Consider the following 106,932-nt stretch of genomic DNA (forward strand, 5'->3'; position numbering starts at 1 on the left):
CGGGGCCTTTCCTCCCCTGTGACGACCTGGAGCCCCGAGCTCTCAAGGTCGGTTCCCGCGAGCCCTCATCCCCGAGTGGCCCGCCTCCCGCAGAAGATCTCCCCTCCGTGGCCGACGTCAATCCTGGGAGACGGTCACTCGAACGAGCGGTGTTCTGTGCCGGAGCCCAGTTTTCGAATAAAGGTTCGATAGTCTGGCCGGCGCGACCACATGGTGATCAAGGGACCAGAAGGGGGTGCCAGAAACGATGGTGCGACGCATCGATGTGACCGGAACCGACGGCATAAGCCTCGCGGCCTGGGAGTTCGCCGACCCGCCCAAGGGGCGCGCGGAAGCCGACCGGGCCGGGGGAGTCCTACTCCTCCACGGACTGATGGGCCGGGCCTCGCACTGGGCCTCGACCACCCGCTGGCTCGCCGAGCGGCACCGGGCGGTCGGCCTCGACCAGCGTGGACACGGTCGCAGCGACAAGCCGGCCGAGGGGCCGTACACCCGCGAGGCGTACGTCGCCGACGCCGAGGCCGCGATCGAGCAGCTCGGCCTCGCCCCGGTCACCCTCATCGGGCATTCGATGGGAGCGCTCACCGCCTGGCAGCTCGCCGCGAAGCGCCCCGACCTCGTCCGCGCCCTGGTCATCTGCGACATGCGGCCCTCCGCGCGTGGCGTGGCCTCGCAGCGGGAGTGGGAGGACTGGTTCGACTCCTGGCCGGTTCCGTTCGCCACCCTGTCCGACGTACGGAAGTGGTTCGGCGAGGACGACCCCTGGGTGGAGCGCCCCAACCCGTCCCGTGGCGAGTTCTTCGCCGAGGTGATGGCGGAGCGCGCCGACGGATGGCGGCCCGTCTTCTCCCGCCGCCAGATGCTCACCTCTCGCGCCACCTGGGTCTACGACGCGCACTGGGAGGAGCTGGCGCAGGTCAGGTGCCCCACTCTGGTGCTCCGCGGTCTGGACGGCGAGCTGGGCCGGGCGGAGGCCCAGGAGATGGTCCGGGTGCTGCCGCGCGGGCAGTACGCGGAGGTGGCCGACGCCGGCCATCTCGTCCACTACGACCGGCCCGAGGGCTGGCGCGCCGCGGTCGAACCCTTTCTGGAGCAGCTTGCCGAGGATGCCCAGGACGACCGGGAACCGGTGGCCCCGTAGAGCACCGGAGCGGCCCGCCCGTCACCCCTTGCTGACCGCCGAAAGGATCTCGGGCAGGCGGTCCGCCGTGCGGGGCGCCGCGACCCGCAGCCCGGCCCAGGCGATCAGCGCCCCGTACACCGCACCCACCGGCACCAGGAGCCACAACAGGCCCTCCGCGTCGGCGAGATGCATCCAGACCGTCAGACCGATCACGGGGGCGCACAGCAGCGCCGCCGAGACCATGCCGCCGAAGATGGAGATCCAGGCGAGCCCGGCCTGTCCGGGCGCCACGTTCTTGAACGCACCGTCCTGCGGGATCGAGTACGGGAAGTTCGCCGAGGCCACCGCACCCGTCGCCAGCATCGCGCCCAGCAGCGCGAGCGACAGCCCCATGACCCCCGGCAGCACCTCCCACTCCCCGAGCACCGCGGCGGTCAGGACCGTGACCACGACTGTGTACGGGAGGGTGATCAACAGCAGGGCCAGTGCCCGCGCCCGCAGTTCGAGGTACGCGTCACGGGTCGAGGAGATCGTCAGCGCCACCATCCAGAACGCCGAGGTGTCCTGACCGAACTGGTTGTACATCTGGATGCCGAGCATCCCGGCGCCGAAGCACGCGAAGTAGACCGACCCGGTGCCCTGCAAGGCGTTGAGCAGCGGCACGATCAGCCCGATCGCCAGCGCCGTCACCCAGGCGGCCTTGGTCTTCGGGTCCCGCGCGACGTACCGCAGACTGCGCTGTGCCACCGTGGCCGTGCGGCCCTCGGGGAACAGCGCCCACAGACCGGAGCCCTTCCGGACGGACTTCCTTCCGGCAGTCCCGGCAGTCCCGGCTTTCCCGGCAGGTTCGGCGGCGGAGAGCGTCGAGCCGTCCGGAGCCGTCATCAGCTTCTCCAGGCTGCGCCGCCACACCACCACCAGCAGGACCAGCGCGGCCGCCGCCAGCAGCAGTTGCACGGCGGCCCGTCCGTACGCCCCCTGGGACGCGGAGTCCACGGAACCGATCGCCGAGGCGGGCGGCAGCCAGCGCACCACGTCCGCCGCCGGGTCGAGCGCGGAGAGGCCGCCGGCCCGGCCGAGTCGCTGCACGCCGAAGTTGACACCCTGGATCCCGACCGCGATCACCAGCCCGCTGAGCACCGCCAGATCACGGCCCTTGCGGGAGGTCAGCAGCCGGGTGTTGGCCGTGGCGACGGCCCGTGCCAGCGCGACGCAGATCAGCAGGGTCAGCGGGGCCGCCAGAACGGCGAACACCACCGCCACCGGCCCGTGCGCCGTCGCGATCACCGAACCGGCCGCCAGACAGAGCGTGAACAGCGGACCGATGCCGACCAGCGAGGAGACCAGGAGCGCGGCGGTCAGGGGCCGGGGCCGCAACGGCAGCATCACCAGACGGCTCGGGTCGAGGGTCTCGTCACCGGCGGCGAAGAAGAGCGGCATCACGGCCCAGCCGGCCGCCAGCACCGCGGCCAGCAGCACGACGGGGGAGCCCACGTGGGCGTGGCCGCGCAGCGCGATCAGACCGGCCAGCTGGCCGAGGGCGACGAGCAGGGTGGCGACGACGGAGGCGATGTACACGGCCCGGCGGCCGGCCGACTGCCGCAGCCCGTTGCGGAGCAGGGCGAGCTTGAGGCGTACGAGGACGGGGACCAGTTCCCTGGCACCGGCCGGGCGGTACGCCGGGGTTCCGGAGGCGGCCGGGGCGTCGAGCACGCTCATCGGGCACCGCCGAGCCAGTCCAGGGCCGTACCGTGGTCGCGGTCGCCCGCTCCGACGAGTTCCAGGAAGGCGCTCTGCAGCGAGGGCGCGTCGCCGCGGACCCGGTCGAGCGTGCCCTGGGCGCGGATGGTGCCCGCCGCCATGACGGCCACCCAGTCGCAGAGCGATTCGACGAGCTCCATCACATGGCTGGAGAAGACGACGGTCGCCCCCGAGCCGGTGTAGCGCTCCAGGACTCCTCGGATGGTCTGGGCCGACACGGGGTCGACGCCCTCGAACGGTTCGTCGAGGAAGAGCACTTCGGGGTTGTGCAGCAGGGCGGCGGCGAGCCCGATCTTCTTGCGCATGCCCGTCGAGTAGTCGATGACGAGCTTGTGCTGGGCACCCGCCAGGTCGAGGACGTCCAGCAGCTGGGTGGCCCTGCTGTCGACCTCGTCACCGGGGACGCCGCGCAACCGGCCCGTGTAGGCGAGGAGTTCACGCCCCGAAAGACGCTCGAAGAGCCGCAGGCCCTCGGGCAGGACGCCGATGCGGGACTTCACCTCGACCGGGTCGCGCCAGACGTCGTGGCCGCTGATCTCGATCCGCCCCAGGTCGGGGCGGAGCAGGCCGGTGACCATGGACAGGGTGGTGGTCTTCCCGGCGCCGTTGGGGCCCACCAGTCCGATGAACTTGCCCGCGGGCAGCACCAGGTCGATTCCGGCGACCGCGGTGTGGCTGCCGAAACGTTTCCAGAGGCCTTCCACGCGTACCGCGGGCGGTGTCGCCCTCGGTACGCCGGAATCGACGGTCCGGTCGGCGTCGTGGGTGTCTGCGGTCCGGTCCGGCATCATGAGCGCCCTTCGAAGTCCCCTTGCTTGGGGGCAACCCTACGAAAGGCGTCCCCGCGCGTCGGCGGCTTCGCGCCCGCAGGCGTAGGCGAGGGGGCTGATGAGCTCCTCCACCTCGGGCAGCCAGCGGTTGGTGGTGGAGGGGTTGCGGGCCCACTGCACGGCTCCGGCGCCGCCGACGCGGGTCGGCGGGGCGACGACGTAATGGCCCTCGCCGATCCCGCGCAGCCCGATCGTCGGGGCGTCCCAGCCGACCCTGCGGACCAGGGCATCGGCCTTGACCGCGGCGCCCGGCAGGACGAAGAACTGCATCCGGCGGTCGGGGGTGCGGGTGACCGGTCCGAGCGGCAGGCTCATCCGTTCCATCCGGGCCAGCGCCAGGAACCCGGCCGACTCCGGTACGTCGATCGCGTCGAAGGAGTGGCCGGTGGGCAGCAGGATCGAGGAGTTGGGCTGCTGCGACCACATCCGGCGGGCCGCGGCGCCGCTGCCGGTGGCCCGGTCCGCCCAGTCGGCCCGGGTCGGGTGGGCGCCGGGCACCGCGCAGCGGGTCTCGCCGCACGAGCACCGTTCCGCGCCGCCGGCCGGCTCCAGCCAGGTGCCTGGGCACACGTCCCAGTGCCGCTCCTCCGCGTACCGCACTGCCGCGGCGAGCAGTTGCTCGGCTCGCTGCTTGGGGATCTGCGCGGCTTCCATGACTCCGATGGGCTCTTCCACGCTGAGCACAACTCCCGCCGTCACCTGGGGTTACGGGCGGGGCTGTGGTCCATCACTCCCGCATACGGGGCGCATTGATGCATGTGCGGGGGCGCGCGGGAGGGGCTGTGGCGGAGTGGGGTACCCAGGTACCGGAGATCCGGCACAGTTCGGTCGGCATCCTAGGGTGCGTGCCGGGATGAAAGGTCGAAGACGCGTCAAATGTGACCAACACGATGAATCGGCGAATTTCTCAGACATGTGCCGGGCAGTGATCCGTCAATGATCACTGCGGCCTCAGGGGAGAAACATGGCAGCCAGGCCTCTAGTCGCACGCCAGCCGAACGAACGGCTCCAGACGCTCATCCAGGAAGCCGGATGCTCCAACGCGGGCCTCGCCCGCCGCGTCAACATGGTCGGGGCCGAGCGTGGGCTCGACCTCCGTTACGACAAGACCTCCGTGGCCCGCTGGCTGCGCGGACAGCAGCCGCGTGGCAGGGCGCCGGGCATCATCGCCGAGGCGCTCGGCCGCAAGCTCGGCCGTACGGTCACGATCGACGAGATCGGGATGGCCAACGGCAAGAACCTCGCCTCGGGCGTCGGCCTGCAGTTCGCGCCTACGGTGATCGGGGCGATCGAGCAGGTCTGCGAGCTGTGGCGCAGCGACGTCGGCCGCCGCGACTTCCTGTCCGGCTCCGCGGTCGCGTCTTCGGCGCTGGTCGAGCCCAGCAGGGACTGGCTGATCACCGGTGCGGACCCGCAGGTCGCCCGGGTGGCCGGGGCCAAGGTCGGGATGTCGGATGTGGAGGCGGTGCGGGCGACGACCGCTGCGCTGGTCGACCTGGACCACCGGTTCGGCAGCGGCCATGTGCGGCCCGTCCTGGTGCACTACCTGAACAGCGTGGTCTCCGGGCTGCTCTCGGGGGCGTACCGCGAGTCGACCGGGCGGCAGCTGTTCGGGGCGGTCGCGCGGCTCACCGAGCTCGCCGGGTACATGGCGATCGACACCGGTCAGCCGGGCCTCGCCCAGCGTTACTACATCCAGGCGCTGCGTCTCGCGCAGGCGGCGGGCGACCGCGCCTACGGGGGTTATGTGCTGGCCGCCTCGATGAGCCATCTCGCGGCCCAGCTCGGCAATCCGAGGGAGATCGCCCAACTGGCCCGTGCGGCACAGGAAGGGGCGCGCGGAAAGGTCACCCCGAGGGCCGAGGCGATGTTCTACGCGGCGGAGGCGCGCGGCCACGCACTGCTCGGGGACGCCCGTACCACACAGGCGGTGGCGGGCCGGGCGCTGACGGCGCTGGAGCGGGCCGACCCGGAGAGCGGTGACGATCCCGACTGGATCACGCACTTCGACCACGCCTATCTGGCCGACGAGCTGGCGCACTGCCACCGGGACCTCGGCCAGGCCGAGGCGGCCGCGCGCCGGGCGAAGGAGGCCCTGGGCGGCCTTCCGGAGTCCCGGGCCCGCCGCCGGGGCATCGGTCTGGCCCTGCTGGCCGCGGCACAGGTGCAGCTGCGCGACGTGGAGCAGGCCTGCCACACCGGGACGCGGGCCATGGAACTGCTGGGCACGGTGCGCTCCAGCCGGGGCGTGGAGTATCTGGACGATCTGCAGCAGCGTCTGCTGCCGTACGGGGACGAGCCCGCGGTGCGGGAGTTCGGCGCGCGCCTGGAGCTCCAGGCGGCATGACGGGAGGACGTACGGGACGACGTATCGGCGGGCGTCGGCGCAGGGCCCCCGTATAACTGCGTCCCGGGACAGCTGAGTGTTACAGCCCGTGTGAAGGGGTGGTGAGTCACCCCACGCGCTTGGCGAACGGCGGGGACCACCCGATAGCGTGAGCCGACGATTCCATAGGTTCACACGTAGGAGTCCCGGTGACACAGAGCGGACAGGGTGACGAGCAGCAGCTCCCTGCTGTACGACCCGCGCACGAGGGTGTCGTGCTGCCCGCGGGCGGCGGAGAGCCCTGGACACCGGGGGGACCGGCGGACCAGGCCGCCCCGGCGGGCGGCCGGCCGTGGGGGCAGCCGTGGGGGCCGCAGGCACCCCAGCAGGACCCCGCGCACCAGGGGCAGCCGCAGGGCCAGGGCGCGTACGGGCAGGACCAGCGGGGCGGGTACGGGCAGCAGCAGGGACAGCCGTACGGGCAGCAGGCGCAGCACGGGCAGTACGGCCAGGGGCAGCAGCCCCCGGCTCAGGATCCGAGGTACGGCGCGGCCCCGCAGGCCCAGCCGCAGCTGCCCGCTCAGCAGCCGCCCGCCCCTCAGCCGCATCAGCAGCCCCAGCAGTCGCCGTACGCCCAGCCGTTGCCGCCCGAGGCGGTGCCCGGCGGGTCCGGTGATGTGGACGCCACGCAGTACATCGCGCCGATTCCGGGCGGACCCGGGCCGGGCACATCCGGGCCGGGCGGCCTGCCGCCGGAGAGCCCCGCGGAGTCCACGCAGTTCCTGGGCCGCGCCCAGCACCAGGGGTACCAGCAGCCCGGCGATCACACCGCTCCGCCGCCCGCGCAGGGCGGTCAGGACGCCGACGCGACCCAGTACATACCCCCCGTGCCGGGCGGTGCCCCGTACGGCATCCGTCCCGGAGCGCCCGGTGAGCGGCAGCCGCCCGCCGAGTTCGACAACCTCTTCCGCAACGACGAAACCGCGGGCGCCACACAGCAGATGCCCCGGTTCGACCCCTCGCAGCACCAGCAGCAGCCGCATCAGCCGTACGCGCCGCAGGGCGGGCAGCAGCCGTACCAGGGCGGGCAGCCCCCGCAGGCGTACCAGCAGGCGCCCCCGTACACCGGCCCCGAGGACGGGCTGCCGCGCGACGGGCAGGACGGGCGGCGCAAGAGGTCCGCGCATGTCCCGCTGATCGCCGCGGTCGTCGTCGGCTGTGCCGTGATCGGACTCGGTGCCGGCGCCCTGATGAGCGGTGGCGACGACAAGAGTCAGGACGCCAAGGAGCCCGTGGCGTCGGCGAGTTCGCCCGCCGCCCGGCCCTCGTCCGAGGAGCCGGTGGCCGACCCGGCGAAGCCGCAGGCCGAGGCGCTCGACAAGCTGCTCGCCGACAGCAACAACAGCCGGGCCGCGGTGATCGGCGCGGTGGAGAAGACCAAGACCTGCACCGACCTGGACAAGGCCGTGGCCGACCTCAAGGGCGCCGCCCAGCAGCGTCGCGATCTGGTGACCCGGCTCAAGGGCCTCTCGGTCGACAAGCTGCCGGACCACGCCCAGTTGACCGCGTCGCTCACCAAGGCCTGGCAGGCGTCCGCCTCGGCGGACGACCACTACGCAGCCTGGGCGCAGCAGGCCAAGAGCAAGAAGGTGTGCAAGCACGGCAAGGCCCGTACGACGTCCCAGACGCAGCAGGCCAACGTCCAGAGCGGCGAGGCGACCAAGGCCAAGCGGCAGGCGGCCAAGCTGTGGAACGCCATCGCCGCCAAGTACGGCCTGACGAAGCACGAGTCCACCGCACTCTGAGCGCGGGGGACGCCAGGAGACCCCGGGTTCCGGCGCCGGGGTCTCAGCCGGTCGCGCTGGCGTCGGACAGGGTCCGCGTCACATCCACGAAGCCCTTCCTGTCGGCGACCAGCCGGCCGTCGCGCACGACCTGGAACGTCACCTTGCCGTTCACGATGCGCGGGTACGAGGACGAGCCGATCATGTCCTCGTAGCGCCAGCGCAGTGGGGGAGTGAGGCCGCCGGTGCTCACCCGGGTGCCCCGGCCGAGGGCCCGGGTGACCTTCCGGGACGTGATCTCCGCCTCGTCCAGCGACTCGACGACCGACTTCAGGACGGTGTAGGCGATCCAGGTCGTCTGCACTCCGGTGTCGTCGGGGTCGACGCGGTTGTCGCTGAAGGCGTACTCGCCGATCACCTGCCGCATCCGGTTCCAGCGGGCGTCGCCGGGGGCCGGGTACCACCCGGTGACGTACGCACCCTCGAACGGGCTCTCGCGGCCTCCGGTGCGGTCGATGAGCGGCTGTCCGATGCTGCCGAGCACCGAGGAGATCCGCACCGGTCCGCCGGCCGGCTCCAGCCGTCTGAAGGAGTCGAAGAACGTCTCCGTGCGGTCACCGAGCACGGCCGTCACACAGCCGTCGCCGGTGCCCGCACCCGCCAGTGCCCGCCCGGCCGCCTCGTCGTACGAAGTGGCCTCCTCGGCGGCCCGGACGTCGACCGGTGCCGGCCGGTCGCTCTCGGCCAGACCGGTGCTCAGGAGCCACGCCTGACTGTCGCCGCCCAGCGTGTCCGGACGCACCAGGGAGACCTTGCCGCAGGCGGCGGCCAGCTGCTTCGCGTTGCCCGCCAGGAGCGCGGACTGGCCGCCGGTGACCGGGTAGGACATATAGCTCCGGAACTCCTCCTCGGAGGCGCCGTAACCGCCGATGTACGGGATCCCGGCGACTTCGAGCGGCGCCATGAACGCCCGTCCGTGCCGGCTGTAGGAGCCGAGGACCGCGACGGCCTTCTCCTTGACGGCCCGGCGGGCGCAGTCACCCGCGCCGACCGAGGTGTCCTGCTCGTCGCAGGTGATCACCCGCAGCCTGTGTCCGTCGATCCCGCCCTCGCTGTTGATCCAGCGGGCGTACGTCTGCGCCATGGCGGTCATGCCCGCCATGTTGGCCGCGTCGGGCGCCGAGGCGCCGCCGGGCGCCCAGGTCATGACGGTGACGGGCTCCCTGGAGCCCCCCGATGCCCCAGGGAGTGCGCCACAGCCGGTCATCAGCAGAGCCCCTGCCGCCACCGCACCGGTGAGCGACCTGAGGGGGCGGGGGGAGGTGGGGTGCTGCCGTCCGGTCATGAGCACAGACCATTGCCGTCTCCGGGTAACGCCGCAGTGTGCCCCGTACAACGCTCGGTGACCGCCAGGTGAATTGCGGGGGCCCGTGGGGGGAGCCGGAAAGGGAACGTACGATCGACAACCGTGCAGCAAGGTTCCGAGAACTCTTCCCGTCGCGGCCGTCGCTCCTCCACCATGGGCGGCATGCCGCTCAATGACATTCCTTGGTGGCGCTGGCGCAGCAACGTGCGCTCGGCGCTGCACATGCTCTCCGACCCCGTCTTCCACCACGAGTGCTGGCTGGCCGGCCGGGAGGGGTACGGCGACGTCACCGACGCCGTGTACCGCCTGGTCGAGGACACCTGGCTGGACAACTGGTCCGCCGAGAAATACGTCGGAACGGTCTTCCGGGACTCCGGCGAGGCCGCCCTCGTCGATGTCGCCGTGCTGCGGGTGCTGCGCATCATGCACCAGGTCGGCGCGGACGCCCCCGTCTCCGCCTATCTGGAGCACCACGGCTGGCCGGAGGCCGTCCGGGCCGCCCGCGAGGCCCATGTGCTGCTTGCCACGAACGACGGCGAGGACCCCGATGTGCCGCCCCGCTCGCTGGACGTGCTCCGCATCATGACCAGGACGGCCTGAAACCGGGGCGGTGTGGCACCCTACGAGGATGACCGCGCCGCAGCCTGCCGATTCCGCCCCCGAGCAGTACGTCCTCACGCTCTCGTGCCCCGACAAACAGGGCATCGTGCACGCCGTGTCGAGCTATCTCTTCATGACCGGCTGCAACATCGAGGACAGCCAGCAGTTCGGGGACCACGACACGGGTCTGTTCTTCATGCGCGTCCACTTCTCGGCGGACAGCCCGGTGACGCTCGACAAGCTGCGGGCGAGCTTCGCGGCGATCGGCGACTCCTTCCGGATGGACTGGCAGATCCACCGTTCCTCGGACCGGATGCGCGTCGTGCTGATGGTCAGCAAGTTCGGCCACTGCCTCAACGACCTGCTGTTCCGGTCCCGGATCGGGGCTCTGCCGGTCGAGATCGCGGCGGTCGTCTCCAACCACACCGACTTCGCCGAGCTGGTCGCCTCGTACGACGTTCCCTTCCGGCACATCCCCGTGACCAAGGAGAACAAGGCGGACGCCGAGGCGCGGCTGCTGGAGCTCGTCCGCGAGGAGAACGTGGAGCTGGTCGTCCTGGCCCGCTACATGCAGGTCCTCTCGGACGATCTGTGCAAGCAGCTCAGCGGCCGGATCATCAACATCCACCACTCGTTCCTGCCGAGCTTCAAGGGCGCCAAGCCGTACCACCAGGCACACGCCCGCGGTGTGAAGCTGATCGGTGCGACGGCGCACTACGTCACGGCCGACCTCGACGAGGGCCCGATCATCGAGCAGGAGGTCGAGCGGGTGGGCCACGGTGTGACGCCCGATCAGCTGGTCGCCATCGGGCGCGATGTGGAGTGCCAGGCGCTGGCCCGCGCGGTGAAGTGGCACGCGGAGCGGCGCATCCTGCTCAACGGCCGCCGCACGGTGATCTTCGCGTAGTCCCGGCGGTCTAGAGCCTGCTGAGGGAGGCCGCCGCGAACAGCACGTCCTGGATCGCTTCGCGGTCCCCGCGCTGCCCGGCCGCCGCCTCCACGGGCGGCACATGCCCCGCCACCAGCTGGCAGAACTCCTCCCCGTCCAGTGCGACCTGCGCCACCGTGTGGTCGGGTGAGCCGAGGGCGGCGGGGGAGTCCAGCGCGATGTACCAGTCGCCACCGCCGGAACCCTCGACCTCCAGATGGAGCGAGCGGCCGGGCGACCCGGCCGTCACCAGCCGGCGGGCCGGACCCGCGAGACCCGCCCGGCGCCGCACGGCCAGCGCGCCCGGCAGGAGCCGGGCCGACAGGTCGATCATCCGGTGCAGATGGGCGGCGGAGGGCGGCTCGTACGGGTAGTCCACCGCGTCCGCGATGTCACCGGCGTGCACCCAGCACTCGAACGCCCGGTCCAGCATGGCGTCCTGCAACGGCAGAGCGAAGTCGCCGTACGTGACGGAGAGGTCCGAGACGGAGCGCCCCGCGAAGGACACGGTGCGGATGAGGGTGTGGCTCTGGTCGCGCCACGGTTCGCGAATGCCGCGGGTCAGCGGACGCCGGGCGGCCGACCAGTACGTCTCGGTGCGCGCGGCGGGCGTGAGCGACAGCCCGGAGCCCCGGCGCGGGGTGCCGGGGATGCTCGCGGCGAGCGGGTCGTCGAGGCCGAGGGCGGCGCTGATCAGCCCGTCGACGGTCAGCAGATGACCGATGACACCGGCGACCGTCGTCTTGCGGTTCACCCCGCGTTCGTCCTCGAACCACTTCAGCCGCACCGGGGCGTGCCACTCCGAGTCGCCGATGTCGCGCAGCAGCGCGTCGAGCCTGGCCGTCTCGGCGTCGTACGGGGCCGCCCACACCGGAATCGGGATCCTGGCAGGCCGGCGGTTCAGGCAGTTCTCCAGCACCCGGGACCGGAGCATCGGATCCAGATCCAGACTGCGGTCGGTGTGCAGCAGACCGACCGCGTCGCGCAGACGCAGGGCCTCGTCCGCGCAGGGAGCGCACTCCGTGAGGTGCGCCTCGACGGCCTCGGTCTCCTCGGCCGAGCACGCGGTCAGCGCCCAGGCTCCGAGGAGAGCCTTCAGGACGCGGTGCGGGAGCACCGGGGCGGGCGGATCGTCGTCGGGCTGCGCCTGTTCCGGCACTGGTTCCTCGGGTACGGGTGCGGGCCGCGCCTGTTCCGGCACGGGCTCCTCGGGTACGGGGGCGGGCGGCGGGACGAACCGGATCGGGGTGAGGTCGTCCGCGGCGGCCCGTGGGCCCGGTATGCGTCTGGCGTCCCGAGCCACGTCGTCACGCCCCTCTCCCTCGCGGCCGTCCATGTCATCGGTCACTGCGGCCGCCCGTATCCGGACGGGGAGCTCTCCGGGGGCCGGGTGTGCGCGGTGGACAGCAGTTGCAGTCCCAGCCGCAGCCGGCGGCGCGCCTCGTCCTCGGTGACCCCGAGGTCGGCCGCGGTCTGCCGGTAGTCGCGGCGCTGGATGTACGCGAGCTCCAGCGCGGCCCGCAGCGGTGCGGGCATCGACGCGACGATGTAGTCGGCGCGGGCGGCGGCGGTGGCCATGCGCACCCGTTCCTCCAGGTCGGCCGGGCCGGCCCCGGAGCCCTCGCCCGTCCCGGGGCCGCAGCCGTTCCCGTCGTCCGCCTGCCGGGCTGCGATGGCTGCCCCGCGCAGCCGCTGAACCGACGCGCGGTGGGTGAGCCGGGCGACCCAGGACCGCATCGAACCCTGCTTGGGGTCGTACGCGTCGGGGTTCTCCCACACGTAACCGAAGACCTCCCGGGTGACGAGGTCGGCGGCGCTCTCGTCGTCGAGCATCCGGTTGGCCTGGCTGTGCACGAGAGAGGCGAACCGGTCGTACAGCTCGCCGAGTGCGGCCGCCTCACCGCGTGCCAGACGCTGCTGCATACTGCGGTCCCAGCGGGGTAGTGCGTTTTTGGCCATGAGACCCCCTGCCCTGTGCCGTCAGGGCCTCTCGCCCTGTCCCCCTCGTCACACCGAATGTAGTCGGCAAGGCATACCGGGCACGCCCGTTTACGGCAAGTACGTCCCCGCGAGCGCCCTGGATGGTAGGGAATGCGGCACCCGGCAGCGACGGAACCGGACGGGAAGTGATCATTTCTGCCCGAAACCGTTCTGGGCCTTCTTCCGGGATGCGGTGTTTCATGGGGAGTACGCCGGGGCAGCCGCGAGGAGGAACGCAAACTTCCGGATCATGGGAACCCCCTGGAGTCCCCGGAACGAGAGGCCCAGTCACGTGACACTGAAAGTGGCCGAGACCGAGCAGGGCGTGTGGACCGTTCTGCACATGAGCGGAGAACTGGACCTGGTGACCTCACCGGTCGTCCGCCAGTCCGTCCACGACGCGGTCGCCGTGGGCTGCCACAACGTCGTGCTCGACCTCTCCGAGGTCTTCTTCTGCGACTCCAGCGGTGTGGGCGTGCTCATCGCCTCCCGCCGCCTCATGCGCTCCTGCGGCGGCCGGCTGCGGCTGATCCTGCCCGCCCGGGGCGCCGAGGAGGGCTCCCACGTCAACCGGGTGCTCGCCGCACTGGGTGTACGCCGCCTGTTCGAGGTCTACCCGGACTGGGACGCCGCCGTCGACGAGGAAGCCCAGCCGCTCTCGGCCTGAACGGCCCCGCCACGTCCCCGTGGCGGAGACTTAATACCGGGTTGTCACACCGGTGACGCGCGTAAGTGACACGTGACGCCTGCGGGCGTCGTACGCTCCCCGCATGGACAGCGCAGAGTATGAGCGCAAGATCGCCTTCCGCTTCGCCGCCTTCGACCAGGACGGCAACGGACACATCGATCGCGCGGATTTCAACGCCGCCGCGGCCCGTCTGCTCACCGAGTTCGGTACGACGGCCCGCTGCGACAAGGGCCAGGCGCTCTACAGCGGAGCCGAGGCGTTCTGGCAGGGCATGGCGGGTATCGCCGACGTGGACGGGGACCAGCGCGTCACCCGTGAGGAGTTCGTGGGCGGCGCGGTGAAACGGCTCCGCGACAGCCCCGAGCGCTTCGCGGAGATCGCCCGCCCCTTCCTGCGGGCGGCGATCGCGGTCGCCGACCAGGACGACGACGGCGCGGCGTCGGTCCCGGCGTTCGAGCGGGCCCTGCGCGTCCTGGGCGCGAGCCCGGACGCGGCGGCGTTCGCCGCGCAGAGCCTGGACGCGGACCGCGACGGGCGGATCGCGGAGGCGGAGGCGGTGGCGGCGCTGGCCGGATACTTCACGGTGATCGAACCCGACGCGTAGCCCTTGGGCGGGCGGCAACGGTGTTCCTGGCGTCGGGGCCCCGTCTGTTGCCCCGGTCCGGGCTGGGGGTTCCGTCCTCAATCGCCGGACGGGCTTGGTGCGGGTGCTCCGCGGGGTGCGCGGTTGCCCGGTGGGTGGGGGTGGGGTCCCTCCGGGGCGTCTCCTCAGAAATGGCGTGTGCACCCGGGAACGCGGGAGTACCCGGGTCGTACGCCATTTCCTGCGGGGACTCCCCTGCACGCCCCCACCCAGCCCGGTCGCGCGTCTGCACCCCGGTGGGACGACCCCGCAGACAGAAGGACACCGGCCCTCCGGCTGGTCGCAGACGCATGGCGGGCGGGTTCGGGGCCGTGCAGGGGAGTCCCCGCAGAACGACGAACATCGACCCGGGTACTACTGCGTACCCGCCGCACGTTCGTCGTTCGAGGAGACGCCCCGGAGGGGCACCGGACCCCCACCCACCGGGACAAGGCGAACCCGGGTGGGGACCCGCGCCCCCACGGGGCGACCCGCGCACACCCAGCCCGTCCGGCGATTGAGGACGGAACCCCGCGCCCCGGACCGGGGCAAGGCCAAAGCCACCCGCTGCCGCCCGCCCAAGGGCCCCGCCCAAGGGCCCCGCCCAAGGGCCCCGCCCGAGGGCCCCGACCGGTCACCCCCCGAAGCGTTCCCGCAGCTGGTATTTCAGGACCTTGCGGAGCGCTTCGTTGCGGGGCAGCGCGTCCACCAGTTCCAGTTGCTCCGGGAGCTTGTGGACCGACAGGCCCTCGCCGCGCAGGTAGGCCGTCAGTTCGGGGAGGGTGAGGGGGGCGGCGTTCGGGGGCTGCTCCACCACCGCGCAGACCCGTTCGCCGCGTGACGGGTCGGGAAGGCCGATCACCGCCGCGTCGCCCACGCCGGGGTGGCGGGCCAGGAGGTCCTCGATCTCCTTCGCGGAGATGTTCTCGCCCTTGCGGATGATGATGTCCTTCAGGCGTCCGGTGAGGACGAGATGCCCGCTCGGCCTGACGTGTCCGACGTCGCCCGTGATCAGGAAGCCGTCGGCGTCGAAGGGGCTGGTGGCGGCCAGGTATCCCTGGCAGACCGCCTCGCCCCGCAGGCGGACCTCGCCGTCCGTGTCGTACGGCAGCGGCTTGCCGTCCTCGTCGGTGATCCGGATCTCCATGCCCTCGGGGGGCAGGCCCTCCGTCCCGGCGAGGTGTTCCGCCGTGTCGTCGGGGGCGCCCATCGTGATCATGGGGACTTCGGTCATGCCGTAGCCGTGGGTGAGCTGGACGCCCATCTCGCGTACCACCGCGTGGTACAGCTCGGGGGGTTTGGGTGCGCCGCCGCCGGCCAGCAGCCGGAGGGTGGGGACGACCGGCCGGGCCGGGTCCTTGCGCTGCTCGGCCAGGAACATGGAGTAGAACGCGGTGGAGCCGCCGGCGACCGTCACCCCGTGGCGCCGGAAGTCCGCGAGCGCGTCCGGCATCGCGAAGTGCTCGAAGAGGACCGCGGGGAAGCCGTAGAGGAGCAGCATCACGGAGTAGTCCGGGCCGCCGACATGGGCGTACGGGAAGGCGATCGAGCCGATGTCGTCCGCCGACAGGCGCAGCGTGTGGGCCAGGCAGGAGCCGCCGGCGATCAGGCTGCGGTCGGTGTGCAGGACGCCTTTCGGGTCGGACGTGGTGCCCGAGGTCCAGTAGATCCAGCGCACCGAGGTGCCGTCGGCGGGTGGTGGGGGCAGGATCGACGGGTCGCCGTCCGGGAGGGTGTCGTACGCCTCGAAGACCTGCGGCGGGTGCGCGAGGTCCGCCGAGAGACGGGCCGCCATCGCGGTGTGGTCGAAGCCGCGCCAGGTGCCGGGTACGGCGAAGAACTCCGCCTTCGACTCGCGCAGGGCGAAGCCGGCCTCGCGGTCGCGGTAGAAGGGGATGACGGGCGTCTGCACCGCGCCGATCCGGGTGAGGGCGAAGGACAGCAGCACCGTCTCCAGCCGGGTCGGCAACTGCCAGGCGACGACGGTGCCGGGGCGTACGCCGGCGGTGTACAGGCCGGCGGCCACCCGTTCGGCCCGGGTGCGCAGTTCGCCGAAGGTGAGCGTGCGGTCGTCCTGGATCAGGACGGGCCGGTCCGGCGTCAGGTCGGCCCGGCGTTCGATGAGCTCCCAGAAGGTGCCCGATGCACCCAGGGCGTGTGCGGTCTCGTTCACGGCGAACCCCTCACAGCTGACGGGTAGTCAGATCGTGCGGAGAGCGTAGAGCGCCGCGCCTTGTCGGTCCAGGGGTGCGGGGCTAGCCTGTGGGCGACGTCAATCTGACGGGTCATCAGAAATGTGTGCGCCGAAGGGGACACCATGACGGAACTGCCTCGGATCGTCAGCGTCGACGACCATGTGATCGAGCCGCCGCACCTCTTCTCGACCTGGCTGCCGGCCAAGTACCGCGAGCGCGGTCCGCAGCCGCTGACGGCGGGCATCGGCGAGCTGGCGTACACCGGCGGCAAGTACGTCATCACCATGGACCCGGACGGTCCGCCCACCGACTGGTGGATCTACGAGGACCTCAAGTTCCCGTACAAGCGGAACATCGCCGCTGTCGGATTCGACCGTGACGACATGACGCTGGAGGGGATCACCCGGGCGGAGATGCGGCGCGGCTGCTGGGACCCCGCCGAGCGGCTGAAGGACATGGACCTCAACCATGTCGAGGCGAGCCTCTGCTTCCCCACCTTCCCGCGCTTCTGCGGGCAGACCTTCGCCGAGGCCCACGACAAGGAGGTCGCGCTCGCCTGCGTGCGCGCGTACAACGACTGGATGGTCGAGGAGTGGTGCGGCGACAGCGGCGGCCGGCTGATCCCGCTGTGCATCATCCCGCTCTGGGACATCGGTCTGGCCGTCGCGGAGATCAGGCGGAACGCGGCGCGCGGGGTGCGGGCGGTGACCTTCTCGGAGATCCCGACCTATCTGGGGCTGCCGTCGATCCACTCGGGCTACTGGGACCCGTTCTTCGCCGTCTGCCAGGAGACCGGCACCGTCGTCAACATGCACATCGGGTCCAGCTCGCAGATGCCCGCCGCCTCGCCGGACGCCCCGCCCGCCGTCCAGGCCTCGCTCTCCTTCAACAACGCGATGGCCTCGATGATGGACTTCCTGTTCAGCGGGGTGCTGGTGAAGTTCCCGCAGCTCAAGCTCGCCTACAGCGAGGGCCAGATGGGGTGGATCCCGTACGCCCTGGAGCGCGCCGACGACGTCTGGGAGGAGCACCGGGCGTGGGGCGGGGTGCGGGATCTGATTCCCGAGCCGCCGTCGACGTACTACTACCGGCAGATGTTTTGCTGCTTCTTCCGTGACAAGCACGGGGTGGCGTCGCTGGATGTCGTCGGGCGGGACAACGCGACGTTCGAGACGGACTATCCGCACGTGGACTCGACCTTCCCGCACACCAAGGAGGTCGCGCTCGACCACGTCAAGGGACTGGACGACGAGACCGTCTACAAACTGATGCGCGGTAATGCGATCCGCATGCTCGGTCTCGACCTCGACAAGTAGGCGCGTGCGCCATGGATCTTGCGTACACGGAGGAAGAGGAAGCCTTCCGGGCGCGGCTGCGGGAGTGGCTGGGTGCGGTGCTCCCCGGGCTGCCCGGGAAGCCGGACCCGGGTGACTGGCCGGGGCGCAGGGCGTACGACGCCGGCTGGCAGAAGCTGCTGTACGACGCCGGCTACGCGGGCCTGCACTGGCCCGCGGACACCGGCGGCCGGGGCGCCACCCCCACCCAGCACCTGATCTTCCTGGAGGAGACGGAGCGGGCCGGGGCGCCCTACGTCGGGGCGAACTTCGTCGGGCTGCTGCACGCCGGGCCCACCATCGCCGCCGAGGGCACCGATGGGCAGCGGGCCCGCTGGCTGCCGCCGGTGCTGCGCGGCGAGGAGATGTGGTGCCAGGGGTTCAGCGAGCCGGAAGCGGGCTCGGACCTGGCCTCGCTGCGGACCCGGGCGGTGCGTGACGGCGACGACTACGTGGTGAGCGGGCAGAAGATCTGGACCTCGCACGCGGAGGTCGCCGACTGGTGCGAGCTCCTGGTGCGGACGGACCCGGCGGCGCCCAGGCACCGGGGGATCAGCTGGCTCGCCATGCGCATGGACAGTCCGGGCGTCACGGTCCGTCCGCTGCGCACGCTGGCCGGATCCACCGAGTTCGCCGAGATGTTCCTGGACGAGGTGCGGGTGCCCGTCTCGCACCGGGTCGGCGAGGAGAACGACGGCTGGCGGGTCACCATGGTCACGCTCTCCTTCGAGCGTGGCACCGCCTTCGTCGGCGAGGTCGTCGCCTGCCGCCGGACCCTGGACGCGCTGGCCGCCGAGGCCCGCAGGAGCGGGCGCTGGGACGACGCGGTGCTGCGACGGAGGCTGGGCAGGCTCAACGCCGAGTTCCGGGCGCTGTGGCGGCTCACCCAGTGGAACGTCAGCGAGGCGCAGGCCGGCGGGGGAGTGCCCGGGGTCGGCGGCTCGGTCTTCAAGCTGCGCTACTCGCACGCCCGTCAGGAGCTGTACGAGGCGGCGGCCGAGGTGCTCGGTGCGGGCGACGACCTCGATCTGGACCGGGAGTGGGTGCTGGACCGGCTGTCCTCGCTCTCGTACACGATCGCGGCCGGTACCTCGCAGATCCAGCGGAACATCGTCGCCGAGCGGATTCTCGGCCTGCCGAAAGGGCGGTGAGCGGAGCGTGGACTTCCAGCTCTCGGAGGACCAGCGGGCCCTGCGGGCAGGGGTGCGGGACCTGCTCGCCGGGCGGTTCGGCAGGGACCGGATGCGGGCGGCGCACGAGGGCGCAGGGGGCGTGGACCGGGCGCTTTGGAGGGAGCTCGGTGCGGCCGGGTTCTTTGCGCTGCGGCTGCCGGAGGCGGCGGGAGGGGTCGGTCTCGGACTGCCCGAATCGGTCCTTCTGTTCGAAGAGGCGGGCCGGGTGCTGCTGCCCGGACCGCTGGCCGCCACCCAGCTTGCCGCGGGCGCGGTGAAGGGGGCGGCCGAGGGGGAGGCCGTGGTGGCTCTGGCGGAGGCGGGCCGGCCCGTGGAACACCTGGAAGAGGCCGATGCGCTGCTGGTGCTGGACGGGGACGGGGCGAGGGTGCTGGCCGGCGCTGCGCTGCGGCAGGTGGTGGACCAGGCGCGGCCCGTGCGGTCGCTCGACCCGGGTACGCCGCTGTGGCGGGTGCCGGATCTGTCCGGGCGGGAGGGCGAGCCGCTGGCCGACGGGGCGCGGCTGCGGTGCGAGGGCGCGTTGCTGACCGCGGCCGAACAGCTCGGGAGTGCCGCCCGCAGCCTGGAGGCGGCCGTCCAACACGCCGGTGAGCGGGAACAGTTCGGAGCGCCGATCGGGTCGTTCCAGGCGGTCAAGCATCTGTGTGCCGGAATGCTGGTGCGGGCCGAGCCGGCCCGCACCGCGGTCTACGCGGCCGCGGTGACCGGGGATCCGGTGGAGGCCGCCGGGGCCAAACTTCTCGCCGACGAGGCCGCCGTCGGCAACGCCCGCGACTGCCTCCAGGTGTACGGCGGTATGGGCTTCACCTGGGAGTCCGACGTTCATCTGCGTCTCAAGCGGGCCTGGCTGAGGGCCGGACAGTGGCTGACGGCGGCGGACGCGGAGGAGGCGCTGGCGATGGAGCTGGGCTGACCCGGAGCGGATGGGTGCCCGGTGCACGCACATGACGCGGCGGACCCCTGAGCTTCACGCTGCGGAGTGACGCAGCGCAGTCAGTGGGCACCGATACCGGCTTGTGTCCTTTGCGTGATTCGTCACGGCGTGGAGTCGGCGCCGGGCTCGGGTACGCTCCGTTGGATGCGAGTGGTTCTGGAACCTGGCGATCCGGATGTGGCCTGTGCGGCGACTCCGGTCCGCGAGAGGTGCCCTGCTCGTGATCCACACGGAAGCGCGGGGCCTGCCGGGGAAGCGATTCCCGGGGCTGTGGCGCGCCTCTGTTCGACTCCCCGCAACGTGCGTCGCACAGTATGCACCACGCGTACTCCTTCGCGTTGGAATATGCCCGAAGCGCTTGTTGCGGTGACTGTACGTCAACCATGCTGTCGCGTAAGGGAATCACGTTCCGTGACCCTCAGGAGGCGCGAGGCGATGTGTCCGCCGGTTCGGATGGTGTGAGCGGTGCAGGTGCTTCAGGTTCAGTTGGAGGTCGGGCCCGACCCCGCGGAGGTCGGACGGGCCCGCAGATGGGCGCGTTCGAGGCTCGTCGGATCCGGGATAGGGGACGACGAGCCGCTCGCGGAAACGCTCATCCTGCTCATCTCGGAGCTCGTCACCAATGCGGTCGTGCATACCGGCTGTCCGGCTGTGCTGCGCATGCTGTTCGGCTCGACGGGGGCCCCGGGTCACGCCGGGACCGTCCGGGTCGAGGTGGCCGACGCCAGCCGCCGCCCGCCGCAGCAGCGGCATGCGGAGGGCGAGGACACCGGCGGCCGCGGGCTCGAACTGGTCGACGGCCTGGCCGACCGCTGGGGCTGGCAGCCGGAGGGCGCGGGCAAGCGCATCTGGTGCGAGATCGACCGGTCCGTTCCGCTGATCCAGATGCAGTTGCCGCCCGGTTCTCCCGGGGGCGACGGCTCCGACGGGTGCGGTGCTGGTGTCGGTTACGAGGCCTCGCACGCCGGTACCCGCCGCGTGTAGTGCCACCGCCCGTAGTGCCACCGCTGCCGCACCCGCCGCGTCCGGTGCCCTTGCCGCCGCGTCCGGTGCTGACTTTCGTGTGCCGGGCCTCCCGGCGCGGGGCCGCGGTTCAGAGGACCGCGACCGGGGCGACCGGTGTGCCGGTCGCGCCGACGAACGGCTCCGCCATGGCCGAGAGCAGGAAGGCGTAGCGCCCCGCGTCCGCACAGGCTGTGGACAAACCCTCCAGGTTCCAGTTCTGGCCCTGGAGCATGCCCATTTCGACCAGGTCGAGTGCGTGTACCCCCAGCCACAGGTCCTCGATCTCCGGCGGGAAGATCTCGAAGGTCAGCGTGTCATTGGCGACCGCGGCCACGTCCCGGGCGCGGAACCACTCCGGCGTACGGATCGAAAGGCCCGGTGACGGATACCCGTAGCCGTTCTTGTCCCCGGCCAGATACACCTGCACCTGTCCCGTCCGTACGAGCACGATGTCCCCGGACCGCACCCGGACCCCGGCCAGCTCCTCGGCCGCGTCCAGGTCCTCGGGGGTGACCGCGTGGCCGCCCGGCAGCCGGTCGACGCCGTGGGCGCGGGCCACGTCGAGGAGAACGCCGCGCGAGACGATGTGCGAAGCCTTGTCGATGCCGCTGAACTGTGCGCCGCCGTGGGCGGTGATCGTGTCCGCCGGGCGGCCGTTGTAGATCTTCCCCGAGTGCGATGCGTGGGTGAGCGCGTCCCAGTGGGTCGCGGCCTGGAGCCCCAGGACCGCGGTGTCGTCGCTGGTGGCGACAGTGCCGGGGCCGAAGAGCTCCTGGTTGATCTGGACCATCGTGTGCAGCGGATTGACCCGCCCCGGAATCATCCCGCTCTGTACGCCGTCCTGCTGGAGCGGCAGCGCGAGCGGGATGCGCTGCCCGCTGCGGACGGTGGCGGCCGCCTCGCGCACGACCTCGTCGGTGATGAGGTTGAGCGTCCCGATCTCGTCGTCCGCTCCCCAGCGGCCCCAGTTGTTCACGCGCTTGGCGAGGTCGTGGAACTCGGCCGGCAAAGACATGGCGCCTCCTGGGGCTTGTGCCGGTGGACCTGATGACCCATAGAATCTAACGGTCCGTCAGAAACCGCGGGAAGGGGCCGGGCATGGGGAACTTCTTGGCAGGCAAGGTCGTGGCCGTGACGGGTGCCGGTCGCGGCATCGGGCGGGCCGTCGCGCTCGCCGCGGCGGCCGAGGGGGCGAAGGTCGTCGTCAACGACTACGGCGTCTCCGTCGAAGGGGGCGAACCCGCGAGCGAGATAGCCGAGTCCGTCGTCAAGGAGATCGCCGCGGCGGGCGGCGAGGCGGTCGCGGTGGCCGACGACATCTCCACGATGGCGGGCGGACAGCGGGTCGTGGACACGGCGCTCGCACAGTTCGGCCGGATCGACGGGGTCGTCTGTGTGGCCGGGATCCTGCGGGAGCGCATGCTCTTCAACATGTCCGAGGAGGAGTGGGACCCCGTGGTCGCCACTCACCTCAAGGGCACGTTCACCGTCTTCCGGGCGGCGTCTGCGGTCATGCGCAAGCAGGAGGGGGCCGGAACGCTGATCGGCTTCACGAGCGGAAACCACCAGGGCAGCGTGGCCCAGGCGAACTACAGCGCGGCCAAGGGCGGCATCATCTCGCTGGTCCGCAGCGCGGCGCTCGGCCTGCACAAGTACGGCGTGACGGCGAACGCGGTCGCGCCGGTGGCACGTACCCGGATGTCCGCGAACGTTCCCATGGAGCTCAAGGAGATCGGTGAGCCGGAGGATGTCGCGGCCCTCGTCGTCTACCTGCTGAGCGAGCGGGCGCGCGCGGAGAAGATCACCGGCCAGGTGTACACGATCGCCGGCCCGAAGATCGCGGTCTGGGCCCAGCCGAGGGAACTGCGCGCGGGGTACGCGGAGGGGGCGGCGTGGACACCGGAACGCATCGCGGACTTCCTGCCGGGGACGGTGGGCACGGACCCGATGCCGATGCTGGCGCGGCTGGAGGAGATGGCGGCGGCGGCGAAGGACGGGGCGCGGCCGAACGCGTAGCCCGCGGGGCCGCGGGGCCGCGGAGGTCGGGGGTGTCTTGAGTCCCTCCGGCGACTGAGGAGCGGGGGTGCGGGGGCGGAACCCCCGGTGCCCGGTGGGGGCCGAGGCCCGGTTGCCGGGCGCGGGCGCGCTGCCGGGGCTCCGCCCCGCACCCCGGTCCTCAATCGCCGGACGGGCTTGAGATGGGCGCCGGTCCCCGGAGGCGGTCGGGGAGGGGGCGACGGCCCCGGAGACGGGCAGGAGGGCGCTCCGCCCCGCACCCCGGTCCTCAATCGCCGGACGGGCTTGAGAGGAGGCGGGCTCGAAAGGGGTTTCTGCCCCGTGAGGGATCGGTGCGAGAGGGACCCCGGGCCCGGGGGACGGACAACACCACCGCCGAGCATGCGCGCTCGGCCTACCGAGGGAGCCGAGATGAGAGGCGTCGTCTTCGACGGCAAACGGACCGAGGTCGTCGACGACCTGGAGATACGCGACCCCGGCCCCGGTGAGGTGCTGGTCGCGGTGGCCGCGGCGGGGCTCTGTCACAGCGATCTGTCGGTGATCGACGGAACGATCCCGTTCCCGCTGCCCGTCGTGCTCGGCCACGAGGGCGCGGGCGTGGTCGAGGCGGTCGGCGCGGGCGTCGTCCATGTCGCGCCGGGCGACCATGTGGCCCTGTCCACGCTCGCCAGCTGCGGCGCGTGCGCCCAGTGCGACCGGGGCAGGCCGACGATGTGCCGCAAGGCGATCGGTATGCCGGGGCAGCCGTTCTCGCGCAGGGGGAAGCCGCTGTACCAGTTCGCGTCCAACTCGGCCTTCGCCGAACGGACCCTGGTCAAGGCCGTGCAGGCGGTGAGGATCCCCGCCGATCTGCCCCTCACCTCGGCCGCCCTGATCGGCTGCGGGGTGCTGACGGGAGTCGGAGCCGTACTGAACCGGGCCAAGGTCGACCGGGGCGACAGCGTCGTCGTGATCGGCACCGGTGGCATCGGGCTCAACGTGATCCAGGGCGCGCGGATCGCCGGAGCGCTGACGATCGTGGCCGTCGACTCCAACCCGGACAAGGAGGCGGTGGCCCGGCAGTTCGGTGCCACGCACTTCCTCACCTCCGCCGACGGGGTCAAGGAGATCCTGCCGCACGGGGCCGACCACGCCTTCGAATGTGTGGGCCGCACCGAACTGATCCGTACGGCGATCGATCTGCTGGACCGGCACGGACAGGCGATCCTGCTCGGCGTACCGGCGGCGACGGCCGAGGCGTCGTTCCTCGTCTCGTCGATGTATCTGGACAAGTCCATCCTGGGCTGCCGCTACGGCTCCTCGCGCCCGCAGCGCGACATCGCCCTGTACGCGGATCTGTACCGGGAGGGCCGGCTGCTGCTGGACGAACTCGTCACCGAGACCTACCCGGTGGAGGACTTCGACAAGGCGGCCGACGACGCGCACCACGGGCGGGTGGCCCGGGGGGTGCTGGTCTTCTAGCTTCCGGTGGCCCGGGCCCGGGTGGCTCCGGCCCCGGACGCCGTCGACCGGAACGTCCGCCGGTACACCGTCGGCGACACCCCCAGTGCCGCCTGCAGATGCTGCCGCAGCGAGGTGGGGGTGCCGAAGCCGGCGTCCCGGGCGATCCGGTCGATCGGCAGATCCGTGGACTCCAGCAGCTGGCGGGCCCGTTCCACCCGCTGCCGGGTCAGCCACTGGACCGGGCTGATCCCGGCCTCCTCGCGGAACCGCCGGGTGAACGTCCGTACGCTCATCGACTCCTGCTGCGCCATGTCGCGCAGCAGAATCGGCGACTCCAGCCGGCCGAGCGCCCAGGCACGCGCGGTGGTCGTGGCCGAGGCCCCGGGGGCGGGGACCGGGCGCTGGATGTACTGGGCCTGGCCGCCGTCGCGGTGCGGCGGTACGACCGTGCGCCGGGCGACGTCGTTGGCGACGGCGGCGCCGTGGTCGCGGCGCACCATGTGCAGGCAGAGGTCGATGCCGGCGGCCACCCCGGCGGACGTCAGGACGTCGCCGTCGTCGATGAACAGGACGTCGGGGTCGACCCGGACGGCGGGGAACAGCTTCTGGAAGTGGTCGGCGGACGACCAGTGGGTGGTGGCCGGGCGCCCGTCGAGATATCCCGCCGCGGCCAGTACGTAGCTGCCGGTGCAGATGGAGACCATCCGGGTGCCCGGCCTGATGTACGCGAGCGCGGCGGCGAGCTCGTCGGTCAGCCGGCCCTCGGTGTGGACGGGGCCGAGTTCGTAACTGGCGGGGATGACCACGGTGTCGGCCGTGGCAAGGGTCTCCGGGCCGTTCTCGACGGTGATCGAGAAGTCCGCGTCGGTGCTCACCGGGCCCGGCGGGCGGATCGAACAGGTCACGACTTCATAGAGCTCACGGCGCCGGTTCGACGGCGCGAGGGCGAATGAGCGCCCGAAGATCCTCTGGGGGATGCCCAGTTCGAAGGGGAGCAGCCCATCGAGGGCGAGAACGACGACCCGGTGTGGCACGATAACGACTCCCTTCACCACTAGCTGGTATAGACCATAAGCTGATACATGTCATCGGTGTGAAGGAAAAGTCAGCAGACCTCGCGGGCATTCCCGCCATGGATCTCGAAGCCGCTCTGCGTGATGCGCCGCCGATGCCGCCCCTGCCCCTCGGGGCGGGCCCGCTCTGGAACCGTAACTTCAAGCTCTTCTTCGTCGCCCGGACCGCGGCTCTCTTCGGCGACGGCATGATTCCGGTGGCGCTCACCGCGGGCCTGCTGGGCGCCGGGCGGCCGCACTCGTCGGTGGGGTTCGCGCTGGCGGCCTGGATGGGGCCGCTGGCCCTGTTCGTCCTCTTCGGCGGCGTCCTGGCGGACCGGTTCACCCCCCGCCGGATGATGATCATCGCCGATGCGCTGCGGCTGATCGGCGCCACCGTGCTCGCGGTCTCCTTCGCCACCGGCAACCCCCCGCTGTGGGCGGTGTACGCGCTGAGCGCGGTGGCCGGGGTGGGGGCGGCGCTCTTCCAGCCGGGCGTCGCCTCGACCGTGCCGCGCGTGGCGCCCGACGTGCAGCGAGGCAACGCGGTGCTCCGGGTCTCCGAGGCGCTGATGACCATGGCGGGTCCGGCGTTCGCCGGCATGCTCGTCGGGCTGGCCAGCGCCGGGGCGGTGTACGCGGCGAACGCGTCGACGTTCCTGGTCTCCGGCATCTGCCTCTTCCTGCTGAGACTCGCGCCCGCCCCCTCGGACGAGGCGCCGCGTGGCACGTTCGTCGCCGAACTGGTCGACGGCTGGCGTGAGTTCCGGGCGCGCAGCTGGCTCTGGGGGGTGATCGCGATCTGGACGGTGTACGGCTTCACCGTGCTCGGCCCGATGCTCCCGCTCACCGCCGTCGAGGTCACCGAGGCCCACGGTTCGGGGACGTACGGCGCGATGATGGCGGTGAACGGCGCGGGCAGTGTCCTCGGCGGTCTGCTGGCCCTGCGGCTCCGGCCGCGCCGCCCGCTGGCGGCGGGCGCCGTCGCTCTGACCGGGGTCTGCGTGAACCTCGTGGTGCTGGGGCTCGGCCTGCCCGTACTCGCTCTGGGTGCGGGGCAGTTCGTGGCGGGCTCGGCGTTCGCGTTCTGGCTGGTGATGTGGTCGACGACCGTCCAGACGCATGTGCCGCCGGAGGCGCTGAACCGGCTGCACGCGTACGACGTGGCAGGCTCGCTGCTCATGCTGGCGGCGGGCCGCGCCCTGGCCGGACCCGTCGCGGACCGGGTGGGCGCACCGGAGGTGCTGCTGGCCGGGGCGGTGCTCAACATGCTGGCGGTCGGGGTGCTGCTGGCGGCCCGGCCGATCCGGCGGCTGGAAAGGATCGGGTGAGAGCGCGCATGCGAAGTGCCCGTTGGGTGAGGGCCGTTGCGGCGGGGTCGGCCGTGCTGACCGTGGTGGCCGGGCTCGGGGTGCGTACCGTGACGGACGGCGCTGTCGCCAAGTGCGCGGGTGACGCGCTCTACACCGTCCTGATCTGTGCCCTCGTCGCGTTCTGCGTCCCCCGCGCCCGGCCGCTCGCCGTGGCCGGTGCCGGGCTGGGGATCAGCTGGGCGGTCGAGCTGTCCCAGCTCACCGGTGTGCCGGCCGGACTGTCCGAACACAGCGCGGTGGCACGGCTGGTGCTCGGCTCGACGTTCAACGCCCCCGACCTGTTCTGGTACGCGGTGGGGGCTGCCGCCGTGTGGGCGGTGCTCGCGGCGGCTACTTCCGGCGCGCCCGCTCCTCGGACTGCTGCATCTCGATGACGCGGAGGACGTGCGCGCTGGTCTGCCGGCGCGCACTGCCCGCGACGAGCAGCGCCGATCCGGCCACCGAGAGGGGTGCGGAGAGGGCCAGGAGGACCAGCTGCTTGGGCATGGTGCTGTCCAGCTCGCAGACCGACGACGCGCGGAAGCAGTACAGCGTGTCGTCCTGGTCCCACAGCAGGAGGCCCAGCCACACCCACAGCACGCAGGCGGCGAGCAGCAGAAAGGCGCCCCAGCCCTGCATCAGCGCGGACCTGTGGTGGAAGTGCTGACGTTCGGCCCACTGCATGTGTTCCCCCGGGGATGTGGACGAGACGGCGTGGACGGGGCGGCGTGGACGCGTACCCGTGGACGCGTCGACGTACACGCGATGTGCCACGCGCCGCCGATCGACGCAGATCGTACGCGCATCCGGATCGGCGGCTCCGGGCAAGGCGACGGGTACCGGGCCCGGCCGGGCGATGCGCGCGGCCCGGGTGGCGGTGCGTGCGGGTCCGGGCGGTGGTGGGGGCGGGGGCCGTGCGGTTCCGTGGCCGGTGGTTCGTGGCCCGATCCCTGCGAAGCATGTCCCTCGGGCCACTCGTGTGAGAGGGGTGGGGGGACGGAAGCTGGGCGGCGTGAACCGGACAACCGAACCCGCCGCCCGCCAGGACACCCTGCGGACCGGCCGTGAAGCACCCCGTCGCCGCGGCCGCCGCGGCCGCCGCGTCCACCGCGCCTGGATCGTCGCCGCCGTCACCTTCGTGACGATCATCGGCGGCGCCGCCTTCAACGCGCTGCCCGGATTGCTCATCGACCCGCTCCACGAGGATTTCCGCTGGTCGCGCGGGGAGATCGGCCTGGCCGTCTCCCTCGACATGGCGCTGTACGGTCTCACCGCTCCGTTCGCCGCGGCGCTGATGGACCGGTTCGGCATCCGCCGGGTCGTGGTCGTCGCCCTCAGCGCTGTCGCGGCCGGTGCGCTGGCCAGCGTCTGGATGACCGCCTCCTGGCAGCTGATGATCTACTGGGGGCTGCTCGTCGGCCTCGGTACCGGCGCGATGGCGATGTCCTTCTCCGCGACGGTCACCAACCGCTGGTTCGTCGCCCGCCGGGGCCTGGTCACCGGCATCCTCACCGCGGCCGGCGCCTCCGGACAGCTCGTCTTCCTGCCCCTCTGCGCCTGGATCGTCGACCGGCACGGCTGGCAGCCCGCCTCGGTGACCGTCGCCCTCGCCGCCCTGGCGGTCGTCCCGTTCGTCTGGCTCCTGATGCGCGACCACCCGGCCGATGTGGGACTCGCCCCGTACGGCGGGGAGTACGTGGCCAAGCCCGCACCCGCACGCGGGGCGGCGAAGCGCACCGTACGGGTCCTGCTCGACGCGGCCCGCACCGGACCGTTCTGGCTGCTGGCCGGGTCCTTCGCGATCTGCGGCGCCTCGACCAACGGCCTCATCCGCACCCACTTCGTGCCCTCGGCGCACGACCACCACATGCCCATCACGGCCGCGGCCTCGCTGCTCGCCGTCATCGGGATCTTCGACATCATCGGTACGGTCTTCTCCGGCTGGCTCACCGACCGCTTCGACGCCCGCCGGCTGCTCGCCGTCTACTACGCGCTGCGCGGGGTCTCGCTGCTCTTCCTGCCGGTCCTGATGCAGGCGACCGTGGAGCCGCCGATGGTCTTCTTCATCGTGTTCTACGGACTCGACTGGGTCGCCACCGTCCCGCCGACGCTGGCCCTGTGCCGGGAGCAGTACGGCGAGGACAGCGCGATCGTCTTCGGCTGGGTCCTCGCCTCGCACCAGGTGGGCGCGGCACTGGTGGCGTTCCTGGGCGGGGTGGCGCGCGACCACTTCGGCTCGTACGACGTGGTCTGGTACGCGGCGGGGGCGCTGTGCGCGATGGCGGCACTGATGGCGCTGATGATCCGCCGGGTGAAGGGGGCGCCCGCGGACGCCGGCGCCGGGCTGCCCGGGGGCGTCGTCGCGCGGTGAGGGGGGATTCGCTCAGCTGCTGAAGTGCCCGAAGATCCCCCGGTGGAACAGCAGCGGCCCCTCCCCGTCCTCGTCCGTCGCAGCCCCCAGCGCCTCCACCCTGCCCACCACGATCAGATGGTCGCCGCCGGTGTGGACGGCCTGGATGCGGCAGTCGACCCAGGCAGGTACGGAGTCCAGCAGCGGCGAACCGGTCGCGGGAGCGGGGGAGTACGCCACCCCGGCGAACTTGTCCGCCCCGCTGACCGCGAAGCCCCGGCACAGCGCGCCCTGGTCCGCGCCCAGGATGTTGACGCAGAAGGCCCCGGCGCGGGCGATGCGCGGCCACGTCGTCGACGTACGGGCGACCATGAACGTGACCAGTGGCGGGTCCAGGGAGAGCGAGGCGAACGACTGGCAGGCGAAGCCCGCCGGACCGTCCGGGTCGGCCGGGTCGTGAGCCGTGACGACCGTGACCCCACTCGCGAAGTGACCCAGCACACGGCGGAACTCGCCCCGGTCGAGCGGCAGCCGCTCGTCGTCGGCGACGGCCCGCAGGTCCGGGCGCGGCAGTGGATCGACCGGCACCGGACCGGTGGCCGTCGGAGCGCCGACGGACCGGAGGTAGCGGACTGCGGTTGCGGCCATGCCTGCGTGTCCCATCACCCTTCGATTAGAACTGACGATGCGTCAGATGGGAAGGGTGCGGCGCCCCCGGCCGCGCGTGGGGCGCCCCGGCGGTTGTTCGGCCGGGGGTGCGGCCTCCGTCGGGAACGGGGGCGGGTCGCGTGCGGTGTCGCCGGGGTGCGTCGAGGGGTCCGGCAACCTGGATCGGCCCGGACCTGGACAGCGGCCGGCTGTCCTCCGTGTGACGGCGGCGTCGTGTGACGCGGGCGCCGCTCATACCCCTCGGTACTTGGGCGTCCGTCGCTCCACGAAGCTCGCCACGCCCTCGTTGGCGTCCTGCGTGGTCATGTTGATCTCCTGAGCCATCGCCTCGGCGGCGAACGCCGTGGCCCGGTCCGCGTCCAGGGACGCGTTGACGAGCTGCTTCGTGAGGGCGATCGAGCGGGTCGGCCCGTCGGCCAGGCGCTGGGCCCAGGCCCGTGCCGTCGCCGCCAGCTCCTCGTCCGGGACCGTCCGGTTGACCAGTCCCAGACGCTCCGCCTCCGCCGCCGGGAGCGAGTCGCCGAAGAACATCAGCTCCTTGGCGCGCTGCGGGCCGATCAGGCGCGGCAGCAGGTACGCCCCGCCGCCGTCCGGGACGAGCCCGCGGCGCACGAACACCTCGATGAACTTCGCCGATTCGGCCGCCAGCACCAGATCGCAGGCGAACGCGAGATGTGCGCCGATGCCCGCCGCCGTGCCGTTGACCGCCGCGAGGACGGGCTTCTCGCAGTCCAGGACCGCCGAGATCAGGCGCTGCGCGCCGAGCCGGATCGTGCGGGCCACGTCGCCCGGCACCCGGTCGCCGGTGGCGGGAGCGCCGCGCAGGTCGGCGCCGGCGCAGAAGCCCCGGCCGGTGGCGGTGAGGACCACGGCCCGGATGCCGGGATCGGCGGAGGCCTCGGCGAGCAGGGCGATGACGCGTTCGCGCTGGTCCCAGGTGACGGCGTTCATGGCTTCGGGACGGTTGAGAGTGATCCACGAGACGCCGTTGTCAGTGGCGTGGAGTATCAATGACTCAGGCGATCCGGACGGGTCGGTGCGGTCGTGGGTGTCTTCGGGGGAGGACGGCATGGGGCAGCTCCTGAGCAGGTGGAAGGTGGGCGGGAATCCGGCCGCGTCAGCGGCAGACCGCGAGCGCGTCCAGGGCCACCGCGCCCTGTCCGCGGCCCAGCACCATCAGCGGGTTGATGTCGAGTTCGCTGAGGTCGTCGCCGAGTTCCAGGGCCATCCGCTGCACCCGCAGGACGACTTCGACGAGGGCGTCCACATCCACCGGCGGTCCGCCCCGCACGCCTTCCAGCAGCGCCCGGCCGCGCAGTTCGCCGAGCATCGCCCGCGCCTGGTCCTCGCCGAACGGGGGCACCCGCACGGCCGCGTCGTGCAGCACCTCGACGAGGACGCCACCGAGGCCCACCGTCACCGTCGGTCCGAACAGGGCGTCCTGGGTGACGCCGACCATCATCTCGACGCCGCGCTCGATCATCTGGCAGACCAGGATGCCGTCCAGCTCGATGTCCTCGTAGCGTGCGATGTCGGTGAGTTCGCGGTAGGCGTCCCGCACCTGGCTGGCGGAGGTGAGGCCGACCTTGACCAGGCCCAGTTCGGTCTTGTGGGCCAGTGCCGCGCCGGACGCCTTCATGACGACGGGGTAGCCGACGAGGCCCGCCGCCCGGACGGACGCCGCCGCGCTGGTCACCAACTGCTCGCGGGGCACCCGGATCCCGTACGCGCGCAGCAGCTGCTTCGCCGCGTGCTCGCTCAGCTGGTGACCCGGGCGCATCAGTGCCTGCGCCTTGCGGAAGGAGGGGGACGGCGTGCGCGGGGCCTCGTCGAACGGGGACCGGTAGGACGCGGCGAAGCGGTGGTGGTCCAGATAGGCCTTCACGGCGGTGATGCAGTTGCCGAACGTACGGAAGGTGGCGACGCGCGACGAGCCGAGCAGGGTGGTGCGGTAGGCGTCCTCGGTGCCGACCGGCGACCCCCACACCACGCACACCAGCTTGTCCGTGGCCTCCGCCGCGTCCACCAGGTCCTGCGCGAGCTTGTCGCTCATCGGCGGGAAGGGGCCGGTGATCGGACAGATCAGGACCCCCACCTCCGGGTCGGCGAGGATCGCGTCGATGATCTTCCGGCCGCGCCAGTCGCCGACCGGGTGGCCCCCGTTGTCGACGGGGTTGGCGACGTTCAGGTAGTCGGGTATCCAGGTGTGCAGTTCGGCCTGCTTCGCCTCGGACAGCACCGGGAGGGAGAGTCCCGCCCCCGTGGCCAGGTCCGAGAAGTGCGCGCCCGTGCCGCCCGAGATCGAATACACCACGACGCCGTCGGCCAGCGGCTTGCGCGCGCGGGCCAGGAGGGCGGCGGTGTCCTGGAGTTCGTCGAGGCCGTCCACCCGGATCACACCGAACTGCCGCATCGCCGCGTCGACGACCTGATCGGCGCCGGTCAGCTTGCCGGTGTGTGACGCGGCCATCCTGGCCCCCGTCTCCGTACGCCCCACCTTCACCGCCACCACCGGGACACCGGCCCGCGCGGCCCGGTCCGCCGCGAGCAGGAAGGAGCGCCCGTCCTTGAGCCCTTCGACATAGCAGGCGATGGCGCCGACCTCGGGGCGCTGGGAGAAGTACGCGATGAAGTCGGAGGTCTCCAGATCGGCCTCGTTGCCAGTAGGGGCCCAGTGCGAGAGGCGCACGCCCAGCTCCTGGAGCGTGTAGACGGGGCGGCCCTGGTGGCCGGACTGGGTGATCAGCGCGATCGCCGGACCGTCCAGGTCGTCGCGGAACTCCTCGAAGGCGTTGAGGTTGGTGTTCGGGCCGAGCAGCCGCAGCCCCGACCGTTCCACGGCGGCGGCCAGCCGGGCCTGGGCGGCGGCGCCCTCCGTACCGGTCTCCGCGAAACCGGAGGCGAAGGCGACGGCGAACTTCACCTTGGCCTGGGCCAGTTCCTCGATGACGGGAAGCGGGTCGCCGACCAGCAGCACCGCCAGGTCCACCTGTTCCGGCAGGTCGGCGACGGAGGGGGCGCAGGCCCGTCCGAAGACGGTCTCGCGCGTGGGGTGCACGGGATACAGCCGTGCCCCGACGCGCTCGGCCCAGGCGATCAGCTGGCAGGTGATGCCGGTGTTGGGCCGTCCCTCGGTGTCGGACGCGCCGATGACGGCGACGGACTCCGGGCGGAAGAACCGGTCCAGGTCCGGTACGGGCGCGTGGAGCGGGCGCCCGCTGACGTCGAGGTCGCCTTCCGCCGCGGCGGCCGCCATGCTGTGGACGGCGGCATGCGGTTCCTCGCCGCAGGCCACCACCCTGGCGCGGAAGTCGGTGGTGAGGGTGCCGTGAGTCGATCCAAGCATCGTTCCGCCCACTCCTGCTCGAAAGTCCGTCGGCACACGTGGTGCCCGGCCCGCGCCCAGGAGGGTCCGGTGATCCGGGAGGCGGTTGCGGCGGCGGTGCGTGGCTGGGCCCGCACCGTGTCCGCCCCGCCTCCGGGGGTCGAACCCTCATAGCTGACGCTCTGTCAGGTTACTGAACTGACGCTCCGTCAGGAATGGGTGTGCAGGCAAAGCTTGAGAGCGGTGGCCCCGGGGCCCGGCCCGGATCACCGCTCCCTGCCTCCGGGGCGGATCCCCGGCCGGCCGCCGCCGCGGCGCGCGGGCGTCAGTGTGCGGCGGTGACCTCCGCGGCCACGCGCCCGCCCGGTCCCGGGGAGGCGGCCTGGGCGTCAGAGTGCGGCGGCGACCTCCGTGGCCACGCGCTCGCCCGAGCGGACGGCGCCGTCCATGTACCCGTTCCAGTACGTCGACGTCTCCGTGCCCGCCCAGTGGATCGCCCCGACGGGGGCCCGCAGCGCGGCGCCGTAGCGGGTCAGCACGCCGGGCGGCGCGTAGGCGACCGGGCCGCCCCGGGAGTAGGTCTCGTTGTCCCAGCGCTGGAGCACGAACCCGGTCGGGCTCTTCGCCCGCTCCCCGAAGTACGTGGCGAAGTCCTTCAGGACCACCGCCCGCACCTCGGCCTCCGACGCCCCGTTGAGCCCGCGCATCTCGTCGGACTCGATGAAGCCCATCAGCGCCCCGTACGAGCCGTCCGGCGGGGAGTTGTCGAACGTCGAGCGGACGGCACCGGAGTCGCTGACCACCTGGCCGTTGAGGCCGTCGGCGCGCCAGAACGGGGTGTCGTACACCGCGATCGCCTTGCCGACCGACCCCATCGGCAGCCGCTGCCCGAGCTGGTCGCGGGTGGCGGGCAGGCCGGGGGAGAAAGTGATGCGGTTGGTGAGCGAGGGCGGGACGGCGATCACGACGCGGCGCGCGGAGACGGTGAGGTCCGGTGTCTCCACGGTCAGCCGGCCGTTCCCCTGCGCGATCCGGCTGACCGGGGCGTTCAGGACGACCCGGTCGCCGAGGGACTGGGCGAGGCGCAGCGGGACCTGTGCCGAGCCGCCGACGAACCGGGTCGCCTGGGCGCCCGTGCCCGTCTCGGTGAGGCGCTCGAAGGTGCCGGGCGTCGACTCGTTGCCGGCCGCCCGGATGTAGAACAGCACGAACAGGAGTGAGAGCTCGCTCGGTTCGGCCGAGAAGACCGAGGTGCACGCCACGTCGAAGAGGAACTTCGCGGACGGGATCACGGCGTTGTGCTTCAGCCAGGTCTCGAACGTCTGGCTGTCCCACTCCTCGGCCTTCGCGGCCGTCCACGGGGCGTCGACCGGCACCTGCTTGGCCATGTCGTCGAGCATCGCCTGGACCGCCGCGGCGTTGGCGAGCCCCGCCACATCGATCGGCGGGACGGAGCCGAGCAGCCCGTCGGTGGCGTAGGGGGTGCGCTTGCCGTCCTTGAACAGGACGTTCTCGCCGGTGTTGTACGTGGGGAAGGTCGCGACCCCCAGTGAGTCGGCGAGGGCCTTCATCCGGTCCTGCGTCGGGCCGATGAACTCGCCGCCGCCCTCGCTGATTCCGCCGTTCGGCAGCGCGAGGTTGAGCACCCGGCCGCCGACCCGGTCGCGTGCCTCCAGGACCAGGACGGACTTCCCGGCGGCGGCCAGATCGCGGGCGGCGGTCAGCCCGGCCAGCCCGCCGCCGACCACCGCGACGTCCACCTCGCGCGGGGCCGCGCCCACGGGAGCCGCCTGCGCGGTGCCGGTTCCGGCCAGGGTGAGCGCCGAGACCCCGGCGGCTGCCGCGCCTCCCAGCATCGCGCGCCGGGACACCGGCTCGTGGGCAGGCTGCGAGGTCTGTCCTGTTCGATGACGTGCCACGTGCATCCTCCGTATCAGGGTGGGATGCCCCGCCGGGAGCGCCCGGCGGGGGCTGTGCTGTGCGAACGGCCGTCAGGGCCCGCCCGGAGGGGGCGGGGCCTGACAGCCGGCCGGGCCGGGGCGGGTCAGGCGGTACGCGCCAGCCGTTTGGCGATCTTCTGTGCGTCCAGGGCCATTTCGCGGAACATGCCGCTGATCGGGTTGGTGAACCCGGTGAAGTAGAGACCGGGCGCCTGCTTCGGCGTCCGGCCGCCGTGCGTCACCGGCCGGCCCCGGGCGTCCAGCACCCCGAGGTGACCGATCAACGGCTCCAGGGCACGCACATAGCCGGTCGCGACGATCACCGCGTCCGGGGTGATCCGGGTCCCGTCCGCCAGCACCACCGCGTCCTCGTCCAACGACTCCACGGCCGCCACCGGAACCACCCGGCCGCCCTTCACCGCGTCGATCAGCCCCACGTCCTGGACCGGGATCGCTCCCTCCCTGACCCGGGAGTACAGGCCCGTGTCCGGCCGGGGCAGCCCGTGTTCGGCGAGGTCCGGCACGGCGACGCGGGCCATCAGGCCGCCGGCCCGGTCGACGAGCGCGACGGGCAGCCGGCGCACCAGGATGCCGGTCGCCTGCGCGGGCCAGCCCGCCGTGGAGCGGCGCACGATGTGCGGAACGGTGCGCACCGCGAGGCGCACACGCGCGGCCCCGCCCTCCACCAGGTCGACGGCGATCTCCGCCCCCGTGTTGCCGACGCCCACGACGAGGACGTCCTTGCCCGCGTACGGGGCCGGGTTGCGGTAGTCGGCGGCGTGCACCAGCTCGCCCGTGAAGGTGTCGCGCCCGGACCAGTCGGGGATGCGGGGCGTGTGGTTGTAACCGGTGGCCACGACGACGGCCCGGCCGGTCAGTTCACGCCCGCCGGTCGCCGTCAGCCGCCACCCGGTGCCGTCCGCCGCCGGGTCGACGCGGGAGACCTCGACGCCCGTCACCACTTCGAGGCCGTGGTGCTCGACGTACTTCTCCAGGTAGCGCACCACGTCGTCCCGGGAGACCCAGCGGCCGAACCTGCGGGGCATGGGCAGCCCGGGGAGGGCGGACCAGCGGCGGGTGGTGTGCAGATGCAGCCGGTCGTAATGGCGGCGCCAGGACGCGCCGACGTCCCCGGACTTCTCCAGGACGACGGCCCGCACGCCCTGCTCGCGCAGGGCCGCGGCTGCGGCGAGGCCGCCGGGCCCGCCGCCGATGACGTAGACGGGGCGGTCCTCGGTGATGTCGGTGGGGGCGGCCGGGGTGTTGGTGCTACCGGCGGTAGGTGTGCTGTCGGACATGCTTCGGAGCGTAATCGCGCGACTCCTTGATGGGTCTCGGTCAAGACCGGAATCGATTGCGAATCGATCACGGGTGCGCGCCTCTTGCGGACTCCGCCGCCATCAGGTGAACTGACGTGCCGTCAGATTACGTGAACGGGAGGGCCCATGCGGACGATCTGGCTCGATGGAGCACAGTGGCTCGCCGTGCTCCGAATAGGCCTCGGTCTGTGGTGGCTGGAGAGCTGGCGCCACAAGGACAGGAAGGGCTGGTTCGAACGCGGCACCGGCATCGCCTGGGCGGCGGATGTCGCGGGCAAACACCGCTGGCCGGTGGTCCGGACGGGCTTCCAGAAGGTCGTCGCACCGCGCCCGAAGGCCATGGCGTACCTCGTCGTGTACGCGGAACTCGCCCTGGGCCTCGGCCTGGTGACCGGCCTCCTGACCCCGGTCGCCCTCGTCGCCGGACTCCTGCTCAACCTGCTCTACCTGGTGCTGATGATCCACGACTGGGCCGAGCAGGGGCAGAACGCGATGATGGCGCTCATCTCGCTCGTCGCCCTGTTCGCCATGTCCTGGCAGACCTGGTCCCTCGACCACGCGATCGGACTCTTCCCGTGACGGGCGCGACGCGGTCCCCCCGCTACGACCTCCCGGAACCCGACGCCTTCACCCGCCCCTACTGGGACGCCGCCGCCGAGGGCCGTCTGCTGCTGCGCCGCTGCCGCGCCTGCGACCGGACGCACCACTACCCGCGTGAGTTCTGCCCGCACTGCTGGAGCGAGGAAGTCGACTGGGTCCGGGCCTGCGGGCGGGCCACGCTCTACACCTGGTCCGTCGTCCACCGCAACGACCTGCCCCCGTTCGGCGCCCGCGTGCCGTACGTCGCCGCGGTCGTCGACCTGGCGGAGGGCCCGAGGATGATGACGCAGATCGTGGAGTGCGAGGAGAGCGCGCTCGCCATCGGGATGGAACTGCGGGTGACCTTCCGGCAGGAGGAGAGCGGCGAGGCGGTGGCGGTGTTCCGGCCCTGAGCCGGGCATCCGGACGGGGGCCGGCCCATCCGTACGGTCCGGGGATCCGGACGGGGGCCTGCCCATCCGTACGGTGCCGGGCGCGGGAGCGGGCGGGCCCCGCCCGCCGCTGCGGGACACCCGTCCCGATCCGGGCGCGCGGCCGGGATCCCGCCCACCGGGACGGAGCCTCCGAGGCGGATCCCGCCCACCGGGACGGAGCCCCTGTCCGCCCGGCCGCACGGGATTGGATGGCCGCCACCGATCCTGGCCCCGGCTGTAGGGAGACAAACGCATGCCACTCACAGGACGCGTCGCCGTCGTCACCGGAGCCGGGGACGGAATCGGCGCAGCGGTGGCCCGGCGGTTCGCCGCCGACGGAGCCAGGGTGCTCGTCGCCGAGCTGAACGAGGAGACGGGCCGCGCCACGGCCGACGAGATCGGTGGCCGCTTCGTGCGTACCGATGTCAGCGACAGGGCGCAGGTGCTGGCCATGATCGACACCGCCGTACGGGAATGGGGCGGCGTCGACATCCTGGTCAACAACGCCTGGGGTGCCGGTGACGTCGGCCGGGTCGAGAACAAGACCGACGAGATGCTGGCCCGCGGTCTGGGCGTCGGCTTCTACGGGCCCTTCTGGGCGATGCGGGCGGCCTTCCCGCACATGAGGGAGCGGGAATGGGGCCGGGTCATCAACATGTGCAGCCTCAACGGCGTGAACGCCCACATGGGGACCCTGGAGTACAACGCCGCCAAGGAGGCCCTGCGCACCCTGACCCGGACCGCCGCCCGTGAGTGGGCCCCGACGGGTGTCGTCGTCAACGCGATCTGCCCGGGTGCGAAGAGCGCGGCCTTCCGGCGCATGATGGGCGAGCACCCCGAACTGGGGACGCGGGCCGACGCCGCGAACCCCATGGGACGGATCGGTGACCCCGACCGGGACATCGCTCCGGTGGCGGCCTTCCTGGCGGGCGAGGGTGCGCGCTACGTCACCGGCAACACGCTCTTCGTCGACGGCGGCTCGCACATCAACGGCGTCGCATGGGCCCCGGACCTGCCATGACCCGCCTCGCGGGAAGGGCGCGGCCGGGACCCGGACGGCGGCCGGTATCCGTACGGTGGCACGCTGGTGGTCCTTGATCCGTACGGCCGCGAGGGACACAGGCGATGAACACCGGCAGCTATTACGAGCGCATCGACGAGCACAGCTTCAAGCCCACCGCCCACGCGAGCGGGGCATGGAGCACGGACGAAGTGCACTTCAGCCCGCTCGGCGGTCTCCTCACCCACGCCATCGAACTGCATCTCGCCGGCCGGCCGGGAGACAGCCTCGTGCTCTCCCGGATCAGCTTCGACATCCTCGGCCGGCTCGCCCTGGACACGTGTGAGATCCGGGTCGAGACCATCCGGCCCGGCCGCACCATCGAACTGGTCGAAGCCGTCGCCCTCATAGGAGACCGCCCCGTGGTACGCGCCAGGGCCTGGTGCCTCGCCGCCGGAGACACCACCGGGGTCGCCGGCGGAGAGGCGGGCCGGCTCACCCCGCCCGAGGCGCTCGCGCCCTGGCCCATGGCCGACCTCTGGCCCGGCGGCTACATCGCCTCGCTGGACGTCCGCCCGGTCGCACCGCCCGTGCCGGGCCGTGCGACCGCCTGGATCTCCACGCCCCTCGGCCTCGTCGCGGGGGAGACCGCCGGCCCGCTGGCGTCGTACGTCGCGCTCGTCGACACCGCCAACGGCATCGCCGTACGCGAGCAGCCCACCGCCTGGATGTTCCCCAACGTCGACCTGACGATCCACCTGCACCGCGCGCCCGAGGGCCGGTGGACCGGGCTCGACACCACGGTCGTGTTCGGCCCCACCGGCCAGGGCATCACCAGCACCGTCCTGCACGACATCAACGGACCCGTCGGCCGGGCCGAGCAGATCCTCACCGTCCGGCCCTCGTAGGAAGAACGCGGCCGGGGCGGCGCTCAGCGCGACAACTCCTCGCGCCGCCCCGCGGTCGGGGACGGTGCTCGGCGCGACGACTCCTCGCGCCGCTTGCCGGCGGGGGCGGCGCTCAGCGCGACAACTCCTTGCGCTGCTTGCGGCGTTCCCAGAAGTTCGCGTAGCGGATGACCACTCCTCCCGCGCCGCATGTCCCAGAGATCCGGAGCACCGGTGTGCCCGGCAGCCGTTCGCCGTCGGTCTTGTCCTTCAGGCCGCCGAAGCCGGGGTCCAGCGCTTCCGTCTCCGCCCTCCAGCCCGGCGGGACGACGAACACCACCCCGGCCATCTGCGCGTCCACCTCCACCTCGACCACCCTCGGCCGGCACTCGGCCCGGGTGAAGTCGAGGCGTACGCCGGCCAGGCCCCCGTACACGCGAATGTGCGGCGGCACCTTCCAGCGGCCCGTCCGGGACGCGCCGTGCATGCCGCCCTTCAGGACCAGCGGCTCGTCCGATGCGAGGGCGACCGGCCCCAGGTCGTCGGTGAGCGGGGCGAGTTCGGCATGGGTCTTCGCCGCGAGCGCCCGGCCGAGCCGCTCGTCCAGCTCTTCGAGGTCGATACGCCCCTCGGCCGCCGCCTCCCGCAGCTGTTCCACGACCGCTTCGCGGTCGGCGTCGGAGGCGCGCATACGGCCGGCGGATCGCGAGGGCTCTGCAGTCATGCAGCAGATGATACGGACGCTGGTGACCGCGTCCAGAGACCGGAGCCGAGGAGCCCGCTTCGGGTCCGGAGCCGGGAGCCGGGGAGCCCGGCCGTGTGCGTCCGGGCTCCCCCTATCGCCGGGCCCGCTCCATCCACGGGCCGAACTCGCTGTCCAGGACCAGTCGTCCGAGCTTGCGGTACTCGGCGAGGACCGCCGAGACAAGCTGCTCGGTGTCCAGGTCGCGGCCCGACTCCGCCGCCTGGTAGGCGGCGGTGACCGCGCAGGCACGGATGGATCCGCCCGTCAGCTCGAACCGCTCCGCGCAGGTCCGCAGGTCGAGATCGGGGGAGCGGGGGATCTCGGTGCCCAGGCAGCGTTCCCACAGGGCGAGGCGCTGCTGTGCGTCGGGTACGGGGAAGTCGGCGACCACGTCGATCCGGCGGGTGAACGCCTCGTCGAGGTTGGCCCGCAGATTGGTGGTGAGCACGGCGATGCCGTCGAAGGACTCGATCCGCTGGAGCAGATAGGCCGACTCCACGTTGGCGTGCCGGTCCTGGGCGTCCTTGACCTGTGAGCGCTTCCCGAAGACGGCGTCCGCCTCGTCGAACAGCAGCACCGCGTTGACATCGGACGCCTCGACGAAGATCCGCTCCAGGTTCTTCTCGGTCTCACCGACGTACTTGTCGACCACGGAGGACAGGTCCACGACGTACAGCTCCATGCCCAGGTCGGCCGCGACCACCTCGGCCGACATGGTCTTGCCCGTCCCGGACTCCCCGGCGAACAGCGCGACGATGCCCCGGCCCCGGCCGCCGCCCGGACGCATCCGCCACCGGCCGAGCACCTGCTCCCGGTGACGTGCGCGCAGGGCCAGGTCGGAGAGCTGGTTGCGGGTGGCCGGGGGCAGCACGAGGTCGTCCCAGCCGACGGTGGGTTCGATCCGGCGGGCCAGCCGTGCCAGGCCGGCCCCGTTCTGGGCCCGGACGGCGGTCCGCAGGTCCTGGGCCTCCACCGGGCGGCCCTCCAGGGCGGCCAGCCGGGAGGCGACGGCGGCGGCCCGGCGGATCTGGCCGGAGTCGAGCCGGTAGGCGCGGGTGGCGTCGGTGAGGTGTTCCTCGGCCGTCGCGGTCGCGGCGGCGAGGCCGCTCGCGGAGCCCGCCGAGGTGAGCTCCCGGCGCCATCTGCGGGCCGCCTCCGCCGGATCCGGCGGCAGGACGTGGACCGTCACCGGGCTCACACCGGCCCACAGCGGGTCCCAGTGCTTCTTCCCGTACACGATCAGCGGGGAGCCGCCGCCGACCGCCTCGCAGATGCCGTCGATCAGACCGGCGCCCTTGGGCTGTTCGGGGGCGAGCGTCTCCAGCGGACCGAGGACGAGACCGCCACCGCTCAGCCGCGCCTCGGTCGCCATGATCCGCGCGGTCCGTACGGGATCCGGGGCGGCCGCGAGGGCCGAGGCGTCCACCACCAGCGGGCGGAGTCCGGCCGCGAGAAGCGCGTCGGCCGCGAGCCGGCCGGGGTCGCCGCCCCGGTCCAGCAGATGCACCAGACCACTGCCGGTGCCCAGCGCCGCCGCGACGCGCAGCGTCGTGGGGCACTGGCCGGGCTCTCCTTCCGGCGTCTTCGAAGGACCGGCCGCGGATCCCTCTTCGGGCCGCTCGTCGGGCCCGGCCACCCGGACGAGGCCGTGCAGCCTGCCGTCCACTTCGTCGTCACCGAGGAGATGGGCGGTCACCCGGTCGGGGACACGCAACACCCTGGAGAGCAGGGGGCGTTCGGGCTCCAGTATCTCCACGAGGCCGGCCGCGACCAGCGGCGCGGACGGCGAGAAGCGGAAGCGGCCGGAGCCCGCCGAGGGCAGCCCGCACAGTTCGAGGGCCAGGCCGATCGTGGCCCGGCGCCGGGTGAGGTCGTCGTTGAGGTAGCCGTACAGCCGCTCGAACCGGGCGTCGATGTCCGGGGCCATCGCGACCAGCAGGAGATCGACGTCCCGGGCGACCAGGCCGAACCGTTCGACGAGGGACGCGATCCGGCCTCCCGCCGGCGAGCCGGGTGCGGCGTCGGTGCCATGCTCCTGGACCGGCACCGGGAGGAACGCGTCGCGGGAGTCCAGGATCCGCTCGGCCGCGGCGGGGGTGAGGTACTGCCCCCGGAACGGATCGTCCGGCTGCGGGTCGGTGTCCTGGCGCAGCGCGACCGCGTGCCGTACCCGCCGCTCGATGTCGCCCAGCCGCGCCCAGAGTTCGTCCAGGCCGGTCGGCGGGGTGCCACCTGCCGGCGGGGTGCTGTCCGCCGACGGGAGGCCGTCCGGTTCCCGGACTTCGGCCGGGGTCTCGTACACCGTGGTCACCGCGCCGGGCCTCCACGCCTGCGCCGTCCCGGCGGCAGCTGACGTTCACGTTCCGCGGCGAAGCCCTCCCCGGCGGGGTCCGACGCACCGTCGTAGCGCAGCCGGCGTCCCGGCTCGGTCGCCTCGCCGTCCCGCTCGGGAGCCGTACGCACCAGCAGGCCCTCGGTGACCGGCGGTCCGACGGCCGTCACCTCGCCGGCCAGCGGTGCCCACACCCGCAGGTCGATCGCGGCCTTCAGCTCGCCGCCGAGCGCGGACCACACGTCCACGGTGGACGGCCGGTCGCCGGAGCCCGCGGACGCGGCCTCCACCTCGACCGGAAGGCCCAGCGTGGCGAGGCTGCCCGTGAGCATCCGGTCGGGCAGCACGTCCGTACGGATCACACAGCGCAACACCTCGGAGAGCAGCCGGTGTTCGTCCTGCGGGCGGTTGGTCCACGCGGTCAGCAGATAGGTCAGCTCGAACCAGCGCGCAGGTGCCCGCCGCCCCGTGACCACGCCCTCGTCGTCGTACTCCTCGGCCGTGCCGGTACGGCGGCGGGTGGCGTCCTCGCGGATGCCGTAGAGGAAGACGCTGACCGTGGGAGCGTTGCGCCGCGCGGACCAGTCCCTCGTCGGGGCGTCGAAGACCAGGTCCACGCCGCTCTCCTCCAGGCCGGCGTCGACCAGCAACAGCCGCAGCCCTTCGTCGACTTCGTGGATCACCTGCGTCCCACCTCGTCCGGCGGGACGATGGTGCCCGCCACCACCAGGAAGTCGGTGGTGACCGGGCTGAACCCGGGCCCCGACGCGGTGATGGTGCGCGGCCCGGTGCGGTCCTTCACCAGGATCAGCAGCTGCGCGATGAAGGTGCCGTCGCCGCCCGGCCGGGCCGGCGGAGCGGTCGCGGTGATCCCCGGCTTCCAGGTGAGCTTCACCGGTACGCCCGGCGGGAAGTCCTTGCCGCGCACCGAGGTGACGAATCCCGGCTTGCCGACCTCGGGCACCGAGATGATGCGCGGCTGGAGGATGCGCAGCGGGATCCGGGAGACGTTGTCGCTCCGGTCCGCGTCGGTGCCGCTCGTGGTCAGCGTCCCGGTGATCTTCGTCCGCAGGGCCCGGTCCGGGGCGAGCACCACACGCAGCACCGAGGAGGCGCCCGGCGAGAGGTCGGGCAGTGCGCACACCCCGGCCACGCAGCCGGCGGGGAGGGTGGCCACCGGGATACCGGCGGGCAGCCCGAGCCGCAGCCGCAGGCCGGTGGCGAGAGCGTTCTTCCCGTTGCGGACGGTGTACGTCACCACGACCCGCCCGCCCACGTATCCGGGGCTGGGCTGGGCCCGCACGACGACCCCGGGGCCGGCCTCGGGCTCGGGCGGGAGAGGGGCGGGCGGCTGTGCGGGCGGCGGGGGAGCGGGGGCCGGCGGTGCCGACGGGGACGGGCTGGGCGGCGCGGGGGCGTCGACGACCTCGACGGACGTGCCGGTGGCGTTGTCCGTCGGGTTCGGGTCGACGACCGCTCCGGTGACGGACCAGCCGATCTGCCAGGGCCCTGTCGTGACACCCGTGAGTGTCGCGGTGACCTCCACCTCGTCGCCCGGCGCGAGCAGGCCCAGGTCGCAGCTGGGCGAACCGGCGCCGCAGGAACCGGCGTCGGTGCTGAGCTCCTCCAGGCGCACGCCCGGCGGTACGTCGGCGACGAGGGTGGTGCCGGGGGAGGGCGCGGGGCCCCGGTTGGTGACGGTGACCGTCGCCGTCACCGTGGAACCGGTCTCCACCGAGGGGGCGACCGGCGGCGCGGTCAGCAGGAGGTCGACCTGCTGCTGGAAGGCGGGCTCCTTCTGGCGGCCCGGCAGATCGGCGGTCAGCGGGGTCAGCGTGCCCGTGGCGAGGTCGAGTTCGGAGAGCTGCTCGGGCGAGTTCGGCGCGATGTCCCGGCGGGAGCTGAGCACCAGCCGCTTCGCGTCCGCCGACCAGGCCACGTCACGCGGCTGGTAGGGCCCGGTCGCCGTGACGTCGGGGATCTGCGCGCGGCACGCGGTGGAGTCGTTGCGACGGGAGGACGGCAGCACGACCCGGCAGTCCTTGCCGGTCGGCGAGGTGACGACGACGCTGGCCCGGTGGTTGATCTGGTCGGCGCGGTCCTTGCGGTTGAAGGCGATGGCCGTGCCGTCGGGGGAGAAGGCGGGGCTGTCGTCGATCACCTTGCACTCGCCCGGGCAGCCGGTGACGCTGAGGTCCTCCTGCCGGCCGAGCTTGCCGAGGGCGTCCACCGGGGCGGTCCAGACGTGCTTGATCCCGCCGAGGCCCCGGATCACCTGGTTGCGGGTGAAGGCCAGCAGGGTGCCGTCCGAGGACCAGGTGGGCTGGGCGTCGGCGCCCGCCACCTCTCCCGCGGGCGGGACGACCTCGCCGAGGATCCTTCCCGAGGCGACGTCGGCGACGAGCACCTTGCTCGGTCCGGCCGCGTCACCCACACCTCCCGGAGAGGTCCGGGTGAAGGCCAGCTTGGTGCCGTCGGGGGAGAAGGAGGGGTCGGTGTCCCAGTCCTGGGGGCCCCGTCCCTCCAGCTTCATCTCCACCGGGTTCGTACCGTCGGCGTCGGCCATCCAGATCCGCTGGACCCGCCGGCTGTCCACGGTCGCGAAGCGGGTCACGGCGATGTTCCTGCCGTCGGGCGTGTACGTCTGCCGCTCGGTCCAGGGGTCGTAGCCGACACCCGGGTGGAACAGCGGGTCGTCGGCGGGGTTCTCACTGGTGTTGGTACGCGCGTCCGGGTCCTCGCGCAGCACGTCGAGCCGGAGGTCGCGGGGGTCCGATCCGTCCTGCCGCATGTCCTGGAGCGTGACGAGGTCGGGGTCCTCGGTGGTCCTGTGGGTGACGACCACGTTCCAGGACTCCGCCGTCCCGACCACGGCGGGCGACTCCATCTGACGGTCCTCGTCGAGCTTCATCACGGGAACCGCGTCGGTGAACGAACCGAGCCGGTACACATGGTCGTAGTCGGTGCATCCGCATTCGGTGTTGGGGCTGAGGAAGACCAGATCCTCGCCGTCCGGCGCCCAGGCGGCGGAGCGGGCGCCCCAGCCGGCGAAGTCGCCGGTCAGCAGGGGGCGGCCGGTCCCCGGCCCCCGGGTGACCCGCAGCCGGTACCCGGTGTCGGTGTCCGACTCCGGTTCCTGGCGCAGGGTGTACACGACGACTTCCCGGTGGGCGTCGTCGTTCACCGGATTCCACTCCGGCTCGCTCGCGTCGCCCTCGGTGGCGTCGCTGATGCAGGTGACCGTCCCGCCGTCGAGGTCACGTGCGTAGATCTGCGTGCCCGGTTCGGGGCCGCCGTCGCTCGCGTACGCGATCCGGGTGCCGTCCGGGGAGAGCGTCGGGTGGGTCTCGTCGGCGGACGAGTCCGTCAGCCGGTGCAGGTCCTGGCCGTCGACGCGTACCGACCAGAGGTCGCGCTGGGTGGGCTGCGCGGCCCCCGGATCAGCCGCGTCGAAGACCACGGTCCGTCCGTCGGGGGAGAGTTCGGGGTGCGCGGCGTCGAGCCCCTTGGTGAGCTTGCGGATGGTGTTGTCCGTTCCGCGTATGTACACCTGGGGCTTCGCCTCGTCGCGCAGGCTGGTGAAGACCAGGGTCCTGCCCTGTCCGAAGGAGTCCTGGTCGTAATGGGCGGGGACGTCGGCGGGGAACAGGTCCTTCGAGGTCGTCACGGATGTGCGCAGCCCGAGGCTGCGGTGTCCGGTGCCGGCGAAGGCGATCCGCCCGGTGTCCGCCACCGGCCCGGCCGTGGCGGCGAGTGCCTCCGTAGCGCCTTGCGGGGCGGACACGGAGCCCGCCACGAGGAGCGGGGTCAGCAACACCACGACACCGCTCAGCCGGCGCAACCGGAATCGGCGTGCCCGGACAGCAGGACCGCCCACGGTCCACCTCACAGTCTGGTCGATGGTTCTCCTACACAAGCATCAGGCCCGCGCGGCGATGGCGACAGGGCCCGGAGTACCCGGAACGAGGGAAGTCCGGGTGCCCTTTGCGGCTGCCCGCCACCGGACGGCGGCCCATCCGCCCCCGGACCGGCCCCCGCGCCCCGGGACCGCGGGTGCCGGCGCGCGGCGTCCGGGCACCGTGGGGGCAACTGCCGTTGCCCCCAAGGCCTCTCGTACGGATCGTGCTGGGCCCGGCCCGGACGGAGGACCCCGGTTCCGCCGGGCGGGAGGACCGCCCGCCCGGTGGCGGACGGCTCAGATGAGGCCGTGCCGCATGGCGTAGCCCACCGCGTGGGCCCGGTTGCGCAGATCGAGCCGCGTCGCCACCTCGTGCAGCACGTTCTTGACGGTCCGTTCGGAGTACGACGTCTTCTGCGCTATCTCCGCGGTGCCGTACCCCTCCGACACCAGCCTGATCATCTCCGCCTCCCGCGCGGTGAGGGTGGAGAGGGAGAGCCCCCGGGGGTCCAGCACCGTGCGGTGCAGGCTGCTGACATGGTCGAGGAGTTTGCCCAGGAGGTCGCCCGGCAGCACTCCTTCGCCCTTGGCGATCGCCGTGACCAGGTGGACGAGACGGTCCTGGTCGGCCTCCCCGCGCCTCAGCACGGCGGCGACGCCGTACTCGATCAGGGTTTGGAGCGCTCCCGCCTCGAAGAAACCGACGACGAGACCGGTGCGGGTGGAGGTGTTGCGCTGAAGACGGTGCAGGAGCTGAATGGTGGGGTCGTTCACCACGTCGACCACGACCAGGGAGACCTGGGCGCGGTCGGCGTCCTCCTCCGTTGCCAGCTCGATCTCCGGGCGCAGGCGCAGCTGGTGCACCACGCCGGTCTGAAGGATCAGGTCCTCCGCGTACACCGCTACGGAGATCCTGCCCGACGGGGTGCCTCCCGGGTGGGGGGAGGACGTGCGCTGAGTGGGGAGTTCGGGCGCGGACGGTCTGCGGCTGCGGCTGTCCGCCGTCCCTGGGCCCATCGCTTCTGTCGTGGTCGTCGTCATGGTCATGTGCTCGTCCTTCTTCTCAGCCGCTTCCGTCGGTACCCGATATGTCAGATCTCGTCCTCGCGCGTTCAACGGCGGAACCGGGGGATCTGGCCCGGGGGTGTGGTGCCGGGGCGGGCAGATGTGCCGTCAGGGCAGCTGCGCTGCCCGCACATTGCCCTCCCGCCTCTGCAGGCGGGGACGGTGCGCGGCCTAACGTCGCAGGGTGACCACATCTGCCGAATTCGACATACCCGCGGTGACGGTGTCGCCAGGCGCCGAGGCGACGACCACGCTGACCGTCCGCAACGACGGCGACATCGTCGAGGCCTACACCCTCGAAGTGGTCGGTGACTGTGCGGCATGGACCACGGTGGAACCGCAGCGGGTCTCCCTCTACCCCGGCACCTCCGAGACCGTGACGGTGCGGCTCGCGCCGCCCCGGTCCCACGAGGTCAAGGCGGGCGAGGTCCCGCTGGGCGTACGTGTCCTGCCGGCCGAGCACCCCGAGTCGGTGGCCGTCCCCGAGGCGACGGTGACCGTCGAGCCGTTCCGTGAACTCCGGGCGCGGCTGGAGCCGGGCCGTCGCAGGGGCTGGATGCGCGCCCGGTTCCGCACCTCCGTGCAGAACCGGGGCAACACCCCCGTCGACGTGGTGTTCAACGGGAAACAGGAGGGGGAGGAACTCCGCCTCGCCTTCACGCCGGAACGCCGGAGCCTTCAGCCGGGCGAGTCCGCCGAGGTGGGCCTGCGGGTGCGGGCCCGGAAACTGATCTGGTTCGGAGCTCCGGTCAACTGGCCGTTCGAGGTCGGGGCCGTGGACAGCGAGACGGCCGACAGCGAGGCCGAGCAGCCCGGCAGGGCGGAGCCCCTGCCCGGCGAGTTCGCGCAGCTTCCGCTGCTCCCGAAGTGGCTGCTGATTCTTCTCGCGGCGCTGATCGCCCTGCTGCTGGCGTGGTTCGCGCTGGTGCGGCCGGAGATCCGCAGCAGTGCCAAGGAGGCCGGGGCCAAGGCGGTCCAGGAGGAGCGGGAGCGGCCGCAGGGCGGTGCGGCGGCCGGCGGCAGTACCGGTGGCGACGCCACGGCCGGTGCGCAGGGCCAGGAGCAGGGCGAGGGTGCCACGGCCGGCGCGGGCGGGTCCGGCGGCGGCGGGAACGGCGGCTCCGGATCGACGGGCGGCGTGGGCGGGCTGAACGCCCAGCAGAGCTCGGAGACCATCGACGTACAGACGGATGCCGGATCCAAGCAGGACGGGACGTATCCGGTCCCGGCAGGAAAGGTATTCGGCGTCACCGACATCGTGGTGGCCAACTTCCAGGGCGACGAAGGGGTGGTGACCATCTCGTTCGGAGAGCGGAAGATCACTACCATCGCGCTGGAGACGTTCCGCAATCAGGACTATCACTGGGTCACCCCCATTCGGATTCAGGAGAACGAGAAGGTCACCGCTTCCGTGACCTGCTCGAAGCCGGGCACTCCGGCGACCGGTAAGCAGGCCTCCAAGTGCCACCAAGTACTCAATGTCAGTGGTGTGCTGAGCGATATCGCACCGTAGGAACGATAGCGTCGGATTCCTGCCCGCCAGTTCCGGGAATGTGAACAAAAAGCGGCTTAGCCAGTGCAAATCATCACGTGATCGGACGTCAGGGTGTGCTTCTTCACACCCGTTTCGGGCAGGCAACCAAATCTCCGGATCGGTCATCGACCGGTGAATACCAGGATGTCGTGGGTCATTCCCGGTCTTTTGCCGGTGGACGGATCCGCTCGTACTGCGAACGCCCGCGCTCACCGGAGCGGATACCGGATCTCCACGTCTCTGCGGGAACCGTGGGAATCCGGCCGCTCCGGTCGCGCAAATCCATAATTTCTGGCTGAAATCAAGCCTTTGCGCCGCGCCGCGGTTGTGTCGCCATCGCCGGTCCGCTGCCGATCCCCCGGGGTCGCCGACCGGCCATGTGGCGGCCGAGACGGAAGCGGCGGCCGAGGCGGATGTTCCCGGAGGGCCCCGCTGGGCGCCCGGGGTGCCCGGGAAGGCAGTGGACCTGCCCCGGGGCCGGGACTCCGAGGCCTACCAAGCGCAGACATCCCCGGGCAAGACTGGACACGCGAACGACTGACCACCCGAAGGAGCGAGCATGCCGTCGTACCTCACCCCAGGTGTATACGTGGAGGAGGTGCAGTCCGGAGCACGGCCCATCGAGGGAGTCGGCACCGCGGTCGCAGCCTTCGTCGGGTTCGCGGAGACCGGTCCCTTCCACCGGCCGACGCTGGTGACGAGCTGGGACCAGTACGTGTCGACCTTCGGCACCTTCACCCCCGACACGTACCTGACGCTGGCCGTCCACGGCTACTTCAGCAACGGCGGCGGCGCGGCCTACATTGTGCGCATCGGCGGCCCCGCGGAGGACGCGCCCCAGGGCTCGACGCCCGCGGCGGCCCCGTCCGTGGCCATCGGCGGTTTCCTGATCTCCGCCAAGCCGGGCGCCGGTGACGGCCTCTCCGTCGAGGTCGCCGACCCCGAGGGCGAGAACGCTCCGGAGGACCGGTTCCGGCTGCTGGTGCGCCAGGGCGGCAAGGTGGCGGAGACGTACGACACCTCCGTACGCAAGAACGTCAAGGGCTACCTGGTCACCCAGGCCCGCCAGTCCAAGCTCATCGAGGTCACCGAGCAGCCCGGTGCGGCGCAGACCCGCCCCGAGAAGCAGAGCCTCTCCCTCGCGCCGTCCGCCCCCGACGCGGGCACCACCGCCCGGACCGGCCCGACCGAGTACGTCGGTGACGCGTCGGCCCGCACGGGCATCGCGGCCCTGGAGGCGATCGACGAGATCACCATGGTCGCCGTCCCGGACCTGATGAGCGCCCACCGCCGTGGCGACATCGACGACGAGGGTGTCAGGGCCGTACAGCTGGCCGTCATCGCGCACTGCGAGCAGATGGGCGACCGGGTCGCCGTCCTGGACACCCCGCCGGGCATGAACGCCCAGCGCGTCCGCACCTGGCGCAACGACGACGCCGGCTACGACTCGCGCTACGCCACCGTGTACTACCCCTGGCTCAAGGTCCTCGACCCGGCGACCGGCCAGCAGACCCTGATTCCGCCGAGCGGCCACGTCGCCGGCGTCTGGGCCCGCAGCGACGCCGAGCGCGGGGTGCACAAGGCGCCCGCCAACGAGGTCATCCGGGGCGCTCTGGACCTGGAACTCCGCCTGAGCAAGGGCGAGCAGGACCTGCTGAACCCGATCGGCGTCAACTGTGTCCGCGCCTTCCCCGGCCGGGGCATCCGCATCTGGGGCGCCCGGACGCTCGCGTCCGACCCCGCCTGGCGCTACCTCAACGTGCGCCGCCTCTTCAACTACCTGGAGGAGTCCATCCTCCTGGGCACCCAGTGGGTGGTCTTCGAGCCGAACGACGACCGTCTCTGGTCGAGCATCCGGCGCAACGTCACCGCCTTCCTCACCGAGGAATGGCGCAGGGGCGCGCTCTTCGGCCGGACGGCGGAAGAGGCCTTCTACGTCAAGTGCGACCGTGACAACAACCCGCAGGAGTCCATCGACCTCGGCCAGGTCGTCTGCGAGATCGGCGTCGCCCCGGTGAAGCCCGCGGAGTTCGTGATCTTCCGTCTCTCGCAGTTCTCCGACAGCACCAGCCTCGTCGACGAGTGACCCGTCCTCGTCGAGGACTGACCCCGCAGACAAACGAACGGAACAGGTGACACACAGTCATGGCAGAGGGCGATGCTCTTTCCACCCACGTCTTCGGCGTGCAGCTCGGCGGCTATCTCGTGGAGTCGATCCAGGAGATCAGCGGGCTGACCGTCGAGGAAGAAGTCGTCGAGGTCCGTCAGGTGACCGCCGAGGGCAAGCAGATCATCCGCAAGCAGCCCGGCGCGCGCCAGGCCGGTGAGGTGACGATCACCCGCGGGCTCGACAAGAGCAGCGAGTTCACCAAGTGGATCAAGGAGACGCTCAACAACGGAGCCGTCGACACCGCACGCCAGAACCTCACCATCGAGATCAAGGACTCGAAGGGTGAGACCGTGCGGCGCATCCAGCTGATGCAGGGCTGGGCCAGCAAGTGGGAGGGCCCCTCGCTGAAGGCCGGCGAGTCCAGCGCGGCGACGGAGTCGGTGACCATCACCTTCGAGGAGATCGTCGTCGAATGAGGCGCAGGACCGTTTCCGGCGGCGGCCTCGACGAGGTCCTGGACTCCCTCGCCGCCGCCGCGCCCGCCCCGAGGGAGGAGGCCCCGACGCCTCCTCCCGCCCGGGAGCGGGACCGTCAGGACCTGCGTACGGAGTTCGAGTTCGAGCTCCCGCGCGGGTACGTCGACGACGAGGGGCAGGTCCACCGGAGCGGGTCGATGCGGCTCGCCACGGCGCGGGACGAACTGCGTCCGCAGATCGACCTGCGGGTCAAGGAGAACCCCGCGTACCTGAGCGTGGTGCTGCTGAGCCAGGTGATCACCCGGCTCGGCACCATCACGGATGTGCACGCGGGGGTGGTGGAGCGGATGTACGCCACGGACGTGGCGTTCCTCCAGGACTTCTACCGCCGCATCAACAGCGAGGGCCACACCCATGCCGCGGTGACGTGCCCGCTGTGCCACGGGTCGTTCGAGGTGGACCTCTCGGGTGAACGCCTGGGGGAATAGTGACGTACGCGCCTGCCCGGCTGCGGGAGGAGCTCGCGTACATCGCCTACCACTTCCACTGGCAGCGTGAGGACATTCTCGACCTCACCCATGGTGAGCGGCAGGAGTGGGTGAAGGAGATCGCGCGGATCAACACCCGCGTCAACGAGAGCGGGTGAGGGCGTGGACTTCAGGGACTGGTTCCGCGGGGGGAGCCGACGACAGGCCGGCGCCCCCGGCCCGACGCCCGCCGGGGCCGGCACCGGAGGCGGTACGGAACACTCCTCGGCCGGAGTCGGTACGGAAACCGCGTCCGGACCCGGCACGCGACCCTCGGCCGGACCCGATGCCGCCGGTCCCGTGCGTCCGGAGGCGGGCCGGGACTGGGACGGTGGCTGGCGGCGGGTCGCGCCACCGGCCGTGACCGTCGCCCGGTCCTCGATCGGGGTGAGCGACGGGCTGCGTTTCAGGTCCCGGCTCGCCTCGTGGCAGAACATCGCGTACGGAGGCGAGCTCGGCCACGCGGTCCTGCCCTCCGCCCCGGTGGGCCTCATCCACGGCGTGACGAAGCCGGGCACCGCCCGTCCGGCGGCCGCCCCCGGAGCCCCGCTCCTGTTGCGCGCGGCCGCCCCCGCCGGACAGGAGGAGCCGGACCGGTCCGCGTCGTCCGTCGCCCCGGCGCGTACGCCCGCCGTCCAGCGGGCCCCCGCCCGGCGCACGGGCGGTACGCAGTCCCGGAGTACGTCCGGCCGTGAACAGACGGGCCGGCAGCCCGGCCCGGACGCGACGACCGCGGCGGACCCCGCGCCCGGCCCCCGGCCGTCCGCGTCCCGGACGTCCGGCACATCCGCGGGCAGCGGAGCGGCCACCGCCTCGCGGCCCGCCCCCGTCCGACCCCGGCGCACCGCGCCGCCCCTGATCGTCGCCCGCCGGCCGGTGACGGCCCCGCGCCGCCTGGCCGCCTTCGCGCCGCCCGCACCGGCGGCCCCGGCGGAACCCTCGGCACCGGCCACCCGGGCCGGGGACACGGGCGCGCCCGCGCGGACTGACACCGGACGCTCGGCCCCCGGGGAGCGCGTGCCCACCGTCGCGCCGGAGCGTTCCGCGGACGCGCCCGCAGCTCCCGCCGTACGTCCCGCCCTGGGCAAGCCGATGCGGCAACTGCCGCCCGGCGCGGCCCCGCTCGGCGCGCCCGCCCCGGAACGGAGCGCGCCCTCCGGTCCGGCCGCGTCACAGGGACCGGCCCTGCCCGTGGTCCAGCGGCAGACGTCGGACACCGCCGCGACCACGACCGCCCCCGGTGCGAATGCGTCCTCCACGACCACGTCCGGTGCCCCGTCGGCACCCTCCACCGGGCGGGACCGGCAGACCACGGACCGGCAGACCACGGGAGGCAGGGCGCCGGACCGGCAGACCACGGGCGGGAAGGCGGCTGGCCGTCAGGCGGCGGACCGTCGGCTTCCGGGAACCGGTGCCGCCCCGGCGTCCGGGACCGCAGCCACCCGGCCCGGCACACCCGGTCCTCAGCCCTCCGTCCAGCGTGCTCCCGCACCCTCCACGCGCGGCTCGGGGACGCCCGCCCCGGCCGACGCTCCCGCCTCCCCCTCCCAGGGCCCGGGTTCGCAGGCCCGCACCCGGGGAGGGCTCGGCGCGCCCCTCTCCGCGCTCCCGCCGACCGCGGGCACCGCGAACGACGCCCCGTTGCTGGGCGATCCCCGTCGCACACGGCCCGGAACCACGGGCCCGCTGACGGGCGGCCCGGCGGCGGGCGGGGCCACGGCGTCCGCGCCCTCCCCGCAGGCCCCTTCCCCGCTGGCCCCTTCCTCCTCGCAGGCGCCCACCGCGATGCCCCTGCGCGCACCGGCCCAGCCCGGGGCCGGAGCCGCGTCGGCCTCCCCGCAGCAGGCAGCCGTACAGCGCGCCACGGACCCCGCCCACGCCCGCACCTCCACGCCCTCGTCCTCGTCGCCGTCCGCCTCCACCGCCCCGGCCACCCCTCCCGCCCCCGTACGCGTCCGGCGGATCACCCCGCAGGGTGCCCAGGGAGCGGTGCCGGGCCCGGCCACGGGTGGCGGACGTGGTCCGGTGGCGGTCCAGCGGCCGCGCGCCCTGCTCGCCGGACGGACGCTGAGCGTGCGTACCGGAGCGGCCGAGGGGTTCACGGCGCCGGTATCGGCCACCACCACACGGCCCGTCGTGGCGGCCACCTGGCGGCGGGACGCCCGGCAGCCGGGCTCCGACGGGCAGCGGCACTCCGGTGGCGGCGCCCGGCCGGAGAGCCGGCAGGACGGCCCGTCCGGCCCGGCCCACCCCGCGACGGTCCAGCGGTCCGTGTCCGGCCCCCAGCGGTCGGGTCCTCAGCAGCCCGGCCCCCAGCGGTCGGGCCCGCAGCAGTCCGGCCCCCAGTCGTCCGGCCCCCAGTCGTCCGGCCCCCAGCAGTCCGGAGCGCCCTCCCCGGGTGCCCGGACGCAGGCGCCTTCGACCCCGTCACGCCGTACGGCCCCGCGCGCAGACGCACCGGGCGGAGGCGCGAGGGCCGGGGGCGCCGGGGAGACCGCCGCCGACCGGCCCGTCGCGCCCCGGCCCGTCGCACGCTCCTTCGCGCGGCTGGTCCAGCGCTCGGCGCGCGGCGCCACCCCGTCCGGGCCGCCCCTGCCCGCAGGGGAACGCTTCGCGCGCCCCGCCACCCGTACGCCCGAACTTCCGCCCACCGCACGGCAGTCCGCCACCCCCGCACCACAGTCCGGCCGGCCCGCGGAGTCCACCGGACCCGGCGCGCACGCACCGTCCACCGCGCAGGGCGGGGCCCCCGGGCCGGCCGCCAGGCCCGCCGCGCCCGCACCGGCTGCCGCGTCACCCGTCCCGGTGGTGCGCCCCCATCCGCCCGGATCCGCCAGGCCCGGGGGCCCCGCCGTGCCGGTGCAGCGGCTCCAGATGCCGGTGGTTCCCGAGACCGGCGCACCCGCCACCGGACCGGCGCCGGCCACCGACGCCCCGCCCGGCGCGCCGCTCGACCTCGCCGTGCGCGCGTCACGCCCCGTACCGGCCCGGCCCGGCGGAGTCCAGGGCGGCGGTGGCCCGGGCGGCCCCGCGCCCCGGAGCCCTGCCCCCGGCAACCGCACCCCGGACGCACGGACCCAGGCGGTCCAGCGGGCGATGACCGAGGCGGGGCTCGCCGGAGTCCCCGTACGGGCGGTCCAGGCGAAGCCCGCCCGTACCCCCGCCGCACCGGCGGCACCGGCCGCCACCGGTAAGCCGGGCGCGGACGAGGGTGCGGACGGGGTGGACATCGAGGACCTTGCCCGCCGGCTGCTCGACCCGGTCAGCAGACTGATCCGGGCGGACCTGCGCAGAGGACGGGAACGCTCCGGACGGCCCTACGACGGCCGCCGCTGAACCCCGCGCCCCGCCCCGCCCGCCGGTCCGCCCACGGGCGGTGCGGAGAACGCACGCACCACCCGCGACACCGGACGAGAGCGCTCCAAGAACCCGCAGAACCCGCAGAACCCGCAGAACCCGCAGAACCCGCAGCATCCGCAGCACCGGACGAAGACGCTCCACCCCCGCAGCACCCACGGACAGCAGAGAAGACGAGAAGCACATGACGGACAACATCTTCGCGACGAGCGTGTTCTTCAAGCTCGCCATCGGAGGAAGCGACCTCGGGGCCTTCCACACCTGCTCCGGTCTGGGCGCCGAGGTGGAGCTGGAGCAGTACGCCGAGGGCGGCAACAACGGCTTCACCTGGCAGCTGCCGGGGCGGATCACCTGGACCAACATCACGCTGACCCGCCCCGTCACCGCCGACACCCTGAAGATCGCGCGATGGCTGAACGAGACGACACAGCGGGTGGAACGCAAGGACGGCGAGATCGTCGCACTGCGTCCGGACCTCAGCCGGATCATCAGCTGGCAGGTCCAGGGCATCGTGCCGGTGCGCTGGCAGGGGCCCTCCTTCGACCCGTCCAGCTCCGAGGCGGCGATCGAGACCCTGGAGATCGCGCACGAGGGCCTGGTGCCGTCCTGATGGGCCGTCCGCTGCCTGGTACCCGAGCCGATGACCGAGACGAGCAGGAAGGAGGAGCACCATGCCCTCAGCCGCCCGCACGAGCCGTGCCCGTGCCCAGTTGACCATCATGGAGCCGCCGTCGGACGTGGGCGCCAAACCGGCCGGCACCCTCGCCCGGCTCACGCTCCAGTTCAATCCGGCGACGCTCTCCCTGAGCAAGAGCACCGAGTGGCGGCGTACGCCGTCCCGGACGGCCGGCGAGTCCGCGCTGCCCGAGTTCGTGGGCAGCGGGCCCCGGTCGCTGTCCCTGGACGTCTTCCTGGACGCCACCGCCACCCACGACAACTCGGTGGAGGCGGCCGTCGAGCAGCTGATGACGGCGTGTGTGCCCACCCCCAGCAGCCTCGGCCGCAAGAAGCCGTCGAGCCCCTGGGTGCGCTTCGACTGGGGGACGTCCAAGACGACGTCGTTCGACGGGGTCCTCTCCAGCCTCTCCGTCTCGTACACGCTCTTCGACGTCGACGGGAAGCCGCTGCGCGCCACCTGCTCCCTCTCGATCGAGGAGGCGAGCGTCGACCCGGCCGGCCAGAACCCCACGTCCGGATCGAAGGAGGCCCGCCGCACCCACCGGGTCGTCGCCGGTGACAGCCTGCCGCTGCTCGCCTGGCGCGAATACGGTGACGCCACCGCGTGGCGCACGATCGCCGAGGCCAACGACATCGACGACCCCATGCAGCTCGCCCCGGGCACCGAACTCCTCGTGCCCGGACTGGAAGAACACGCCTCGGAGGGCACCCGGTGACCGCACCCGCCCGCTCCTTCGCCGCCGACCCGATCGTCGAGATCCCCGCCGAACTCCCCCAGGCCTGGGCCTCCCAGCTGGTGAGCTGCGCGGTCGACGAGAACGTCGGACTGCCGGACACCGCCGTACTGACCTACCGGGATCCGTACCACACGCTGCTCACCAAGACCGGGATCACCATCGGCAGCCCGCTGAAGATCTCCGTGGTCACCGTCCAGGAACAGGCGAAGGAACGGCTGTTCACCGGTGAGGTCACCGCGCTCGAACTCGACAGCGACACCACCGGATCCTTCACCGTCGTCCGCGCCTTCTCCAAGGCCCACCGGCTCCAGCGCGGGCGGAAGGTGGTGGCCTACCGCAACATGAAGGCCGCCGACATCGTCCGCAAGGTCGCCGCCGGTGCCGGACTCACCTGCGGGAAGGTCGAGGCGGCGCCCGTCATGTACAAGCAGCTCACCCAGCCCAACGTCTCGGACTGGGACTTCCTCCAGTACCTGGCGGGCGAGAGCGGCGCGCACGTACGGGTGGACGAGAAGGGGCTGCTTCAGTTCGTGAAGCCGAAGCCCGCGGCCTCCGCGCCCTCCCCCTCCACCTCCGCCACCCGGCATCCGATGGTGCTGGAGTACGGACGCAACCTGCTGGCCCTGCGTGCCGTGCTGACCGGCGCGGACGGGGCGGACAGCGTCGAGGTGCGCGGCTGGGACGTGGAGAACAAGACCCGGCTGGTGGCACGCGAACAGTCCATCCGCTCCACCACGGTGGTTCCCGGGATGAGCCCGTCCGCCGCGGCCGGGGCGTTCGGCCCGAACGCGCGGATGACGGTCACCGACACCCCGTACCGGACCCAGGCCGAGGCCGGTTCGGTCGCCGGGGCGGTCGCCGCCCGGGTCAGCTCGGGCTTCGGGGAGATCGAGGCGGTCGCCGAGGGCAACCCCCGGCTCCGGGCCGGTGAACCCGTCGCCCTCGGCAACGTCGGGCCCGCGTTCGCCGGCCGCTACACGGCGACCGCGGCCCACCACGTCCTCGACCCGCAGGGCGGATACCGCACGACCGTGCTGGTCAGCGCCGCCCCCGACCGCTCCCTGAGCGGCCTCACCGGCGGCTCCGACGCGCCGCCGCGCGGCCCCCGCATCCCGGGCCTGGCGATCGGTGTGGTCACCGACATCCGCGAGGGCAGGGGCAAGGGCGAACGCGGCTCGGTCAAGCTCAAGTTCCCCTGGCTCGACGACACCTATGTGTCCGACTGGGTCCGTACGGTGCAGTGGGGCGGCCAGGGCGGCGGCGGGGTGTTCAGCCCCGAGGTCAACGACGAGGTGCTGGTCGGCTTCGAGCAGGGCCTGCTGGACAGCCCCTATGTGCTGGGCGGTCTCTACAACGGCGTCGACAAGCCGTCGCCCCATGACGTACCACTGGTCGACGCGACCAGCGGCAAGGTCAACCGCCGTTCCCTGGTGTCCCGTTCGGGCAACCGGATCGAACTGCTCGACACCCCGCGCGGCCCGTCCGGCGTGCGGCTGGCCACCGGCGACAAGCAGCTGGAGGTCACCCTGGACGAGCGGAAGGGTGAGATCGCGCTGAAGGTGTTCGCCCGGGGCACCTCCCGGGTGCTGAGCTCGATCTCCCTCGGCCGGTCCGGGATCACGCTCGACGCCGGCACGGGGAACGTGAACGTGAAGGGAGCCTCGGTGAACATCAACGGAAAGACCGGGGTCACCGTGGACGGCGGCCTGCTCGCCGTCCTCAAGGCAAGACTCATCCGGATCAACTGATTCCCGAACCCGTCACCGTCCAACTCCCCGGCCCAGCAAGGAGAACAGCAGCCATGCCCCCCGCAGCCCGCACGGGCGACCCCACCGTCCACGGTGGACTCATCGGCACCCCGCCACCGGGTGCGGTGGCTGTGGCCACCGTGCTGATCGGCGGCAGGCCGGCCGCCGTCACCGGCAGCCTGCATGTGTGTGTCATCCCGCCGCACGCCCTGCTCGGACCGGGCAACGTCGTCATGCCGAACCCCGCCGCCCTGGTCGGTGGCGCGGTCCTGATCGGCGGGCTGCCGGCCGCCCGCATGGGCGACACCACCAGCTGCGGCGCCAAGATCATCAGCGGTGCGCCGAACGTCCTGATCGGAGGCCCGGTGTGAGCGGCGGCGGATTCATCGGCCGCGGCTGGGGCTTCCCGCTGCGGGTCGGCGCCACGGGCGGCATCGGCATGGTCGAACGGGACCAGGAGATCGAGGAGGCCATCGGCCTGGTGCTCGGCACCGCGCCGGGGGAGCGGCCGATGCGGCCCGAGTTCGGCTGCGGCATCCATGACTACGTCTTCGCCCCGGGCGACGGCGCCACCGCCGGGCGGATCGCCCATGAGGTGCGTACGTCGCTGGAGCGCTGGGAACCCCGTATCGAGGTGAGGGACGTGGTGATCGCTTTCGACACCGTCGACGAGGGCACGCTCTACATCGACGTGCACTACACCGTGCGGTCCACCAACGACCTGCGCAACCTCGTCTTCCCGTTCTACACGATCCCGGAATCGGGTGCCGCCTGATGTCCCTGCCGTCCCCCAACCTGGACGACCGCCGCTTCCAGCAACTCGTCGACGAGGCCAAGCGGTACGTCCAGCAGCGCTCTCCCGAGTGGACCGACCACAACGTGTCGGACCCCGGGGTCACGCTCATCGAGACGTTCGCGTACATGGTCGACCAGCTGCTGTACCGGCTCAACCGGGTGCCCGACCGGAACTACTCCGCCTTCCTCGACCTGCTGGGCGTGCAGCTGTTCCCGCCGACGGTCGCCCGCGCCGACGTCGACTTCTGGCTCTCCGCCCCCCAGCCGGACCCGGTGCGGCTTCCGGCCGGCACGGAGGTCGCCACCGCCCGGGGCGAGACCGAGGAGGCCGTGGTCTTCTCGACCGCCGAGGACCTGGCGATCCTGCCGAGTTCGCTGATCCGGCTGGTCACCGCCCCCGCCTCGGGGGACCAGACCGACCGCACCGCGCCGCTCGCCGCGGGCAAGGACATCCCCTGCTTCCAGTCCCGGCCGGCACCGGGCGACGCCCTGCTGTTCGGGCTGCCCACCGCCGTACCCCGGTGCATCGTCGCCGTACGCCTCGACAGCCGGGTGGAGGGCGTCGGCGTCGACCCCCGGCAGCCGCCGCTGGTGTGGGAGGCCTGGGACGGCGCCCGCTGGGTGCCCTGTCTGACGGGGACCGACAGCACCGGCGGGCTCAACAAGCCCGGTGAGGTGACCGTGTTCGTCCCCGCCGGGCACACGGCCTCGGTGACGGCCGGCGTCCGGGCCGGGTGGCTGCGCTGCCGGGTCACCGCGCCCGAACCGGGCCAGCCCTTCTACTCGGAGTCGCCGACGATCCGGGAGGCCGAGGTCTTCACCGTCGGCGGCACCACCGGCGTCGAACACGCGGAGACCGTCCTCGACGTGCCGCTCGGCGTCTCCGAAGGGGTCGCGGGCCAGACGTTCTCCGTGAGCAGGGTGCCGCTCCTGCTGGACGGGGACCCGCCGGTCGTCCAGGTGTCCTCGGCCGAGGGCTGGCAGGTCTGGACACCGGTCGAGCACTTCGGCACCTCGTCACCGGGCGACCGGCACGTACGGATCGACGCCGTCAACGGCCGGTTCGCCTTTCCGCCGGAGGTCCGCGAGGCCGACGGCACGATGCGGGTGTACGGGGACGTGCCCCCGAAGGGCGCCCAGCTCCGGATCCCCCGCTACCGGACGGGCGGCGGCGCGGCGGGGAACGTGGCGCGCGGCGCCATCCGGGTCCTGCGCAGCTCGGTGCCGTACGTCGCGGGTGTCGACAACCGTGAGGCGGCCCGGGGCGGGGTCGACGGCGAGAGCGTCGCGAACGCCAAGGTGCGTGCGCCCAACATCCTGCGGGTCCAGGAACGGGCGGTCACGGCCGAGGACTACGAGGTCATCGCCCGCGAGGCCGCACCCTCGCTGCGCCGGGTCCGCTGCCTGCCCGCCGTCGCGGGCGAGGCCGGTGCGGTGCGCGTCCTGGTGGTGCCCGACGCGGTCCCGGACGAGGGCGGCCGGCTGCGGTTCGAGCAGCTGATCCCCCCGGACCCGGTGCTCGCGGAGGTCGCCGGACGGCTCGACGAACGGCGGCTGGTCGGCACCCGGCTGGTCGTGGAACCGCCCGCCTACCAGGGCGTCACCGTGGTCGCCGAACTCGTCGCGGCCGACGGCGACGTGGACCGCGTCCGCGCCGAGGCGCTCGACGCGCTGTTCCGTCACATCGACCCGCTGCGGGGCGGCGCGGACGGGACCGGCTGGCCCTTCGGCAGGCCCGTGCAGTACGGCGAGGTCTTCGCCGTACTCCAGAGCGTGCGCGGAGTCCGCCTCGTGGACGAGGTACGGCTGTTCCCCGCCGACCCGCTCACGGGACGGCGGGGAGCGGCGGCGGACCGCATCGACGTGGCCGCGAACGCCCTCGTCTTCTCCCACCAGCACCAAGTGGTCGTCACCGCCGCCGAGTCGGGTGACCGCTCGTGACCAGGGCCGCGGTCCCGGGCCTCCCCAGCCGCTACCCGATCGGCGGGCTGCTGCCCGCCCTCTACGCCGACGACGACCTGGCCCAGCGGTTCACGGCGGGCCTGGACACCGTCCTGGCACCCGTCCTGTCCACCCTCGACAACCTCCCGGCCTACTTCGACCCGGCGCTCACCCCGGACGACTTCCTGCCCTGGCTGTCGTCCTGGGTCGGGGCCGAACTCGACCCGGCCTGGCCGGTGGAACTGCGCCGGGCCGTCGTCGCCCGCGCCGTCGAGCTCCACCGGTGGCGCGGCACCCGCCGAGGCCTCACGGAGCACCTGCGGCTGTGCTTCGGCGTGGAGGCCCACATCCACGACGGGGGCGGCGCCGCCTGGTCGTCGGAGCCCGGGGCCGAACTCCCTCCGGCCCCGACCGGCGAACTGCTGGTACGGGTCAGGGCATCGGCGGGGCGGCCGGTGGACGCGGCCCGCATCCTCGCCGTCGTCCGCGCCTCGTGCCCCGCTCACCTCACCTGCCGGGTGGAGATCCTCCCAGGCGCACCGGACGAAACAGGAGACTGATGTGACGCGCTCGTGCCCGGCGTGCGGAGCCGCCAACGAGGAGGACGAGGACTTCTGCGGAAGCTGCGGTACGTACCTGGGCTGGTCCTCACGCCGTGCCCGGACGGCGGCCCCCGCGCGGGATGTCGACGACGCGTCGCACGCGGCGGACGGACCGGGACCCGAGGGCGAGGACGCGCCCCCGGTACCTGCCCCACGCCCGGCGTCCACGCCGGTGGTCGCGCCGACCCCTGCGCCGGTGCCGACGCCGGTTGCCGCGCCGACGCCTGATCCTGTTGCCGCGCCCGAGCCGACGCCCGCGCCCGCTCCGGTTGCGGAGGAGCCGCCGAGCACCCCGGCTCCCGCGCCCGGACCCACGCCCGAGCCCGTGGCCGTGGCCGAACCTGCCCCGGCACCCGGGCCCGAGCCCGCGCCTGTGCCCGAGCCCTCCCGCGTCACCCCACCGGCCCCGCCCGTTCCCGTCACGCCACCGGCCCCGCCCACCCCTGCACCACCACCGGCCCCGCCCACGTCCGCGCCGGCACCGCCACCACCGCCGGCATCACCGCCCACCCCCGCGACACTGCCCACCCCCGCATCGCCGCCCACCCCCGCGACACCGCCGTCACCGCCCGCGCCCGCCCCCGTGCGGCCTGCCGCGCCCGCGCCCGTGCGCCCGGCGCCGCCGCGTCCGGTGCGGCCGGAGCCGCCGGTGGAGGACGAGCCCGTGGGTGCGGTGCTGCCGGGCGTGCCGATCGCTCAGCGCCCCGTCGTCAGGCCGGTGACGGCCGAGGAGGAGCCGGACGGCGTGCCCTGCCCGTCGTGCGGGGCCTCGAACCGGCCGGGGCGCAGGTTCTGCCGCCGTTGCGCGACACCGCTGGATCCCGGTGCGAAGGCCGAACCGCTGCCCTGGTGGCGTACCAGGTGGCCCTTCGACCGCAAGGTGCGGGCGGGGTCGGGGCGTCTGCTGCGGGGGAGCGTGCTGGCCCTGCTGGTCGTCGGCCTCCTGATCGGGGGCTTCCTGCTCGTGCCGGCGGGGCGCTATGTCTTCGAGGACGTACGGGACAAGCTCGGCGGCACGGGGGAGATCAGCCCCACCGGAGTCACGGCGAGCGCGGCCACCGAGGGCCACCCGGCGAAACTGGCCGAGGACGGGGTGACCAACACCTACTGGGGCGCCCCGAAGGTGGGCGCCTCGCTGACGGCGGAGTTCGAGAAGCCGTTCCGGCTGGTCGGCGTCACGGTCCACACCGGGGTGTCGACGAAGCCCGAGGCCTTCCAGCACGGTGCCAGGCCGACGCGGGCCGACCTCTTCATCACGACGAAGGACGGGAAGATCCACGAGAAGGCCTGGTCGCTCACCGACAAGCCCGGCGAGCAGACGGTACGGACGGGCATCAGCGATGTCGTCTCCGTCCGCTTCGTCATCCGGGAGGCGGCAGGGCAGGGGGAGGGCCGGCCGATCGCGCTCGGGGAGATCGAGTACTTCAAGCGGACCTGACCGAGCACGTACGAACCGGGCCTGAGAGCGACGGAACGCTCCCGGGCCCGGTTCGTTCGTGTACGTGTACGTGTCAGGCGTGCTCTTCGGTGGCGTGGGAGTCGGTGAGCGTGAGCGCGCCGCCGACCGAGACCAGGCCGACGATGACCGCCAGCACCGCGTAGGTGATCCGCTCGCCGTGGAAGAACGACGCCACCAGGGAGTCGCTCCAGGTCCCGGCGGGCAGCTGTGTGGTGACCAGCGCGGCGATCAGGGTGCCGACCACGGCGGTGCCGATGCTGCTGCCGACCTCCTGGGCGGTGTCGTTGAGCGCGGTGCCGACCGACGTGCGGTTGTCCGGCATCGCGTCGACGAGCGCGATGGCGCAGATCGTCATCACGGTGCGCAGTCCGACGGTCATCACGACCATGCAGGCCGCGATGGCGCCGTACCCGTGGTCGACGCCCCAGGACAGGCCGGCCAGCGACACCGCCAGGCAGACCGCGCCGACCAGGCAGGCGATGCGGTGGCCGAACCTCTTCGCCAGCCACTCGGAGAGCGGCGTCGCGAGGATCATGGTCACGATGAGCGGCAGGTTCGCCAGCCCGGCGCGTACGGGGCTCCACCCGTAGGCGTACTGGAAGTGGAGGATCAGACCGAACATCACGGCGGCCATCGCGATGGCCGTGCCGATCTGGGCGATGGCGGCGCCGCGGACGGTGCCGTTGGAGAAGAGGCGGAGATCCAGCATGGGCGCGGCGCTGCGGCGCTCGTGCCATACGAACGCGATGCCCGCGGCGAGGGCGCCGAAGACCGAGGCGAGCGTGATCGTGGAGATCCAGCCGTGCTCGACGCCGCTGGTCAGCGCGTAGCAGGCGAGGCCGATGGTGGTGACGCTCAGCGCGGCGCCCGGCAGATCGAGCTTGTCGCGGGTCAGGTCCTGCGGCCGGTCGGCCGGGACGCCGAGACGGACGCCGATGGCCGCGATCAGCGCGATCGGCGCGTTGACGAGCAGGAGCCACTGCCACCGCACATGCGCCAGGGCGGTGCCGCCCAGCAGCGGGCCGAGGATGAAGCCGGACATGCCGACGACGATCATCAGCGTCATCGCGCGCATCCGCAGCGCCTTGTCGTCGAACAGCCGGAAGACCAGCGAGTTGGTGATGGGGGCCATCGCCGCCGCGGCTATGCCGAGGCCGGCCCGCAACGTGATGAGCTCGCCCGCGCTGGTGACCGCGACGACAGCCAGGCTGAGCAGCCCGAACACCGCCAGGCCGACCAGCAGCACACGTCGGCGTCCGAGCCGGTCGGCCATCGATCCAGCCGTCAGCAGGAGACCGCCGAACGTCAGTGAGTACGCGCCGGTGACCCACTGCAACGACGTCGTGCCGCTGTCGAGGTCCCGGCCGATGGTGGGCAGTGCGATCGAGAGCAGCGTGTTGTCGACCATCTCGACGAAGAAGGCCAGGCAGAGCGCGGCCAGGGGGATCCATGCCGCGCGCAGCGACGGATAGGTGCGCGATGCGGCGGGCTCGGTGGCGGTCGTAGTCATGGCGGGCCTCCTTTCGGACGTTGCCGAACATGGAACGATGTTCGACAATGGAACGTGGTTCGACCATAGAACACGGTTCGATAAGTGTGCAAGCTGTGATTGGATGAGTGCCATGACAGGCCCGCGACCACGACCCGCCGATCGCCCTTCCCGAGGACGTCGACGTGGGTCGCACTCCATCGAGGCCGTTCTCACCGCGGCCGTGGCCCTGCTCGACGAGGAGGGCGCGCAGGCGCTGACGCTCCGCGCCCTCGCCGCCCGGCTCGGCACCGGCGTCGGCAGCATCTACTGGTACGTCTCGGGCAAGGACGAACTGCTCGACCGGGCCATCGACCATGTGCTCGGCGGGGTTCTGACCGCGGTCGAGGAGCAGTCCGGCAGCGACGATCCGATCGACGACCTGCGCGTGATGGCCGTCACGATGTTCGACGCGATCGTGGACCGGCCGTGGCTGGGCACCCAGTTCATGCGCAACATCTCGGACCGGAACAACTCGTTGCGGCTCTACGAGGCGCTGGGGGAGCAGACGCTCCGGCTCGACCTCACGTCGAAGCAGCGGTTCCACGCGGTGTCGGCGGTCGTGGGCGCCGTGGTCGGCAGCGCCGTCGACATGGGCCAGGAGCCGCCGGAGGAGGTGCTCGACGGTGCCGTGGACCGCGACGAGTTCCTCGGCCGCTACGCCAAGACGTGGCGTGAGCTCGACACCGAGGAGTATCCGTTCATGCACGAGATCGTCGACGAGTTCGACGGTCACGACGACAAGGAACAGTTCCTCGCCGCCCTGGACCTGACCCTGGCGGGCCTCCGCCTCCAGTCCGGTTCCGGGGCCTGAGCCGGGGCCGGGACCGGGATCGGGACCGGGATCGGGACCCGAGCCGGTACCCGAACCCGAACCGGGGTCTGAGCCGACCCGCCCCGGCCCTTCCCCGCCGAGTTCAGCGCTCGTTCGATGGACTGTCGGCTACTTGGATTCGACCCGTCCGAGAGGGGCGGTACCGGCCGCCAGCGCGTCGCGCGCCGTCTGCCAGGCGGGGTTGCCGGGGCAGAGCTCGCTGCGCAGGTAGGCGCAGGTGAGGCTGGCGACCGCGGCGACCCGTTCGGGGTTCTCGTCGGTGGTCTCGGCGACGTCGTATCCAGAGATCCCGCCCAGTCCGTGCTCGGCGTCGAACAGGGTGAGCAGGGTCTTGGGTCCGGGGGCCAGGGTGTACGGGTCGGCGTGCCAGTCCGGGCCCCGGACCGTGAGGAAGGCGGAGTCGTCCTTGTCGCCGGCGACCACGAGCGTCGGCGTCGTCATCTTCGAGAAGTCGGTGGTCAGGAAGAAGGAGTAGTTCTCGACGGTGAACTCGGTGAGGGCGTCCCCGCCCCTGCCGGGTGCCGCGAGCAGCACGCCGGCCCTGATCCGGGAATCGGACAGGTCTACTTCCGTTCCGCTCTCAGGGTCGGTGAGCCGGGCACCGAGGAGCAGGCTCGCGGTGTGACCGCCCATCGAGTGCCCGGCGACAGCGACCCGACCGGCGTCGAGGCGGCCGGCGAGCTGCGGGACGGCGGCCTCGATCGCGTCGAGCTGGTCGAGGATGCGCGTCATGTCCTCGGCCCTGGTGCGCCAGTGCGCACCAACACCTGGGGAGTGGGGGTCCAGGCTCAGAGTCCCGGAGTCCTGATGGGTCGGCTGGATCACGACGAAACCGTGTGCCGCCCAGAAGTTCGCGAGCGGGGCGTAGCCGTTCAGCGAGGAGAGGTTGTTGGAGAAGCCGAGTCCGTGCGAGAGGAGGATGACCGGCAGCTCGCTGCCGGTCATCGGTGCGGAGACGCGCACTCGCAGGTCCACTGAGCGGCCGGGAGCCGGCAGCACCACCGGACCGACCGAGAGAACCGGAACGGGTGTGCTGGAGGCGTCGGCTGTGTAAGCAGGTTCACTCATGACGAGCATGCCCTTCTGAGGCCCCTGCCGTCGGGCTGCGTGCGACCGGCGGCAGATATGGCGGAGTGCCCGCAGTCAGCTACCCTGAAAGCGGATCGTTGTTCCATTTAAGATACGGATCAATGTTCCGTTTAGTCAATGACCGATCGGAAGGGGAGTGCGGTGTCCGTCGCAGGCCGGCCCGGAGGGGCGTCCGCCCGCAGCAAGCGAGCAGACGCGGTGCGCAACCAGCAGACGCTGCTCGATGCCGCCGCGGAGGTGTTCGTGACCTCGGGGATCGACGCACCGATCCGGGAGATCGCGGCGCGGGCGGGCGTCGGGCTGGGGACGCTCTACCGCCACTTCCCGACCCGGGCGGACCTCGTCACCGCCGTCTACCGCCACCAGATCGAGGCGTGCGCCGAGGCCGGGCCGAAGCTGCTGGCCGACGCAGCCTCCCCGTTCGAGGCGCTGCGTCAGTGGGTCGACCTCTTCGTGGACTTCCTGGTCACCAAGCATGGACTGGCCGACGCCCTGCACTCCGACAGTGAGCGCTTCGCCGCCCTGCACACGCACTTCCTGGACCGCCTGATGCCCGTCTGCGCCGAACTCCTCGACGCCTCGGCCGCCGCCGGTGACATCAGGCCCGGCGTGCGGCCCTACGAGCTGATGCGCGGCATCGGCAACCTCTGCATCGGGCAGGACAGCGACCCCCGCTACGACCCCCGTCGGCTGGTCGAACCGCTCCTCCAGGGGCTGCGGCAATCCGCGGACGGAGGAGAGGGCGCCCGGTAGCCCCTTCCTCCCGGCCCGGGGAAACGCCGCTCCTGCGAACGCCCCGACTCCCGGCCGCCTCCCCGCCTACTCCCCGGCCACGAGCTGCGCCGTCACCACTCCGTGCAGCAGCTCCGCGTCCACGAAGTCCCCGGCCTCCGGCGGCCCGCACCGCCAGCTCAGCGGGTACGTGTTGCCGTGGGCGGCCGGGATCCCCACGTACTGGTCCCGGGCTGTCGGCCCGAAGCACTTCGCGCCGGGCGGCCAGTCGAAGTCCTGGCTCTCACCGGGGCCGAGCAGGAAGTACGTCCACCGCCCTCCCGCGACCTCCCGCACGACGGGTCCCGGGTCGCCGTCCGTGAGGGCCGCGAGGTGGTGCAATACCGCCTCGCCGCGTACCCCGCGCAACCGGATCGCGTCGAAGTGGATTCCGGTCAGGTGGAGTTGGAGACCGGAGGCGGGTACCCATTCGGGGTGCTTCTTCTGCGTCATGGCCACGAGCATTCCGTTGGCTGCGTAGCGTCACCAGGAGGACACGATCCACATCGGTGCGATGTGGGGAGGGCGGTGAGGGCTGTGGGGACGAGTAGCGAGACGACGTACGGGCGGCGTCTGGTCGGGGAGTTGATCCGGATCCACCGGGTGCGGGCCGGGTTCACGCAGAAGGAGGCGGCCGAGAAGCTGCTGATCTCGGAGTCACTGATGGGGGCGGTCGAGCGGGCGGAGCGCATCCCCTCGCACGACCTGCTGATCGACGCGGACCGGGTGTTCGGGGCGGGCGGGGCGTTGAAGGCGTGCTGTGAACTGGTGGACGAGGAGAAGTACCCGCCGAAGTTCCTGGACTGGGCAAAGCTGGAGCGGCTCGCGCGGGTCATCAGTGGGTACGAGACGATGCTGATCCCCGGCCTGCTCCAGACGGAGGCGTACGCGTACGCCCTGTACCGGTCACGCGTACCGGCGTACACGGAGGACGAGATCGTCCGGCACGTCAGCGCGAGGCTGGAACGGCAGTCGGTGCTGTCGCGCACGCCGCCGCCGCGCATCGGGTATGTCATCGAGGAATCGGTGCTGGACCGGGCGCTGGGCGGCCCCGAGGTGCTGAAGGAGCAACTGCGGCACGTACTCGACTGCATTGAGCGGTTCAACCACCTGACGGTGCAGGTCATGCCGTCGGCTCAGCACACGCACGCGGGGCTGATGGGCCCCATGCAGTTGATGTCCACGGCGGAAGGCCGCACATTGCTGTACGTGGAGGGGCAGGACGGCGATAGGTTGATCTCGAAGCCGCAGCAGGTGAGCGATATGTTCGACCTCTTCGGCATCCTGCGGGCCCAGGCGCTCAACCCCTGGAAGTCGGCAGAGATCATCGAGACGAAGGTGAGGCAACTGTGAGCCACGGAACCGGACTTACCTGGTTCAAGTCCAGCTACAGCAACAACGAGGGCGAGGCCTGCATCGAAGTCGCCTACGACTGGCACAAGTCCAGCTACAGCGGCAACGAGGGCGGCGCCTGTGTAGAGGTCTCGGCCTGCCCGCACACCGTCCATGTCCGCGACTCCAAGGTCACCGACGGCCCCACTTTCGCCGTCGCCCCCGCAGCCTGGACCGCCTTCCTGGGCCACGCCGCGAACGGCTGAACCGCGCCTCCCGGGTCACTCAACTGTGCCCCGGGGGACCTGGATCCGGAGCCGCGCACCGAGGTAGGCAGGGGGAGCCGTACTCCCAGCGGGAAGAGGCTCCCATGCGCGGCCGGGACGGTGCTGACAAGACCGGCGCGGCTCACGGTCCCGCCCGGGTCCGCACACCGCGGGGTCGTGCTCAATGCTGCGACGCGGACCTGATCAGCCTTACGGCCGCCGAGAGGGGGTAGGACCGGTCGGAGCAGTCGTAGTTCCTCTGCCCCCTGCCACCGATGTTCAGATACAGCCCGGCCTCGACCGGGACCCGTCGGAGTTACGGGGGCACGGCCGTCGCATCCACGCGGGCAGTCCCGTCGAGTGGGTGTCCGCGAAGCACGCGGCCGAGCGCGGCCGGATCCCCGCGTACCGGTCTCGGGCCGTCGGCCCGAAGCGCTTCGCGCCGGGCGGCCGGTCGAAGTCCCGGCTCTCACCGGGGCCGAGCGGGAAGTGCGTCCACCGCCCTCCCGTGATCTCCCGTACGACGGGCCCGGATCGACTCGCTTGCGGCACCCTGAAGCCGTTCACCTTGGACATCAGACATAAGATGTCTGATGTCCAAGGTGAACGAGGAAGCGCGAGCGAGGAGCCGTATGACCCCCGACCCAGTGACCGGAGACCAGAGACCGCGCGGCCCCGGACGGCAGGGCGGCGACCACCGTGTGGCCGTCATCGGGGCGGGCGCCATCGCCAGGGACCACGTCACCGCCTTCGCGGGCGTCCCGGGGCTGCGGCTGGCCCACGTGGTCGACCGGCACCCCGAACGGGCCGCCGCGCTGGCCGCTCTCGCCGAGGGCGCGACCTGGTCCACCGACCCGGCCACCGCCTGGTCCGACGACGTCGACGTGACCGCCGTGTGCACCTCGCCCGAGTCGCACGCCGACCTCTCCGTGGCCGCGCTCCGGGCCGGCCGGGCGGTCCTGCTGGAGAAGCCCGCCGCGCTGAACGTGGCCGACGCGGACAGGATCCTCGCCGCCGCGAAGGCCGCGGACCGGCCCCTGCTCGTCGCCCAGACGGCCCGCTTCCAGCCCGTCCACCTGGAGATCGCGCGCGCGGTCGCCGAAGGCGCGATCGGCACGCCCCGCCTGGCCCACCTCACCTGGTACACCGGGCATGTCTGGTCCGGGGGGTGGCGCGGCTGGCAGCTGGACTCGGCCCGCTCCGGGGGCCACGTCGCCCACAACGGTGTGCACGCCCTCGACCTGCTGACCTGGCTCATGGACGACGAACCGGTCCGGGTGTTCGCCCGCCCCTGCAACACCTGGGCCGCCGGGATGCCGACGCCCGACAGCTTCCAGATCCTCGTACGCTTCGCCGGCGGCGCCCTCGCCACCATCGAGCTCTGCTACGCCCTCGTCCAGCGCGGCACCTTCGTCCGCCGGCTCATGCTCTCCGGCACGTCCGGCACCTTGCACCACAGCAGCGAGGACGAGCCGCGCGTGCACGCCGCGTCCCCCGTCGCCCCCGCCTCGATCGAGGGCGCGATGACCGAGCAGACCCGGCACCTGCGCGACGTGCTCGACGGTGCCGCGGCCCCGTTGACCGCGCCCCACCAGGTGCGCGCCGCCCTCGCCGCCGCTCTGGCGGCGCAGCTCAGTGCCGACGAAGGCCGGCCCGTCGACGTCAAGGAGGTCTGCTGACATGAGAGTCCTCATCGCATCCGGGGTCCGGCACGCCCGCGACTACGTACCGATGCTGAAGTCCATGCCCGGGTTCGAGGCCATCGGCTGCGCCGACACCGCCGACAGCCCCTTCGCCGAGGACAGCGCCGCCCTGGCGCGGGCGACGGGCATCCCGCTGCTCGACCTGGACGAGGGCCTCGCCGCCTGCGACATCGCCCTCGTGTGCAGCGAGCCCACGCGCCACGTCGACCTCGCCGTGCGAGCGCTCGAAGCCGGCTGCCACGTCGTCGTCGACAAGCCCGCGGCGACCGACTCGCGCGACGCGCTGCGGCTGCGGGACGCCGCCGGACGCTCGCGCGGGCTGCTCACCGCCGTGCACCGCCTCTACTCGCCCCAGATCGTGCGGGCCCGGCGGATCGTCGACTCCGGTGCGATCGGTCTGCCGCTGGCCGTGGACGTGGAGTGGCTCGCGGCGGGCGGGCTCGAAGGCGCGACCGTCGAGCGCCCCGAACTCGTCTGCGACCCGGCCCTGTCCGGCGGCGGCGAGCTGATGAACTTCGGGTGGTACCCGGCCCTGGCCATCCGCCACCTCACCGGCCTCGACGTCGAGGAGGTCGTCGCCTTCAGCAGCGCCGCACCCCGTACGCCGCTCTTCGACGGCCCGCACGGCGCCTACGGTGTCGAGGACGCGGCGGTTCTCTCGCTGCGGCTGCGCAACGGGGTGGTGGCCACCGTCACCGTGGCCCGTACGCCCGCCGGTGTCGGCCCCGCGCCCGTCTCGTCGAGCCTGCGCGTGCTCGGCTCGCACGGTCATGTCCTCGCCGACGAGGACGCCCCGGCGTTCTCGGTGCGCGGGGCGGACGGGGTCGCCGCGCCCCGGCAGATCGGCGGGCACGCCGGGACGGCGGCGCTGCGGCGGCTGTTCGAGGAGTTCCGCGACGACATCCGTTACGGGCGGACCCCGCTGGTGACGGCGGCCGACATGCACGCGGCGGTCGCGGTGGTCGAGGCCGCGCTGTCCTCCGCGCGCGAGGACGGAGCTCCGGTGGCCCCGGCGGCCTGACGAGTCCGGTGCTTCCGGCGGATGGGGGGCGTCACAGCCCCGGCGCCCCCCACACCGGGAACCACCGCGCGAGGTCCTTCTCCACCCGCAGGTCGTCCCCCAGGGCGGCGCGCACCTGCAACTCCAGCTGGTTGTCACGCTTCTCGCCACCTCCCGGCACCGGGGCGAACGGGTAGAACGTGCCGCGTTTGTAGAGATAGACCAGTGCCAGTGCCCGCCCCTCCGTATCCCGGAAGCCGATCAGCGAGCAGAGCAGCTGCGGGCCGAAACCGCCGTCCTGGAGCAGGGTGTTGACCGCGTGCAGGTCGTTGACCAGCGCGGCGACGTCCTCGGCCGGCTGACGGGCGAGCAGCCAGGTGTAGCCGTACGAGTCCCGGCTGAACTCCACCGGGATCCCGCCGCGCTCCGTGTCCGCGTCGAGCAGTTCCCGTACGTCCTGCTGGATACGGGCGAAGGTGGCGCCCTCCACGCCCGCGAAACACACCGAGCCCCGGCCGGTCGGGACGAGACCCGTCGCGGCCTGGAGGGTGAGCGCGGCGGACGGGACGGCGAAGAGCTGGTCGAGGTCGGGGCGGACCGGCTTGCTGCGGCCCAGGATGGTGTCGAGCAGGCCCACGGGGACTCCTTACGGACGGGACAGATCGGCGGAGATGCGGGCCAGCTGGTCCAGGCGCTGTTCCAGGGTCGGGTGCGAGGAGAGCAGTCGGCTCAGGCTCTCCTTGGAGGAGAAGGCGGGGACGAAGTAGAAGGCGTTGTACGGCTCCGCCTTCCGCAGGTCCTCCGTCGGGATACGGGCCATCTGCCCGCTGACCTTGGTGAGGGCGGACGCGAGGGTCGACGGTTTGCCGGTGAGCAGGGCGGCCGTGCGGTCGGCGGACAGCTCGCGGTAGCGGGAGAGCAGCCGGGTGAGGAGGAAGCTCAGGGCGTAGACGACGGCGCTGATCAGCGGGATCAGCATGATCGCGATGCCCATGGGGTCGTTGCTGCGGCTGTTGCGGGAGAAGCCGCCCCACAGGGCCACCCGGGTGATGATGCCGGCGAGGACGCCGAGGAACGAGGCGATCGTCATGACCGCCACATCGCGGTGGGCGACATGCGACATCTCGTGCGCGAGGACGCCCTCCAGCTCCTCCGGCTCCAGTCTTCGCAGCAGTCCCGTCGTGGCGCAGACGAGGGCCGTCTTCTCGCTGCGGCCGGTGGCGAAGGCGTTCGGTACGTCGCTCTCGGCGATGGCGACCCGGGGCTTGGGCATGTCGGCGAGCGCGCAGATCCGGTCGATCGCGCCGTGCAGCTCGGGCGCCTGTGCGGGGGTGACCTCGCGGGCGCCCATGCTGAAGGCCGCGATGCGGTCGCTGAACCAGAACTGGGCGACGAACATGCCACCGGTGATGATCAGGATGATCGGCCAGGCGCCGCGCAGTACGGCAAGCAGTACGCCGACCAGGACCACGTACAGCAGGCCGATCAGGAACATGGTGGTGACCATGCGTGTGGTCAGGCCGCGGTCCGGGGCGTACCGGCTACGGGTTTTGGTCATCGGTGACCTCCAGTCCTCGCCTTGCCTCCCATAGTGCTCCTCCGCTGTTCAAAGCGGATAAGACCGTGCGCTTCGGGAGATTTGGCCGAAGACCGCCTACCCATTTAGGTGCCTGAGGCATCTAGTAGTGCGTGATCGGTAGGACACCCCCCTTCTCCTCGTGAGGTCCGCCATGACACAGACCGAGACCGTTCCCTTCCCGCAGAACCGCACCTGCCCGTATCACCCGCCGACCGGCTACCCGAGCGCGAGCCGGGGCCAGCAGTCGGTCTCCCGCGTCCGGCTCTTCGACGGCCGTACGGTGTGGCTGGTGACCGGACACGCCGAGGCAAGGGCCCTGCTGGTGGACCCCAGGCTCTCGTCCGACCGGCAGAATCCCGCCTTCCCGTTCTTCGCGCCCCGGCTGGCGGACACCTCCCAGCGGCGCGTCGAACTGCTCGGCCTCGACGATCCGGAGCACAACGTGCAGCGCCGGATGCTGATCCCGAGCTTCACGGTGAGGCGGGCGGCGGCGCTCCGGCCGAGCATCCAGCAGATCGTCGACCGGCTGCTCGACACGGTGGTCGAACAGGGACCGCCGGCCGAGCTGGTCAACGCCTTCGCGCTGCCCGTGCCCTCCATGGTCATCTGCGCGCTGCTCGGCGTGCCCTACGAGGACCACGAGTTCTTCGAGGCGCAGTCCCGCAAGCTGCTGCGCGGCCCGGCCGGCTCCGACGTCGACGCGGCACGGGATGCGCTCGACGAGTACTTCCGCACCCTGATCGCGAGCAAGCGGCGCGACCCGGGCGACGGGCTGCTCGACGAGCTCATCGCCCAGCAGCTGGAGACCGGGGCGGTCGACCTCGACCAGCTGGTGCGGCTGGCCCAGATCCTGCTCGTGGCCGGCCACGAGACGACCGCGAACATGATCTCGCTCGGCACCCTCACCCTGCTCCAGCACCCGGACCAGCTGGCTCTGATGCGTGCGGGCGGCCCCGACGGGATGACCGCCGTGGTGGAGGAGCTGCTCCGCTTCCTGTCCATCGCCGACGGGATCTCCCGGGTGGCTGTCGAGGACATCGAGGTAGGCGGGGTGACCCTCCGGGCGGGCGACGGTGTCCTGCTGTCCGCCTCGGTGATCAACCGGGACGAGTCCGTCTACCCCGCGCCCGACGAGCTGGACCTCGCACGCGGTGCGCGCAACCACGTCGCCTTCGGCTTCGGTATCCACCAGTGCCTGGGCCAGAACCTCGCGCGGGCCGAACTGGAGATCGCGCTGCCCGCGCTCTTCGGCCGGCTGCCCGGACTGCGGCTGGCGGTGCCGGCCGAGGAGATCCCGTTCAAACCGGGGGACACGGTGCAGGGGCTCCTCGAACTGCCCGTGACGTGGTGACCGGAGACCGGGCGGAAGGACGGACGGACATGCGGATCGACATCGACAGGGACGTGTGCATCGGCGCCGGGCAGTGCGCGCTCGCCGCACCGAAGGTGTTCACCCAGGACGACGACGGGCTCAGCGAACTCCTGGCGGAGGCCGAGCCCGGACCCATGGTCGGCGAGGCCGCCCGAGCCTGCCCCGTACAGGCCATCACGATCACCTGACCCGGTGCGCCGGGGCGGCGCGGCCGGTCAGGGCCAGAGCAGCTCCCGCTCCCAGCCCGTACCGTCCTGGCGGTAGCGCAGCCGTACGTGCCGCCGCCGGGCGTCGCCCTGGAAGAACTCGACCTCGTGCGGCGCGGCCACGTACCGCGTCCAGCTCGCCACCTCCGCGTCCGGTTCCTCCCGGGCCCGCTGCCAGGCGGCGTCCGATGCCCGGTCGAGTTCCCCCGTCGAGCCCAGCACCTCGCTCTGCCGCCCCACCAGGGCGGAGGCGAGGGCGCCCGTCGAGCGGGCGTGGAGGTCGGCGCCGCTCTCGGCGGGGGAGCAGGCGGTGACGGGTCCCCGGACCCGTACCTGCCTGCCCTGCGCGGGCCAGTAGAAGCCGAGCGCGGCGTACGGGCGGGCGGCCAGCTCGCGGCCCTTCGCGCTGGTGGCGTGCGTGGCGAAGTGCCAGCCGCGCTCGTCCGCGTCGTGCAGCATCAGGGTCCGTACGTCGGGCAGGCCCTCGGCGCCGGCCGTCGCCAGCGTCATCGTGTGCGGCTCGGTCTGCCCGGCGGCGACCGCCTCGGCGAACCAGGCGTGGAAGAGGGGGAGGGGCGCGGGAGGCGCCTCGGCCGGGTCGAAGGCGGGAAGCTCGATGTCCCAGACGCGCTGGGCGTGGAGCAGGCCGAGGAAGGTGCGGTGTGCGGCGGAGGCCGATGCGTGGGTCATGTGACCATTTGACCTGGCGCGTTGACCTGGCGCGGCGGAGTCCGGGAGGACGTGCGCCTCGACTCGACGACGGGGAGCCCTCGCCCGTCGCTGCCGTGTGGGTCCGGGACGGGGAACCAGGGCCGGTCGGCCCGCGCCGGTGAGTCCGGGACGGGGCCTCACCCGCGTCCCAGCACCACCGTCCCCGACGAGCAGAACCAGCCGCCCGTCCCCGACGCCACCGCCAGTTCCGGCAGCCGGCCCCCCGCCTTGCGCACCTGCCGGTCCCCCGCCTCGCCGCGCAGCTGGCGTACCGCCTCCACCAGCAGGAACAGTCCCCGCATCCCGGGATGGCAGGCGGACAGGCCGCCGCCGTCCGTGTTGACCGGGAGCTCGCCGGTGAGGCCCGTGCGGCCCTTCTCCACGAACGGCCCGCCCTCGCCCTTGGCGCAGAAACCCAGGTCCTCCAGCGTCACCAGCGTCATATAGGTGAACGCGTCGTAGATCTCGGCCAGGTCGATGTCCGCAGGCCGCACCCCCGCCCGTTCGAAGGCGAGCCGGCCCGAGACGGCGGCGGGGGAGACCGTGAAGTCGTCCCACTCCGACATGGTGGAGTGCGAGACGTGCTCACCGCTGCCGAGGATCCATACGGGCGCCTTCGCCGTGTCCGGTACGTACTCCTCGGCCGCCAGCAGCACCGCGCAGCCGCCGTCGCTGCGGATGCAGCAGTGCAGCTTGGTGAACGGGTCGGCGATCATCGGCCCCGACAGCACCTCGTCGACCGTGACAGGGGCGCGGAACATCGCGTCCGGGTTGGCCGCCGCGTTCGCCCGCGCTTGCACGGCCACCTCGGCCAGCTGCTCCAGGGTGGTGCCGTACTCGTGCATATGGCGGCGGGCGGCCATCGCGTACTTGGCGATCAGCGAGTGTCCGTACGGCACCTCGAACTGGAGCGGGCCGCGGGCCCCGAACGAGAGGTTCGACGTGCGGCGGCCCGCCTTGATGTCCGCTCGGGCCGTCGATCCGTACACCAGCAGTACGGCGTTGGCACGGCCCGCCGCGATGGCGTCGGCCGCGTGGGACGCCATGACCTCCCACGTCGATCCGCCGACGGAGGTGGAGTCCACCCAGGTGGGCTTCAGGCCCAGGTACTCGGCGACCTCGACCGGGGCGAGCGTGCCGAGCCCGGCGGAGGCGAAGCCGTCGACGACCGACCGGTCGAGGCCCGAGTCGGCGAGTGCCCGGCGGGCGGCCTGGGCGTGCAGGGTGTACGGCGTGGCGGTGTCGACGCGTCCGCAGTCGGCGAGGGATATGCCGACGACAGCGACCTTGCGGCGGGAAGAAGGCATGGCAGACATGAATCTGACGGTACATCAGATGAGGGGGAGTGAACCGCCGTGCGGGGCAGGGATCCTGTGGCGCCCGTCGCTCTGCGCGACTCTGGGAATCTCGCCGCTTCACCCCTAGCATGACGGCCCGTCAGATCAGAGGCTGTCGGCCTCTGATGGGAAGGAGCCCGACCATGGATGCCGCCTTCACCGCGGAACAGGACGAGATCCGCCGCACCCTGCGCGAACTGCTGGCCGAACGAGGCGGACCGGCCGGAGCCCGGAGCGCCGCCGCGACACCCGATGACCCCGACGACGGCGGGAGCGCCGCCGCGACACCGGACGGGTACGACACGGCCCTGTGGCGCCGGCTCTCCCGGGAGCTCGGGCTGCCCGGACTCGCCCTCCCCGAGGAGTACGGGGGAGGGGGCCGCGGCCCGGCCGAGCTCGCCGTCGCACTGGAGGAGACCGGCCGCGCCCTGCTGCCGTCCCCCCTGCTCGCCACCGCCGTGCTCGCCGCCCCCCTGATCCTCGCCCTCGGCACCGGCGAACAGCGCACCGCCCTGCTGCCGCCCCTCGCGGCGGGCGACCTCACCGCGGCACTGGCCGTCCCCGGCGGCTCGCTGTCCACCGCGCTCGGCCTCACCGGCGATCTCACCGGCGGCGCCTGGGCGGGCGGCGGACGGGCGGGCGGTGTCCAGGCCCGGCCGGCCGGCGGCGAGGGCGGGTGGCGGCTCTACGGGGAGGCGGTCCAGGTGCTGGACGGGCACAGCGCCGGACTGCTCCTGGTCGCTGCCCACGCGGGAGGCTTCCCGCGCAGCCGCACCCTGTTGTTCCTGGTCAGGACCGACGGACCGGAGCCGCCCGCAGGGCTCGTGCGCACCCCGCAGGCCTCGCTCGACGTCACCCGGCCGCTCGCCCGGATCCAGCTGCGCGACACCGAGGCCGAACTCCTCGGGGCCGACGACGCCGTGGACGTGACGGCCGCCCTCGCGGCCACCGGGCGCACCGCCGCGGTCGCCCTCGCCGCCGAGGCGGCCGGAGCGGCGGCGAGCGCGCTGGAACGGGCGGCCGACCATGTGGCGGAGAGCGAGAAGTCCGGCCGGGCGGCCGGATCCTTCCAGGCCGTGAAGCTCCGGCTGGCGGACCTGTACGTACGCGTGCGGGCGGCCCGCTCCGCCGCGTACTACGCCGCCCGGGACCCGGAGTCCGGCGGGCTGGCTCTCGCCCAGGCGCTGGAGGCGCTGCGGATCACCACCGCGGAGGCGGCCCACCTCCCCGGGGGTACGGGCTGCGCCCGGGAGGACGAGGCGCAGCTGTTCTTCAAGCGGGCCGCGTCCGACGAACTGCTCCTCGGCCCCGTCCACCGGCTCCGCGACCACGCGGCGGAGCGCGCCGGGATGTTCGGCCAGGAGGCGCACGACGGTCCGGCCGGGAACGGGCAGGTGACCGGGCATGGGCAGGGTGCCGGGAACGGGCGGGGCGCGGGCTACGGGCAGGGTGCCGGGTACGGGCCTGCCGGACAGGTGGCGGTCTGATGGCGCCCGGGGTCCGGCTCGTCCAGAAGGTGTCCTCGACGCGCGTCTTCGCGCGGCTCGCCCCGCATGTGGTGCCCGCCATGGACCGCACGGTGCACCGGCTCACCCGAGGCCGGGTGCTGCTCAGCGCGCAGATGCTGCCGGGGGTGGTGCTGACGGTGCCGGGGGCGCGCAGCGGGCAGCTCAGGACCACTCCGCTGGCCTGTATGCCGCAGCCGGGTGACGGAGAGCGGGGCAGCTGGATTCTGGTCGGCAGCAACTTCGGCCGTCCGGGGCATCCGGCCTGGACGGCGAACCTGCTGGCGCGTCCGGAGGCGGCCGTCATCAACTGGAAGGGCCGAGACATCCCGGTACGGGCAAGGCTGCTGGAGGGGGAGGAGCGGGCCCGGGTGTGGGAGGCGGCGCTGAAGTTCTGGCCGCCCTACGCGGCGTACCAGGCCCGGATCGACCGCCAGATCCGGCTGTTCCGGCTGGAGCGGCAGGAGCGGCCGGAGACGGTGGGCCCGTCGGAGCGGCCGGGAACGGTGGGTCTGCCGGAACAGCCGGGGACGGCAGGTCCGTCGGAGGTGCGTGACGGTCCCGTGTGACGCGGAAGCCCGGTCCTCCTCCGTCCGGGTACACCGACGGCGGACCACATGCGTGGTCCGCCGTCGGTGAGACAGGACCTGGGGTGCCCGGGATCACCGCGCGTCACCCAGTACGGGGTTCCGGCGCGGGCGCTACTTGGTCGGCTTCCTGCCGGTGATGCCCAAGTGCACCAACAGCGCGAGGTTCGGCTTGAGTTCGGCCTGCTTGACGCCCCAGGTGGTGAAGCCCTTCTGATGCGAGGCGACCGCTGCCAGCATCGCGACCAGCGAGCCCGCCATCGCCGCGGGGCTGACGTCCTTGTCGACCTTGCCCTTGGCCTGGAGCTCCTTCACCGCGTCCGTAAGGGAGTTGTTGACCGAGTTCAGGATCTTCATGCGGATCTTGTAGAACCGCTTGTCGCCCTCGGCCGCACCGAGGTCGACCACGCGCAGGATGGCGTCGTGGCGCCGCCAGAAGTCGAGGAACCCGTCGACGAGGTCTTCGGCCGTCTGCCATCCGGCCTTGCCGACCCAGGAGCGCCCGGCGACCAATTCGGTCAGTCCGGCACCCTCCTTGGCCATTTCCTCGGCGATTTCGAGGACGGCGCCCTCGACGTCGGGGAAGTACTGGTAGAAGGTTGCGGGTGAAGTCCCCGCCTTCCGGGCGACGTCGATGACTTTGACGTCCCGGTACGGCGAGGAGCTGAGCATCTCGCTGAGGCAGTCGAGCAGCTTCTGCCGCGTTGCCTGTCCGCGTCGACCGGCCACGCGGCCGTCTACGGTGCGTACTTGTCCTGTCATGCCGTCAGCTTACCGACGGGTGATCGGAGCGCGATTCGGCCGACTGCAAATGGGGAGTCCGGCAGGCGCGGTGGGGGAACTGAGGGGGTTTTGGGGGATGCGCCCCACGGTCTCCCTCTCGATGTCCACAGTCTGATTAGTGTTATCAACAGCCTGTGGACAACTTCGGTGGATAACTTTCCGTGACAGGGGTGTCCGCAGGTCGTGTATCGAAAATGTGTTCGCATCGGAGGGGCTGGAGCGCGGGCGAGCCGGTGCGCGGCTACGTTGGGTGTGACGAGCGTCACCACGTAGGAGCGTCATCGCGACGGAAGGATCCGGGCTCATGGCCGCATTCGCGCAGTCCGCGCCGTGCTGGGTGGATGTGCAGCTCCCCGACCTGGAAGCGGGCAAGCGCTTCTACGGCGAGCTCTTCGGCTGGACCTTCCGGGCGGGCGACGGCCCCTTCGCCGACGCCCTCAGCGACGGAAAGCTCGTCGCGGCCCTCGCCGCCAAGCGGGACGGCCGGATGCCGACCGCCTGGGGGGTCTACTTCGCCACCGACGACATCGGCGCCTCCGTCGCCCGGATCCGCGAGTCCGGCGGTCAGGTGATCACCGACCCGGTCCGGGCCGGCCGGTCCGGGGTGCTCGCCCAGGCCGCCGACCCCGGGGGTGCGGTGTTCGGTCTCTGGCAGGCGGGTGAACACCAGGGCTTCCAGAAGCAGAACGAGCCCGGCTCCTTCTGCTGGACCGAGGTCTGCACCCGGCGCAAGGAGCAGGTCGACGCCTTCTACGAGGAGGTCTTCGGCTTCCGCTCCACGGACCTCGACGAGGCGGGCACCGGCGATCCGGGCACCGCCGAGGCCGGTGTGGACTACCGCGTGTGGTCCCCGGCCGGCACCGAACCGGGCCCCGGCACCGCGGTCGGCGGGCGCAGCGTCATCACGGACGCGCTCCCGGCCGAGATGCCCAGCTACTTCCTCAGCTACTTCGCCGTGGCGGACTGCGACGCGTCGGTCCGTACCGCCGTCCGGCTCGGTGGCCGGATCTCGGCGCCTGCCTTCGACATCCCGTACGGTCGCATGGCGGTTCTCCAGGACGACCAGGGTGCCGTCTTCGCCATACTTCAGCCGTCGGTGTCCTGATACGGGCCGGAGTGGCACGGGACACCCCGATCCGCCCCCGGGTTCGCCACCCGGGCCTCGGCCAGGAAGAATCGGGGTGCGCACCGGCGGGCGGTGCCCACTGATGAGCCGCTGCACACGGCGGGTTTTTCGCGGACAACTCCTCACGGAGGTCCGTACGGGGAGGTGGCAGGCAAGTGGTGGAGCAGCTGACGCAGCACGACCCTAGGCGGATCGGCCCGTTCGAGGTGCTGGGACGGCTCGGGGCCGGTGGCATGGGGCTGGTCTATCTCGCCCGTTCGGCGTCCGGCCGGCGGGTGGCGATCAAGACGGTCCGTACGGAACTGGCCGAGGATCAGCTGTTCCGGGTCCGCTTCACGCGCGAGGTGGAGGCCGCCCGCGCCGTCAGCGGCTTCTACACCGCCGCCGTGGTCGACGCCGATCCGAGGGCCGCCGTGCCCTGGCTCGCCACCGCCTATGTGCCCGCGCCCTCGCTCGAAGAGATAGTGAATGAGTGCGGGCCGATGCCGACGCAGGCCGTGCGCTGGCTGGCGGCCGGCATCGCGGAGGCCCTTCAGTCGATCCACGGGGCGAAGCTCGTCCACCGCGACATGAAGCCGTCGAACGTGCTCGTCGTCGAGGACGGCCCCCGGGTGATCGACTTCGGGATCGCCTCCGGTGTCTCCAACACCCGGCTCACCATGACGAACGTCGCCGTGGGCACGCCCGCCTACATGTCGCCCGAGCAGGCGCGGGACTCGCGCAGTGTCACCGGCGCCAGCGACATCTTCTCGCTCGGATCGACGCTCGTCTTCGCCGCGACCGGCCATGCGCCGTTCCACGGGGCCAACCCGGTCGAGACGGTCTTCATGCTGCTGCGCGAGGGTCCCGACGTCAGCGGGCTGCCCGACGATCTGCGTCCGCTGATCGAGTCGTGCATGCAGATGGACGCCTCGCTCCGGCCCACCCCCGCCGAGTTGCAGGCCCAGCTCTCCCCGCACCTCTTCGCCTCCGGCAGCGACGACAGCGGTACGGCGTCGGCATGGCTGCCGGCGTCCGCCACCGCGATGATCGAGCAGCGCCGGGGCGGCGGACGCGCGGTCGCCGTCGCCCCGCCCGCGCCGGTTCCGCCCCCGCCCGTTCCGCCCGCGCCCGTGGCGCCGCCGAGGCCGTCGGCCGCCGACTGGGACAACGCCTGGCGCGGCGGCGGCGAGGGCCGCCTGCCGGCCGCCGTGCCGGCGCGGACACCCGACTCGGGCGGTCCGGTGCGGCTGACCGGCGTTCAGGTGCCGATCGGTCCGGGCCCGCGTGCCCAGGACGTACGCGCCTCGGCGGCCGCGGCCGAGGCCGGTCCGGCGACCGGCTGGGTGCGCCCGCCCGCCGGGGCGGTCACCGCCCCGACCGCCCTCGTGCCCGCCCCGGCGCGCGAGCCCGACCCGCCCGCCGCCCCGGGACGCTGGCGGCCCTGGCGGTTCCGGATGTCGAACGACGTGTGGGGGACCCCCGTCGTCGTCGGTGACCTGCTGTACGTCACCTCCTTCGAGGTGCACGCGCTGGACACCGGCAACGGGCGGCGCCAGTTCAAGACCCGTGACGTGGCCTGGGCGATGGCCGTGGACGGCGGCAGCATCCTCGCCTCCGACGGGCCTTCGCTCTACGCCCTGGACGCGGCGAGCGGCGGCGAGCGGTGGCGGGTGCAGACCGACGCGTGGGTGTACTCCCTGAAGGCCGAGCGCGGCACGGTCGTCACCGGCACCCGGGGCGGCGGCGTCCAGGCGTGGGAGGCGGCCACGGGCGAGAAGCTCTGGGAGATGACCGGCGCCCAGACGGACTTCGAGACCTCGGAGGCCGGACCGGCCCTCCACGACGGCACGGTCTACGTCTGGCAGGACGCCCGGCTGCGGGCCGTCGAGGCCCGTACCGGCACCGAGCGCTGGTCCTACCCGGTCGGCGACGCGGCCTCCTGCGGAGGGGTGCCGGTCCGGGTGACCCCGGCGCCGGACGGCTACGCGTACGTCGCCGCGGGGACCCGGGTCCTCGCCGTGGACATCGTCTCCGGCCATGTGCGCTGGCACTTCGAGTCCCCGGCGGTCTTCCTCTCGCCGCCCGCCTTCGCTCCCGGCCCGGCCGTCACCGGGGGCGGGGTGTATCTCGCGGACTACCTCGGCACGGTGTACGCGCTGGACGCCTCGACCGGCAAGGACCGCTGGCGCATCGCCACGGAGTCCCGCCAGTCGATCGAGCCGGTGCTGGTGGTGGCGGGCAACGTGCACGTCGGCAGCGGCAGCGCGCTGTACACCCTGGACGCGGTCACGGGCACCCCGAAGTGGCGGTTCGCGGCGGGCGGCGAGGTCGTGGGCGCACCGGTCGTCGCCGACGGCCGCGTCCACTTCGGCTCGGCGGACCACGTCCTGTACACCCTGGACGCGGTGGGCGGCCAGCTCCGCTGGAAGCTCGCCACGGGCGGCGAGATCACGGGTTCGCCGGTGGCGCAGGGCGGTGTGGTCTACGCGTGCAGCAAGGACCGCTGCGTGTACGCGCTGGACGCGCTGAAGGGCACCGGCACGGGCAACCGCGCCCGCGCGTAGGCCTTCCGGCCGGGGGACGAGGTGTGCGGGTGCGTCCGGGGGCCGCTTCGTCCTCAGCCGCCGGACGGGTGTGATCTGCCCGGGTCGTCCGGCCGGTCCTGGCCCGAGTCCGAGGGCGGCTCCGACGACCCGGAACCCTGACCCGGCGCCCCGGAACCCGGCCCCGGCGCAGGCCTGGACGACGGCCCCACGTACGGGTCCACCTCCGGCTCCGGCCACGGGCTCGTCTGCACCGAAGGACCCGGCTCCCGCGTCGGCGGCCAGGTGTCCGGATCCGCCGATCCCGGTGCCGCGTAGGGCTGTTCATGCCCGGGGCTCCGCCCCCGCCCCGACATCAGCGCCGCACCCAGCAGAAGCAGCACCCCACCGCCCGCCGCGGTCGCCACCCCTTGTTGCAGACCGGAACCGTCGCTCGCGACGGACAGGCTGCCCGCCGCCTGGCCCTGGCGCACCATCCACAGCACCGTGAACCCGAGCACCACCACACCCGCGAGGGCGACCATCGGCCGGTAGCGGAGCACCACGCCCACGACCGCGAGGACCGCGGCGAAGAGGAAAGGCAGCAGGATCGAGCCGATCACGGCGGGGTGCGCTCCCGTGACACCGGTGAACAGGTCGTCGATCTCGTAGTACCGCCCGAGGCGGCCGTCGTACCAGTCACGGAAGGGGCTCTGCACGGCGGCCGCCGCTCCTAGGAGAGCGACGATCGAGCCGAGGACGTTACGGATCATGGCCCGGTACCTCCCGCGGGGCGGGAGAAGGCGCCGCCGGACGGCAACACGGATACTCACCGCTCTCGACTCGACGCTACGCCGGGGCCATGACCCTCGCCACCAGACAGACGATGACGAGACCGTGACAGGGTCATGACCCGACGGCCGGGGCCGGCCCGCGATGCTGTGCGCTACGGTGTCGCGCGGCCGTCCGGAAGACCGGCCGGCCGCAGTACGCAAAGGGACAACACAAGGGGGACGTACCGATGGTGCGGCAACATGTGAAGCTCACCGTGGTCCTGGTGGCCGTGGTACTCGCGCTCACCGGATTCAGCAGCGGCAGCAAGGGCGGCAAGAGCCGGAGCGGAAAGAGCAAGTCGAGCAGCAGCAGTAGCGGCGGCGGGTGCTCCAACTCCAAGAAGAGCAACGGCACCTATCACGACACCGACTCCGACTACGACGACGACTACAGCTCGTCCGGCTCCACGTACAACACCGCGACCCCCACCGCGACCGCGACGGACGCCCCGCAGGCGTACGTCTTCCGGTGCGCGACGCCCCGCAAGGGCAAGCGCAGGGCCGTCACCGCCTCCACCGTGCGCCTCACCGCGAACGCGCAGGGCAGCCACACCTACGAGGTCGACGTGAGCTTCCTCGACGTGGCGGGCAAGACCATAGACACCGGTGAGGCGACCGTGGAGGCGGACGGCGGCGAGACGAAGACCGTCTCCGTCCGGATGGACAGCCCGAGCAAGGTCTCGCGGGTCAAGAAGTGCGCGGTCACGGCCGAGCTCGACTACTGACCCGCACCGCCACCACTCCCCCCACCCGGCCCTCGGCAGGGCCCGGATCCGTCCTGTCCGGCGTTCACCGCAGCCGGAACCCGCCGCCCCCGCCCCGCCCCCCGAAGAGCTCGGCCTGCTGCTCAGGCGCCAGGTTCCCGAGCGCGATCAGGTGCGGGGCGTGGGCGAAGGCCTGTGCGCGGGCCGCCTCCTTCGCCGACCACAGTGCCCGTACCGTCCCCTGGACCCCACCGGACGGGTACGACGCGATGACCGCCGCCGCCCGGAGCGCCGCCGCCACCGCGCCGCCGGGCGGCGTCACCTCGCTGACCAGCCCGGTCTCGTACGCACGACGGGCCGAGATCCGTTCCGCCGTCCCCATCAGGGACATCCTGGCCGCCTCGCCGAACGGCATCCGCTGCGCCATGGCGATCGCCTCGTACGCGCTGACCATGCCGTACGTGGTGTGCGGGTCGAAGAACGTGGCCTCGTCGGACGCGATGACGAACTCCGCCTCACCCAGCAGATAGAACGCCCCGCCGCAGGCCATCCCCTCCACGGCCGCGATCACCGGCTTCCACAGGTCGTTGGCCTTCGGTCCGATCGTGAGCAGCGGATCGTCGATCGTGTACGGGGACGAGGGCTGCGGGACGTCCACGCCCCGGTCGATCCCGGTGCAGAACGCGCGCCCGCCGGCCCCGGTGATCACGATCGCCCTGACCTCGTCGTCGTAACGGAACGCCCGCCAGGCCGCGGCGAGTTCGGCGGCGGTCGCGAGGTCGATCGCGTTGAGCTTCGCCGGCCGGTCCAGGGTCAGCAGCGCGACCCCGGTCCCCTGGTTCGTCTCCGTGCGCAGCGCCATCCCGGATCACCGCTCCAGCGTCCAGCGGACCAGGGGCGGCGCGTCGGGGGAGACGGGGCAGAAGACCGCCTTCACCGCCGCCCCGATCCGCAGCCGCGCCGGATCGACGGAGTTCAGCGAGGCGTCGGGACCCGTGACCACATTGCCCGCCAGCCGGATCTGCGGAGCGTCGGCCAGCTCGACGATCACCGCGTTGTAGGGGGCCTGGTCGGCGTACGCGGGCAGCAGGGGCGGATGCGGCAGCACGTACGACCAGATGCGGCCGCGTCCGCTCATCACCCGCCACTCGCTCTCGAACGACTGGCAGTGCGGGCAGCACGGCCGGGGCGGGAAGCGGAGCCGTCCGCAGTCCGGGGCGGCGCACGCCTGGACGCGCAGTTCGCCGCGGGCCGCGTACTCCCAGAAGGGGGCGCCGTCCTCGTCGACGACGGGCAGCAGCAGTCCATCCATCTCGAATCGCTCCTCAGTTCCTCAGCAGTACGGCGGACGTGGGGACGCCCTCCCCGGCGGTGACCAGGCAGGTCGAGGCATCGGGGACCTGGGCGGTGGAGATGCCGCGCAACTGCTTCACGCCCTCGTTGATGAGGTTGAAGCCGTGCACGTACCCCTCGCTGAGGCCGCCGCCGCCCGTGTTGATCGGCAGCCGCCCGCCGCTCTCCAGCGCCCCGCCCTCGGTGAACGCGGCGCCCTCGCCGCGCCCGCAGAATCCGTACCCCTCCAGGGAGAGCGGGATGAGCGGGGTGAACGCGTCGTAGATCTGGGCGACATCGACGTCACCGGGCCCGAAGTCGGCCTGCTTCCAGAGCTGTCGGGCCGCCGTCCAGGCGGGTCCCGTCAGCGGGTCGTCGTTCCAGTAGTTGACCATCCCGTGGTGCTGGGCGGGGAGGCCCTGGGCGACGGAGTGGAGGTAGACGGGCTTCTGCCGGCAGTCGCGGGCCCGCTCGGCGGAGACGATGACGCAGGCCAGCGCCCCGTCCGTCTCCAGGCAGTTGTCGAAGAGGCAGAGCGGCTCGCTGATCCAGCGCGAGGTCATATACATGTCGCGGGTCAGCGGCCGTTCGTACATCACCGCGTCGGGGTTCTGGTTGGCCCGGTTGCGGCAGGCCAGGGCGACGTTGAAGAGATGGTCACGGGTCGCCCCGTACTCGTGCATGTACCGCCGGGCGAGCATCCCGATCTCGTCGGCGGGGCGCAGCAGCCCGTACGGCCGGGTCCACTGGGCGGGGGTGGGCAGCTGCACGGCGGTGTTCTTCCACGGCCTCGGCCCCGAGCCGCGCTTCCGCGACCGCCAGGCGACGCCGACGCTCGCCTGCCCGGTGGCGACGGCCGCGGCGAGATGCGCGAGGGTCGCGCAGGAGCCGCCGCCCCCGTACCCCACCTTGCTGAAGAAGGTGACGTCACCGGCCCCGATCGCCTTGGCGACCTCGACCTCGTCGGTCTCCTCCATCGTGTACGAGGCGAACGCGTCCACCTCCGACGCGGCGATCCCCGCGTCGTCGAGTGCCGCGGTGATCGCCCGGCACGCCAGGGTCTTCTCGGACTCGGGCAGATGTTTCGCGAACCTTGTCTGCCCGATTCCGGCTATCGCCGCCTTGTCCTTGAGCGTCGCCACCCGCCACCTCCGAGGCCGTCATGACTGCTGACAGCGGCAGAGGCTACAGCTAATCTGACGGATAGTCAGCTACGGGGCGGCCACGTCGTTCCGGTTCGACGGCGGGAGGGCACGAGATGCGCGGCGACGAGGAATGGTCCACCGTCCCGAACCTGGTACGGGCGGCGGCCCGGCGGTACGGGGAGCGTGAGGCGGTGGTCGACGGCCGCACCCGGATCACGTACGGGGAACTCGGTGAACGCGTGGAGCGGGCCGCCGCCGCGTGCATGGCCTCGGGGGTGGAGGCGGGGGACCGGGTCGCGGTCTGGGCACCCAACACCCTGGACTGGATCGTCTCCGCGCTGGGGGCGGTGACCGCGGGGGCCGTCCTCGTCCCGCTCAACACCCGCTTCAAGGGCACGGAGGCGGCGTACGTCCTGGAGCGGAGCCGCGCGAAGCTGCTCTTCGTCACGGGCACCTTCCTCGGTACGTCGTACGTCGCGTCCCTGCGCCGGTCCGAGGCCGAACTCCCGCATCTGGAGAAGGTGGTGGTGCTCGCCGACTCGGCGCCCGACGACTATGTGACCTGGAAGGACTTCCTGGCGGGCGGGGAGCGGATATCCCCGGAGCGGGTACGGGCGCGGGCCGACGCCGTCGAACCGTCCGCCGCGTCCGACATCATCTACACCTCGGGCACCACGGGCCGTCCCAAGGGCGCCGTCATCAGCCACGCCCAGACGCTGCGCTGCTACGCGATCTGGAGCGAGCTGGCCGGCCTGCGCGAGGGCGACCGCTATCTGATCGTGAACCCGTTCTTCCACACCTTCGGCTACAAGGCGGGCATCATCGCGTGCCTGATGCGGGGCGCGACGATGATCCCGCAGCCGGTCTTCAGCGTGGACACGGTCCTCGCGAACATCGCCGCCGAACGCATCTCGGTCCTCCCCGGCCCGCCCACACTCCACCAGTCCCTACTGGACCACCCGGCCCGTTCCTCCCACGACCTCTCGGCCCTGCGCCTGGTCGTGACAGGGGCGGCGGTGGTCCCTCTCCAGCTGGTCGAACGGCTCCGTACGGAACTGAACATCGCCACGGTCCTGACCGCGTACGGCCTCTCCGAGGCGAGCGGCATCGTCACGATGTGCCGGCAGGGCGACCCGGCCGAGGTGATCGCCTCCACCTCGGGCCGGGCGATCCCCGGAACGGAACTCCGCGTGCTGGCCGCCCCCGGCACCCAGGGCGAGATCGTGGTCCGGGGCTTCCATGTGATGAGCGGCTACTTCGAGGACCCGGAGACGACGGCCGCCACGGTCACCTCGGACGGCTGGCTGCACACCGGCGACGTGGGCGTCCTCGACGAGGACGGCAACCTGCGCATCACGGACCGGATCAAGGACATGTTCATCGTCGGCGGCTTCAACGCCTACCCGGCGGAGATCGAACAGCTCCTGGGCCTGCATCCGGACGTCGCCGATGTCGCGGTGATCGGCATCCCCGACCCCCGCCTCGGCGAGGTCGGCAAGGCGTACGCGGTGCGCAGGCCGGGCGCGACGGTGACGGCGGACGACCTGATCGCGTGGTCACGGCGGGAGATGGCGAACTACAAGGTGCCGAGGGCGGTGGAGTTCGTCAGCGAGCTCCCGCGCAACGCGAGCGGCAAGGTGGTGAAGGGGGAACTGCGGGGGCGCTGACGCGCGCCCGGCCCGCCCCCGGGGGCGCGCTACGGGCGGACCCGGTCCCTGCGGAGACCCGACGAGCCGTTTGCCGGGGACGACGACCGGGGGTGGCCCTGCCCCGGCCGATGGCGGGGGAGGAGAGCCCTGCCCCGGCCGCCGACGGCGGAGCCCATGCGCTTCCGGCATGGTGAGAAGTACGGCATCCAGTACACGGTCCCCCCTGCCGGAAGAGCTCCCGGCGGGCGGATGCCGCTCGACGCCGTGGGCGGAACTCGCGCGGACCGTCCGTACGCGGACATGCGGCGGCCGCGACGGCTCCCCCTCCGCGCCGCCGCGGCCGCTCCCCCGTGCCCCCGTCGTGTCAGGTCTTAGGCCTTCTCGGATCCCGCGTGGTTCTCCTGCGTCTTGAGCAGGTCCTTCGGGGTGCTTCCGGCGTGGTTCTCCAGGGTGACGATGTCCTCGGCCACACTGCCCGCGTGGTTCTCCAGCGGGGTGACCGTTCCACCGTCGGCGGCCGGGCTGCCCGCGTGGTTCTCCTGCGTGGTGGCGTCGGCCTTGGGCTTCAGTACGTCGCTCATGTGTGTCTCCCAGAGGTCTGGCGTGCTTTGGTAGCCGTTGCCCGTCCGGCAGCTCCCCCGTGGGCCGCCGGACGGGCGTATCAGGGCCGTTCACCCTAACGGTGCGCTTCCCCGTGCAACCCGCCTGCCCCCCGACGCGACGGATTGATGGGGATAAGACTGACGAGTGGCGATAAACGTTCGATGAACGCCGCCGGATCGGCGGCGGAAGCCGCCTCAGGCAGCGGCTGCGAGGGCCAGGAGCTCGCGGACCTCGTCCGCCTCGACGGCCCCGGTCTGCTCGTAGATGGACAGGGCTTCGTGCCAGCACACGCGTGCGCGGTCGATCTGGCCGAGTTGCCGGAGGGCGCGTCCCAGCGTGGTCAGGACGTTGCCGCGCATCCATTCGCCCCCGATGACACGCAGGGCCAGGGCCTGTTCCGCGTGCTGGGCCGCGAGTGCCGGTTCCTGGGCCGCCAAGTGCGCCTCGGCGATGCGGAAGTGGGTGGAGCCCTCCCAGAGGCGCTGGCGGTTGCCCTGGAACACGCGTAGCGCCTCCGCCAGTTGGCCGAGCGCGTCGGCGGACCGGCCGGCCCGGGTGAGCGCGATACCGAGTGCGAAACGGCCGTTGGCCGTGCGCAGGCTCAGCCCCATGCCGTCGAAGATGGCCGTTCCCTGCTGGGCGAGTTCAACGGCGCTCCTGGTGCGGCCCATGTCCACATGGATCCGGGAGAGGTTGCACAGCGCGGCCGCCTCACCCACCAGGTTCTCGTCCGAGCGGTAGTTGTCTATGGCCTCCTGGAGGAACTTCTCGCCGTCCGCGTGCCGCCCCTGGTAGAACGCGATGATGCCGCGGTCGTTCGGAGCCCAGCAGGCGGGGATCGGGTCGCCGGATTCCCTGGCGAGCTCCATCGCGTGCCCGGCCTCCTCGTCCGCCAGCGTGAACCGGCCGGACACGAGATACACCGTGGACAACGAGGCCAGGGCCCGTGCCTCCGAGCGGGAGTCGCCCGCCGCCCGTGCGGCGTCACGCAGGGCGATGCCGGTCGTCTCGTACTGACGGGAGTTCGCCCCCGACTCGGCCAGGTCCTTGGCCGCGCAGAGCAGGTCCACGGCGCGGCGGAGCATCCCGCTCGAAGCGCTCTGATGCGCGCAGGCGAGCAGGGCGTTGGCCTCGCCGTAGAGCCAGTCCACGGCCGCGTGTCCGTCGCCGAATTCGAGGCCCGGATGATCGGGGGCCACGAGATGGACGACCGCCCGGTCGCCGGGCCGCTCCAGCGCGTAGACCCTCGCCGCCGTCGCCAGATAGAAGTCCAGCAGCCGCGACAGCGCCCGCCCCTTCTCCTCCGGAGCCCGCTCGTCCCGGTCCGCGCACGAACGCGCGTACAGGCGCACCAGGTCGTGGTACCGGTAGCGGCCCGGCGCGGCGGACTCCACGAGGGAGGTGTCGACCAGGGCCTCCAGCAGGTCCTCCGCCGCGTGGGTGTCCAGATTCAGCAGGGCCGCCGCCGCGGCCAGGGAGATGTCCGGGCCGTCCGCGAGGCCCAGGAGACGGAAGGCGCGGGCCTGGGCCGGTTCCAGCTGGCCGTAGCCGAGTTCGAAGGTGGCCTTCACCGCGAGGTCGCCCGCCTGGAGCTCGTCCAGCCGGCGGCGTTCGTCCGCGAGCTTCGCGGCCAGGACCGAGACCGTCCAGGTGCGGCGGGCCGCCAGGCGGGAGGCCGCGATACGGATGGCGAGGGGCAGGAAGCCACAGGCGGCCACCACGTCGAGGGCGGCCTCGCGCTCGGAGCTGACGCGTTCCTCGCCCGCGATACGGGTGAAGAGCTGGAGCGCCTCCTCGGGCGACATCACGTCGAGGTCGACCAGGTGCGCGCCCGCCAGGTCGACCATCCGGACCCGGCTGGTGACCAGGGCCGCGCAGCCCGCGGTGCCGGGGAGCAGGGGGCGGATCTGGGCGGCGTCGTGGGCGTTGTCCAGGAGGACCAGGATGCGGCGGCCGTCGAGCATCGAGCGGTAGAGCGCGGCGCGTTCGTCCAGGGAGTCGGGGACCGCCGAGTCGGGCGTGCCCAGGGCGCGCAGGAACGCGCCGAGCACCGTCTCCGGCTCGGCGGCACGGGCGCCCGCGCCCTGGAGGTCGATGTAGAGCTGGCCGTCCGGGAAGTGCGGGCGTGCCTGGTGGGCGACGTGCACGGCGAGGGTCGTCTTGCCGACACCGCCGATGCCCGCGAGGGCGGACACGGCCATGACCGAACCCTCCGCGGTGGCGAGGCGGTTGCCCAGTTCCCGTACGAACGAGACACGGCCCGTGAAGTCGGGCACCGTGGCCGGAAGCTGCGCGGGGCGGACCGGTGCTGCGGCCGGGGCGGGTTCGTCGGCCGGGCGGGCCAGATCCTCGTCCGCCTGGAGGATCCGCTGCTGGAGCGAGGCGAGTTCGGGGCGCGGGTCGACGCCCAGCTCCTCCGCGAGCAGCCGTCGGGTGTCGGCGTAGACGGCGAGCGCCTCGGCCTGCCGGCCGCTGCGGTACAGGGCCACCATCAGCAGTTCGCGCAGCCGCTCACGCAGCGGGTGCGCGGCGGTGAGCGCGGTCAGTTCGGAGACCGCCTCCGCGTGGCAGCCGACCTCCAGGTCCAGGTCGAGACGGGTCTCGGTGAGCTGGAGCCGCCACTCCTCCAGCCGGGTGCGCTGGTACTCCGCGTACGGTCCGGGCACGGAGGCCAGGGCCTCGCCGTCCCAGAGACCCAGCGCGTCGTTCAGCAGTTCCCGCGCCCGGCCCCGGTCGCCCGAGACCCGCGCCTTCTCGGCGTCTGCCGCCTGCTCCTGGGCCACCGACAGATCGAGCGCCTGTGGCCCTATCCGCATCGCGTACCCGCCGGAGTCGCTCGCCAGGGTCAGCGGTCCCAGCGCCTTGCGGAGCCGGGACGCGTAGGTACGTACCGCGGCCAGGGCCTGGGACGGCGGGTCCTCGCCCCAGATGGCGTCGATGAGCTCGGCGGCCGTCGCGGTGCGCCCGCCTCTGAGCAGCAGGGCCGTCAGCAGGGCGCGTTGCTGCGGCGATCCGGACGGCAGCGACTCGTCGCCCCGCCGCGCCCGCACGGGGCCGAGCAGGGAAAAGTACAGCCCGGCGTCGCCCGCCGGCCGCTGCTCCGGGGTGCGTTGCTCCGGAACGCGTCCCCGTGGCCCGTCGTCACGGCCCATTGCCGCCTCCTGTCCTGCTCTGTGCGCTGCCCGGCACGGTCACGCTTGTCCGGATCCAGCCGGGGCTATCCGGATTGCTCCATACCGTTGGTATCGCCGTCAACAGTCTGCCTTGTGAAAGGGGGGCGCGTCAGCAGTGGGTGACTCTCTGCACAAGCCCTCGACAACGATTGTGGAACGAGGCATCGCGGGGACAGCTGACGGTTCGTCAGATTGACGCTACCGTGGTACGCATGGAGACCTTCCCGAAGATCATCTCGGTGGACGACCACACGGTGGAGCCCGCTCATGTCTGGCGGGACCGGCTCCCGTCCAAGTACGCGGACTCCGGGCCGCGCATCGTCCGGGCGCCGCTCAAGGAAATGACGTTCATGGGCGGAAAGTTCGCGCCCGTGATGGGTGCGAAGGGGGATGACGGGCCGATCGGTGACTGGTGGGTGTACGAGGACCTGCACCGCCCGCTCACCCGGCTCGACACCGCCGTCGGCTACGACCGGGACGAGATCAAGCTCGAAGTCATCACTTACGAGCAGATGCGCCCCGGTTCGTTCTCGGTGCCCGACCGGCTCGCCGACATGGACGTCAACCACGTCCAGTCCGCGCTCTGCTTCCCGACCTTCCCGCGCTTCTGCGGCCAGACCTTCACCGAGGCGAAGGACCGCGAACTCGGGCTGCTGGGAGTGCGCGCGTACAACGACTGGATGGTCGAGGAGTGGTGCGGGCCGCAGGCGCACGGCCGGCTCATCCCGCTCACCCTCGTCCCGCTCTGGGACGCCCGGCTGGCCGCCGACGAGGTCCGGCGCAACGCCGCGCGCGGAGTGCGCGCCGTGGCGTTCTCCGAGATACCTCCCCATCTCGGGCTGCCGTCCATTCATACGGACGACTGGGATCCGTTCCTCCAGGCCTGCGACGAGACGGGGACGGTGATCGCCATGCACATCGGCTCGTCCTCGAAGATGCCGTCGACCTCGCCCGACGCCCCGCCGGCGGTCGGCTCCACCATCACCTTCGCCAACTGCTGCTTCTCGATGGTCGACTGGCTGATGAGCGGCAAGTTCGAGCGCTTCCCGAACCTGCGGATCATGTACGCGGAGGGCCAGATCGGCTGGATCCCGTACATCCTGGAACGCGCCGACGTGGTCTGGGAGGAGAACCGGGGCTGGGGCGGGGTGGCCGACAAGGTCCACCGGCCGCCGTCGGAGCTCTTCACCGAGCATGTCCACGGCTGCTTCTTCGACGACGCCTTCGGACTGAAGAACCTGGACGCGATCGGAGTGGGAAACGTCCTGTACGAGACGGACTACCCGCACTCCGACTCGACCTGGCCCAAGTCCCGCGAGGTCGGCGAGGCGCAGATGGGCCACCTGGACGCCGATGTCGTGGACCGCATCGTGCGCCGCAACGCGATCGACCTGCTCGGGCTGACCGCCGACGGCCTGTGGGCGGGGCCCGGCACGGGGGCGTGAACGGGGGAGGGGGCGGGGGTTCTGGCCCCGGGTCCGACGGACCCGACGTCGCCCCTCGCCCCGCCCGCTCCTGCCCCTGCCCGCTCCTGCCCCCGCCCGCCCCTGCCCCTGCCCGCTCCTGCCCCGCCCCGGTGGTCGTCAGGCCCGGTGGTCAGGCCCGGGTGTCGGGCTTGCTTGTCAGGCCCGGGTCACCGGCTCCTGGAGTTCGGTCACCCACTTCGCCCGGTCCTCGGGGCACTCCAGACTGATCTCGCGGGCGTACCCCGTCGAGCGGTAGCCGCCCGCCTCGATCCCCCGGGCCAGGGTCTGGGCCGTCGGCAGGATCCCGTCCATCGAGCCCCGGTGCACGATGGTCGCCGCCTCGAACGGGGGCAGCTCGACCACCGTGACCCCGGTGTCACCCAGTGGTCCCACCGGGGCGGAGACCGTCACCCCGGCGTGGACGACGATCGCGCCGCCACCCTCCGGGGCGTCCTCGTACCGGGCGATCCCCGGGCCTGAGGGGCGCACCCCCGCCTCGTCCAGCAGCGGGAGCAGCCGCTCGTACAGCGGGCTGATCACCGGCGTGATGTCCTGCGGCTCGTAGCTGCCGGCCACACCGGTCAGTTCCGCGACCCGCACCGCCGGAACGCTCTTGATCACGACATCGTCCATGGACATGTGTCCCTCGCTCTCGATCGACCGGAGCCTCGCCTCGACCTGGGCCAGCCCGGCGGCCGCCGCCGCCATCGCCGCCTCCAGCTCCACCCGCCGCAGCCGCAGCATCCCCCGCAGCTCCTCGGGACCCAGCTCCTCGTCGAGGACGGCCCGCACCTGCTGGAGCGTGAAGCCGAGGTCCTTGAGGGCGATGATCCGGTTGAGCCGGGCGAGCTGGGCGGCACCGTAGTAGCGGTAGCCGGTGGCCGGGTCGGTACGGTCGGGGTGCAGCAGCCCGACGGCGTCGTAGTGACGCAGCATCCGGGCCGACACCCGCCCGTACCTGGCGAAGTCTCCGATGGTGAACATGATGTCTCCCAGTGCAAGGCCTCACACGGCGTCAAGGTCAAGCATCGCAGTGGCCGGACCCGGGTGTGATGCCGGTCACTGGAACCCCTGGGCCGCTGCGGACAGGACCTGATGTGGAGCATTCCTTGAGAGCCCGGATACGGGCAGGTGACCCGGACGCGTTCGGCGGCCTCTTCGACGACTACGCCCAGACGGTCTTCCGGTACGCGGCCCGCTCGACCGGTGACTGGGCCGGTGCGGAGGACGTCGTGTCGCTGACCTTCCTGGAGGCGTGGCGGCTGCGCGGGACCCTGCGGGAGTCGGACGAGGAGCTGAAGCCCTGGCTGCTCGGCATCGCGACCAACGTCCTGCGCAACACCCGCCGCGCCGCCCGCAGACACGACGCGGCACTGACCCGGATGCCGGTCGGACCCGCCGTGCCGGACTTCGCCGACGAGCTGGTGGGCCGCATCCATGACGCGGAACAGCTCGCCGCCGCGCAGGCCGCGCTGGGACGGCTGAGGCCGAAGGAGCGGGAGGTGTTCCTGCTCTGCGTCTGGGACGGCCTGGGGTACCAGGAGGCCGCACGGGCGCTCGGCGTCCCGGTCGGCACCGTCCGCTCGCGGCTCTCCCGGGCCCGCAAGCGGCTGAAGGACCTCACCGATGACGAAATCAAGAAAATCGCAAGAAACATGGAACTACCCGGATCAGTCGGACAGTACCTGGGTGACCGCGCCACTGCGGTCCGGTCGAACGAGAGGGAGGGAAACCGATGAGTGCCGATGCCAAGAAGGTTGCGGGGGAGCTGCGGGCGCGACTGCCCGAGCCGCACGGACCGGTCCTGCCGGACGACCGTCAACGGCAGCTCAGGGAGCACTTGATGAACGAGATCAACCAGGTCCAGGCAGAGAAGTCGCCGCAGTCCGTGCGCCCGCGCCGCCACCGCGCCTGGTACGCCGTGCCCGTCGGTATGGTCGCCGCCGGAGCGCTCGCCTTCACCTTCCTGGCCGGTCCCGGACAGGGCGGCGGCGACACCGGGTACCACCTCAGCGCGGCCCCCGTGGTCAAGGTCGAGGTCGCCTCCGCGGACGGCGTCGGAGCACTGATGGAGAACGTCGCCCAGCACGCCGCGCAGGGCCCCGCGACCCGGGTGGGCAAGAACCAGTTCGTCTACGTGCGCTCGCACTACTCCAACATGCAGGCCGAGGCCGGCGACCCGCTCAAGCTGAAGACGTACATCCGCGAGACGTGGACGTCCCAGAACCCCGCGGAGGTCCAGAGCCGGCTCCGGCAGCCGGGCGACGACATCATCTGGTCGGCGCCGCGCGCCGGGGACAAGGGGCAGCTGGAGGACCTGCAGAACCAGACCTACGCCGCGCTCCAGGCGCTGCCCACCGACCCGGACGCGCTGCTGAAGAAGCTCCGTGCGGACGCCGCGTACTCCGGCACGTCCGACCAGTGGCTCTTCGAGTACGTGGGCGGCCTGATCCGCGAGAACATCCTGCCGCCGGAGACGGGCGCCGCGATTTACCGGGCCGCGGCGAAGATCCCCGGTGTCGTCATGGTGGAGAAGGCCCAGGACGGCGACGGCCGGCCCGGTGTGGCGCTGGCCCGTACGGACGAGAAGACGCACGAGCGCACGGAGCTGGTCTTCGACACGAACAGCTACGACTACCTGGGTCTGCGCGCCTACCTGGTCCAGGACACCGAGCTGGGCAGGAAGGGCACCGTCACCGAGCTCCAGGCCGTACTCGACCGAGGCGTCGTGGACAGCCGCGACGAGACGCTCGGGAAGTAGTAGAGGAGCGGAAGCGGTAGACAGCCGAAGCTGCGGGGCTTCTGCCGGACACCGGCAGAAGCCCCGCAGCTTCGGCTGTTCTCCTGTTTCTCCCGTTCTCCCGTTCGCCGGCTTCGTGGACCGGAGCCGCGCTCTTCGGCAAAGACAGGACGTCCGCAAAGGCAGGAGCCCCGCTCCTCCGCCGAGGCGGAGGAGCGGGGCTCCTTGGGTACTGCGTTACCGGCCGCGATCGGCCGACCCGGGCAACTAGGCCGGGGTGACGTTCTCAGCCTGCGGACCCTTGGGTCCCTGAGTGACGTCGAAGTTCACGACCTGGTTCTCCTCGAGGGAGCGGAACCCGGACGCGTTGATCGCGGAATAGTGGACGAAGACATCCGGGCCGCCGCCGTCCTGGGCGATGAAGCCGAAGCCCTTTTCAGCGTTGAACCACTTGACGGTTCCGGTAGCCATAAGCCCTCCTTGGGCCAAAGGGTTGCCCTGCTCCAGAACCTGCAAAGAAGTCTGAAAACTACAAAAGCCTGCGGGTTACATGCTCCGCAGGCTCTGTACTGCAAGGGAAACCAAACTGCAACTTGGCGTTGAGCCTAGCACGCAGCATGTGCGGAAGGGTAGAGGGAAAGATCACTTCACCCGGATGTTTGATTGCCGTGCGGATGCGCGCCCCGAGAGGGCCTTCCTGGCGTCTCCCGGAGCCTTCCCGAGAGCCTTCGGTCTGCCCATTCGGAGCCCCCCGGAAGAGGGGCCCGCGCGACGGCGCGCGCCCCCGGTGGGTCCGTCGTCCGGCCACGGGTCTAGCCTCGCGATGTGGACAATTCAACCGTCTCAACCGTCGCAGGCGACGACCGTCGCAGCCGGCCGCGCGTCGGCCACATCCAGTTCCTGAACTGCCTTCCCCTCTACTGGGGGCTCGCACGGACCGGGACCCTGCTCGACCTGGAGCTCTCGAAGGACACCCCGGAGAAGCTCAGTGAGCAGCTCGTCAGGGGCGATCTGGACATCGGCCCGATCACCCTCGTGGAGTTCCTGCGCAACGCCGACGACCTGGTCGCCTTCCCCGACATCGCGGTCGGCTGCGACGGGCCCGTCATGTCGTGCGTGATCGTTTCGCAGCGGCCCCTGGAAGACCTCGACCGGGCCCGGGTGGCGCTCGGCTCGACCTCCCGCACCTCCGTACGCCTCGCGCAGCTGCTGCTCGCCGAGCGGTTCGGTGTCACCCCCGACTACTACACCTGCCCGCCCGACCTCGGGCTGATGATGCAGGAGGCGGACGCCGCCGTCCTCATCGGTGACGCCGCGCTGCGCGCCAACCTGCATGACGCCCCCCGGCTCGGGCTCCAGGTCCACGACCTGGGCGCGATGTGGAAGGAGTGGACGGGGCTGCCGTTCGTCTTCGCCGTCTGGGCCGCGCGCAAGGACTACCTGGCGGCCGAGCCCACCGCCGTGCAGAAGGTGCACGAGGCGTTCCTGGCCTCGCGGGACGTGTCCCTGGAGGAGGTCACCAAGGTCGCGGAGCAGGCCGCGCGCTGGGAGGCCTTCGACGCGGAGGTCCTGGAGCGCTACTTCACGACGCTCGACTTCCGCTTCGGGCCGGATCAGCTGGCGGGCGTCAAGGAGTTCGCGCGCCGGACCGGTCCGACGACGGGCTTCCCGGCGGATGTGGACGTCGAGCTTCTCGGCGGCTGAGGCACGGCAGTGGCCGGCCCGCGTGTACGGGCCGGCCTGTGGTACGGGGTGGGTGCGGCCCGGTGCGGGACGGGACCGGCCCGACGGGCCTCTGGCGCTGCGCGCCGTCCCTGCGCGCCGTCCCTGCGCGCCGTCCCTGCGCGCCCCGTCCTTGCGCGCCCCGTCCCTGCCCCCTGTGGGCCTCCTCGGTGTTGTTCCCCCGGGAGGTGAAAGCGGGAATTGGCCCGGACCTGAAACCGATCAGTTCCGCGCCGCGCGCCGGAATTCTCCATTGGCCCGGAATGTCACTTCCTTCGCAATGGCGCCTGTCGTCCGGAATGGGAAGGGGCATCGCCGTGAAGGCAAGGCCTTTCTCTCCGCTTTCTCTCCGTGGTCGCGAACTGAAGTCCGCCCGAGTTCCGGTCCGGAACGTTCCGATCCGAGTTCCGGTCCGGAGTTTGCGATCCGTACGTGAAGCTGTCTTCGTATCCGTATCCATTCGGGCGTCCTCGGGCGGTCGATTGCGGCAGGTTGCGCGGAGAGGCCGGAATGCCGGCGGCCACTTAAGGGGTTGCTTAAATGCCGCTTCTTGTTATCAATCGGTTGCTTGGTTGCAAAACGGACCACGCATCCTGCGGGGGCTGGGGTGTGAGCGTGGGCCCGCGGAGGTGGCTCGCGGACGCGGTCGGCCGGCGGCTCCTCCGACTGGCCGGTCTTCTCCCGGGCGTTGTGTGCGATGCGGTAGCGTCCCCTGAAACAGCTGAAGTTGTTTGCGAATGCGACACGGGGAGTCTCACGTGGCTGGTGGGCCCGGCGGTATCGACCGCGGTGCGAGTCTGACGGAGCTCAAGGCTCTGTACGAGGCGTTTCAGAAGAAGGAGGGGGAGGTTCGCGACCTCATCACCCTTCTGGACGGCAAGTCCAGGAACAGCCACGACTACTGGAAGGGCCCTGGCGCCGACCGGTTCCGTGACGACTGGACCAGCTTCAAGCCGCACCTCGAAAAGCTCGCCAACTCCCTCGGCGACGGCCACAAGTCCGCAAAGAGCAGCCACGACCGGATCGACGAGGCAACCAGGTAACAGCCTCCGGACGGTGTGATGCCGGGGCGGCCCGATCGGGCCGCCACCGTACCGGCCGTTCGAGACCGTTCCTACTGTTCGAGGCCGTTTCCTGCCGTTCGGGACCGTTCCTACCGTTCGAGCAGCGCCTGTACCGGCATCACCTGGCCGTCGCGGATGAGCAGTCCACGTCCGGTGGGTCCGCTGCCGGGGCTGGGCAGCCGCATGTTGAACAGCTCGCCGTCCGACGCGCTCCGAGGCGAGAGGATCAGGCCCTGGCCCGACCGCCGGACCTCCACACCGAACCCCCGGTACTGCGAGCCGAGCGTGTCCGTGGCACCGGCGGCGATGATGCCGATCCCGCCGTCCCGTCCGGCCTGCGCGACCTCCTCCAGGGCGGTGTCGAGCGCGGAGTCGTAGAGCATCTCGGCGTCGTCGACCACGACCGCGTACGTACCGTTCGTCCGGCCGGTCAGCGCGGCGAGATCCCTTGCCGAGCTCTCCGAGTCGAGTACGCCGAGGACGCCCGGCCCGCTCTCCAGCGTACGGAGCGGAGAGCGCCGGGGAGTCACGAGGATCAGGGGCACCCGCTGGCCGAGCAGGGTGCGCGCGGCTACGAGCAGAGTGGTGGACCGGCCCGACTTGGGGGGACCCGCGACCAGGAAGCCGGGGCCGGACTCTTCCAAGTCGACTCCGATGGGCGCCAGTTCGTCGCCGCCCACGCAGAACAGCGCCCAGAGCGGTGACGGGGGAGTGAACGTGGGATCGAGCGCCCTGGCTTCCGCGGCGGTGAACCGCATGGGCAGTTCGTCCACCCGGAGCGGACGCAGGCCCCGGGGCGGAACGCCGTGCACCCGCAGCGCCTCATCGCCGATGTCCCGCAGGGCCGCCACCTGTGCTTGTCCGGCCGGATCGGGGGTCAGGAGCGCGATCTGGCTCTCCTGGACCCCGTGCCCGGTCATGCGCAGGGCCCGGCCGGGCGGCATGCTCCTGGGCGTCTCCCGGGCGGACAGGCCCGCCAGCGCGTAGTCGCCGCTGTCGCTCATCCGCAGGATGAGCTTGTCGCCGAACGACGGCGAGACCTGGCCACTGAACCCGCTCCGGTCCGCGGTCATGACGACCTTCACCCCCACGGCCGCGCCCTCCCGGAAGATCTTGATGATCAGCTCGATGAGCCGGCCGTAGTCGATGCCCTCCAGCGCCGAGGTGTACCCCTCCCAGCCGTCCAGCAGGAGCACCATCCAGGGCAGCCGGTCCTCCGGGGCCGCCGACGCGCGCTGCTCGGCGGCGCTCGAAAGCCCTTCCACGGCCAGGAGTTGCTGGCGGCGCGAGATCTCGTCGGTCAGCCGGCCGAGCAGCCGTCGCACCCGGTCGGGCTGGTCACGGGTGACCACCGCCCCGCAGTGCGGAAGCCTCGTCAGCGGCAGCAGCGCGTTGGCTCCGCAGTCGATGCCGTAGAGGTGCACGTCCCTCGGCGACGTGGTGGCGACCAGCGAACCGGCGAGGGTACGCAGCGCGGTGGAACGGCCCGACCGCGCACCGCCGATCAGCATCATGTGCTCGCCATGGACGAGATCCAGTGTGAGTGCGGCGCGTCCCTGCTCCGAGGGAAGGTCGGTGAGACCCATCCGGATCGGGGCGACCTCGTCGTAGGCCTCCGGTGGAGCGTCGGCCTTCGGCGGAGCGTCGGCCTTCGGCGGAGCGTCGGCCTTCGGCGGAGCGCAGGCCTCCGGCAGGTCGGCGACCGTCAACAGCTCGGGCAGCGGCGGGAGCCAGGGGCTCGGCCGGGTGCCGAATCCCATCAGCTCCGCACCGTCGCGTACCGCGTCGACCAGCAGACCGAGGTCGGTGACCATCGTCCCGTCGTCCTCGCCCCCGGCGGCGCGGGAGGACGGGCGGCCGAAGGTCCTCCAGTCCATTGGGGCCGTGATCGCCTTCGGGCGGTCCGTACCGGTACTCGGGCGCCGGCCGCCGATACGGGCCGACTGGACGGCCACGAGCGACTGCGCGCCTGAACGGACATACGCCCGGCCCGGCGTGGACTTCGCGATGGCCCCGGCGTCGGGCGCCTCGATGACATCCGTGGACTCCGCGCTGTCCGCCACCCGCAGTGCGATGCGCAGGTTGGTGTTGGCCCGGATCTCCTGGCTGACGACACCCGCCGGACGCTGCGTCGCCAGAATGAGGTGCACTCCGAGGGAGCGGCCTCGCCTGGCGATATCGACCAGGCCCGCGATGAATTCGGGCAGCTCGGCGACGAGCGAGGCGAACTCGTCGATGACCAGGACGAGCCGGGCCATCGGCTCCCGTTCGGGGCGGTTCCTGCGGGTGTCGTTGTAGTCCTCGATGTCCTTGGTGCCCGTCTCGAAGAGAATCCCCTCGCGTCGCTTGAGCTCCGCGGCCAGGGAGGCGAGGGCCCGCTCGGTCAGGTGCGCGTCGAGGTCGCTCACCATGCCGACGGTGTGCGGAAGGCGGGCGCAGTCCATGAACGCGCTGCCGCCCTTGTAGTCGATCAGGACGAAGTTCAGCTCATCGGGCCGGTTGGCGACGGCCAGCGACGCGATGATCGTCTGGAGCAGCTCGGACTTGCCGGCACCGGTCGTACCCGCCACCAGGGCGTGGGGGCCGTCGCGCCTGATGTCGAGCAGGAACGCGCCGTCCGCCGCGATACCGATCGGCACCTCGGTCGTCGACCCACCACGCGTCCAGACCCCGGCGACATCCGCACCCGTCGGGTCGGGCATTCCGAGCAGCGACAGCAGACGCGCAGCGGTGGGCAGCGCCGCGTCGGCGTCGTCCTGGCTCACGTCCCGTACCGGTGCCAGCGAACGTGCGACGAGTTCGCACCAGGCCGTCGACACCTGATCCGCCAGTACGTTGCCCAGGGCCTCAAGTCCTGCGCCGCTGATGCCCACATGGTGCGGGGCGTCGGGCCGCTCGCTGAGGGCTGCCCCGCACTCCTCGGGCAGCAGCCGCTCGTTCTCCTCGACACAGAGGGCGAACATGCCGAAAAGCGGCCCCTCCTTGAGGAGTTGAGGCATCCCGGGGATGCGCCGCAACAGACGCGCCCCGTCCAGGACGATCAGGGTGTACGGATCGGGGCTCAGCCGTCCCGCCGAGCCGAACCCCTGGGATGCGGCCTTCCTGCGCTCCAGTTCCGCCAGCAGCTCCTGGACCCGGCGCCCCACGGCCTCGGGGTCGGAGCCGACCAGCGCAAGACAGGTCTGGCCCGTCCGGGGGGTGGTGTGGGGCAGCCAGTGCACCCAGGTCCAGACGTTCCGGGCATCCGGTGACGAAGAGAGCACGACGAGTGAGAGATCCCGGGGACTGTGCAGGATCGCGGCCTGCGCGACCAGCCAGTTCGCGACACCGAGGGCGGGCCCGCGGTCCCCCGCGACACCGACGACGCCCAGTTCGGCGAGCGGCAGCACGGCGGGGACGTCCGCGAGGACGGGCGGCAGCGCCGACTGGTCGAGGGCACCGCCGTCGGCCGGGCGCAGTTCGACGTCCGAGGGGAGAGCGGCGAGACCGGCCCGGAGCTGTAGCGCGTCGGGATCGACGATCCGGCGCTCCCAGAGCCGTCGACGCGGGCCGGTGGCCCACAGGAGCAGCTCCGCCGGATCCGGATGGGCCTCCCGGCGTTCGCGCTGCTCCTCCTTGCCGAGTTCGGCCAGCTTCGTCGCGTGACCGGCACTGTCCGCCCTGTACTGCTTCACCGCCCGCTTGTGCCGCTTGCGTTCGTGACGGGCCTCGCCGGCCCAGTAGCCGATCATCATCAGCGGGCTCATGGCGCAGAAGAACAGCGTGTAGAGCTGCTTGGTCATGACGTACATGCCGACGCCGAAGAAGGCCGGAATCATCGAGGCAAGCAACTGGAGGCGCGGTCCCTCGCCCTTCACGGGCTCGACCGGGACGATGAGCCGGGGGCGCCGTCGCGGGGGCGACAGTCTCGGCGGACGGTTGTAGGCGTGGCCGCCGTCCTCCGTGGGGGCCAAGTGGGCGTCCGGCTGCTGCGGTTCCCGCAGTCCGATGACGGAGTCACCGATGCGGACGACCGCGCCCACGGGCCAGTCGCAGTCCTCGGTCACCATTTCGTCGCCGAGGGAGGTGGAGACGCCTTCTTGGGGATGGAGCGTGACGGCCCCGTCCAGACCGACCGAGAGTTCGAGGGCGAGCGGGGGCAGCGAGCGGTCGGCGACGGGAAGGGTGCACGCGGGACCGGTGCCGATGGTCGATCTGCCGGCCTGGACGCGGGCGACATGCCCGGAACCCGGCCCGCCGCTGACATGGAGTTCGTACCGCCCGGTGGGCTCCCCGGCCCGCATGAACGGCCCGATGGTCTCGTCCGTGGTGACGCGGACACCGTCGCGGAGGACGGACCGGGCGGGCAGATCCGGCGCGCACCAATGGCCGTCGACCCAGATCCCGTGCGCGATCCCGGCCTCGCGGGGCGCCGGTAGCCGGCCGCCCCAATCGGACTGAAGAGGCACGACGCCCTGGGCCGGCGCCTGCCGGCCCCCCGCCTGCCCGACTTCTGCCTGCCTGTGTCCCGCTTGCCTGTACCCGGCTTGCCCGACCTCCGCGGGCTCGTGACTGGTGTGCCTGCGCCCCGCTCCCTCGCACCCGGCGGGCCCGTGCCCCGCTTGCCCGTGCCCGGCGGGCCCGGCGTGCCCGTACCCGGCCCCGGACGCACGCTCGTCGCTATCGGCCAGGCAGGCTGCCACATCGGCTGCGGTCGCCTCGTCCTCCAGGGTGACCAGGTGGTCCTGGGGGGCAACTCCTTCCCGCACGACCGTCACCAGGACTCGCATGGACTACTTCCTCCCGGCCCGCGGTCGGACCGCCGGTTCATGGATGGGGCGTTTGTGGATGTATGACCGGGGCAGCACGTTCATGGATGATGCATGGACTTCTGACAAGGCTCAGGGCCATTCATGTGGACGGTTGATGAGGGACGTTCATGAGGGACGTGCATGAGGGACGTGCATGAGGGATGTGCATGAGGGACGTGCATGAGGGATGTGCATGAGGGACGTGCATGAGGGATGTGCATGAGGGATGTGCATGAGGGACGTTCATGAGACCGGCAGCTTCTGTCGGGCGTCCTTGGCCGACTGCTCGCACGTACGGGCCTCTTCGCGAAGTGCCTCCGCCACCGTGTCGCACTTCGCCCGCCAGGACTTCAACTCACCGCGTGTGCGGTCGGCGTGGGGCCCCTTCCACGTCTTCATGGTGGTCGTGGCGTAGGTGTGCGGGGCGTCGACGATGCTCGCGACGTGGTCGGCGAGACTGCGGAGCCGGCTTGCGCGTCTGGTGAGCTCCTGGACTTCCGCGTCTGTCATTTTCTCAATCTCTCCGATTGATTCGGTTGCGACCGCACTGTTCTGTTCCGTAGCCCTCTTTTGGAACGCGTGTTCCGAAAGCCATGCTTCGGAAGCCGTGTTTCGGAACGCGGGTCTATGGAAGCCTTATTGGCCTACTTGAGCCGAAGGCGGTCACACTGCTCCATCGAATGCCGGGTTCGCCGGATGCACTACTCCGACCCGACGCCCGAGTCGTTTGTTCGAGGGGTGATGATCCGGTTGACCGCTGTAGTCGCCGCGCCGAAAGATTTCAGATCGAACGTGTCGACCTCCTCGAAGACGACAGCCAGCGCCAGATCGACCCCATCCACGTCACCGGACGCGGCCCCGAAGCTGCTGAGGAATTACTGCTCGAACTATGAGCATGGCCATCTGACCCAGGCCGTCTGTGTTGACGTTCCGCATAGTGCTCCCCAGGTGATGCCTTACGGTGACGGTCGCTTGGGTGTGGCCTTCCTCGGTGGGGAGCGGGTTGGCGATTTGACGCTTCGGCGGCTCTGTTTCAGCTTCTCCCCGGCTGGTTCAGTTGCCGGTTCGGCGCCCGGCCATTCAGTCTCCGTAGTGGGCTTCATCGGTGCCTGGCAGGTTGTAGAGCCGGTTGCGAGGTGCGTCGGGCGAGGTTTATCCGAGTGCTACTCGGATGGAGTCTCCGACGGCAACTTCTTCAGGCGCCGTGAGAGTGCGGTCAGGGCTGCCCCGGTCGATGTCAAGTCCGACGTATCCACTTGCTCAAATACGATAGCCAAGGCCAGGTCCACTTCGTCGGCATCGCCAGTGACGGTGATGTGGCTGGATACGCCTTTCCCGGTGGTGTTTTTTCTGTGCGAGCAAATGATGGACAATCCTGGGCGCCGCAGGCTGCCATGCGCTGTGAATCCGCTGGCTGTGTACTCGTAGGCTCTGCCCCGGTAGGTGAGATGCAGGATGCGACCTTTCTTGCGGAGCCATTGCGTACCGATTCCGAGCTCAACGGGAGCGGCGTTGACGCTGAGGTGGGCGTCTTCGAGGGTCGGACGTGCAACACCGCAGGCAGTAGCACGATAGGTCGCGTTTGCGACCCGTGCTCCAGTCACGTGCACAGTGCAGCAGCCGTCACTCTTCCGCATGGAGATCTTCTGTACCGTGACAGTCACTTCGCCGAAATGGCCTGCGATTCCCGTTCGGCCGATCTCGTTCTTGGTGAAAAATGGTTTCAATTCGAACTCGAAGTAATCCATGGATGCCCACCTTTCGCAACTTCCTCAGAACCAGTTCATGGGATTGGCCTTTTTGGCCAGACTCTTGGCGCCATAGGAAATTCCGTACTTTACGTTCGACGCTTTGTTCGCAGCCCAGTCGGCTGCTGCTCCTACTCCGTTTCTGATCTCTTCCGAGTGCTCTATGACTTTGGCGCTGCCATAGACCAAACCGGTTCCAAGTGCCAGGCCGTGTGACAGGTGTAGGGGCGATCATGGCCAAGGTCATGGATGCGTTAAATCCGGCCTCTGCCACATCCGCCACATATTCGACGCCTTTCTCCTCGAAGGCCTTGTGTGGATTTCCCAGTGCACCAAGGTTGGCGAAGCCGATACCTGCTGCAAGGGCGCTACCACCAATTCCGACGTATCTGAAGAATCCCCCGGCAGCGCTTGCTGTCTTGAGTCCGAAGAGTAGTGGCGAAGCCGACTCCCCGATACTGATCGAATTCTTCGCGACCTGAAAGCTGTGGGCGTTATTGAATACTCGCAAAAGATTAGCCTGGCCAGAACGTGCAACTGTTTGTCCGGTGTGTGTAAGCCCGCCGAACGCCCTTGCCAGATGATCGTTTCCAACTATTGATCAGAAACTCATTGGGTTCACTCGTCGAGGACGTATCGGACGTGCGGGGCTTTGAAGTAGCCGGTGACGATGTGGGGCTGGCGCTGTCG

At 71.9% G+C, this 106,932-nt stretch carries 91 protein-coding genes and 1 pseudogene; 53 read left to right on the forward strand and 39 right to left on the reverse strand.

Annotated features, from left to right (window positions below):
• Positions 1-247: 247 nt before the first annotated feature.
• The gene (locus ACZ4LX_RS19085) at positions 248-1,141 is read left to right on the forward strand and encodes an alpha/beta fold hydrolase (protein WP_467645870.1); all 894 of its coding nucleotides are present in this window, start codon (positions 248-250) and stop codon (positions 1,139-1,141) included.
• 21 nt (positions 1,142-1,162) lie between these two features.
• Here ACZ4LX_RS19085 and ACZ4LX_RS19090 read toward each other — a convergent pair whose 3' ends face one another.
• The 3 genes from ACZ4LX_RS19090 to ACZ4LX_RS19100 are packed head-to-tail and all read right to left on the reverse strand — an operon-like array spanning position 1,163 to position 4,368.
• The gene (locus ACZ4LX_RS19090) at positions 1,163-2,842 is read right to left on the reverse strand and encodes a transporter (protein ID WP_467645875.1); all 1,680 of its coding nucleotides are present in this window, start codon (positions 2,840-2,842) and stop codon (positions 1,163-1,165) included.
• Positions 2,839-3,672 carry an ABC transporter ATP-binding protein gene (locus ACZ4LX_RS19095; protein ID WP_467646175.1) on the reverse strand — a complete coding sequence of 278 codons (834 nt, stop codon included), beginning with the start codon at positions 3,670-3,672 and terminating at the stop codon, positions 2,839-2,841. The genes ACZ4LX_RS19090 and ACZ4LX_RS19095 overlap by 4 nt, the downstream gene beginning before the upstream one ends.
• Before the next feature lie 39 nt (positions 3,673-3,711).
• Complete coding sequence (locus tag ACZ4LX_RS19100; RefSeq protein ID WP_467646178.1) at positions 3,712-4,368, reverse strand: bifunctional DNA primase/polymerase; 657 nt, start codon at positions 4,366-4,368, stop codon at positions 3,712-3,714.
• Between the two features lie 310 nt (positions 4,369-4,678).
• On the opposite strand from ACZ4LX_RS19100, the gene ACZ4LX_RS19105 reads away from it, so the two are divergent.
• Positions 4,679-6,061, forward strand: a complete 1,383-nt coding sequence (locus ACZ4LX_RS19105; protein ID WP_467645880.1) for a transcriptional regulator — start codon at positions 4,679-4,681, stop codon at positions 6,059-6,061.
• A gap of 254 nt (positions 6,062-6,315) precedes the next feature.
• Positions 6,316-7,845: a hypothetical protein gene (locus ACZ4LX_RS19110; protein WP_467646181.1), complete on the forward strand. Its 1,530-nt coding sequence runs from the start codon at positions 6,316-6,318 to the stop codon at positions 7,843-7,845.
• Between the two features lie 43 nt (positions 7,846-7,888).
• Here the strand turns inward: ACZ4LX_RS19110 and ACZ4LX_RS19115 are convergent, their stop codons facing one another.
• Positions 7,889-9,169, reverse strand: coding sequence for an ABC transporter substrate-binding protein (locus ACZ4LX_RS19115; protein WP_467645884.1), 1,281 nt, complete (start codon positions 9,167-9,169; stop codon positions 7,889-7,891).
• A gap of 174 nt (positions 9,170-9,343) precedes the next feature.
• Here ACZ4LX_RS19115 and ACZ4LX_RS19120 point away from each other — a divergent pair, with 174 nt between their 5' ends.
• Both ACZ4LX_RS19120 and purU read left to right on the forward strand, forming a co-directional pair.
• The gene (locus tag ACZ4LX_RS19120) at positions 9,344-9,790 is read left to right on the forward strand and encodes an SCO4402 family protein (protein WP_266786353.1); all 447 of its coding nucleotides are present in this window, start codon (positions 9,344-9,346) and stop codon (positions 9,788-9,790) included.
• 28 nt (positions 9,791-9,818) lie between these two features.
• A complete protein-coding gene (purU, locus tag ACZ4LX_RS19125) occupies positions 9,819-10,697 on the forward strand; it encodes a formyltetrahydrofolate deformylase (protein WP_467645888.1) in 879 nt (292 codons plus the stop codon).
• A 10-nt stretch (positions 10,698-10,707) separates the two neighbouring features.
• On the opposite strand, the gene ACZ4LX_RS19130 is transcribed toward purU, so the two are convergent.
• Together ACZ4LX_RS19130 and ACZ4LX_RS19135 are read right to left on the reverse strand one after the other, a co-directional pair.
• Positions 10,708-12,054: a zf-HC2 domain-containing protein gene (locus ACZ4LX_RS19130; RefSeq protein ID WP_467646185.1), complete on the reverse strand. Its 1,347-nt coding sequence runs from the start codon at positions 12,052-12,054 to the stop codon at positions 10,708-10,710.
• 8 nt (positions 12,055-12,062) lie between these two features.
• Complete coding sequence (locus ACZ4LX_RS19135; RefSeq protein ID WP_467645893.1) at positions 12,063-12,677, reverse strand: RNA polymerase sigma factor; 615 nt, start codon at positions 12,675-12,677, stop codon at positions 12,063-12,065.
• Positions 12,678-12,990: 313 nt separating this feature from the next.
• Here ACZ4LX_RS19135 and ACZ4LX_RS19140 point away from each other — a divergent pair, with 313 nt between their 5' ends.
• Positions 12,991-13,365 carry an STAS domain-containing protein gene (locus ACZ4LX_RS19140; protein ID WP_467645896.1) on the forward strand — a complete coding sequence of 125 codons (375 nt, stop codon included), beginning with the start codon at positions 12,991-12,993 and terminating at the stop codon, positions 13,363-13,365.
• A 103-nt stretch (positions 13,366-13,468) separates the two neighbouring features.
• Entirely contained in the window at positions 13,469-13,990 is a 522-nt protein-coding gene (locus ACZ4LX_RS19145; RefSeq protein WP_467645899.1) for an EF-hand domain-containing protein, read from the forward strand.
• Between the two features lie 652 nt (positions 13,991-14,642).
• Here the strand turns inward: ACZ4LX_RS19145 and ACZ4LX_RS19150 are convergent.
• Positions 14,643-16,181 (reverse strand): class I adenylate-forming enzyme family protein, encoded by a 1,539-nt coding sequence (locus tag ACZ4LX_RS19150; RefSeq protein WP_467645903.1) that lies wholly within the window; start codon positions 16,179-16,181, stop codon positions 14,643-14,645.
• 144 nt (positions 16,182-16,325) lie between these two features.
• Between ACZ4LX_RS19150 and ACZ4LX_RS19155 the strand changes: the two genes are divergently transcribed.
• The 4 genes from ACZ4LX_RS19155 (at position 16,326) to ACZ4LX_RS19170 (ending at position 20,648) form a co-directional block, all read left to right on the forward strand.
• Positions 16,326-17,519, forward strand: a complete 1,194-nt coding sequence (locus ACZ4LX_RS19155) for an amidohydrolase family protein (protein ID WP_467645905.1) — start codon at positions 16,326-16,328, stop codon at positions 17,517-17,519.
• Positions 17,520-17,530: 11 nt separating this feature from the next.
• Positions 17,531-18,688, forward strand: a complete 1,158-nt coding sequence (locus tag ACZ4LX_RS19160; protein ID WP_467645908.1) for an acyl-CoA dehydrogenase — start codon at positions 17,531-17,533, stop codon at positions 18,686-18,688.
• Positions 18,689-18,695: 7 nt separating this feature from the next.
• Entirely contained in the window at positions 18,696-19,643 is a 948-nt protein-coding gene (locus ACZ4LX_RS19165) for an acyl-CoA dehydrogenase family protein (protein WP_467645913.1), read from the forward strand.
• Positions 19,644-20,129: 486 nt separating this feature from the next.
• Positions 20,130-20,648: an ATP-binding protein gene (locus ACZ4LX_RS19170; protein ID WP_467645916.1), complete on the forward strand. Its 519-nt coding sequence runs from the start codon at positions 20,130-20,132 to the stop codon at positions 20,646-20,648.
• Between the two features lie 109 nt (positions 20,649-20,757).
• On the opposite strand, the gene ACZ4LX_RS19175 is transcribed toward ACZ4LX_RS19170, so the two are convergent.
• A complete protein-coding gene (locus ACZ4LX_RS19175) occupies positions 20,758-21,684 on the reverse strand; it encodes a cyclase family protein (RefSeq protein WP_467645923.1) in 927 nt (308 codons plus the stop codon).
• Between the two features lie 83 nt (positions 21,685-21,767).
• On the opposite strand from ACZ4LX_RS19175, the gene ACZ4LX_RS19180 reads away from it, so the two are divergent.
• A complete protein-coding gene (locus ACZ4LX_RS19180) occupies positions 21,768-22,685 on the forward strand; it encodes an SDR family oxidoreductase (RefSeq protein WP_467645929.1) in 918 nt (305 codons plus the stop codon).
• Positions 22,686-23,096: 411 nt separating this feature from the next.
• The gene (locus tag ACZ4LX_RS19185) at positions 23,097-24,146 is read left to right on the forward strand and encodes a Zn-dependent alcohol dehydrogenase (RefSeq protein ID WP_467645934.1); all 1,050 of its coding nucleotides are present in this window, start codon (positions 23,097-23,099) and stop codon (positions 24,144-24,146) included.
• On the opposite strand, the gene ACZ4LX_RS19190 is transcribed toward ACZ4LX_RS19185, so the two are convergent.
• Positions 24,143-25,162, reverse strand: a complete 1,020-nt coding sequence (locus ACZ4LX_RS19190; protein ID WP_467645939.1) for a GlxA family transcriptional regulator — start codon at positions 25,160-25,162, stop codon at positions 24,143-24,145. The genes ACZ4LX_RS19185 and ACZ4LX_RS19190 overlap by 4 nt on opposite strands.
• A gap of 98 nt (positions 25,163-25,260) precedes the next feature.
• Here ACZ4LX_RS19190 and ACZ4LX_RS19195 point away from each other — a divergent pair, with 98 nt between their 5' ends.
• Positions 25,261-26,511, forward strand: coding sequence for an MFS transporter (locus tag ACZ4LX_RS19195; protein ID WP_467645943.1), 1,251 nt, complete (start codon positions 25,261-25,263; stop codon positions 26,509-26,511).
• Positions 26,512-26,519: 8 nt separating this feature from the next.
• Positions 26,520-26,927: a ribosomal maturation YjgA family protein gene (locus ACZ4LX_RS19200; protein WP_467645948.1), complete on the forward strand. Its 408-nt coding sequence runs from the start codon at positions 26,520-26,522 to the stop codon at positions 26,925-26,927.
• Here the strand turns inward: ACZ4LX_RS19200 and ACZ4LX_RS19205 are convergent.
• Positions 26,884-27,216, reverse strand: a complete 333-nt coding sequence (locus ACZ4LX_RS19205; RefSeq protein ID WP_467721234.1) for a hypothetical protein — start codon at positions 27,214-27,216, stop codon at positions 26,884-26,886. The two genes, ACZ4LX_RS19200 and ACZ4LX_RS19205, sit on opposite strands and share 44 nt — an antisense overlap.
• 328 nt (positions 27,217-27,544) lie before the next feature.
• Here ACZ4LX_RS19205 and ACZ4LX_RS19210 point away from each other — a divergent pair, with 328 nt between their 5' ends.
• Positions 27,545-28,903: an MFS transporter gene (locus tag ACZ4LX_RS19210; protein WP_467645958.1), complete on the forward strand. Its 1,359-nt coding sequence runs from the start codon at positions 27,545-27,547 to the stop codon at positions 28,901-28,903.
• 12 nt (positions 28,904-28,915) lie between these two features.
• Here ACZ4LX_RS19210 and ACZ4LX_RS19215 read toward each other — a convergent pair whose 3' ends face one another.
• The 5 genes from ACZ4LX_RS19215 to ACZ4LX_RS19235 all read right to left on the reverse strand — a co-directional run bounded on the left by ACZ4LX_RS19215 (position 28,916) and on the right by ACZ4LX_RS19235 (position 36,114).
• Positions 28,916-29,530, reverse strand: coding sequence for a flavin reductase family protein (locus tag ACZ4LX_RS19215; protein ID WP_467645961.1), 615 nt, complete (start codon positions 29,528-29,530; stop codon positions 28,916-28,918).
• A gap of 252 nt (positions 29,531-29,782) precedes the next feature.
• Positions 29,783-30,622: an enoyl-CoA hydratase/isomerase family protein gene (locus tag ACZ4LX_RS19220; protein WP_467645968.1), complete on the reverse strand. Its 840-nt coding sequence runs from the start codon at positions 30,620-30,622 to the stop codon at positions 29,783-29,785.
• Between the two features lie 46 nt (positions 30,623-30,668).
• Positions 30,669-32,897, reverse strand: coding sequence for an acetate--CoA ligase family protein (locus ACZ4LX_RS19225; protein ID WP_467645972.1), 2,229 nt, complete (start codon positions 32,895-32,897; stop codon positions 30,669-30,671).
• Positions 32,898-33,265: 368 nt separating this feature from the next.
• The gene (locus ACZ4LX_RS19230) at positions 33,266-34,732 is read right to left on the reverse strand and encodes a flavin monoamine oxidase family protein (RefSeq protein WP_467646188.1); all 1,467 of its coding nucleotides are present in this window, start codon (positions 34,730-34,732) and stop codon (positions 33,266-33,268) included.
• A gap of 188 nt (positions 34,733-34,920) precedes the next feature.
• Positions 34,921-36,114, reverse strand: coding sequence for a flavin-containing monooxygenase (locus ACZ4LX_RS19235; protein WP_467645978.1), 1,194 nt, complete (start codon positions 36,112-36,114; stop codon positions 34,921-34,923).
• A 147-nt stretch (positions 36,115-36,261) separates the two neighbouring features.
• Here ACZ4LX_RS19235 and ACZ4LX_RS19240 point away from each other — a divergent pair, with 147 nt between their 5' ends.
• The 4 genes from ACZ4LX_RS19240 to ACZ4LX_RS19255 all read left to right on the forward strand — a co-directional run bounded on the left by ACZ4LX_RS19240 (position 36,262) and on the right by ACZ4LX_RS19255 (position 39,056).
• Positions 36,262-36,714: a DoxX family protein gene (locus tag ACZ4LX_RS19240; protein ID WP_467645983.1), complete on the forward strand. Its 453-nt coding sequence runs from the start codon at positions 36,262-36,264 to the stop codon at positions 36,712-36,714.
• A complete protein-coding gene (locus ACZ4LX_RS19245; RefSeq protein ID WP_467645987.1) occupies positions 36,711-37,127 on the forward strand; it encodes a Zn-ribbon domain-containing OB-fold protein in 417 nt (138 codons plus the stop codon). Before ACZ4LX_RS19240 ends, ACZ4LX_RS19245 begins: the two co-directional genes overlap by 4 nt.
• 274 nt (positions 37,128-37,401) lie before the next feature.
• The gene (locus ACZ4LX_RS19250; protein WP_467645993.1) at positions 37,402-38,169 is read left to right on the forward strand and encodes an SDR family NAD(P)-dependent oxidoreductase; all 768 of its coding nucleotides are present in this window, start codon (positions 37,402-37,404) and stop codon (positions 38,167-38,169) included.
• A gap of 104 nt (positions 38,170-38,273) precedes the next feature.
• A complete protein-coding gene (locus tag ACZ4LX_RS19255) occupies positions 38,274-39,056 on the forward strand; it encodes a thioesterase family protein (RefSeq protein ID WP_467645998.1) in 783 nt (260 codons plus the stop codon).
• 112 nt (positions 39,057-39,168) lie between these two features.
• On the opposite strand, the gene ACZ4LX_RS19260 is transcribed toward ACZ4LX_RS19255, so the two are convergent.
• The 5 genes from ACZ4LX_RS19260 to ACZ4LX_RS19280 form a co-directional block, all read right to left on the reverse strand.
• Positions 39,169-39,759, reverse strand: coding sequence for a DUF1707 SHOCT-like domain-containing protein (locus ACZ4LX_RS19260; RefSeq protein ID WP_467646005.1), 591 nt, complete (start codon positions 39,757-39,759; stop codon positions 39,169-39,171).
• A gap of 112 nt (positions 39,760-39,871) precedes the next feature.
• Complete coding sequence (locus ACZ4LX_RS19265; protein WP_467646191.1) at positions 39,872-41,992, reverse strand: ATP-binding protein; 2,121 nt, start codon at positions 41,990-41,992, stop codon at positions 39,872-39,874.
• A gap of 95 nt (positions 41,993-42,087) precedes the next feature.
• On the reverse strand, positions 42,088-42,795 hold the full coding sequence (locus ACZ4LX_RS19270) for a Pvc16 family protein (protein ID WP_467646009.1): 708 nt from the start codon (positions 42,793-42,795) through the stop codon (positions 42,088-42,090).
• Positions 42,792-45,989: a hypothetical protein gene (locus ACZ4LX_RS19275; RefSeq protein WP_467646014.1), complete on the reverse strand. Its 3,198-nt coding sequence runs from the start codon at positions 45,987-45,989 to the stop codon at positions 42,792-42,794. Before ACZ4LX_RS19275 ends, ACZ4LX_RS19270 begins: the two co-directional genes overlap by 4 nt.
• 318 nt (positions 45,990-46,307) lie before the next feature.
• Positions 46,308-47,051: a helix-turn-helix transcriptional regulator gene (locus ACZ4LX_RS19280; protein ID WP_467646195.1), complete on the reverse strand. Its 744-nt coding sequence runs from the start codon at positions 47,049-47,051 to the stop codon at positions 46,308-46,310.
• A gap of 232 nt (positions 47,052-47,283) precedes the next feature.
• Between ACZ4LX_RS19280 and ACZ4LX_RS19285 the strand changes: the two genes are divergently transcribed.
• The 14 genes from ACZ4LX_RS19285 to ACZ4LX_RS19350 all read left to right on the forward strand — a co-directional run bounded on the left by ACZ4LX_RS19285 (position 47,284) and on the right by ACZ4LX_RS19350 (position 63,018).
• Positions 47,284-48,588, forward strand: a complete 1,305-nt coding sequence (locus ACZ4LX_RS19285) for a COG1470 family protein (protein ID WP_467646198.1) — start codon at positions 47,284-47,286, stop codon at positions 48,586-48,588.
• Positions 48,589-49,168: 580 nt separating this feature from the next.
• A complete protein-coding gene (locus ACZ4LX_RS19290; RefSeq protein ID WP_467646019.1) occupies positions 49,169-50,695 on the forward strand; it encodes a phage tail sheath family protein in 1,527 nt (508 codons plus the stop codon).
• Between the two features lie 59 nt (positions 50,696-50,754).
• Positions 50,755-51,195, forward strand: a complete 441-nt coding sequence (locus ACZ4LX_RS19295; RefSeq protein WP_072486912.1) for a phage tail protein — start codon at positions 50,755-50,757, stop codon at positions 51,193-51,195.
• Positions 51,192-51,683 carry a hypothetical protein gene (locus ACZ4LX_RS19300; RefSeq protein WP_467646028.1) on the forward strand — a complete coding sequence of 164 codons (492 nt, stop codon included), beginning with the start codon at positions 51,192-51,194 and terminating at the stop codon, positions 51,681-51,683. The genes ACZ4LX_RS19295 and ACZ4LX_RS19300 overlap by 4 nt, the downstream gene beginning before the upstream one ends.
• On the forward strand, positions 51,683-51,841 hold the full coding sequence (locus tag ACZ4LX_RS19305) for a DUF6760 family protein (protein WP_326737969.1): 159 nt from the start codon (positions 51,683-51,685) through the stop codon (positions 51,839-51,841). The genes ACZ4LX_RS19300 and ACZ4LX_RS19305 overlap by 1 nt, the downstream gene beginning before the upstream one ends.
• A gap of 4 nt (positions 51,842-51,845) precedes the next feature.
• Positions 51,846-55,058 carry a hypothetical protein gene (locus ACZ4LX_RS19310; protein ID WP_467646036.1) on the forward strand — a complete coding sequence of 1,071 codons (3,213 nt, stop codon included), beginning with the start codon at positions 51,846-51,848 and terminating at the stop codon, positions 55,056-55,058.
• A gap of 205 nt (positions 55,059-55,263) precedes the next feature.
• The gene (locus ACZ4LX_RS19315; RefSeq protein ID WP_326737971.1) at positions 55,264-55,689 is read left to right on the forward strand and encodes a phage tail protein; all 426 of its coding nucleotides are present in this window, start codon (positions 55,264-55,266) and stop codon (positions 55,687-55,689) included.
• Positions 55,690-55,750: 61 nt separating this feature from the next.
• A complete protein-coding gene (locus ACZ4LX_RS19320; protein ID WP_467646041.1) occupies positions 55,751-56,473 on the forward strand; it encodes a CIS tube protein in 723 nt (240 codons plus the stop codon).
• Positions 56,470-58,242: a VgrG-related protein gene (locus ACZ4LX_RS19325; protein WP_467646044.1), complete on the forward strand. Its 1,773-nt coding sequence runs from the start codon at positions 56,470-56,472 to the stop codon at positions 58,240-58,242. Before ACZ4LX_RS19320 ends, ACZ4LX_RS19325 begins: the two co-directional genes overlap by 4 nt.
• Positions 58,243-58,295: 53 nt before the next feature.
• Positions 58,296-58,613, forward strand: a complete 318-nt coding sequence (locus ACZ4LX_RS19330; protein WP_467646047.1) for a PAAR domain-containing protein — start codon at positions 58,296-58,298, stop codon at positions 58,611-58,613.
• The gene (locus tag ACZ4LX_RS19335; protein ID WP_467646050.1) at positions 58,610-59,017 is read left to right on the forward strand and encodes a GPW/gp25 family protein; all 408 of its coding nucleotides are present in this window, start codon (positions 58,610-58,612) and stop codon (positions 59,015-59,017) included. The genes ACZ4LX_RS19330 and ACZ4LX_RS19335 overlap by 4 nt, the downstream gene beginning before the upstream one ends.
• Entirely contained in the window at positions 59,017-60,978 is a 1,962-nt protein-coding gene (locus ACZ4LX_RS19340; protein ID WP_467646054.1) for a putative baseplate assembly protein, read from the forward strand. The genes ACZ4LX_RS19335 and ACZ4LX_RS19340 overlap by 1 nt, the downstream gene beginning before the upstream one ends.
• Entirely contained in the window at positions 60,975-61,538 is a 564-nt protein-coding gene (locus tag ACZ4LX_RS19345; protein WP_467646056.1) for a phage tail protein, read from the forward strand. Before ACZ4LX_RS19340 ends, ACZ4LX_RS19345 begins: the two co-directional genes overlap by 4 nt.
• A gap of 691 nt (positions 61,539-62,229) precedes the next feature.
• Complete coding sequence (locus tag ACZ4LX_RS19350; protein WP_467646059.1) at positions 62,230-63,018, forward strand: zinc ribbon domain-containing protein; 789 nt, start codon at positions 62,230-62,232, stop codon at positions 63,016-63,018.
• A 73-nt stretch (positions 63,019-63,091) separates the two neighbouring features.
• On the opposite strand, the gene ACZ4LX_RS19355 is transcribed toward ACZ4LX_RS19350, so the two are convergent.
• Positions 63,092-64,549: an MFS transporter gene (locus ACZ4LX_RS19355; protein WP_467646062.1), complete on the reverse strand. Its 1,458-nt coding sequence runs from the start codon at positions 64,547-64,549 to the stop codon at positions 63,092-63,094.
• Between the two features lie 178 nt (positions 64,550-64,727).
• Between ACZ4LX_RS19355 and ACZ4LX_RS19360 the strand changes: the two genes are divergently transcribed.
• On the forward strand, positions 64,728-65,381 hold the full coding sequence (locus tag ACZ4LX_RS19360; RefSeq protein ID WP_467646201.1) for a TetR/AcrR family transcriptional regulator: 654 nt from the start codon (positions 64,728-64,730) through the stop codon (positions 65,379-65,381).
• A gap of 129 nt (positions 65,382-65,510) precedes the next feature.
• On the opposite strand, the gene ACZ4LX_RS19365 is transcribed toward ACZ4LX_RS19360, so the two are convergent.
• Positions 65,511-66,470: an alpha/beta hydrolase family protein gene (locus ACZ4LX_RS19365; RefSeq protein ID WP_467646065.1), complete on the reverse strand. Its 960-nt coding sequence runs from the start codon at positions 66,468-66,470 to the stop codon at positions 65,511-65,513.
• A gap of 138 nt (positions 66,471-66,608) precedes the next feature.
• Between ACZ4LX_RS19365 and ACZ4LX_RS19370 the strand changes: the two genes are divergently transcribed.
• Positions 66,609-67,244 carry a TetR/AcrR family transcriptional regulator gene (locus ACZ4LX_RS19370; RefSeq protein WP_467646069.1) on the forward strand — a complete coding sequence of 212 codons (636 nt, stop codon included), beginning with the start codon at positions 66,609-66,611 and terminating at the stop codon, positions 67,242-67,244.
• Between the two features lie 66 nt (positions 67,245-67,310).
• Here ACZ4LX_RS19370 and ACZ4LX_RS19375 read toward each other — a convergent pair whose 3' ends face one another.
• A complete protein-coding gene (locus ACZ4LX_RS19375; protein ID WP_467646073.1) occupies positions 67,311-67,715 on the reverse strand; it encodes a hypothetical protein in 405 nt (134 codons plus the stop codon).
• A gap of 84 nt (positions 67,716-67,799) precedes the next feature.
• Here ACZ4LX_RS19375 and ACZ4LX_RS19380 point away from each other — a divergent pair, with 84 nt between their 5' ends.
• The 4 genes from ACZ4LX_RS19380 (at position 67,800) to ACZ4LX_RS19395 (ending at position 71,584) form a co-directional block, all read left to right on the forward strand.
• Positions 67,800-68,615 (forward strand): helix-turn-helix domain-containing protein, encoded by an 816-nt coding sequence (locus ACZ4LX_RS19380; RefSeq protein ID WP_467646077.1) that lies wholly within the window; start codon positions 67,800-67,802, stop codon positions 68,613-68,615.
• On the forward strand, positions 68,612-68,860 hold the full coding sequence (locus tag ACZ4LX_RS19385) for a DUF397 domain-containing protein (protein WP_467646081.1): 249 nt from the start codon (positions 68,612-68,614) through the stop codon (positions 68,858-68,860). The genes ACZ4LX_RS19380 and ACZ4LX_RS19385 overlap by 4 nt, the downstream gene beginning before the upstream one ends.
• 632 nt (positions 68,861-69,492) lie before the next feature.
• Complete coding sequence (locus tag ACZ4LX_RS19390) at positions 69,493-70,539, forward strand: Gfo/Idh/MocA family protein (protein WP_467646085.1); 1,047 nt, start codon at positions 69,493-69,495, stop codon at positions 70,537-70,539.
• A gap of 1 nt (position 70,540) precedes the next feature.
• Complete coding sequence (locus tag ACZ4LX_RS19395) at positions 70,541-71,584, forward strand: Gfo/Idh/MocA family protein (RefSeq protein WP_467646088.1); 1,044 nt, start codon at positions 70,541-70,543, stop codon at positions 71,582-71,584.
• A gap of 31 nt (positions 71,585-71,615) precedes the next feature.
• Here the strand turns inward: ACZ4LX_RS19395 and pspAB are convergent, their stop codons facing one another.
• Together pspAB and htpX are read right to left on the reverse strand one after the other, a co-directional pair.
• Positions 71,616-72,200 (reverse strand): PspA-associated protein PspAB, encoded by a 585-nt coding sequence (gene pspAB / locus ACZ4LX_RS19400; RefSeq protein WP_467646093.1) that lies wholly within the window; start codon positions 72,198-72,200, stop codon positions 71,616-71,618.
• Between the two features lie 9 nt (positions 72,201-72,209).
• Positions 72,210-73,121 carry a zinc metalloprotease HtpX gene (gene htpX, locus ACZ4LX_RS19405; protein ID WP_467646096.1) on the reverse strand — a complete coding sequence of 304 codons (912 nt, stop codon included), beginning with the start codon at positions 73,119-73,121 and terminating at the stop codon, positions 72,210-72,212.
• Between the two features lie 172 nt (positions 73,122-73,293).
• Here htpX and ACZ4LX_RS19410 point away from each other — a divergent pair, with 172 nt between their 5' ends.
• Complete coding sequence (locus ACZ4LX_RS19410) at positions 73,294-74,493, forward strand: cytochrome P450 (RefSeq protein ID WP_467646098.1); 1,200 nt, start codon at positions 73,294-73,296, stop codon at positions 74,491-74,493.
• A 29-nt stretch (positions 74,494-74,522) separates the two neighbouring features.
• Positions 74,523-74,702, forward strand: coding sequence for a ferredoxin (locus ACZ4LX_RS19415; RefSeq protein WP_326737991.1), 180 nt, complete (start codon positions 74,523-74,525; stop codon positions 74,700-74,702).
• A gap of 27 nt (positions 74,703-74,729) precedes the next feature.
• Here ACZ4LX_RS19415 and ACZ4LX_RS19420 read toward each other — a convergent pair whose 3' ends face one another.
• Together ACZ4LX_RS19420 and ACZ4LX_RS19425 are read right to left on the reverse strand one after the other, a co-directional pair.
• A complete protein-coding gene (locus ACZ4LX_RS19420) occupies positions 74,730-75,410 on the reverse strand; it encodes a pyridoxine/pyridoxamine 5'-phosphate oxidase (protein WP_467646101.1) in 681 nt (226 codons plus the stop codon).
• 158 nt (positions 75,411-75,568) lie between these two features.
• Complete coding sequence (locus ACZ4LX_RS19425) at positions 75,569-76,738, reverse strand: thiolase C-terminal domain-containing protein (RefSeq protein ID WP_467646205.1); 1,170 nt, start codon at positions 76,736-76,738, stop codon at positions 75,569-75,571.
• 173 nt (positions 76,739-76,911) lie between these two features.
• Here ACZ4LX_RS19425 and ACZ4LX_RS19430 point away from each other — a divergent pair, with 173 nt between their 5' ends.
• Both ACZ4LX_RS19430 and ACZ4LX_RS19435 read left to right on the forward strand, forming a co-directional pair.
• Entirely contained in the window at positions 76,912-78,255 is a 1,344-nt protein-coding gene (locus tag ACZ4LX_RS19430) for an acyl-CoA dehydrogenase family protein (protein ID WP_467646103.1), read from the forward strand.
• Positions 78,255-78,737 (forward strand): annotated as a pseudogene (locus tag ACZ4LX_RS19435) (nitroreductase/quinone reductase family protein); the annotation flags it as partial. The gene ACZ4LX_RS19430 and the pseudogene ACZ4LX_RS19435, both read left to right, overlap by 1 nt.
• Positions 78,738-78,974: 237 nt before the next feature.
• On the opposite strand, the gene ACZ4LX_RS19440 reads toward ACZ4LX_RS19435, so the two are convergent.
• Positions 78,975-79,622, reverse strand: a complete 648-nt coding sequence (locus ACZ4LX_RS19440) for a TetR family transcriptional regulator (RefSeq protein WP_467646105.1) — start codon at positions 79,620-79,622, stop codon at positions 78,975-78,977.
• Positions 79,623-79,947: 325 nt separating this feature from the next.
• Between ACZ4LX_RS19440 and ACZ4LX_RS19445 the strand changes: the two genes are divergently transcribed.
• Both ACZ4LX_RS19445 and afsK read left to right on the forward strand, forming a co-directional pair.
• Positions 79,948-80,748 carry a VOC family protein gene (locus ACZ4LX_RS19445; protein ID WP_467646107.1) on the forward strand — a complete coding sequence of 267 codons (801 nt, stop codon included), beginning with the start codon at positions 79,948-79,950 and terminating at the stop codon, positions 80,746-80,748.
• A 179-nt stretch (positions 80,749-80,927) separates the two neighbouring features.
• Positions 80,928-83,315, forward strand: a complete 2,388-nt coding sequence (gene afsK, locus ACZ4LX_RS19450) for a protein serine/threonine kinase AfsK (protein ID WP_467646209.1) — start codon at positions 80,928-80,930, stop codon at positions 83,313-83,315.
• A gap of 53 nt (positions 83,316-83,368) precedes the next feature.
• On the opposite strand, the gene ACZ4LX_RS19455 is transcribed toward afsK, so the two are convergent.
• Complete coding sequence (locus tag ACZ4LX_RS19455) at positions 83,369-84,046, reverse strand: hypothetical protein (RefSeq protein ID WP_467646110.1); 678 nt, start codon at positions 84,044-84,046, stop codon at positions 83,369-83,371.
• Between the two features lie 248 nt (positions 84,047-84,294).
• Here ACZ4LX_RS19455 and ACZ4LX_RS19460 point away from each other — a divergent pair, with 248 nt between their 5' ends.
• Positions 84,295-84,831 carry a hypothetical protein gene (locus ACZ4LX_RS19460; protein ID WP_467646112.1) on the forward strand — a complete coding sequence of 179 codons (537 nt, stop codon included), beginning with the start codon at positions 84,295-84,297 and terminating at the stop codon, positions 84,829-84,831.
• 64 nt (positions 84,832-84,895) lie between these two features.
• Here the strand turns inward: ACZ4LX_RS19460 and ACZ4LX_RS19465 are convergent, their stop codons facing one another.
• Genes ACZ4LX_RS19465 through ACZ4LX_RS19475 form a run of 3 tightly spaced genes read right to left on the reverse strand, consistent with a single transcriptional unit; the run spans position 84,896 to position 87,284 of the window.
• A complete protein-coding gene (locus ACZ4LX_RS19465) occupies positions 84,896-85,672 on the reverse strand; it encodes an enoyl-CoA hydratase/isomerase family protein (protein WP_467646114.1) in 777 nt (258 codons plus the stop codon).
• A 6-nt stretch (positions 85,673-85,678) separates the two neighbouring features.
• Positions 85,679-86,122: a Zn-ribbon domain-containing OB-fold protein gene (locus tag ACZ4LX_RS19470; RefSeq protein ID WP_467646116.1), complete on the reverse strand. Its 444-nt coding sequence runs from the start codon at positions 86,120-86,122 to the stop codon at positions 85,679-85,681.
• 13 nt (positions 86,123-86,135) lie between these two features.
• Positions 86,136-87,284, reverse strand: a complete 1,149-nt coding sequence (locus ACZ4LX_RS19475) for a lipid-transfer protein (protein WP_467646119.1) — start codon at positions 87,282-87,284, stop codon at positions 86,136-86,138.
• A 116-nt stretch (positions 87,285-87,400) separates the two neighbouring features.
• Between ACZ4LX_RS19475 and ACZ4LX_RS19480 the strand changes: the two genes are divergently transcribed.
• Entirely contained in the window at positions 87,401-88,954 is a 1,554-nt protein-coding gene (locus ACZ4LX_RS19480) for a FadD3 family acyl-CoA ligase (protein ID WP_467646122.1), read from the forward strand.
• A gap of 353 nt (positions 88,955-89,307) precedes the next feature.
• On the opposite strand, the gene ACZ4LX_RS19485 is transcribed toward ACZ4LX_RS19480, so the two are convergent.
• Both ACZ4LX_RS19485 and afsR read right to left on the reverse strand, forming a co-directional pair.
• Positions 89,308-89,517, reverse strand: coding sequence for a hypothetical protein (locus tag ACZ4LX_RS19485; protein ID WP_467646125.1), 210 nt, complete (start codon positions 89,515-89,517; stop codon positions 89,308-89,310).
• A 216-nt stretch (positions 89,518-89,733) separates the two neighbouring features.
• Positions 89,734-92,691, reverse strand: a complete 2,958-nt coding sequence (gene afsR / locus ACZ4LX_RS19490) for an SARP-family global regulator AfsR (RefSeq protein ID WP_467646129.1) — start codon at positions 92,689-92,691, stop codon at positions 89,734-89,736.
• 233 nt (positions 92,692-92,924) lie between these two features.
• Between afsR and ACZ4LX_RS19495 the strand changes: the two genes are divergently transcribed.
• Positions 92,925-94,157 carry an amidohydrolase family protein gene (locus ACZ4LX_RS19495; RefSeq protein ID WP_467646132.1) on the forward strand — a complete coding sequence of 411 codons (1,233 nt, stop codon included), beginning with the start codon at positions 92,925-92,927 and terminating at the stop codon, positions 94,155-94,157.
• Between the two features lie 177 nt (positions 94,158-94,334).
• Here the strand turns inward: ACZ4LX_RS19495 and ACZ4LX_RS19500 are convergent, their stop codons facing one another.
• Complete coding sequence (locus ACZ4LX_RS19500) at positions 94,335-95,162, reverse strand: MerR family transcriptional regulator (RefSeq protein ID WP_467646136.1); 828 nt, start codon at positions 95,160-95,162, stop codon at positions 94,335-94,337.
• 125 nt (positions 95,163-95,287) lie between these two features.
• On the opposite strand from ACZ4LX_RS19500, the gene ACZ4LX_RS19505 reads away from it, so the two are divergent.
• The gene (locus ACZ4LX_RS19505; protein WP_467646140.1) at positions 95,288-95,917 is read left to right on the forward strand and encodes an RNA polymerase sigma factor; all 630 of its coding nucleotides are present in this window, start codon (positions 95,288-95,290) and stop codon (positions 95,915-95,917) included.
• A complete protein-coding gene (locus tag ACZ4LX_RS19510) occupies positions 95,914-96,939 on the forward strand; it encodes a CU044_5270 family protein (RefSeq protein WP_467646144.1) in 1,026 nt (341 codons plus the stop codon). Before ACZ4LX_RS19505 ends, ACZ4LX_RS19510 begins: the two co-directional genes overlap by 4 nt.
• A gap of 246 nt (positions 96,940-97,185) precedes the next feature.
• On the opposite strand, the gene ACZ4LX_RS19515 is transcribed toward ACZ4LX_RS19510, so the two are convergent.
• Positions 97,186-97,389 carry a cold-shock protein gene (locus ACZ4LX_RS19515; RefSeq protein ID WP_003967102.1) on the reverse strand — a complete coding sequence of 68 codons (204 nt, stop codon included), beginning with the start codon at positions 97,387-97,389 and terminating at the stop codon, positions 97,186-97,188.
• Positions 97,390-97,743: 354 nt separating this feature from the next.
• On the opposite strand from ACZ4LX_RS19515, the gene ACZ4LX_RS19520 reads away from it, so the two are divergent.
• Positions 97,744-98,622, forward strand: coding sequence for a menaquinone biosynthetic enzyme MqnA/MqnD family protein (locus ACZ4LX_RS19520; protein ID WP_467646148.1), 879 nt, complete (start codon positions 97,744-97,746; stop codon positions 98,620-98,622).
• Between the two features lie 776 nt (positions 98,623-99,398).
• Positions 99,399-99,683: a WXG100 family type VII secretion target gene (locus ACZ4LX_RS19525; protein ID WP_467646151.1), complete on the forward strand. Its 285-nt coding sequence runs from the start codon at positions 99,399-99,401 to the stop codon at positions 99,681-99,683.
• Positions 99,684-99,793: 110 nt separating this feature from the next.
• Here the strand turns inward: ACZ4LX_RS19525 and ACZ4LX_RS19530 are convergent, their stop codons facing one another.
• The 3 genes from ACZ4LX_RS19530 to ACZ4LX_RS19540 form a co-directional block, all read right to left on the reverse strand.
• Positions 99,794-104,473, reverse strand: a complete 4,680-nt coding sequence (locus ACZ4LX_RS19530) for an FtsK/SpoIIIE domain-containing protein (RefSeq protein WP_467721237.1) — start codon at positions 104,471-104,473, stop codon at positions 99,794-99,796.
• Between the two features lie 264 nt (positions 104,474-104,737).
• Positions 104,738-105,004 (reverse strand): WXG100 family type VII secretion target, encoded by a 267-nt coding sequence (locus tag ACZ4LX_RS19535; protein WP_467646157.1) that lies wholly within the window; start codon positions 105,002-105,004, stop codon positions 104,738-104,740.
• 653 nt (positions 105,005-105,657) lie between these two features.
• Positions 105,658-106,242, reverse strand: coding sequence for a hypothetical protein (locus tag ACZ4LX_RS19540; RefSeq protein ID WP_467646162.1), 585 nt, complete (start codon positions 106,240-106,242; stop codon positions 105,658-105,660).
• Between the last annotated feature and the right edge of the window lie 690 nt (positions 106,243-106,932).

Source organism: Streptomyces sp. NPDC026062, from assembly GCF_055568375.1.

Coding starts and splice junctions, on each gene's coding strand:
- ACZ4LX_RS19085 (WP_467645870.1), top strand. CDS start 248: ATGGTGCGACGCATCGATGTGACCGGAACCGACGGCATAAGCCTCGCG.
- ACZ4LX_RS19090 (WP_467645875.1), bottom strand. CDS start 2,842: ATGAGCGTGCTCGACGCCCCGGCCGCCTCCGGAACCCCGGCGTACCGC.
- ACZ4LX_RS19095 (WP_467646175.1), bottom strand. CDS start 3,672: ATGCCGGACCGGACCGCAGACACCCACGACGCCGACCGGACCGTCGAT.
- ACZ4LX_RS19100 (WP_467646178.1), bottom strand. CDS start 4,368: ATGGAAGCCGCGCAGATCCCCAAGCAGCGAGCCGAGCAACTGCTCGCC.
- ACZ4LX_RS19105 (WP_467645880.1), top strand. CDS start 4,679: ATGGCAGCCAGGCCTCTAGTCGCACGCCAGCCGAACGAACGGCTCCAG.
- ACZ4LX_RS19115 (WP_467645884.1), bottom strand. CDS start 9,169: ATGACCGGACGGCAGCACCCCACCTCCCCCCGCCCCCTCAGGTCGCTC.
- ACZ4LX_RS19120 (WP_266786353.1), top strand. CDS start 9,344: ATGGGCGGCATGCCGCTCAATGACATTCCTTGGTGGCGCTGGCGCAGC.
- purU (WP_467645888.1), top strand. CDS start 9,819: ATGACCGCGCCGCAGCCTGCCGATTCCGCCCCCGAGCAGTACGTCCTC.
- ACZ4LX_RS19130 (WP_467646185.1), bottom strand. CDS start 12,054: ATGGACGGCCGCGAGGGAGAGGGGCGTGACGACGTGGCTCGGGACGCC.
- ACZ4LX_RS19135 (WP_467645893.1), bottom strand. CDS start 12,677: ATGGCCAAAAACGCACTACCCCGCTGGGACCGCAGTATGCAGCAGCGT.
- ACZ4LX_RS19145 (WP_467645899.1), top strand. CDS start 13,469: ATGGACAGCGCAGAGTATGAGCGCAAGATCGCCTTCCGCTTCGCCGCC.
- ACZ4LX_RS19155 (WP_467645905.1), top strand. CDS start 16,326: ATGACGGAACTGCCTCGGATCGTCAGCGTCGACGACCATGTGATCGAG.
- ACZ4LX_RS19160 (WP_467645908.1), top strand. CDS start 17,531: ATGGATCTTGCGTACACGGAGGAAGAGGAAGCCTTCCGGGCGCGGCTG.
- ACZ4LX_RS19175 (WP_467645923.1), bottom strand. CDS start 21,684: ATGTCTTTGCCGGCCGAGTTCCACGACCTCGCCAAGCGCGTGAACAAC.
- ACZ4LX_RS19180 (WP_467645929.1), top strand. CDS start 21,768: ATGGGGAACTTCTTGGCAGGCAAGGTCGTGGCCGTGACGGGTGCCGGT.
- ACZ4LX_RS19185 (WP_467645934.1), top strand. CDS start 23,097: ATGAGAGGCGTCGTCTTCGACGGCAAACGGACCGAGGTCGTCGACGAC.
- ACZ4LX_RS19195 (WP_467645943.1), top strand. CDS start 25,261: ATGGATCTCGAAGCCGCTCTGCGTGATGCGCCGCCGATGCCGCCCCTG.
- ACZ4LX_RS19200 (WP_467645948.1), top strand. CDS start 26,520: ATGCGAAGTGCCCGTTGGGTGAGGGCCGTTGCGGCGGGGTCGGCCGTG.
- ACZ4LX_RS19205 (WP_467721234.1), bottom strand. CDS start 27,216: ATGCAGTGGGCCGAACGTCAGCACTTCCACCACAGGTCCGCGCTGATG.
- ACZ4LX_RS19215 (WP_467645961.1), bottom strand. CDS start 29,530: ATGGCCGCAACCGCAGTCCGCTACCTCCGGTCCGTCGGCGCTCCGACG.
- ACZ4LX_RS19220 (WP_467645968.1), bottom strand. CDS start 30,622: ATGCCGTCCTCCCCCGAAGACACCCACGACCGCACCGACCCGTCCGGA.
- ACZ4LX_RS19225 (WP_467645972.1), bottom strand. CDS start 32,897: ATGCTTGGATCGACTCACGGCACCCTCACCACCGACTTCCGCGCCAGG.
- ACZ4LX_RS19230 (WP_467646188.1), bottom strand. CDS start 34,732: ATGCTGGGAGGCGCGGCAGCCGCCGGGGTCTCGGCGCTCACCCTGGCC.
- ACZ4LX_RS19235 (WP_467645978.1), bottom strand. CDS start 36,114: ATGTCCGACAGCACACCTACCGCCGGTAGCACCAACACCCCGGCCGCC.
- ACZ4LX_RS19240 (WP_467645983.1), top strand. CDS start 36,262: ATGCGGACGATCTGGCTCGATGGAGCACAGTGGCTCGCCGTGCTCCGA.
- ACZ4LX_RS19250 (WP_467645993.1), top strand. CDS start 37,402: ATGCCACTCACAGGACGCGTCGCCGTCGTCACCGGAGCCGGGGACGGA.
- ACZ4LX_RS19255 (WP_467645998.1), top strand. CDS start 38,274: ATGAACACCGGCAGCTATTACGAGCGCATCGACGAGCACAGCTTCAAG.
- ACZ4LX_RS19260 (WP_467646005.1), bottom strand. CDS start 39,759: ATGACTGCAGAGCCCTCGCGATCCGCCGGCCGTATGCGCGCCTCCGAC.
- ACZ4LX_RS19280 (WP_467646195.1), bottom strand. CDS start 47,051: ATGACGACGACCACGACAGAAGCGATGGGCCCAGGGACGGCGGACAGC.
- ACZ4LX_RS19290 (WP_467646019.1), top strand. CDS start 49,169: ATGCCGTCGTACCTCACCCCAGGTGTATACGTGGAGGAGGTGCAGTCC.
- ACZ4LX_RS19295 (WP_072486912.1), top strand. CDS start 50,755: ATGGCAGAGGGCGATGCTCTTTCCACCCACGTCTTCGGCGTGCAGCTC.
- ACZ4LX_RS19300 (WP_467646028.1), top strand. CDS start 51,192: ATGAGGCGCAGGACCGTTTCCGGCGGCGGCCTCGACGAGGTCCTGGAC.
- ACZ4LX_RS19315 (WP_326737971.1), top strand. CDS start 55,264: ATGACGGACAACATCTTCGCGACGAGCGTGTTCTTCAAGCTCGCCATC.
- ACZ4LX_RS19320 (WP_467646041.1), top strand. CDS start 55,751: ATGCCCTCAGCCGCCCGCACGAGCCGTGCCCGTGCCCAGTTGACCATC.
- ACZ4LX_RS19330 (WP_467646047.1), top strand. CDS start 58,296: ATGCCCCCCGCAGCCCGCACGGGCGACCCCACCGTCCACGGTGGACTC.
- ACZ4LX_RS19340 (WP_467646054.1), top strand. CDS start 59,017: ATGTCCCTGCCGTCCCCCAACCTGGACGACCGCCGCTTCCAGCAACTC.
- ACZ4LX_RS19355 (WP_467646062.1), bottom strand. CDS start 64,549: ATGACTACGACCGCCACCGAGCCCGCCGCATCGCGCACCTATCCGTCG.
- ACZ4LX_RS19365 (WP_467646065.1), bottom strand. CDS start 66,470: ATGAGTGAACCTGCTTACACAGCCGACGCCTCCAGCACACCCGTTCCG.
- ACZ4LX_RS19370 (WP_467646069.1), top strand. CDS start 66,609: ATGACCGATCGGAAGGGGAGTGCGGTGTCCGTCGCAGGCCGGCCCGGA.
- ACZ4LX_RS19375 (WP_467646073.1), bottom strand. CDS start 67,715: ATGACGCAGAAGAAGCACCCCGAATGGGTACCCGCCTCCGGTCTCCAA.
- ACZ4LX_RS19390 (WP_467646085.1), top strand. CDS start 69,493: ATGACCCCCGACCCAGTGACCGGAGACCAGAGACCGCGCGGCCCCGGA.
- ACZ4LX_RS19395 (WP_467646088.1), top strand. CDS start 70,541: ATGAGAGTCCTCATCGCATCCGGGGTCCGGCACGCCCGCGACTACGTA.
- htpX (WP_467646096.1), bottom strand. CDS start 73,121: ATGACCAAAACCCGTAGCCGGTACGCCCCGGACCGCGGCCTGACCACA.
- ACZ4LX_RS19410 (WP_467646098.1), top strand. CDS start 73,294: ATGACACAGACCGAGACCGTTCCCTTCCCGCAGAACCGCACCTGCCCG.
- ACZ4LX_RS19415 (WP_326737991.1), top strand. CDS start 74,523: ATGCGGATCGACATCGACAGGGACGTGTGCATCGGCGCCGGGCAGTGC.
- ACZ4LX_RS19420 (WP_467646101.1), bottom strand. CDS start 75,410: ATGACCCACGCATCGGCCTCCGCCGCACACCGCACCTTCCTCGGCCTG.
- ACZ4LX_RS19425 (WP_467646205.1), bottom strand. CDS start 76,738: ATGCCTTCTTCCCGCCGCAAGGTCGCTGTCGTCGGCATATCCCTCGCC.
- ACZ4LX_RS19430 (WP_467646103.1), top strand. CDS start 76,912: ATGGATGCCGCCTTCACCGCGGAACAGGACGAGATCCGCCGCACCCTG.
- ACZ4LX_RS19440 (WP_467646105.1), bottom strand. CDS start 79,622: ATGACAGGACAAGTACGCACCGTAGACGGCCGCGTGGCCGGTCGACGC.
- ACZ4LX_RS19445 (WP_467646107.1), top strand. CDS start 79,948: ATGGCCGCATTCGCGCAGTCCGCGCCGTGCTGGGTGGATGTGCAGCTC.
- ACZ4LX_RS19455 (WP_467646110.1), bottom strand. CDS start 84,046: ATGATCCGTAACGTCCTCGGCTCGATCGTCGCTCTCCTAGGAGCGGCG.
- ACZ4LX_RS19460 (WP_467646112.1), top strand. CDS start 84,295: ATGGTGCGGCAACATGTGAAGCTCACCGTGGTCCTGGTGGCCGTGGTA.
- ACZ4LX_RS19465 (WP_467646114.1), bottom strand. CDS start 85,672: ATGGCGCTGCGCACGGAGACGAACCAGGGGACCGGGGTCGCGCTGCTG.
- ACZ4LX_RS19470 (WP_467646116.1), bottom strand. CDS start 86,122: ATGGATGGACTGCTGCTGCCCGTCGTCGACGAGGACGGCGCCCCCTTC.
- ACZ4LX_RS19480 (WP_467646122.1), top strand. CDS start 87,401: ATGCGCGGCGACGAGGAATGGTCCACCGTCCCGAACCTGGTACGGGCG.
- ACZ4LX_RS19485 (WP_467646125.1), bottom strand. CDS start 89,517: ATGAGCGACGTACTGAAGCCCAAGGCCGACGCCACCACGCAGGAGAAC.
- afsR (WP_467646129.1), bottom strand. CDS start 92,691: ATGGGCCGTGACGACGGGCCACGGGGACGCGTTCCGGAGCAACGCACC.
- ACZ4LX_RS19495 (WP_467646132.1), top strand. CDS start 92,925: ATGGAGACCTTCCCGAAGATCATCTCGGTGGACGACCACACGGTGGAG.
- ACZ4LX_RS19500 (WP_467646136.1), bottom strand. CDS start 95,162: ATGTTCACCATCGGAGACTTCGCCAGGTACGGGCGGGTGTCGGCCCGG.
- ACZ4LX_RS19510 (WP_467646144.1), top strand. CDS start 95,914: ATGAGTGCCGATGCCAAGAAGGTTGCGGGGGAGCTGCGGGCGCGACTG.
- ACZ4LX_RS19515 (WP_003967102.1), bottom strand. CDS start 97,389: ATGGCTACCGGAACCGTCAAGTGGTTCAACGCTGAAAAGGGCTTCGGC.
- ACZ4LX_RS19530 (WP_467721237.1), bottom strand. CDS start 104,473: ATGCGAGTCCTGGTGACGGTCGTGCGGGAAGGAGTTGCCCCCCAGGAC.
- ACZ4LX_RS19535 (WP_467646157.1), bottom strand. CDS start 105,004: ATGACAGACGCGGAAGTCCAGGAGCTCACCAGACGCGCAAGCCGGCTC.
- ACZ4LX_RS19540 (WP_467646162.1), bottom strand. CDS start 106,242: ATGGATTACTTCGAGTTCGAATTGAAACCATTTTTCACCAAGAACGAG.